The following is a 115,343-nucleotide window of genomic DNA, read 5'->3' as shown; positions in this document are numbered from 1 at the left end:
ATTATACTTTTTATGAAAACCTCACTTTTTGCCAATACCGCTGAGGGAGCTTCCTTATGCGGCGTATGCCCGATACCCGGAATAATAAATTTTTCTGCTGTTCCGCTTATCTGAGTGACTGTTTTTTCCACCTGGTCCAAAGTTCCGTATTCGTCGGCTTCCCCCTGAATGAAAAGCAAGGGTGAGGTTATATTTTTCAGAAGATATTCAATGTTCCAGCTTTTGAATTTTTCGCTTAACCAGATTTCCGTCCATGCCTTTACCATCATTTCCACCTTATTTCCGTGGTATTTTTGCAGGCGTTCCGGAAGGTTGGTAGTCTGATAAGCTTTTAAGGCTTCTGCAACACCTTTTACTGTAACTTCTTCCACAAATATATGCCCGGCCTCACAGATCAGTGCTTTAACTTTTTCGGGATATTTTGAGGCGGTTATCAATGCGATTGTTCCTCCGTCACTATGTCCGAATAGAATGGCATCGTTTATATTTAATCCGGTAAGCAGATCATTCAGAAGATCTGCTTCCCGTTCCATATAATCATTATCGCGTTCATGAGTAGACATTGGAAATGATTTTCCATATCCTAAGCGGTCATATATCAGAATATTGCAGCCTGCAGCCTGTGAAAGTTTTTCAGGAAAATCTCTCCAAAGCTGCACCGAACCTAACGAATCGTGCAAAAATACCAGGGTATGACTATTTTCAAATGAATTACTGTATTCTATATAAAGTTGCTGACCATTTACCTCAACTAATTTTCCTTCTATCATGATAATGGTATATTATAAAACAGGATTTTCTGCCTGCTGAAATTCTTTCAATAGATTTTTGAAGACTGTCTCAACCGGAAGAACATCATGAATCAATGCTGAAACCTGTCCGATTTCTAGTTCGCCCTCTTCCATATCGCCTTCAAACATACCCCGCTTGGCTCTTGCACGTCCCAGTGAAGCGACCAAAGCTTCTGTATTTCTTCCCAGGTTATAAATATCTTCCAGCTCATTAAAAAACTTATTTTTCACCATTCTCACCGGTGCCAGCTCTTTCAGGGTAAGATGAGTATCGCCTTCATTAAGTTCCGTGATTTTCTTTTTCCAATTGTCATGAGCACTGGCTTCCACTGTTGCGGCAAAACGGGAACCGATCTGGACACCGTCCGCACCCAGAATCATGGCTGCCTTCATCTGAGATCCTAAAGCAATGCCTCCGGCAGCAATTAGAGGTTTCGATATATGATTTTTAACGTTCGGTATCAGGCAGAACGTAGTGGTCTCATCTCTTCCGTTATGTCCGCCTGCTTCGAAGCCTTCTGCAACTACTGCATCTACGCCTGCATCTTCACATTTGATGGCAAATTTGGTGGAAGAAACCACGTGAGCGACTTTCACTCCTTCTTTTTGAAGAGCCCCGGTATATGTTTTAGGATTTCCTGCTGATGTAAAAACAATCTTTACACCTTCCTCCAGAATAATCTGCATCACCTCATCCAGATTAGGGTAAAGCATGGGTACGTTTACACCAAAGGGCTTATCCGTAGCCTGTTTACACTTCTGAATATTTTCCCTTAAAACATCCGGATACATACTTCCTGCTCCGATAAGTCCCAGACCACCGCAATTGGAAACCGCCGAAGCCAGTTTCCAGCCCGAATGCCAGATCATCCCTGCCTGGATAACAGGATACTGTATCTCAAAAAGTTGTGTAATTTTATTTTGCTGTGACTGCATTTCGCTAAGCTTTTTTGCTGAATTAAAATCTATAAAATTGCCCATAGGGTAAAAATAATAAAAAACACTTTATATAAGGCCATGAAAGAATTTTTTCCACAAAAAAACCTTCAGGAAAATCTGAAGGTTTAAATTTATTTTTTAATGGCGTCCTTTTTCCAGTTTCCTTTGAACTGGCAGGAATCATAACGGCCGTCTATTGAGATAAATGTTGTTGAAAGTCTCGAATTAACAAACTTTTCAATCATTTCATTTTTCTTTTTATTCAGTGCCATCTGCTTTATTCTGTCATAATCGGATTCCAGCTTAATCTGGTGGGCAGGGATCACATCTTCAATTTTAATGATCTTCACGACTTTTCTCTTTCTTTCGTCTTCATCATCAAATGCGGTCGTGATGTCTCCTTTATTTAAACCTGCCAGCTCATAGCTGATGGTTCCCGGAACACTTTCTCTTTCGATTTTACTTGAACCGTCAGCACCGGGAATCAAACCTGCGTTGAACTTCGTTCTTTTATCATCAGAGAATCTGAATGTAGCGTCTTTAAATGTCATTTTTCCGTCAACGATTAAAGTTCTGATACTGTCCAGTTTTGTCTTGGCTGTTTTCACCTCATCATCAGTAGGGGTTGCCATTAGAAGAATATGTCTTGCATCATAGATCTTTCCCGACTTTCTGGTCAATTGGATGATATGGTATCCGAATTCCGTTTCGATAGGGTCGGAAATTTCACCTTCCTGAAGATTTAATGCCGCAGCTTCAAATGGTTTTACCATCTGTCCTTTTGAAATATTCTTCATCAGACCTCCGGTGGAAGCAGAACCCGGATCTTCGGAATAGATTCTCGCCTGGCTTTCAAACGTCTCTCCTCCTGCAATGTCCTGTTTTATCTTCTTCAGTCTGTTTATAAGATCCTGTTTATGAGCTTCTGTAAGCTTCGGATACATCATGATCTGAGCTAATGATACTTCATCCTTGATCTCCGGTAGCTGCATTTTATAAGTCGTATAAAAATCGGTTACCTCATTGGGGGTAACGTCAGCTTTTTCTGTAACCCTCTGATATTTTGCCTGTCCGTAATAGGTATCGGTATCGATCTTTTCGATCGCGTTTTTCATCTCATACCCTGTTCTGAACTTATAAGCCGCCAACATCGATTTTTCATCGGGGAACTGAGAAAGCAACTGTTGATATTTACCATTTGCCTGCTCTTTGATGGCAGCAGACCGGTTTTCAATCAAAGTATCTTTTTTTGCTTCGTATACCAGAAGTTTATTGTTAAGAAGATTTTCCAGGAAGTCACATTTATCAATATTAGAAGCGCCCTGCTGTTTTGCATAATTCATCTGCTCATTTACATCAGACTCCAAAACAATCTCATCACCGATTACAGCAGCAATACCATCCACTAGTTCTCCCGGTTTAACCTGAGCTTTCATGCTGTTTGAAGTCAACAGCATCACAAAAACTGCAAAAAGAAAAGTGATCTTTAGTTTATTTATCATTTTACTATTTTAAACAAGTTGCAAATTTAGAATTCTTAATGAATCACACTAAATTTTTTATTATAAATATTTCTTAAAAAGAAGTATTTACTGTACTTCTACATCGAAAGTCGTTAATTCTTTGAATTGTCTCAATCTGCTGAACATATCGGCTTCGCTAACCTCCTGGATTCTTTCTGTTCCGAATTTTTCTACGGTGAAAGAGGCCATGGCTGAACCTACGATTAAGGCTGACTTCATGGTTTCGAAATCTATTTTTTCTTTTTTGGCTAAGTAAGCGGCAAAACCACCTGCAAACGTATCTCCTGCTCCGGTCGGATCAAAAACTTCTTCCAGCGGAAGGGCCGGAATCGCAAATACTTTACCATCATGGAAAAGTAAGGCTCCGTGTTCTCCTTTCTTAATGATCACATATTCCGGTCCCATGGTATGGATCTTTTTAGCCGCTTTTACCAGAGAGTATTCTCCTGAAAGCTGTCTTGCTTCTTCATCATTAATGGTGATCACGTCTGTTTTAGCAATCATATCCATCAGAATATCCCATGCAGAATCCATCCAGAAATTCATGGTATCAAGAATAACCAGTTTTGGACGCTCGTTCATTTTTTCCAGAACTGACAGCTGTACGCCGGGGTGAAGATTTCCTAATAATAAAATCTCGGCATCCTGCATAGAATCCGGAATTTTAGGATCGAAGTTCTCTAAAACATTTACTTCTGTTGCTAAAGTATCCCGTGTATTTAAGTCGTTGTGGTATTTTCCTGACCAGAAAAATGTTTTTCCGTCTTTTACGATTTCTATTCCTTCGATATTTACATCTCTGTCTGTAAACATATCCAGGTGTTCCTGTGGAAAATCTCCTCCTACTACAGAAACGATTCCGGATTTTACCCCTAAAATAGATGAAGTGATCCCGATATACGTAGCTGCACCTCCTAAAATTTTATCTGTTTTTCCAAATGGCGTCTCAATGGCGTCAAATGCAACGCTTCCTACAACTAAAAGTTTCATATTTTTTTCAAAGTATATTTTAAACGTAAATTAATTTTTCCATTCAAAAGTATCCAGCAGATGTTTCATATCTTTCCTGATATAATCTACTGCAGGAGCTAAAGAATCAGGCTTAGGCCTTGTATTGAAGTATAAATAGGCAGTCACGAAATGTTTCGAACTGTCTGTTATGTAAAATTGAAGATTGGAAGCGCTCTGTCCTTTGAGTTCGTAAAAATTTCCGTAAACCTTTTTTTCCGGGTATTCGAAAGATTTCGTATCGATAGAGCTGGCTTTTATCGTGTGCTCATACACCATTTTTTCAGCCTCCTGGATATGTGACGCAAAATCATTCTGTATCGGATAATAGGTTACAAAGATTTTGGCCTTCATCTGAGGATAATTCAGATAGTACCAACACGGTTTTTTGGCGTCTGTAATTTTCGCAAAATCAGAATATTCGAATGTATAATGACAGTTATTTTCAAATTTCTGATATTTTGGTGCCGGGTACTCTAAGCGAAGCTCACCATAAGGCTTCGGAACAGGATCTTTCCCACAGGACACCAAAAGTAAAACTACAAAAATAAAAATGGCGTTTTTAAACATTTTGCAAAAGTACAAATTAGATTTTAGATTTAAGAAGACAAATTTCAGGATTTCAATGGGTTTTATATCTGATTTTGCTGAAATTAAATTTTGTTTTAAAATTTTTGATAATATTTGTCTTTTGATTTAGATGGATACTAAGCTTTCTTTAAATACTGTGCGTTTTTAAGTTTACACAGACATTTTATTTAGATATGACACTGATATTTTTCACTCGTGCCATTCGTAACGAATTAGATTGGAGTTATGGATTTCCAGTCGCTATTCTGTAAACTTCCGTAGCTCACTTCTTATTCCTAAAGAATCCTGTAGGCATGATCATAACTCTGAATATAGTTTTCCAAAGGTTTGGGAAAAGACATTTCATGCGAACCTTCGACACTTGTTATTAGGTAATCATGGTCTGCAACAAATGCCTTCCATACTTCTTCTGAATCTACCTCAACGTTAAAAATTTCGATGCTTAAGTTTTTGTGCGTGAGTTTATGATGTACTTTTTTTACACTTTTAATAAAGGGAAGCAGTTCGTCAGGGATTGCCGGTGGAAATTCGAAAAGCTTTTTCCAGATAAAGTCATCTTTTCTTTGCTGAACTAGAAACTGCCCGTTTCTATGAACAAAATAATATTGTAAATGCAGGTCTGATGCCTTCACTTTTTTTGTCTTAACGGGGAATTCCGATACCTTATTTAATGAAAATGCAAGACAGTCTTCATTCACAGGACATTCACTGCATAGAGGATTCTTAGGCTTGCATACTTCTGAGCCCAAATCCATCATCGCCTGATTAAAATCCCCTACATTTTCAGGAAGAATCAAATGGGCCAACTCTGAAAAATAACTGAATGCCCCGGAACCGGAAATATCAAAATCATCTGCAAAAATACGGCTCAGTACTCTGTAAAAATTTCCGTCCACAGCAGGCATTTTTCCGCCAAAGCAAATGCTTGAAACTGCGGCAGCTGTATATTTTCCAACCCCTTTCAGCTGTAAAATATCGTCATACTGGTCCGGAAAACTTCCATTGTAATCATTTATGATCTGCAGGGAAGCTTTATGAATATTGATCGCGCGGGAATAATATCCCAGTCCTTTCCAATAGAGTAAAACTTCATTTTCCTCAGCTTCTGCCAAGGTTTTTACATCAGGAAATCTCCTGATGAAATTGTTATAATGCCCCAGCCCCTGGCTGATTCTCGTTTGCTGAAATATGATTTCACAAATCCAGATCTTATAGGGGTCCTTCGTCTGTCTGAAGGGTAAATCCCTGGCATTCTGTTTATACCAGACAAGAAGTTTGTTGCCTATAGGTCTGAAGTTCCGGCTTTCTGTATTTTCCAAAAAATTTAGCTTTATTATTGAGAAACATTATTTCTCCTGAGTGCTTTTGAATATTAACCTATCCGTTTTTTAAATTTAACGGATCTGTTTTAATATGATACAAAGATAATTTAATCTTCTTCTTTCACTGTATAAACGGAAGCACCTTTAAGCCACTGATATTTTAATTTTTTTTCTTCAGCAATAAATCGGTATCCCTGTAGTTTTTTAAGATATACATAGATAGGCTCTTTTTTTAATTTCAGCCTTTGTGCAGACACCATCTGGAAAGGAAAACCAAGTACTGAATCCCGTGTTGATTTCAATATTTCACCAGAATTGATTTTATAGATAAAGAAGGATCTTCCACGGCCTGTGGAGCTATCCACAAGTTTTATACCGGCTGTTGAAACCACCAGATCACTTGCATCGAAACATTCCTGCGCACTCATTATATAGGCCTTCCCTTCCCTCCGTTCTTGTGCAAAAAGATCAATTTCATGAGGGATCTGCATCTCTTTCTTTTCACAGCTGAAAATCATAAGCAGTAATGGCAAAAAGTACGGTAACCTGCCTTTCATAATTATAGTTTTAATGATTTGATAGAAAAAAACCGATGTAATAAGATTGCATCGGTTTTTTTATTTTTATCGGATTAATTAATCCTGAATATATTCAGCATCCCATTCGTTTCCATCGTCCCCTTTATGTCCGTCCAGTTTTATAACGAAACTTTTTGTCGGGAAGTAAGGCGTTAACCGGATATCCAGCCATACTCTGTCTTTGTTTACTTTATCCTGTTCAAATCGGACGATTTTAAATTTTTCAATCAATTTATCAGGTCCTTTAATATTATCCAGGAAAGTGACCACCTGTCTTCTCAGGTCATCTTCATTTTTAGAATTCCAGTTTTCGAAAGCTCTTCGGTTCAGGAAATCCAGTAAGACCTTGGTTACATAATCAAATACACGAACTACGGAATACGTCTGAAGACCTATATTATCCCCGGTGAATAGTGTTTTCGCAGAGAATGCCATGATTTTACCATATTCATTCACCATCGGAACCAGTCCCATTTTTTCGAGCTGGGAAATTTCACTTTTCTTCAGTTCAAATTTTACGGCGTCCACTTCATTGATATTACCATGCTTTTTACCTGCTGCTACCTGTGACATCAGTGTTTTATGGATTTTACCGGCTAGTGAGGTCGATGGCGGAAGTTCAACATTTTCCTCCTCTCCTACTTCTTCTGCTTTTCCACGTCCTACAAGCCAGTTACACGTCATAATCACATTACTTCGGTGCAATTCACCTCCTGTAAGGTTCGCGGAATGGAAAAGATCAACGACATCATCGGGCTTATCCAGATTCGCAAAATCCGTGACCATCATTACTTTATTCTCGTTACAGATTTTCGCCCATTTTTCAATGACCTTATTAGATCCTAAGTATCCGGGAATGGCAAGAATCGAATAATTATCTCTGAGGTCTAAACGGTCATAATAATTTTTAAATTCTTCGGCAATAGCGTCAATGAAAAGCGGATTGTCAAGATCGGAGACCTGATCCAGACTGGCATTGACAATACTGACATTGTCAACCTTGTCAAGTTCCGTATTTTTGTAAAACTGAGCAACGGTTCTGTAGTTTGTTTCTAACTGTCGAACAGCGTCCAGGGTATTTTTAAGATTTGTTTTTAAATTCTGATCTGCAGCCTGAGCTTTTGTTTTGCACGTATCGGCCATTTTATCAGCAGACTCATTACTTTCAAGAAGGTTTACCCAAAGGTTTATTTTCTGCAGAAGTTCTTTTCTTTCTTCTGCTTTATTTCCGTCATTCAGAAAAATTTCTTTTCTGGCTTTTCTTGTGGGGTTCATGTTTGCGATCCCGTCTACAACGGATTCTACAAAACCAAAACCACCTATTTTATTGAGTTCGGCAAGCGGATTACCCTTCGGTTGACCTGTATGTTGCTGTTGACCTTGTTGCTGACCCTCTGCTGCCTGTAGTTTACTATCCATGATTAATGTAAAGTCTTTAAATTATTTTTCAAGTTCTTGTGCCACTTCTTTTAATACTTCTACGAATGCAGCTCTGGTCTGATCGTTTTCCAGCATATTACGCAGAATTTTATTTGTTTTCAGCTGTCGGACAATTTTGTTATACTGCTCCTGTTCCATGCTGAGGTTCTGTAAATAATCTGATTTCTGGGTAAGATTTTTCGGGGTGAAGTCCGCAAGATTCTGAAAACGGAACTCCTCTTCCACTACATTGCCGTCCTCCGTCTCGTGCTGCACGCTTACAGAAGGCTGGAAATGTTTGAAGACGTCGTCCACAGTCTTTAGTCCCGTTACAATTTCAGGAACATAAGATTCATCTGTCGTAAGCTGGCTTACAATCAGAGATTTATTCTCCTGAATTTCCTGAATAGCTTCATTAGCGTCTACTTTCACTTCGTTTCCGCCAACGCCATAATTAAACATTGCCATATTATTGTTATTTTGAGATTCTTTGTTTTGGTGTGAGTTGGTTTTATGATCATCAAATAACTGACCAATCCAATGTCTAAATTTAAAAAAAAACTGTAACATACAAAATTTTGTTAAGATTTTTCTTGAAATATTTAATACATGAACAATTCACGAATTAAATAATTAATTTATCATGTTACTAAACTAGGAAAAATAATAAAAAAACACATCATTTCTGATGTGTTTTTCTTTCTAACAATTTTGGTTTGTCTTACCAAATTTTTATTCTGTCCTGAGGTGCCTTATACATTTTGTCCCCCGGTTTGATATCGAACGCTTTTATAAACGCATCCTGATTCACCAACGGGCCGTAGGCTCTGAAAACACCTGGAGAGTGCGGATCCGTTTTTACCTGATTGATCATGTACTGATCGGTCGCTTTAGTTCTCCACACGGTCGCCCAGCTCATAAAGAATCTCTGATCCTGGGTAAACCCACTGATGAGTCCGGGATTTCCGTTATCCTTAAGATACATTTGCAGCGCATCATAGGCTACAGCAACTCCACCGAGATCACCAATATTTTCACCACTTGTAAACTTACCGTTTACAAAGCTTCCTTTTACCGGTTCATAGGCGCTGTACTGACTGGCCAGCTGCGCTACTTTCGCATCGAAATTTTTACGGTCTTCATCCGTCCACCAGTTATTTAAATTTCCGTCCCCGTCAAATCTGGATCCGCTGTCGTCAAATCCATGAGAGATTTCGTGACCGATCACGGCACCGATGCCACCGAAATTCACTGCGGCATCTGCCTTTGGATTATAGAAAGGGGGCTGGAGAATGGCTGCCGGAAAAACAATTTCATTATTTGAACCGCTGTAGTAGGCATTTACCGTCTGTGGAGTCATGCCCCACTCTGTTTTATCGACCGGTTTTCCTACTTTATCCAGACTCTTTTGGTACTGCCACGCGGCCACATTCTGAAGATTGGAATACAGTGTTGCCCCTTGCTTCGGAGACTCCACTTTTAATGGAGTATAATCCTTCCATTTGTCGGGATAAGCGATTTTCACGGTGAATTTTGATAATTTTTCCTGAGCTTTTACTTTTGTAACTGGAGACATCCAATCCATATCATTAATGTGGGTCTTGAATGATTTTAAAATATACTGGATATAAGTCTCCATCTGCGCTTTTGCTTCAGGAGTAAAATATTTCTCAACATATAATTTTCCGAATGCTTCTCCCAAAACGCCGTTGACAAGAGACAGACCTCTTTTATTCATCGGACGCTGCTCTTTCTGTCCCTGAAGATATTTTGCATAGAAGTCAAATCTTATCTGCTCCAAATTTTCATCTAAATTGCTGGCATTACCGTTAATTAAATGATATTTGAGATAATCTTTCAGCAAAGGGAGATTTTTCTGGGTTAGGAACTGATCCATATTCTGATAATACTTCAATTCCCCGACGATTACTTTATCTGTTTTTACGCCGGCATCTGTCAGATATTTTGCAAGATTTACATTTTTCACCAGGGCAGGCAGCTCAGCCACTGTCTTAGGATTGTATCTTAGATTCGCATCCCTGTTTTGCTCAAGGGTCAGTAAATAATTAGCCAGCTGCTTTTCAAAATCCACTACGTTTTTAGCAGCTGCATCTGATTTTTTATATCCTAAAACCCCGAATAATTTTCCTACATAGGTTTGGTATTCTGCAAGAGTTTTGGTATTGGCTTCATTTACTTTCTGGTAATAATCTCTTCCTAATCCGAGATCCGGACCGCCAAGATAGACGGCATTCATCGTAGAATTTTTCATATCGGCACCCACTCTCCATCCATAAAAAGAGTTGTCACCCAACCTGGTCGCTTCCAAAAGATATTTCTGAAGATCATTAAGATTTTTAATGGCGTCAATTTTAGCCAGATCTCCTTTTATAGGTGCTAAGCCTTCGGCATTTCTCTTTGACGTATCCATAAAAGAGGCATACAGGTTCTGAATTTTTTGTCCTTCAGAGCCTTCCGCATAAGATTCGGACAAAATTTTGTTCAGGATATCTAAAGAGGCGTCATCTACATTTTCTCTTAATGCATTGAAGGAGCCCCAATTCGCTTTATCAGCAGGAATCTGAGTAGTTTTCACCCAGTTTCCATTAACGTAGCTAAAAAAGTCATCCTGTGGGCGAACGCTTTTATCCATATAAGATAAAGTGATTCCCTCCTCTTTTACTTCTTCCTTTTTCACTGGTTCTGCAACGGCTACTGAGGTTTCAGCATTGGTACTGCCGGTTGTTTTTGTCGCACCACACGAGTTTAAGAATACCAGCCCGGAAAAGGCAAGTATTCCGATATTCAGCTTTTTCATTAGTGATAATTTTTGATTTTACACAAACTTACCAAATATACGAATTCTGATGAATTATTTTAAGAGTAAGTAATAAGTTGTTAATGATGAATTATAAGTTAGTAATTATGATTGAAAAAAAGCACATAAAAGTGTAGATGGAGATAAATTCTTAACGTATTGCTGATCATATCTTATGCATAACTTTTGAACAAAAAAACCGCTCATTTCTGAACGGTTTCTGTTATTATCGGGTATTGATTACCAGATTTTAATTCTGTCCTGAGGAGCTTTGTATAATTTGTCACCCGGTTTCACATCAAACGCTTTGTAGAAAGCATCAACATTGGATAACGGCCCAAAACTTCTGAAATATCCCGGAGAATGCGGATCTGTTTTCACCTGGTTTACCATATATTTTTCACTTGATAATGTTCTCCATACGGTTGCCCAGCTTAAGAAGAATCTCTGATCCTGAGTGTAACCACTGATGGAACCAGGGTTGCCTTTATCTTTCAGATACATCTGAAGTGCGTCATAAGCGATGTTCACCCCGCCTAAGTCAGCAATATTTTCCCCGTTCGTGAACGTTCCGTTAACGTTGGTTCCTTTTACAGGCTCATATTTGTCGTATTGAGAAGCAAGCGCTTTGGTCGCTTTTTCGAAGTTGGCTTTATCTTCAGGAGTCCACCAGTCTACTAAATTCCCATCTGCATCGAACTGTGCACCTGAATCATCAAATCCGTGGCTCATTTCGTGACCGATTACAGCACCGATTCCTCCGAAATTAACGGCAGCATCTGCTTTAGGATTAAAGAAAGGAGGCTGAAGGATAGCAGCCGGGAATACGATTTCGTTGTTTACCGGGTTGTAGTAAGCATTAACCGTCTGTGGAGTCATTCCCCACTCCGATTTATCCACCGGCTTTCCGATTTTGGCTAAATCCTTATTATACTGCCACTCTCCGATATTCTGAAGGTTGGAATACAAATTTCCGCCTTTAGCTTCGGATACGATGTTTAATTTGGAATAATCTTTCCATTTGTCCGGATAAGCTACTTTCACTGTAAATTTGTTCAGTTTCGTCAAAGCTTTTTCCTTTGTCGTCGCTGACATCCATGTTAAACCATTGATGTGAACAGCAAAACTTTTCTTTAAATAGTCAATAAGTTCAACCATCTGCGCTTTAGCTTCTGCCGGAAAATATTTTTCAACATACAGCTTTCCGAAAGCCTCACCCAAAGAACCGTTGATCAGCTCATATCCTCTTTTGTTTAACGCTCTCTGCTCCTGCTGACCTCTTAAATATTTACCGTAGAAAGCAAATTTCATGTCTCCTAACTTCTGGCTCAGGTAAGAAGCGCTTCCGTGGATCATGTGGAATTTAAGGTAATCCTTAATGACAGGAAGATTCTCTGTACTGATAAATTTATCTAAGTTTTTATAGTATCCAAGTTCTCCGATAATTACTTTATCGGTGTTTACCCCCACCGCTTTAAGATAAGCAGGAAGGTTTACGTTTTTCACCAAAGCGGAAAGTTGAGCCATGGTTTCAGGATTGTACTGCAGGGTGTTATCACGACTCTGCTCGTTTGTAAGGTAAGTCTGGGCAATACTTTTTTCGTAATCTACGATACCTTTTGCAGCAGCCTCAGCATTTTTGTATCCTAATTCTTTCAGCATAGAAGCTACATACTTCTGATATTCAGCAATAGCTTCGGTATTTTTTTCGTTTACTTTCTGGTAATAATCTCTTCCTAAACCGAGAGAAGCATTGCCTAAGTAAACAGCATTCATTTTAGAATCTTTCAAATCTGCGTCCACTCCCCACGCGTAGAAAGTGTTTTCGCCCTCTTTCGTCACAGAAGTAAGATAATTCTGAAGATCCGTAAGATTTTTAATCGCATCGATCTTGCTGATATTTTCCTGAATAGGCTTTATGCCGTCTGCATTTCTCTTATCCATATTCATGTACGTAGCGTACAGATCCTGGATCTTTTTACCTTCGGTTCCTGCTTCGAATTTATCTTTCAGAAGGGAATTCAGGATCGTCATTGAATTATTATCTGTATCATCAGCCAGTTTGTTGAAACTTCCCCAGGTTGGTTTATCAGAAGGAATTTTGGCTGTCTTCATCCACGTACCGTTCACGTAGTTGTAAAAATCATCTTGCGGACGAACAGATTTGTCCATATATTTCAGTTCTAAACCTTTATCTGAAGCACCGGTTTTATCAGCAATAGCCAACGCTGCTTTATTTGATTTAGACTGAGCATTCACCAGATTCAGTGAACAAACTCCTGCTAATAAAAACAAGGAAAGAGTTAATTTTTTCATTATGATAACAATTTATACAATAGGTATATTATTTTTTTATTTTGTTACGGGTTATTTTTAATTTTTTCAAATGGATTTCAGCAGAAAAACAACCGTATTTATTTCAGTAAATTATTTACCGATTAAAATCCCAACCAGATCCTGAATGATTTTCTGAGAGACGAAATACATAAAATCCTGTCTTTCCAGATGAGGCATATATAATTTTGAAGTAACTTCTTTGTCGTGAACTCTTATGGTGTAGAAAACAGTTCCGATCTCGTTTCCGTCCTCGCCTTTTCCGGGCCCCGCCACTCCTGTGGTAGATAACGAGATATCTGTTCCGAAGAGATCCTGGCATCCTTTTGCCATTTCCGTTGCCACCTGCTCGCTGACTACGGTAAATTCGTCTACAGTTTCTTTTTTTACTTTTAAAATCTTAATTTTCTTTTCCGTAGCATAAGGAACGACACCTCCTAAAAAATATTTTGAACTTCCGGAATTTGAGGTGATCATTCTCGCGAGTTCCCCGCCTGTACAGCTTTCTGCGGTAGAAACAGTCATTTTTCTTTCGTTCAGGATCTCGCCGAGAATTTTATCTATTTTATCTTCAGAAGTTGCAAAAATATGATCACCAATGATGGGAAACAGCTTCTGGATTTCTGTTTCCAACAGTTTCTGCAAAATGCTTTCGTCCTCTCCACTTGCCGTTAACCGCAGCTTGACACGCGTTCCCACCGGAAGATAAGACAGGGCCAGGTTTCCGGGTAAGGCCAGTTCCCAGCTTTCAATCGTATCTGCCAGAATACTTTCAGGAATTCCTACTACAGAAACAATTCTTGTTGAAATATAACTGAGGTTAAATTTTTCTTTTAAATAGGGAATAATCTGATCTTTTATCAGCGGTTTCACTTCATACGGCACCCCCGGGAGACTAAACAGGAGTTTCCCGTCCTGCTCCATCATCATACAGGGTGCGGTCCCGAAATGATTTTGAAATACCGTAGACTTCGTAGGCACAAAAGCCTGCTCACGGTTCCTTTCCAGGATTTCCAATCTTCCCCGTTTTTCCATATAAGCTTTCAGATGATTAAAAGTAGCCTCATCCAGTGCAATTTCATCATGAAAAAATTCAGCGATGGCTTTTTTTGTTTTATCATCTCTGGTAGGCCCCAAACCGCCCGTTGTAATGATCAGGTCACCTGTTGCAAGGGCAGATTCCAGCGTATTTTTTATGGTTTCAATTTCATCTGAAATGGTTAAAATCTGAGAAACTTTTATTCCGATATTCTTGAGTTCAGTGGCAATAAAATTAGAATTGGTATCCACCGTGTTTCCGGAAAGGATCTCATCACCAATTGTAATTAAAACGGCATTTTCCATAATTTTTTCGAAAATTTCTCCTGCAAATGACGGCAATTTCCTGCTGACGGACAATATAAATTGATTTTTTTTATTTTTGAAGTAAATTGTTTAAAACTATGACGAAATATGATGATGCCTCATGGCACTACAGTGGAGATTTTCCCGGCGAACTTCCGATAAAAAATGGTGCAACTCATACCGGAATGTTTCTCAACTGGTGTATTGCCAACGGGTTTATTTCTGATGAGATGAAAGAGGATGCTGAAGAAGGAATTGAAAAACTAAAAAGAAGAGACATTACCGGGGCAGAATTTGTAATGGACTTCTGCGATGGAAAATTTTCTGAATATGATCTGAATGACCTGGGAAACAGCTTTGCCCAAGATTATTATGCTGATGACACTGAATTCGGAAATAAATTCAGTTCTTTTGCGGACGATTACATCAATCTTTTTGACGCCAAAGCAGAAGAAAAGGACTTTGAATACGAGACATTTTACCATATTGAAGATACTTGGGAAAACTACGATCTCATGAAACAGATGATTGATCACCGCTTTCAGGAATGGAAGGAATATAAAGCGCAGATGCTGAATTAAGGATGGGCCTTTAATCTTTATAATAAAGAAACCTTATAGGTTTTTAAAACCTATAAGGTTTGAATATCCAACATTGACTGTCAATACTATGATTACGCGTAATGAACTATTGATTGTGTTTTACCCAGATCAGTTCATCTGTATTGTATCCTATATTTTTTGCTTTTTCCAGGAATCTCTGTTTGATGCTTTCCGGAATTTCAGGGTTTCTGGATAAGATCCAGATATATTTCAGGCTATTTCCTACGACCAGGGCATATTGATAATTCTCATCAATATCAATCACATTATATCCTGCCCAGATGGGTTTAAAAAATGAAACCTTTAACCGGGCTTCGGTTTTTTCATTGACAAATTTAGCCTCGCCAACGGACTCTTTCCATTCTTTTTTTACATAATTATATCCCCTGTTCTGTACTTTAATTGTTCCGTCAGGATTTAATGAATACGTAGCGGTGACATTATCCATATCTCTTTCAAATTTATAATCGAAACGGGCAATTTCGTACCATTGGCCCAGATATTTATCTGCATTAAAGTTACTGACGGCTACTGCTCCTTTAGGAATACCTACCGAACAGGAATTTAAAATCATTAATCCTAAAACACCCAAGGTGACAGGAATGGCAATTTTTTTAAAAGTATTCATAATAATAGATGTTTGTGGTAATCATGAAAGCTTCAAAAATAATGCCTGAAATGGCAGTGGCCATCAGACAGCCGTTTTAAGTTTTTTAAGAAAAAATCTTTAAAAAATGGTCTTTAAAACTTCCGGAAATTTCGATTTCCGTGCTGTCGGAAAGAGTGGCTGTTCCGCTTTTATGATATGATTTCACAAAATTGGTATTGATAATATGGGAACGGTGAACTCTTACAAAGGGATTTTCCAGCAGGTCATCAAAATGTTTTAAAAACCTGCAGACCATTTTCTTAGAGCCATCGGTAAGATAAACCTGTGTAAAGTTCCCGTCAGCCTGCAGCCTTAGAATATCTTCTGTCTTTACCACATCGAAACCCTGCAAAGTCGGCAATATCAGTTGTTGTTTTTCAGGTTTTAATTTTAAATTTTCCAGAAGAATTTTATTGCGGTTCAGTTCTTCTTTACTTTCAATGCTTTCAGCCACTTTATTTACTGCCAAGATCAGCTCCTGGATATCAATAGGCTTCAGAATATAATAACTTGCAGACTTATTCAGTGCCTGTAGAGAGTATTGTGAAAATGCCGTGATAAAAATTGTTTCATAAGAAAATTCTTTTGTCGCTTCCAATACATCAAAAGCATTTCCAAACGGCATTTCAACATCCAGAAATACCAGCTGCGGCTGCTTTTCGGTAATTAATGGGACGGCTTCCTTTATATTTTCCGCTTCCCCTATAATTTCAATCTGCGGACAGTATTTGGTAAGATAGTTCCTCAGAACATCCCGGGCAATGAATTCATCATCTACAATTACGGATCGTATCTTCATATTTTTTCTGGTTAAGCTTATTATCGATTACATCTTTTCAGTCTTCGTCACTTCCTGCCTGACGGTGAAGGTAACTTTAGTTTTAATTAAAGAGGATAAACCTATTTTTCTGATGTCAAACTGATTCTGATCGTCACTTCCACTCCTTTATTGTTTTCTTTGTCATTGATCGTGCACATAATATCATTTTTATACAAATCATTCAGCAGCTGAATACGTTCCAGTGTATTTTTCATACCGCGGCCTTCCCTGCTTTTCTGATGAGTGGTTTTCTGTTTCTTACTTTCTTTAATTCCTATACCGTTGTCTTCAATGGTAATCTTCAGATGCTGACGGTCTTTTTCAAAGATTAATTTTAAAAAGCCTTTGGTTGTTCTGTACCGGAGTCCGTGCCAGATCGCATTTTCCAGAAACGGCTGTATCAACATTCCGGGAACTTTTAAACTCTGTATATTCAGGTCTTCATCAAATATAATTTCGTAATCGAATTTATCTGCAAACCGTGTTTTTTCAAGGGCCAGATAATTCTGAAGCAGATCCAGTTCCTGCTGAAACGGTATAAAATCCTCGGTAGAGTTCTCCATTACGCCACGCATTAATTTTGAAAATCTCGTTAAATACAGATTCGCCTCGAGCTCATTATTCGTAGCAATAAAATGATTAACACTGTTTAAGCTGTTAAAAATAAAATGAGGATTCATCTCCCGGCGTAGAGACTGTAAAGCGATCTTTTTATTTTTGACCTGAACTTTTTTTAATGTCCTGAAAATAAAGATGACCAAAACCGATAAGACGGCCAAAACTCCGATTAAACTGTAGTTGAAAACATTCTTTTTCCGGAGAAGCTCGTCTTTCAGCGACCTTTCTTTTTCCAGTTGTGAAATTCTCTCTTCGGTATCTTCCAGAATCTTCTGGTCTACCAGGCTTTTATCTTTTGACACCAATTCCGGCAGTTTTCCGAGAAAATCACGGTACAGTCTCACTGAAGCGTCTGTATTCTGTGAAAGAGCGTAAAGGCTGTCAAGTCTTTTAACACTTTTCTGCGCTTCCAGGGTGTGTCCTTTCTGTAAAGCAATTCCGTATGCATTCTTCAGTAAACCGATGGCTTCTTCAGGATCATTTTTTTTAATGTAAATATCTGCCAGTTCCTGAATCTGATTGACATTTTCCCGGGAATCTTCCTGCACAAAATTCTCTTTCAGTACCTTCTCTTTAGTTTCTATGGCTTTGTCAAACTTTTTGTTCTTGACATAAAAATCCGTCAATTTCTGACTAATCTCCAAAGCCTGCTGTGGCGCTTCTGCTTTGGAAATCTTATAGGCATTTTTTAAGTTTTCTTCTGCTTTCGGAATATTTTTTTCCTGAATGTTAACCTCTGCCATCTGGCTGTAACCTGCTGCAAGATCAGCTTTATTGTTCTCTTTCTTACTGATTTCGATATTACTCTGAATTGCCTCCGTTTTTACCTCTTTAGAAGCTGAAGAGAGTCTTGCTGCGTCGTTGGAATTAATGGTTTTGCCTTTTTCGGAGTAATTGATTTCTGCTGCCCGGCTGTAATTGCTGATCGCAGGTGCTATTTTATTTTGATTTTCCTGAGACCGGGCCAGTTTCCGGCTAACTTTTTCGATATTGGATTTATCATTCAGTTTTTCGTAGATGTTCTTAGCACGGGTATAATATTCTTCACTTTTAGAAAAGTTTCCGTCATTAAAAAATGTTTCCCCGATCCGGAAATAGGAATCGGCCTGAGCAGACTCATTTTTGCTGTCAACGGCTGTTTTCAGTTTTTTAGACTGTATCTGAACATCATACACCACGTCATTTCTGGTCTGAGAATATAAATTATCCACAAAAAGGAAGAACAGAACGATCACAAAAAGCTGGAGCATTTTCATAAAACAAAGATATGCATATATCCAGACTGCCCAAGAACTATTCACCAAGTGAAAAGCTGTTTTCACCAAGTTCAGATATTTTCCGGCTGCTTTCCGGGCTATGTTTGCGGCTGTAATTAAATTAATCATTATGAAAAACATGGTATGCTTAGCTTCGGCTTTATTATTTCAGTGCTCTTATTCACAAATATCGGGGAATATGAATTACAGAAATCAGGTTCAGTATTCTGACAGCAATATTAATATAGGAACTCCCGCCGTAAATCCAGTCATCAATGAAAATATAATCAGTGTAAAAGCATTGGCCAATATAAAAGCCGAGCAGTATGTGGCTATTTTCAGTATAACGCAGGTAGGAGGAAGTGCTGAAGAAGTTAATGATTTAATTGATCAGCGCATTAATACTTCACTGGCCGGAATAAAAACAATGAAAGGTGTCGAAGCGTATATTGATATGATCTCTTTTGTTCCCGTTTATCAGTATAATGTGGAGAAGAAAATATTCAGTAAAAAAACATATAATGAAGTTCCGGCTGGATTTGAACTGAAGAAAAACATACACATCCGGTTTACGGATCCTTCCCAGATGAATGAATTTATTTCTGTTTTATCCAAAAATGAAATTTATGATCTTGTACGGGTAGATTATTTTTCAACAACGATTGAAGCGGTCAGAAAAGAGCTGATGAACAAAGCAAAAGCTGCTCTTCAGGAAAAAGTAAAAAATTTTGAATCCCTGCTTGGCGAAAGCTTTACTACAGCAACGAAAAATATCAGTGACGGGTACCGGGTTTCACTTCCCACAGAGATGTACAAATCTTATGAAGCCTACAACAGTTCATCCATGGCACTGAGCAAATTTTCAAATATAAGCCAGGCTAATAAATCTACCACTTCTTATTACCAGCCGATTTTAGATAAAGAATTTGATTTTGTCATTAATCCTGTGATTCATGAACCTGTTATCCAGGTGATGTATGAAGTAAAACTCACGATCAGCAGAGAAAAAGAGAAGGAAAAAGACAAAAATTCAAAAACAAACCCTTTGGAAAATAAAGAAATCAACCATTATATCCTGGTCACTCCGACCGGAGAAGTGAAGAATTTAAACCTCCTCGCAAAACCTTAATATTTATTGAAATTTCGTTAACAGTCAACGCATTATAATTAGCTACATTTGTGAATACACGACTATTACTATGAAAAAAAACTCACACTTTCTTGTTTTATCATTTCTGTTTCTTCAAAGCTGTTCATTTCTTGAGCAAAACAGATTTATTGAAACCAAAGTTATTTCCAACTCCCTGAATGAGCAGATTATTTACAGATATTACCAGACGGGCCTGAACGACTATAAAGTAGATTTTTATTCTGTCAGTCAGTCGGATTCCGTAAAACTGTTTGAACATTTTGTAAATGATGCTCTTTTCAGTGCCAGTACCTATCGGATCTCCGAGCATGATAATGAAATCACCATCAGAACAAAATTATTCGCAAAAGAGAAAAAACTCATCACCCGGAACGGAAAATCGATCATTATGACTAACCGGTAATAAAAAAAGTTCTCAGGGACTATTTTTTATTAAGTTTAAAGATTCACCAAGTCAAACTTCCCTTTCACCAAGTCTCCGAAATTTCATCTGTGATTCTGAGTAATTTTACTTCAGAAGTTTAAAATTTAAAACAAAATAGTATGAAATTGAAACATTTTTTATTGATGGGATTATTAACCTTTGGGAGTCTTATCAATGCACAGGAAATGAAAAAAAACGCAATCGAAGTAACAGGTGTTGCCGAAATGGAAGTAGAACCGGATGAAATCATCTTTTCAATCGCAATAAAAGCAGATAATAAGAATGAGCTCGCGGATCATGAAAAAAAATTATTTGAGACATTAAAAAATGACGGTGTTAAAAATGAAGACATCAAATTTAAATCCATGTACCAGAACCTGTATTCAAAGACGGTGAAGTTTACGAAAAATTTTCAGTTTAAAGCCAGTGCAAAAACCAATATCAGTAAACTTTTTGAAGATTTAAATCAAAAGTGGGTTACTCAACTGAATATTTCAGAGGTTAAAAATACCAGAATCGCAGATTTCAGAAAAACAGTCAAGGTCAATGCTTTAAAAGCAGCCAAAGAGAAAGCAGACTATCTTCTGGAGAGCATCGGTAAAAAAACCGGAAATCCGATCGAGATCGTGGAGATCGAAGATTATATGAGCGACACGGTTGTTCCCATGGCTTATAAATCAGTAAAAATGAGCAATGTTCAGCTTGAATCTGCGGATACGGGAGTAGATTATTCTTTCGAAAACATCGAAAATATTAAGCTGAAGTACAGCATTAAAACCAAATATGAAATCCTTTAAAGAAAGGCGTTAATGTATATGATAGTCAGGATTCAAATAATGGTAACGACAGGTGATCTTAAATGAACACTTATCGAAAATCTTCAGCAGTAAAAACAGCTTATGTAGTGAACCGGTGATCAGTTGATCACCGGTTTTAGTTTGGGCGGCGGCTTTGCCGCCGCCCAAACTAAAACCTATCGTCCGAACTTAAAATACGGACTCAGTTTATGTTTCTTATTTTTCATAAAAGCGGACGCCATTTCCATTCCGGTAACGGAAAATGTAATTCCATTTCCTCCGAAGCCTAAAACGAAATACGAATTTTTAAAATGTTCGTGTTCTCCAATATAGGGGAGCCCGTCTTTAGTTTCTCCGAACGTTCCGGCCCAGACAAAATCGGTATAGAATTTAAAATCAGGTTTTATCTTTTTTAATGTCCTCAGAATTTCCTTTTCTTTTTTACGAAGTGAGGCATCCCGTTTTTCCGGGTTTATAAAATCCTCATCTCTTCCGCCTATCAGAAGCCTGTTATCATCTGTAGTTCTCATGTACATATAGGGTGCATCCGTATTCCAGACCAGTGTATTTTCAATATTCTTAAAAATAGCGGTATCTATTTCCGAAACCGTGGCAAATGTACTTTTAAGATTTACAAAGTCTTCCTTGATAAGCGTGGTACTTTCATAGCCGACACAATAAATAATTTTTTTCGCTTTAATATTGAAGCCGTGTTCTGTAAGGGCAAAATTATATCCTTTGAGGTACTTTACGGATTTTATTTCTGTTTTATCAAAAATTTTCAGCCCTTTGTTCCTGTTAAATCTCAACAATTCATGGGCAAACTTAAAGGCATCGATACTGGCGCCCTGTTTAGATAAAATGCCGCCATAGGTATTCTGCAGGGTAAATCTTTCTTCAATATCTCCAGGTTCAAGCCAGCTCACCTCAAATCCTGTTTTTTTTCTTATTTCATATTCTTTAATCAGCCAGGAGACGTCTTTTTTTCTGGAAGCAAAATACAGTGACTGCTTTCTCCTAAATCCTGCTCGGGATTTTATTTCTTTGGTAAGCATTTCAAGATCATCAATAGATTTTGAGCAGGCTTTGTAACTTTCGCACGCGCCTTTTTCACCTATTAATTCTGTAAGTTTATATAATGGAACATCAATTTCATACTGCAGCATAGAAGTAGTAGTGGAAGTGCTTCCGTTGCAGATCTCACGTTTATCGATAATTATTGTATGATAACCGTCTTTCATCATCTGATGGGCTATAAGGCTGCCGGTGATTCCTCCTCCGATAATAAGAACATCGCATTCTTCATCAGATTTCAGAGAGGGGTATGAAGAAACAAGACCGTTTTTGAGTAGCCAAAAAGGTTCGTTCGATCTAAGATTCATAGGAATATTATTTACTACGGATTATCAATAATCACGCCTTTCGCCTATAGAATTTAATCTTGGTTTAATTTTTGTTATCTCACTATCACCAAAACCACATAAATATACTATTATGATAAATATTATTCCAGAAGCTCCTGAAAATGTTGCTGCGTTCAACGCAACAGGAGAAGTAACCAGAGAAGATTTTGAAAATCTTGTAGTCCCTCGTGTAAATCAGAAGGTAGATGAATACGGCGAGCTTAATTATCTTCTGTACCTAGACACAGACCTTGATCAGTTTACCATGGGAGCATGGCTGCAGGATGCACTTTTGGGATTGAAAAATCTTACGAAATGGAACCGTGCTGCTATTGTTACAGACAAACAGGGTGTACAGAATTTCACTGATATTTTCAGTGTTGTGATGCCCGGAGAATTTAAATCTTTCCCTAAAGAAAACTTATACAATGCCCTTTACTGGTGTAAAAACGGCAATGAGGTAGAGGCTTAGACCTTAGATCTGTTACAAAAAAAGAGAAGCCTGATGCTTCTCTTTTTATTGATCACAAGTGATACATTCCGATTCGGTAATTTGATCCGGAGATTTTGATCCGTATTTATATTTATAGCGTAAAGCGATTACCAAACCTATAAAGGTCATTACAACTCCTACTAATGAAGGGTAATTATAAGAATATCCCTGTTCCAAAGGGATTCCTCCCAAAAATGCACCCATCGCATTGGCAATATTGAACGCTGCCTGCATAAACGCCGCTGCCATCATTTCACTTTTGGGGGCTGCTTTCATCATCATGATGTTAATAGGGGCTGCTACAGACATGGATAATGCTCCACAGATGAAAGTTAAGGCCAAAGATATATTCTGATATTCTGCCAATAAAAATACACCCGCCAGGGAAACCATCATCAGAAAAAGCAATAAGGCACATGTTTTTTCCGGACTTAAACGGTCTGACAAATATCCGCCTGCCAGATTTCCTACCACCATCCCGGCTCCGGCAAGAATCATGACGTACGCCATATGACTTTCTTTAATTCCTGAAATTACCGTCATCAAAGGCGTAATATAACTGAACCAGGTAAAAAGCCCTCCGAATCCGATGGCTGTAATCATTAATACCAGCCATGCCTGCTTTTTCTTAAGAAACTTCAGCTCCTCCTTAAAATGGGTATTCTGATTGGCTTCCATAACCGGAAGCCAAAGTTTTAAAGACAGCAATGCTAATAATCCAATTATACCAACAATGGCAAAATACCATCTCCAGTGAAAGGTATGCCCGATATAAGTCACCAAAGGAACCATCGCAAGATTCGCAATGGTAAGCCCTGTGAACATGAGTGAAATATAAAAAGCCTCTTTCCCCTTCCCTGCCATTCTTGCAGCAACTACCGTTCCGACACCGAAAAACGCACCATGGGGCAAACCTGAAAGAAATCTGATCACCAGCATGGACGTGTAATCCGGGGCAATCGCCGACAAGGCATTGAATATCGTAAAAATGACCATCAGCGCAATGAGAACTTTTTTAGGGGCAAATTTCACGGAATATCCGATTAAAAGAGGTGCTCCGATCACTACTCCCAATGCATACGCAGAAATCAGGTGGCCCGCTTCAGGAATGGAAATCTGCAAAGATTTTGCAATATCCGGCAATAGTCCCATCACGGTAAATTCTGTCGTTCCGATTCCCAATCCGCCTATTGCCAGCGGTATTATTCTTTTATCAATCCCCATTTTATTTCTTTTTGTAATGGTGCTGTAATGTTCAGCACTTTTTTGAAGATGCAAAAGTCGGCAGAAATAAGCAGTTATACTTTAACAGAAATGATATAAATTTGCTCTGTATTAACCTTTTCGATTAATTTTACCATTCTAATTCATCAAAATAAAGCGTAATGAAAATTCAGAAGGAAATCATAGAGTTCGAAGAAGGGAAATCATTCAGACTTTTTTCACCTTCCATGAAAAACTGCTTTTTCTGGCATCATCATCCGGAAATCGAGCTTGTCTACGTGGAAGCATCCAACGGGATCCGACATGTGGGAAAAAATATTTCTGATTTTACGGAAAGTGATTTATTGCTCATCGGTTCCAATGTTCCCCATTTAAATTTCGATTACCGTATTCAGACAGAATGCAGGCAGCTGGTGCTGCAGATGCGTGAAAATTTCCTTCAGGAGCTTATTTTCCCTGTTCCCGAATTTGATGATATCAAAAAATTGCTGGAACGCTCTTATCTGGGGTTGTCATTTTTCGGTGAGACCAAAAAAAATATTGTTGAAAAACTTCACATTCTGAAAAATAAAAACTCCTTTGATTCTTTTATTGGTTTAATTGAAATTTTACAGATTCTTGCCCATTCGGATGAGGTAAAAGAACTGAATGTAGAAGATACGAGAATCAAATGGTTTTTAAATGACAAAATCAGGATGGGAACGATCTACGATTATATTCATGAAAATTATGATAAAAGCCCGGATGTAAATACCATTGCTGAAAACGTCAGTCTGAGCACGCCCGCTTTCTGCCGGTATTTCAAGAAACAGACGAATATAACTTTTACGGATTTTGTCAATAATTACAGAATCAATCAGGCAAAACTGTTACTGCTCCAAAACTCCTGCGTAACAGAAGTCTGTTTCCAGGTGGGTTTTGAAAGTCTTTCTTATTTTAATAAACTCTTTAAAAGGTATATCGGTGAGACGCCTTCTGCGTTTAAGAAAAGACACCTGAGTAGGGTTGAATCTTAGGGAAAATGTATAATGTATAATGTATAATGTATAATGTATAATGTTTTTAAATAAAAAATCGCTTCAGGGTTTGAAGCGATTTATATTTTTTAATGAATATGTTTTTCAGCGTGGTAAGAACTTCTTACTAAAGGTGAACTTTCGACATGTCTGAAACCTAAGCTTCTGGCAAAATCCCCGAACTCGTCAAACTCTTCCGGTGTGATGAATTTTTTCACCGGTAAGTGTTTCTTAGTCGGCTGTAAATACTGACCTAATGTAATGACATCCACATCGGCGTTTCTGATATCTTCAATCGTCTGGAACACTTCATGTTTTTCTTCTCCCAGACCCAGCATTACCCCAGTTTTTGTTCTTCTCTGTCCCGCTTCTTTAAGATACCTGAGAACCTCAAGGCTTCTTTCGTATTTCGCCTGGATCCGCACTTCTCTGGTCAGACGTTTTACCGTTTCCATATTGTGCGAGATAACTTCTGGAGCTACTTCTACCAGTCGGTCCAGGTGTTTCGTCAATCCCTGAAAATCAGGAATCAGTGTTTCCATTGTTGTTCCGGGAGAGATTCTTCTGACGGCATTCACCGTTTCTCCCCAAAGGATGGATCCCATATCTTTCAGGTCGTCACGGTCTACAGAGGTAAGAACGGCATGTTTAATTTTCATTAATTTGATTGAACGCGCTACTTTTTCAGGCTCATCCCAGTTCACATCAAGAGGTTTTCCGGTTTTCACTCCGCAGAATCCGCAGCTTCGTGTACAGATATTTCCTAAGATCATGAAAGTTGCTGTTCCTTCACCCCAGCACTCACCCATATTCGGGCAGCTTCCACTCTGACAAATTGTATTTAATTTATATTTATCAACCAAAGTTCTCAATTCTCTGTAATTTTTTCCGGTAGGAAGTTTTACGCGAATCCATTTTGGCTTTTGAACGGTAGTATCCTGAACTAAATTTTCCATTTATTTCTCAAATTGAGGTTCAAAGTTAAGGAATTTTTAATCGAAACAATCAAAGAGCGGTATTGATGAAACATATAATTTTGTAATTTTACCTACAATATTTACTATGAGAACTGCATTTTGTTTTTTAGCTACTGTTTTCAGCATATTCTGTTTTGCTCAAAAAGAATTTCAGCCCGCAGGTTCTGAAGTTATTGAAACTGTAGACGGTGATCTTGACGGAGACCATATTCCGGAGAAAGTTATTATTTATAATACGAAAGACACCACCGCTTACGGCAATATCCGTGAAATACAGATTCTGAAAAACAGCAATGGAAAATGGGCAATTTTAGAGAAGTCCAGAAATGCTGTCCTGAGCAGTAATGCCGGCGGAATGATGGGTGATCCTTATCAAAGTACTGAAATAAAAAAGGGAATTCTGGAGATCACGCAGGCCGGAGGCAGCAGCTGGAAATGGGGATATACCGACAAATACAGATTTCAGAACGGACATTTTGAATTGATCGGCTATTCGTCAAGCTCCGGAAAACCCGAAGAATATTGGACGGATGTTGATTTTAATCTCTCAACAGGCCGGTTAATATTGGCTAAGGAAGTTGAAAATACTAAAGAATACGGAAAGTCTAAAAACGAAACTTTTATTAAAAAAGGCTTAAAAATTAATCTTCAGAATAGAAATCAGGACCAACGGAGAGAAATTTCTCTTCCTCAGACGAAGGAAAAAGTGTATTTGTAGTTTTTAATCTTCTGCAGGTTTCTTAAAAGCTGATTAATGATCTTCAAAATCATTATTTTTTAATAATTCAGCTAATACTTTTTTCGCACGCATCACGCGTACCTTCGTATTGGCAACGGAGATTCCCAGTTCTTCTGCAATTTCCCTGATGCTTTTTTCTTCAAAAAACCGCAATTTGATGATATCCTGGTAGTTGGCGTCCAGGGATTCTATTGTTTTGATGATTTTCTTCTGTTCTTCGGCAGAAATCATTAATTCTTCAGGTGATTTTGCAAACTGATTTTTCACGACGTCCAGATTCTCTGTAGGATCCTGATTTTCCCTGCTCTTTCTCCTCCAAAAATCGATAATCGTATTCTGGGCAATCGTTAAAACCCATGTTTTAAACTGAAAATGGGGATCATACATATCCAGCTTTGACAGAACTTTCGAAAAAACATTCACGGTGATTTCATCGGCATCATTTTCATCTTTTACTTTTTTCATGACAAAGGAAAAAACATCTACCCAAAAAACATTGATGAGTCTGGTCTGAGCTTTCTGGTCTTTTTCTTTCGCCTTCTGAATAAGGGTGAATAATTGTTCGTCGTTCATTATGAACAAATATAACTGATTCCGGGCAAAAAGACAATATACAAAAGGTCTTATCCGATATAAAGTCCTTTTAAGGATCTGATGTTCACCAAAGTATTTTCATTTTCAAAATTAACCTATATTATGTATTGACAGTGATAAAGCGGCTAATACCCTAGCCCCGATTGCAGAGAAAATCCTTTTTGAAAAAAAGATTGCAACGGAAAGCGGGAAAAAGCTCCTGAAATATTAACCTCCCGTCTCTTTGCCTTTTCACTCTTTATAATCCTGAATTTATTATCTTTGCAGCTTAAATTCTAAAGCAAAAAAATAATGAACTCTTTTATTGAAGAACTGAAATGGCGCGGGCTTTATGCCGACATGATGCCCGGAACGGACGAACAGCTGAATAAGGAAATGACAACAGCCTATATCGGTTTTGATCCTACCGCAGATTCTTTACATATCGGGAGTCTTATTCAGATAAAAATTCTGGCTCACTTCCAGCAGCATGGTCATAAGCCCATTGCACTGGTAGGCGGCGCTACAGGAATGATCGGCGACCCTTCAGGGAAATCTGCAGAGAGAAATCTTCTGGACGAAGCTACGCTTCTGCATTATGTAGACTGTCTGAAAAACCAGCTTTCAAGATTTTTAAATTTTGAAGGAAATGAAACCAATAAGGCCGAGTTGGTTAACAATTACGACTGGATGAAAAATATTTCTTTCCTTGATTTTGCAAAAAACATTGGAAAAAATATTACGGTAAATTATATGATGGCTAAAGATTCTGTGAAAAAGAGGTTCTCCGGAGAATCCGGTGCTGACGGAATGAGCTTTACTGAATTTACCTACCAGCTGATTCAGGGATACGATTTTTTACATCTGTACCAGAATAATAACGTTAAACTTCAGATGGGTGGTTCCGATCAATGGGGTAATATCACGACCGGTACCGAACTGATCCGCAGAAAAGCGCAGGGTGAAGCATTTGCACTCACCGTTCCTCTGATCACCAAAGCTGACGGCTCGAAATTCGGAAAGTCTGAAAGCGGAGAAAATTACTGGCTGGATAAAAAGAAAACGTCCCCTTATAAGTTTTACCAGTTCTGGCTAAATGCTACGGATGTGGATGCTGAAAGATTTATCAGATTCTATACGTTTCTCGGAAAAGAAGAAATTGAAGCTTTAATCGAAGAGCATAAAACAGCTCCACACGAAAGAAAACTTCAGAAAAAACTGGCTGAAGAAGTTACCGTTTGGGTTCATGGAACAGAGGAATATAATAAAGCTCTAAAAGCTTCTGAAATTCTGTTCGGCCGTTCCACTGCCGAGGATCTGGTAAGTCTTGATGAAGAAATTTTCCTTGAAATTTTTGACGGTGTTCCTCAGAAAGAAGTTGCTAAAGCTGATGTTTTAGGAATTCATATTATTGATCTTCTTTCAGAGAAATCAGGATTTCTAAAATCTAAAAGCGAGGCAACAAGAGAACTGAAAGGAAATTCGATCTCCGTAAACAAGGAAAAGGTAAATGAAGTGTATACTGCTAACGAAACCGACCTGATTGACGGAAAATTCCTTCTGTTACAGAAAGGAAAGAAAAGCTATTTTATTGTAAAAGTCATTTAGATCAAATAATAATTTACGGGACTTTTCTATGAAGAGGTTCCCGTAAATCCACCTAAAATAAATCGCGGCAGGATCTTCCTGCCGCGATTTTAATACAACTATTTCGAAAGGTATTAGTTTTTTAGAATGTATAAGAAGTTGACGCTGACAGATACTGTCCGCTGGAAGTTCCTTCTTTCTTTAACTCTCCGTCTACCCAGATCTGAACCTTCAGTGTGGATGAAGCACCGGACCCTATCGCGTTTACGGCTACATTAGCTGTATAAGCTCCTTTTTCGGCAGTGACCTCAGGGCTTGACCATGTTGTTCCGCTCAGACTGCTTGCAGTAGTAGGATTTCCGTCGATTCCGTACACTGCTACATCAATATTACTTCCTGAAGAAGCTATTGCCTTAAAAACTACTTTGTGGGTTTCTCCGGATCCATTAACGGGGTTGTCATCGTCATCGTCGCTGCATGATGATACGAACCCGAAAATCAATGCTGCTGCCAGCATTAAAAATGTTCCTTTAAATACTTGCTTCAACTTCATTTTTTTCATAATTTTTTGCTTAAATTGGACTACTGTTGGTTAAAAATTCTATGATTTGATCGATTTGGTATATGCAAAATTACCAGAGTACCGCTCCGGTTTCAATCCTTAAAAAACAGTATTTTTTTATACCTGAATTCAGGTATTTTTTTATACTGGAAATTTTAATTAAATTGACTGTTTTATAATAAAACTACTCATATACTCTGACCTGATGATCATGAAGAAATTAGCCTTTGTAATTTTTATTTTACTTTCACTTGTCTTACCATCTCAGCAGATTTTTCCGCTTAATGAAAAGCCCTATCTCGACAGCTTACAAAAAATAGTAAAAAACAGTACTGATCGTGATTCCAAAGCCAATGCATTCTTCATTTTATCCAACTATTACAGAAATACAGACAGTATTTTAAGTAAGAGATATCTGGAAAACGGTAAAACATTAAGGTCTGCAAATTCTTTTGTTTCTGCTAAATATCATTATTACGAAGGCCAATATTATCTTGAGAAAGACAAAACTAAAGCTGCAGCTGCCTATCAGCAGGCGATCCAAGCTTTAAGTACATTTAAAACAGAAGAATCGTATTTTTTCCAATCGCTGGCGTGGTATAACTACGGAGTGTCCCAAAAGAACAAAGAAGGATATCCTTTTTTGGTTAAAACTATTCTTGAAAAAAGCATTCCTTTAGTAGAAAAATATGAAACCAACAGAAATTTAGGATTTTTATATTCACAGCTTGCCCTTATTCTGACCTATAATGCAGAATTTGAAAAAGCAGGAAATTATAATAAAAAAGCACTGAAAATTCTTGAAAAAAATTATCCTGCTTCAGCAGAATTGTTTTACGCTTATCTGCATACAGCCAGTAACTATTGTTATCAGGCTAAAGGTGATGATGCAGAAAAATTTCTGAATAAGGCAGAAAAACTGATCCTTCCATACCCGGATTCTTCATCCAATGCTTTTTTTTATTACGGGAAGACCCTTTTATTCATCACCAGACAGAAAAACGAAGAAGCTCTGCCAATTATTGACAAAGGATTGTTTTATACTAAAAAATTTAATCAAAACCTATTAGCTCAGATGTTTTACTTTAACAAGTTCGACATTTTAAAAAAATTAAAGAGGTATCCGGAAGCAAAAGCTGTTCTGGAAGATATCCTGACGGAAAAATCTCTGGTTCTTGATCTCAATAACAGGAAAACAATATATAAACAGCTTTCCGTACTCAATGAAGAAATGGGAAATTCCAGGGAAGCACTGACGTGGGAAAAAAAGTATTCCAGCCTTAATGACAGTCTGAGTACCGAAACTACAAAACTTGAAATCAATAAACTTGAAGCCAAATATAATGCGGCAGAAAAAGAAAGGAAAATAGCGAATCTGGATACTGACAAAGCCCAGAAACAGCTTGAAATAAACCAAAAAAACCAATATCTGTGGCTGCTTGGTTTTGCCTCCTTCTTTTTAATGATTTTAATAATTTTTATTTATTTCTATACCAAAAAACTGGCAAAGCAAAGGAAGATAAACCTTCAGCAAAAATTAAAAGAGATTCAGCAGAAAGAAGAATTGAATATCACCAAAGCAATTCTTGAAAGTGAGGAACGGGAAAGAGAACGGATTGCCAAAGATCTGCACGACGGTCTCGGAGGAATGCTGGCCGGTGTTAAAATCAATTTTTCAACATGGTCTTCCACTCATTTTGGTTCAACGGATCTGGAGTTTAATAAAATCCTGGGGCAGCTTGATCATTCGGTAAATGAGTTAAGACATGTCGCTAGAAACCTGATGCCTGAATCACTTCTCAATTTCGGACTGGAAACCGCACTGCAAGACCTCTGTGAATTTTACATCAGGAAAGATCTCAGCATAGATTTTCAAGCGATCAGTCTTCGTAAAGACCTTGCTCTTACCATTCAGTTGAATATTTACAGAATTGTCCAGGAACTTTTAGCTAATGCTGTAAAACACTCCCAGGCTTCAGGCATTTTATTACAATGTTCCCAATCTGATGAAAATTTCTTTATCACCATTGAAGACAATGGAAGAGGCTTCGGAAAAGACATTGAAAAAAAAACCAAGAGTATGGGGCTCAGAAATCTTAAAAACCGTGTCAATTATCTAAAAGGAAAAATGGAGATCAGCTCCGATCATGAAGGAACAACCATAAATATTGAACTTAATACCCATGCAGTCTGACAAAATAAATATTGTTATTGTAGATGATCATCCTATCGTTATCGAAGGATTGAAAACCATGCTTAAGAACCAGTCATTTTTCAATGTTCTGGAAAGTTTTACATTAGGCTCAGAGATTGTGAACTTTGTGAAATCTAATGAAGTTGATATTATCCTATTAGATATCACGCTTCCCGATGCCAACGGTATTGAACTTTGTAAAGAGATCAAAAAAATATCTCCCGATACATCCGTAATTATGTTCAGCAATCGCTCTGAAAGGAGTGTCATTACGCAATCTGTTCAAAATGGTGCAAGCGGATATCTTCTTAAAAACACATCCATCGAAGAACTGATAGAATGCGTACGTGGAGTTCTTTCGGGTAATATTGTATTTTGTAATGAAACAAAACACATCATCAGTAAGCCCTCTCAAAATGAACTGGCAATTCCCAGATTAACGAAGCGGGAAAAGCAAATCCTGCAGCTGGTTGCTCAGGGAAAAACAAGCAGCGTAATTGCTGATGAATTATTCCTGAGTCCTTTAACCGTAGATACCCATAGAAAAAATCTGCTCCAGAAATTTCAGGCAAAAAATTCCTCAGAACTTATCACTATTGCACTGCAGCACCGTATGATTGAAGAATAAAAAAAACCGTCAGATCGACGGTTTTATATGATTAAGTAATGTTATTTTACAATTCTAAGAAACTGTGAGCAATAGATGAACTCTGAATCCCTGAAAGATTCTTAATCGTATCCGTTTCTGCCACTTCACCATCAACCCAAATGTTAAGGATAAGCTTTGCGTTGGCATCAGGAAGGAGTGCATTTGCTGAAAGATTCAATTGAGACTGGCTGGAATTTACAAACATCTCACCACTATTCCAGGAAATTCCCGGCTGATCAAAAATCTGATTTTGACTGGTTCCCACCTGTGTTACAATAGTTTTAAATTCTACCCCGGTAGTTCCTTTCACTTCAAACTTTACGATATGATCCTGAAATTCATCCTCATCGTCATCATCTTTACAAGAATGAGCTACTGAAACTACTGAAAATAAGACGATGAATAAAAAAGAAAGTTTAGATAAACTTTTTGATTTGTAAAATTGCTTCATTTCTCCAAATAGATTTTTTAATGTTTCAAATATAGCTTTTTTATCAATATAAAAATAACTTTTATGAAAATTTTCCAATAAAGATTTCCAAATAATATCAAATCTACAAAAATATTAGCTCTGCAAAATCGACGACCTTCTGAAGTCGCTAAGGTAAATTAATCTTTTTTTTTGACCGCATATCATCTGTTATTTAAGTTTAAAGCACTATGTGAGATTCACCAAATGATTTATTATTTATCTTTGCCTTATGAATTTAGATTACATCGTAAGAGAACCTGAGAATATTACTTCCCAAACCACTATTCTGTTTATGCTTCACGGCTACGGAAGCAATGAACAAGACCTTTTCAGCTTTAGAGAAACGCTTCCGGCAGACTGGATCATCGTGAGCTTCAGAGCTCCGAAAGAAACTCAGTTCGAGGGTTTTTCATGGTATGATATTGATTTCAATGACCCCGAAAATTTCATGAATATCAGCCAGGCTAATGAATCTGTGGATGCGGTTCTGGAAAATATACTGAAAATAGTAAATCATTATGGTCTGACCGAAGCAAAGACTCACCTGTGCGGCTTTAGCCAGGGGGGAATTCTGTGCTATGCGCTGGCTTTAAAACATCCTGAAATGTTTAATTATATAGCCTGCCTAAGCGCCTATCCTGAAGAGAAAATTCTACAGGATATTGTAAAAGATAAGAAAAAACTGGAAAGACTCCGTTTTTTTGTATCTCATGGTACTGATGATGCAGTAATTCCAATGGAATGGGGAAGAAAAGCAGCTGATCTTCTTTATGATCTGAGCTGCTATTTCACCTTTAGAGAATACATGAGCGGACATGGCGTCAACCAGAAAAATTATATGGACCTTATGGATTTCTTTTCAAAGTAAATTCCGATAAAATAGCATTTCTTTCAAATCATTATCAATTATATAGACATTCTCCGCTCAGAGAATGTTTTTTTATTTTATATATCAATAAATTAACTAAATTCAGTAAATGAAATCATTACATTTTATATTATTTTTTTTTCTGAGCATTTTCACCAGTGCGCAAAATTCATTTGAAATAAAAGATGTAAAGAAAACTGTTATTCCTTTTAAGTTAATTAATAATTTAATCTTTATTCCGGTTAATATCAATGGAGTTAACCTTACGTTTTTATTAGATACGGGCGTGGCAGAAACTTTACTTTTCAGTTTAGACAATCAGGAAGTAAAACTAAGTGATGTGGAAAAGATAAAATTTTCCGGACTGGGAGGAGATTTAAGTATTGACGGATTTAAATCTGAAAATAACGTAGGAAAGATCGGAGAGCATATGATCAATAATTCTATGACTGTTTTCCTTATCCTGGACCAGGAATTCAATATTTCTTCTCATGTAGGCATTCCTGTGAATGGAGTGATTGGCTTTCATCTGTTCAAAAATCATCCAGTTTCTATCGACTATTCTTCTGAAAAGATTACCATTTATAATGACCGGGAACTGTTGAAGCGAAGAACGAAAAAATTTCGTGAGCTTCCTGTGAGTATAGAAAAGGGGAAGCCTTACCTCTATGGTGACGTCGAAATGACCAATGAAAAAAAGAGTTCAAAATTACTAATAGACCTTGGAAACAGTGATGCGATATGGTTATTTCCCGTATTAATTAAAGATTTTGTTTATAATCGTCCGAATATCGAAGACTTCCTGGGAAGAGGGTTCAACGGCGACATCTATGGCAAAAGGAGCAGAATTCACCATTTTTATATTGGAGATTTTAGATTCGAAAAACCTCTGACTGCTATGCCCGATGAATTTTCTATTCAGCATGTCCATATGGTAGAAGGGAGAAAAGGTTCTGTCGGAGGCGAGATTATGCGCCGTTTTACCGTAATATTTGATTATTACGGGGGAATGCTATACCTTAGACCTAATCGGAATTTTGATGACCCTTTTCATTTCAATATGAGTGGTCTGGATTTTAAGCAGGACGGAATGCAATGGCAGGAAGATCTGGTTAAGATAGAGACCGTAAAAGCAGACAAGGCCACCAGTGAATTTTCTACTGCTGCTGAGAGGTTTCAGTATAAGTTTGTGCTCAAACCGGTATTTTCAATTTCCGGAGTCCGTAAAGATTCTCCAGCTGACAAAGCAGGCTTAAAGAAAGATGATCAGATTATTTTTATTAATGGCACCAAAACTGCAGATATGAGTTTAGCAAAAATTATGGAAATAATGAAATCTTACGAAGGAAGGAGTATTACCATGATCATACAGAGAAAAACACAGCAGCTGACGGTAAAATTTCAGCTGGAAGATCCAATACCTTATCAGGAATAATATGAATACAGAAGAAACAACGGTCGATAAAATAAGATCAAGACCCCGATTTAAAATGTTTACGGAAGTGAGCAAAGAAGAATATGCCGAGCACCTGAAAAATTATCTTAATGAACACCAGGAGGAATTCTCCGGAAATATTAATCATGAAGTGGCTACCATATGTGTAAAAACAGAATATGATCATTACTGGAAGCCCCAATTATCTTTAAGAATAGAAACGGAAGATGAAAAAACTGCTGTCAGAGGTATCTTTGGACCTACTTCAGCAGTCTGGACATTCTTTATGTTTCTCTATTTCTCTTTTTCTATTTTATGGATGACTTTCTTTTCAATGTATTATGTAGAAAAACAAATTAAAAGCACTGAATTTCCATGGGCACTGAATGCTTCTTTCGCAATGCTTTTTTGTATTGTACTGACCTACGCAGCGGCAAGGTTCGGACAGCATAAAGGAAAGGATGAAATGCTTAAACTGCGGAAATTTGCAGAAGAATCTACTTTACATTTTGAAAAGAATGATGATTGATCAGGGGACTACGGTCTTTGCAGTCTGTGGCATCTGTTCTATCTGGGCTTTGGCAGCCTTAATCGAATCCACTACTTTTTCTCTGTTGTCCTGCTCCTTCAGTATTTTCTCAATATTGGGTTCGATCATTTTTGTCATTTCCTCTACTGAGATATTGTTTGAGTTGGGATCATCCAGTAATTTTCGCCAGGGTTTTCTCCCTCCCCATTTATAATCTCCAAATACCATTACTGCAGTACCTCTCGCCTTCGTGGTGGCACCTCCCGGATTCAGAACCCAGGTATCAGCATAGGAATAAAGCCATTTTGCATCATTTTTCAATAATCTTAAACAAGAATGTGAGGCAGGGTATCCCGGAAGATCATACTGATGCCATCCGATTCCGTCTAAATTGAAGATATTAAAATTGTACGGAAGTTTCCATTCGCTGCTTACTGTGGAAATAGCCAATTGCTTTTTCCAGTTGGCAAATGTTAAGCCTGTTTTTGTCTTTGCAGTCTTCTTACCCATACTGGTTGGGCCCCATTTAACCAGGCTGCCATTAGAATATACTCCATATGCCTGAATAGGATATGAAAAAATCACAAACTTTTTTACTCCGCTTAATACATCCAGCTGCATTGGAAACGGTGAATATTCCATGAGGGTGGTATCTATTTTAGCCGGGACTACCAACGTATCGGCATTCCTTTTATTTTTTGAATCAAGTCTGTTCAGCGCCAAAATAGCATAACGCTCTTTTTCCGTATATTTTTTATTAAATATAGAAAACAGGGAGTCTTTAAGTTTTTTGTCTTTAGGAAAGATGAAGGCATTGTAAAAACCATCCTCCTGCATCGCCGGTGGCATGGATTCTTTTTGTACTACCGAATCTTTTTTGATAGAGTCCTGCTCCACTACTGCAGTTTCATTCGTCGGGGTGGTATCTTTTAACGTATCACTTATTTTTTCAATTTCTTTTTTACAGGAAACTAAAAGTATGGAGAATAGTAAGGTCGATAGAAATGCTTTCTTCACAGATATGTTTTTCATAAAATTGAACGGTTCAGCTATTTTTGCTACTCAATACAAATATCAGACCTAAAACCGGATAATAAAAATCATTGCTTAAAATACCGTAAAAAAACGGACGCCGGTTCAATCATGATAATATTATTATAAAAACTACACTAAAGTGTAGTGGCTGCAAAATATAACCTCCGTACTTTTAACATATAAATAACCCATGTAAATATAGGTAATCACCATACCTGACCATGAATAACTTTTAACATAGATCAGATCCTTAAATACCATCTAAATGATGGTATTTTTATTTTACGGCAATCATATGATAAAGGAAAAATTAACTGGAATTTCTGCGTGAAAATTGTTTGCGTTATTCCTTTTATAATCATTCAATATCTGAATTTATTAATGTTTAAAAACGAGCTTCAACAAATAAATCAGCTTACTTTAAATGCATAATAGGTTACCCCTAAATAAAATTGGATTTACGTTTGCCATGTGATATTTGTATCCGTATCATATTGCATTCTTTCATGTAGCCGTCAGAGATATTTTGATCTTATAAAATTTCGTTTTAAATTAGTTCCCAGTTTATATCAAAATAATATATTTGAATGTTCCTATCTTATGAAATTACCTACTGAATTAGGAGATGAATACATCAACAATGTTCTTTCCAATACTCTTCTGATAGATCTGCCGGATGAAGAGTGGGAACTGATTAAAGATTTTGAAAATTATGCAATTTCGAATTATGGCCGCGTAAAAAGCCTGGAGCGAGCTGTTATAAATTCCTATGGAAGAGAAACTCTCCTTCCCGAAAGAATTATGAAACTGCAGACTAACCGGTATTATAACAACTATTTGAAGTCTCACTTCTATGCTGTGAAATGCGGTCTTTTTTCCGAAGGAAAATCATATGGCAAATCAGTAGCGCGCCTTGTGTATTATCATTTTGTTGAAAAATTTGATATGGATGATCTTTCTTTTCTCATCTCTTTTAAAGATGACAACCGTTTTAATGTGCATTTCAGCAATCTGGAAAAGCTAACCGTGGGCAAACTTCATTCTAAGACACTGAATACCGGCAGAGGTAAGAAAGGGAATTATAAGCAGGCGGTCAGTCAATATACCGACGATGGAAAATTTGTAGCTTCTTATAAAAATATTTATGAAGCAAGTGAAGCTTTGGGTATTTATCCCCCGCATATTCTATCGGTACTCAACAAAAAAAAGATTACTTCAGGAAAGTTTTTATGGTTTGAGAAAGGATATAAACCAACCGAAAAAGATTTTATACCGAAACGAAAAAATAAGCCCGAAAAAATACTCAATACAAAACTTTGGGAAACGCTGGAGATGCCGGAAATTGATGAAAATAATCCACCGGCCTGCATGAATTTATCACTACAGGATCTTCCCGGTGAAACGTGGAAACCATTACCTGATCTCGAAGAAAATTATCTTATTTCCAATAAAGGAAGAATAAAGAGACTGAATGCCTGGACGCAGAATACAAGCAAGACTTTCTGGCAAGAGCAAATTATCTCGCTCTCTGCATACAAGTCTGATAATAAAAAATATTTTCTTCGTACCAGGTTAAGTTGTAATGGGAAAGTCTATAATATAGCAATTACCCGAATGCTTTACTATTGTTTTATTAAAGAATTCGATATTAAAAACAGAAATCTGCTGGTCACAAACGAAAGTGATCCTCACTGGGATATAGATATTGCGAAACTGACCTTAGAATCTTCTACTAAAATGCTTGGTGAAAGAAATAAAAAGCTTGCTACTCAGGTAAGGACTGTTTTTAATTCTAAAGAAATATTCAATCATTCTCTCTGGGAAAAATTAGGTAAACCCAAGATTGATAAAAAGAACCCACCTGCTATTTTCGACTTATCTTTAGAGGATCTACCAGATGAAGAGTGGAAACCACTACCTGGTGTAGAAGGTAAATATGCTATTTCAAACAAAGGGAGAGTAAAGAGGCTGAGCGGATGGGGATCCGGTATTCTCTTTTTTGGAGAAGATCAGATTGTTTCTCTCCTTGCAACACATGATAAATATCCCAAACTGTATTTCAATCAACGGATAAAAAGGGTTGTAAATAGAAGAATGCTTTTACGGTTGCTTTACTTTTGTTTTGTGAAAGAATTTGATTTGAATGATACAACCCTGCGTGTAATTAGTGAAAATGAGCACCTGTGGGAAATAGACTTTTCCAAGTTATCATTACGACCAATGGCAGAATCTTTTCGTAAAAAATAATTAAATGCAGATATTAATTTCTTGGTAATCGGTATGTGATAATTGTTCTAGGTTATAAACGGCGTTTTTTTAGCATGTACAAAACCGCCAAAGAAAGACTTAAGATATGTTACAGAATGATATCAGAATATTCCTAAATCTATTGCCATGACAAAAGTTAGCGCATTGGTTCAGAGAGGTTGAAACATCAGGTTTAAATTATTGTCAGTGTTAAGGAAAACAATAATGAATCATTACAGCGACATCTTAAACTTTTTCGAAAGAAGAAGTACCAACGCTTCGGCAGAATCTTTTAATGCTAAAATTAAAAACTTCAGATTACAGCTTCGGGGAGTAAAAGACAAAGCGTTTTTCCTCTTCAGACTCGCTCAACTTTTTGCATAGCCCCCAACTTTTGTTCATGATCCGTTACATCTTTATAAGAAGAGACAAAAGAGGAAGGATCATACAATAGCTCTTCTTTTCCCTTAAATCCTAATCTATAATAAATTTTCGATGTTTTTTCACCCGCATTCCTTTTTAGATAAAAATATTTATCATTACTTGTAATTCTTAAATCAGATACAGAATATCCTTGTTTTTTATCCAACGTTAATCTTGTCTTTAAATAGTTATCCCAATTTGGAATTTTTCCTAAAACAGCGTTAGTGTAATCTGTCTGTGATTTCATCCAATTCATCGTTAATGCATCATTTACTTCCAGGTTCCTGTAACTATCAACGATTTTAGTACCAAAATATTCATCAATAACTGGTTTAGATGGACCAAGATTAGATTTCTGAGCATGCAGAAAAAGTGTTAAAAAAAAGTAATGATAAATATTTTATCTCTCATAAAGTTTTGTTATTTTATTGTGTAGGGGTTTTTATACCGTGATCAGGTTTACTTGCGTCCTCTGGACAAAGGCAAGCATCCCCTCCTCCATTATCATTTCCTCCACGAATATTAGCCATACTATTAATCTTTGTAAGCTGTACTTTTTTCAAAGATAATTTTTTTTCATTTTGTTTTTTCATTTTGAATTAAATTTAAAAATTAGATTTACTACAAATAAAACACAATTTTTAAAAATCTCACCTACGGTTGATTTATAAATTCTTGAATTTATAAATCATTTTTTTTGCTTTCAACAATATGTTTAACAGATAATTCTACTTCTAAATTACAGAAATGGCATAGAGCCTTAATGGCTATATAGAATATAAATTATATTTTTACTATACTAAAAAACACCAATGAGAAGTATATTTATTTTTCTGTTTATTTTATCCTATGCCCGTTTACTATCTTTGCAAAGTAGTCCGCTCGATTCCTTAAGTAAATATTCATATTTAGATTTAGAAGCTAAGTTTTATGGTTTTGATCAGATTGATAAAATAAAAGAAGCTCAATTAATTGCTCAATACTATCTTCAAAAAGCAAAAACAGAAAAAAATATTGACAAAATTGAGGAAGGTTATGTTTTGATGTATTTTAACGAAACTTTACCAAAAGCTTTAAAATATCTGGATAGCTTACAATCGATAACAAGACTCTCAAAGAAAAATACTTATCCAGCACGTGTTTACTTACTTAAGGGTAATTTATTTTTTAGATTTGATCATGGAAAAGAAGCTTTAGACAATTATATATTAGGATTAAAATATGCAAAAGAAAAGGGGAATAAACGACAAATAGCCTTTGCAGACATAAGTATTGCATATTTGAATAATTATATTGGTAAACACAGTGAAGCAGCAAAGAAGTTAAGACATTATTTATTTAATGCTCCATATCTTAGTGAAAGTGAATTGAGTGACATTCATCTAAATCTTACGAGTACATACTTAGATCTTGAAAAAATGGACTCTGCCCAAGTATTTATAAATGAAGGCTTGGTGACCTCCAAAAGTAAGGATAATATATATCGTTATAATGAATATTTGTCTTTATTAGGGTTATATCAGCTAAAACAAAAGAAATATCAAGAAGCTATCATTAACTTAAGTAAATGCAAAGAATATTTAATTAAGGCACAAGCAAATGCTTTAAGTATAAGTTATGCTACATTATATTTAGGAAAATCCTATGCTGGTCTGGGACAAAAAGAAAAAGCAGTGGAAAGTTTTATAGCTATAGATTCTATTTTCCAAAAGACAAATAATACTTTTCCTGAGCTTCGGGAAACATATTCATACCTTATACAATATTTTAAAGAAAAGAATGATAAAGAAAAGCAACTTTATTATATTGATAGTTTTTTAAAAGTACATGAAAAACTAGATTCTCAGTTTAGATATATAGCAAAAGAACTTCCTAAACAATACGATGTTCCTAATCTTATTAAGGAAAAAGAAAATATTATTTCTAATTTAAAAAATAGAAAGAAAGTTTATTACCTGTTGATTGGAGTCTTGATACTTCTTCTTTTATTTGTGATTTATCTATTTTATCGATCAAAAAAGTCAGAAAAGAAATATCGAAAAATAGCCCAGGAATTACTTCAATCAGTTTATGAGAAACCTAAAATTGAGAGAAGTAAAGATAGTGTTCTGAACAACTCTTCCTCTTCTATACAACCTAATGATATTGAGGATAAAGTAATTAGAGTTACTTCTGAAGATATTGCTCAGGAAATATTAGAAGAATTAAATGCTTTTGAAACAAATGAACTTTTCCTTCAAAAAGACATAACCCTGAATAGTTTAGCAAAACAAATAAGAACTAATTCGCGATATTTATCCGAAGTTATAAATATTTACAAAGGAAAAAATTTTGCGACTTATTTGAATGATTTACGTATAGATTATGCAATAAGAAGATTGGCAAATGATAAAAGGTTTCGTTCCTATAAAATACCTTTTATTGCAGAGGGATTAGGGTATAACAATGAACAGGCTTTTGCCATGGCATTCAAAAAAAGAACAGGAACTCCTGTTAGTATTTATTTAAAAGAAATTGAAAAAATGAAAGATTTAGTTTAGCAATTTTATTTTAATTTAAACCATTCATTATTTTGTTTATTAGATTCAAGAATTTAGATCTAAATTCTTGAATCTATAAAATAAATTCTTTCTTTCTAAAAAAATCTCATCTATGTTTGTTTCGAAAAGCAAACAATTTATTTTTCTGTTTTTGTAGTGGCCAATACAAGAGAAGGAAATAATTGATGCTATTCATTAGTTTTTAATCATTAAATATTAATCTTATGAAAGCAAAAATTTCAACAATTCTTTTTTCAGGTGCTGCTGTTTTAGCAACAGGTGCAGCATTCACTTTATCGGTTAAAGATTCATCTCTTGAGAGTCTTCGTGCTAATGCATTAATGGCTGCGGGAACAAAATGTATTGCAGCAAGTAACAGCGATTGCTTATCACCATCTACAGGAAATATCTATACAGGATATAAAGCTGGAACGATTGGAGGAAAAGCATTTGAGGAATCTATTGATAATTCAGTGGAGTAATCTAGTCCTATAAAATTACAATAGGGAAATTCTTGATAAGGAGATAGTGGCTATCTCCTTATTTTTAAAATATTAATGATGATTCTTAGTACAACCCAAACTATCTTAATCACAAATATAATTATTATGAATAAAAAGAATTTTAAAATTTTATTATCATGTATTGTGTTAATTACTATCACAGTCTTTTCTATATCAGTAGATAATTCCTCTTTGGAAAGTCTACGGGCAAGTGCAAAAATTGCTCCGGCATATTGCAACTGTCCTTCAAGTAATTCCGATTGTTTATCTTTAGAAACTGGTGCTCTTTATCCAAATCTTAAGAGGTGCAAAAATTATAATGGGATTCAGTAAATATATGTTTATTTTCACTAATACCTTTACCATTTGTTTATGCTAAAATTCTCGAATCTTGTTCCTGTTTTCTTTACTTTCTTATTCATATCATGCAGTAATGAAGATCCAAAATTAATTGAATACAAAATCAATGATGCAAAATCATCTATTTCTATATTTCAAACTTCGAAAAGTAATACTAATAAAATAGTTCTACATCCAATAAATATCCACGGGATTTTTACTGATATTATAGCTGAAGATAGTTTATTAATATGTGGTAATTTAAGGGATCCTAAACTTATTAATTTATATTCATTGAAAACAGGAAAATTATTGAATGAAATAATTATACGTGGTACAGGTTCGAATGAAGGATTATCGGTAGCAAAATTATCCATAGAAAGTAATTCTTTTTCTTCCATATGGGCTTATGATATAACTTTAAGCAAATTTTTTAAAATTAGTAAAGATCATTCGGTAAATTCTAAAAATTATATTCCTGAGAAGGAGTTTATTCTCGGTAAAGAATTAAAAAATATAATTTCACCCAATATTATTAATGATAGCTTGATATTGGCAACAACATTTTCATTCGATGATAACCGATATCTATATGCTAATACTGAGAAAATTATCAAAAAAGTGGGAACGCTTCCAGATGTTACTAATGGTGATATGCTCCTTGACCGTCCAAATACTAAATTTCCCAATAAAGCATTTATATTTAAAGCAATAAGTATTAAGCACCCAACTGAAAATAAAGTTGCTGTTTTTTATAATAGAGCTGACAGAGCCGAATTTTATGCAAATGATAAATTAATAAAAATATTACATAGCCAAGAAAATTTCGGTCCAATTATGACGGTTACAAAGCTTGAAAAGGGATTTTCCATTGAGGAAAATGAAAAAACCAAATATGCTTATTTATCCATTGCCTCTAATAAAAAATATATTTATGGTTTGTATTCTGGAAATTATGAAGGGAGAACAACATCAAATAGAATTTTGATATTCAATTGGGATGGTAAATTTATTAAAGAAGTGATTTTAGATAGGGAGGTAAGCAAAATAAATATTGATAGTAAAAACAGTATACTTTATTGCTATGATGACAAGGAGGCAAACATTTTTTCAGCAACATTAAATTTCTAAAAATGAAAACATTAATACCTTTCCTACTCGGTTTAATACCTCTATTTACTTCCTGTAAAAATGAGTGTGATAGTACAAGATCAGAAATTAGAGGAATAATGAAAACATGGTACAAGAAGAGAGTTGAATTCCCCTCAAATATGGAAATTTTAACCAATAGCTTAACTTCTGATCATCAAAATATAGAAAAAGCTCTAACAACAAAAAAGAACTATACGATAGTTCATTTTTTTACAGCCGATTGTGACAAATGTGTAAATGAACTTAAAATGATACAATCGGGACTAAAGAATATGCCAGAAAATAATGATCTTGATTATATTTTTATTGCAAGTGCACCGACTAAAACTTATGTTTTAGATGCCATAAAAAAAACTAACTTTCCTTACCCCATTTATTATGAGCAACAATACTTTTCTTTTAAAACGATAAATAAATTTGTTTTGCTAGATGATATTTATAACACAATGCTCCTTGATAAAAGCCAAAATTTAATTTTATTTGGAGCATTTTATGATAATGATAAAGCAAAAAGATTGTATTCTAAAGCTATTGAATGTGGATTATGAAGAAAAAGGTAATATTTTTTATTCTCTTTCTCTTAGTATTAATAGTACTCAGATTATTTTTTGTAGAAGTATATACTATTAATCAGAGTTCAATGAAAAATACATATGAAAATGGAGATAGAGTTCTGATTTTAAAAAATTTATACACATTAAAGCAGAATGATATTGTAATTTTTAGATGGAACAAAGAAAACCTCATAAAACGTTGTATTGGCCTGCCGGGAGACTCGATTAAAATAATAAATGGTAAAATATACTTAAATAATAAATTTGTTTCTCCTCCGTCAAGTGTCATCTTAAAATATAGTTCAGGTATCGATATATTTACTAAGGCTGACATTTATTATAATTTTGGTAGAAACTGGACTCCCTATAATATGGGAGCATACAAAATACCCCAAAAGGGTATGAAAATTAAATTAACCCCAGAAATAGTCTCTTTATACCAAAATTTAATCAATTCTGAAATAAATAATAATTTAAATTTAACCAACAACAAAAACTGGAAGAATAATAAATATTATACATTTCAAAATGACCATTACTTTCTTATAGGAGACAATAGAGCAGGTTCCATAGACTCTCGAACTTTTGGGCCTATCAATATTTTAGATTTAAAAGGAAAAGTAATCATTAGTTTATGAAAATTATTTAAAAATGAAAAAAATATTTACACTTATCTTTATTATTATCTATGGCTCTGCAATCTCTCAAACACATAGATTTATCTATGAATTGGCAATTCAAAAGAATGGGGAAGTTAACAAAACCAACATGGTACTCGATATTGACAAAAATCATGTCAAATTCTATGACTATGAGTTTCTTCAGATTGACTCTCTCCGGAAAAAAAATGGAGAGGATATACAAACTAATTCTGAAGTAGATCAATTGATATTAAGACGAACCAATAGTTCAGAGAATAAATCTTTTCATACACACACATATGACTACTTTGTTATAACATCAAAAGATAAGATAGATTGGAAATTGCAAAAGGAAACAAAAAAGGTCGACAATTTTACACTTCAAAAAGCAAGTACAAACTTTGGCGGAAGGAAATGGACAGCTTGGTTTAGTTCTGAAATTCCATTTCAGGAAGGGCCTTATAAATTTACAGGCTTATCTGGGTTAATCTTTGAAATATGTGATTCTGAAAATATATTTCATTATTCTTTAATAAAAAGCCTTAATCTTCCTGAAACATTTGACACAAATAGTTTTTTAGAAACCCATTATGGAAAAAAACCAATATCTGTATCACTAAAGCAATATCAAAAAATCAAATTAGATTATTATACTAACATTGTTGAGGTTCTTCAGAGTTTTGCTAAAAAAGGAGGCACAATAGATTCAGAACAAAGTCTAAGTACCCCTGAAGAAATTAGTAGAAAAAGAAAAAGTTTACAAGACAACATAAAAAAATACTATTTACCAATTGAGAAAGATAATGCAATCCCTTATCCTTAGATAGTATTTTAATTGTATGAGATGTGGAAAGACCGTACTGATTTATTCAATACGGTCTTTTATTCCAGAATAACTACATATTGGTAGTCTCACAAATAAAGTTTTATGGAAAATTTACCATTTGAGATAAGATGTCTTAATTATCATTTTCTAATAACTAAATAAAATCTCCTTTCTTTATAAATTTCTGCTTTAACAATATCATATCCTCACTTACTTTTCTATCAAGTATTTTTGCATAATGCTGAGTGGTTCTCATGTTTTTGTGTCCCCAGCATTTTACTTACACTCTCAATAGGAACTCCATTTGACAAAGTAATTGTTGTTGCAAAAGTGTGACGTGCTATATGATAGGTTAATTCTTTATTAATACCGCACAGATCGGCAATTTCTTTCAGATAAGCGTTCATTTTTTGATTACTGAGAATAGGAATCAATCTTCCTCTATTTACACAAGACGGATGATTCTTATATTTTTCGAAAATGTATTCAGCTTGAGTGAGCAATGGAATGTTAGAGGTTGTTTTCGTTTTTTGTCGTTTGGTAAAAATCCAACGAGCTCCATCTAATCCAACATTAATGTTATTGATAGTTAACTGTCTTGTATCAATATATGCAAACCCTGTAAAGCAGCTAAATAAAAAAATATCTCTTACTAATGATAAACGCTCATTTTTGAAATCTTTGACAAAAAGCTTCTCTAACTACTGATCATTGAGAAATATTCTTGTTACTTCATCAAATTTTGAATCATAATTTATAAATGGGTCCTTTTCCACCCAACCATGAGCCAAACAAATTCTTATGATCTTTCCAAAATTCTTAATATACTTTACAGCCGTATTATTACTACAGGATTTTTCAGTTCGTAGAAAAAATTCAAAATCATTGAGAAAAGCATAGTTAATTTTTCTAATATCAATATCAGAAATATTATACTTCCATTCTAAAAATTCTTTGGTATGGCTTAAGCAAGTTTTATAACGAGTTAACGTTCCTTTGGCATACTCCTTCCCCACTAACTTCTCCATTCTATCATTATGGTTTTGAAATATAGTGACCAACATTCGATTCTTTTGATCTTTTCCCAATAGTTTGTTCTTAAGGAGCTCGCTGCTTAATAACTCTCCATCCCTTATCATTTTGTGATAGGTATCATAAACTTTCTGTTCAAACGTTTTAAGATAGAAATTAAGAGATTTACATTCTTCTGAAGATCCTTTCACACTTTGAGCTTGAGAGTTCCATTTCGAAGGTAATATGGTTCGTTTTGTACTTACCTCAGAAATTTTGCCGTCAATCGTAATTCTCATATAGATAGGCACTTCTCCCTTAGTGTTGGCTTTAGCTTTTTTAAGATAAAAAAGTAGATTGAATGTCTTATTCATTTTATGCTGCTTTTAAAAATTTTAAACTTAAACTCTTTAAAAACGTTCCACAAGATGTTCAATTTCTGAATAAGCCCATGAACAAGCTTTTTTCTTACTTTTTAGTGACCTCTTTTCTACCTTTTCAACAGGTCACTGAATAGGTCACTTTCAGATTGTGTTTTTTTAGCTCCTTTTGGAACCAGCACAAAACAAAAAAAGCTTTAAAACATCTGTTTTAAAGCTTTTTGTACTATTTTGATTTAATAGTTGCGATCCGGACGGGACTCGAACCCGTCTCGTCTGTGGACGAGATGACAGTCCGGCATTCTATCCCTTTATGAGCCTTTCTATAGACGCTCTGTTTAATTTCTTTAAACGTTTCTCTTCCCGTAAAGCTGCAGACTTCAATTCAAATTTCTGAACATAGACAATCTTCCAGTCATCAGTCCCGGAAGTATATTTTCCACTGGAATTTAAATGATACCCCAGGCGTTTTTCAACATCTTCTGAAAAACCCTTGTAATAAACATTTCTGGACGGAGAGTATAGAATATAAACGCAAAACATATCAACAAAAAATCCTACAATAACTGTAGGATTTATAATGCGATCCGGACGGGACTCGAACCCGCGACCTCCGCCGTGACAGGGCGGCATTCTAACCAGCTGAACTACCGGATCAATTTTTTTGAAGTAAATTGATAAAACTTATGCGATCCGGACGGGACTCGAACCCGCGACCTCCGCCGTGACAGGGCGGCATTCTAACCAGCTGAACTACCGGATCAATTTTTTTAAAGTAAATTGATAAAACTTATGCGATCCGGACGGGACTCGAACCCGCGACCTCCGCCGTGACAGGGCGGCATTCTAACCAGCTGAACTACCGGATCTAATTTTTTTGAAGTAAATTGAAAAACTTATGCGATCCGGACGGGACTCGAACCCGCGACCTCCGCCGTGACAGGGCGGCATTCTAACCAGCTGAACTACCGGATCAATTTTGTTTTATTTAAAGAACGTTGTTTCTTTTTTGTGATTGCAAAAGTACGACTTTTTTCTTCACATGCAAATTATTTATTAAAAAAAAGCCTTCCAAAACCGGAAGGCCTTCATTATCACATTTATTATTTTTATAAGTGTGCGCTTAATTTCTCTGCGATCACTTCTTTTGGAGCTACTCCAACAATCTTATCAACAACCTCACCGCCCTTAAAAATTAGAACCGTAGGAATGTTTCTGATACCATATTGCATAGAAATTTCCTGATTGTTGTCTACATCTACTTTTCCAACTACCGCTTTTCCTTCAAAGTCAGTAGCAACTTCTTCAATGATAGGTCCCAATGTTCTGCAAGGTCCGCACCATACTGCCCAAAAGTCTACCAATACCGGTTTGTCTGATTTTAAAACCTCCTGAAATGAGCTATCTGTAATTTCTAAAGCCATTTTGTTTCTTTTATTTAAATTAATATTATATTCTTATTTTCCTCCTTAATAGAATACCCAAAATTACGCCATTTAAGTAATATGGTTATCTATGTTCAACATTTGTATTTTCTATGATAAAATCACGGGAGATTTCTTTTAGAGCGCTTACCAATTGGTCAATGTCTTCTTTAGTGGTCATATGACTGAAAGAAATACGAAGCGGCGTACAGTGGTCCATCTCTTCTTCGGACAGAACCATCATCATGACCATAGAAGGTTTCGAAGCTCCTGATGAGCATGCGCTCCCCTGAGAGATGGCAATTCCTTTCATATCCAGCTGAAGTCCAATTAACGGATTTTTATAGGGTAATAGGGCACTTAATACCGTGTAGAGACTGTTTTCGTTTTCAGCACTTCTGCCGTTGAATTTAATTCCTGGAATTTCAGCATACAGTCTCTCAACAGTATAATTTTTAATTTCCTGCATGTGATGAGTGTACGCTTCCATGTTTTGTAAAGAAAGTTCCAGGGCTTTTCCCAATCCCACAATTCCTGCCACATTTTCAGTTCCTGCTCTCAGGCTTCTTTCCTGAGGTCCCCCTGTGATGATTCCTCTTAACCCACTTGATTTTCTGATAAAGGCAAAACCCACTCCTTTCGGACCGTGAAACTTATGAGCACTGCATGAGGCGAAATCAACCTGAATATCTGACAGATCAAGATTCATGTGGGCCATTGTCTGAACGGTATCAGAATGGAAAAGTGCATTATTGGCCTTGCATAGTTCTGCAATCTTTTTAATATCGACAATGTTACCAATCTCATTATTGGCATGCATTAAACTTACCAATGTCTTCTTATCGGAAGATTTTAATAATTCCTCCAGTTTATTTAAATCAATATCCCCTTTCTCTGTAGGACGGATATAATTAACTTCCACCCCTTTTCTGTTCTTCATATCAAGAATACTCTCAGAAACACATTTATGTTCTAACGGGGAACTGATGATCGTCTCTACTCCAAGATGTTCGACACTGGATTTGATAATCATATTATTGGACTCCGTACCGCATGATGTAAAAATAATCTCAGCAGGAGTTACGTGTAGATAATCAGCAACCTGCCTTCTTACATTTTCAATAAGAATCTTAGCTTCCTGACCGAAGCTGTGTGTGGAAGAAGGATTTCCGAAATTTATTTTCATGATACTTACCATGGCATCGATAACTTCTTCTGAAATAGGCGTAGTTGCAGCGTTATCTAAATATATTTTATTCATTTTATTTTGAATATTTTAATTCTACGGAACTGAATTGGTAATCTGAAGGAACTGTAAAAATAATATATGGATTAGAAATCACCTGAATTTCCATTCCACCGTGTTCTACATATGGAACCTCAACATACAGAATATCATTTTTCACGGAAACAGATTTAATCTCTGAAATTCTATGATCTCCTGATCTGAACATTCCCAAATTATATAAAACCACTTTTTTATCATTAGGAAAATTATATCGGGAATTATCCGTTCCGGTTCCCATATCAACCATTATTGAATTTCCTCGGATTGCTTTTTGAAAATCCTGATTATTTGTAATAATCCTGAAACCAACACTTTCCGCACCACCCTGTGATTCGGAAACAATAATTTTCGCGTTATTCTGCATCTCTGATGATTTTTGAGCCCGAGTACTCGTACAGCTGATAATTGTTGCCGAGCACAAAATAAGCAGTCTTTTCATTTTTACATTTTTTACACTCAAAATTAGTGAAAAAATTGATAATGACCTTCATTTGCCCATTTCAACATTGGCCTGTCTCCGGAAGTATCTCCGAAAGCAATGATTTTGTCGTATTTACTATTGATAATTTCTGATTTAATCCGCTCCAGCTTCTCCTGTCCGTTACAGTTTTTACCGATAAAGTTTCCGGTAAAAACCCCATTTTTAAATTCCGCACGCGTGGCTACCAACTGCATTTCAAAGGCTTCAGCAAAAGGTCTCGCCCAGATATCAAGAGAAGCAGTTACCAATAGACTTTGCGTATTATCTCTATCAATATTATTAATAAAATCCAGGGCATTTTCGCGTACTATCCCGGGATAGTAATGTTCGAAAAACTGCTGGGATCTTTTTTCGATTTTTTCCCGGGTCTGTCCTTTAAGAATAGATCCGATAAAACTTTTTTTTACCTTTTCTGTTTCTGCAAGTTTCAATTTCAATAAAATAAAAAGCGGGATATGTTTCAAAAACTGCAGTCGGAATTTGGTGGGATTGTAAAATTTAAGATACATGAACATGGTATCTTTGTAAGTTAAGGTTCCGTCAAAATCAAAACAATACAGTTTTTTCATTGGATTTTTTTTAATTTTAATTATTCTTTAACGCAAACGTATCGTGAATATTTGATTACTAACAGAAAGTTAACAAATCCTTCGTGTACATCTACTATCATATTAAGACGATTACAGTTTCAGCTTCTTGAATATAAATTCAGGAATATTTCTGATAATCATCATAATGACCGCCCAGATTGGCAATACATAAGCCACGTTCTTCTGCTTTTTATAGGCTTTATATATACAGGTGGCGGCCTGTTTAGGCGTAGCTGTCAATTTAGGATTTAAAGGCAGGCCTTCTGTCATTTTGGTTGCCATAAATCCCGGTTTTATCGTAAGTACGTGAACTTTCTTATCAAACAGATAATTCCTTAACCCACTCAGGTAAGCGGTAAAAGCAGCTTTTGCACTTCCGTAAATAAAATTGCTCTGCCTTCCTCTGTCTCCTGCCACGGATGACAATCCGATAATGGTCCCCGATCTTCTGCTTTCAAATTTCTGAGCAAAATAGTTCATGACAGGGACTAACTTTGAGTAATTGATATGTATGATTTTTTCTGTATTTTTATTGTCATACAGTCCTTCTTCTGTGCCTTCGCCCAAATATCCCGTAGCGCAAAACAATACATTTGAATTGATATTATCAAATGTAGTATAATCAATTTCTCTGGTAAGATCAAGCTCAATGATTTCAGATTGCTGAACAAACTTCACATCAATATGTCTTGCAAACCTTTCGGCAGTTTCTTTATTAGAGGTAAAAAGATAGATTTTCTCAAACTTTTCTCCTTCCTGCAGTGCCTTTTCCACAAAAGCCTGTGCTACTTCCGATGTACTTCCTAAAACGATCATTTATGTTTAGTTATTATTTATAATTCTTTTGTGCTGTAGGGACACAAATTTTGGGTTCTGGATATTCTTAAGATAATTGGTTAATGAAGATCTGCTCATGCTGTCTTTGGTAAGGTAAATTCTTCCTCCAAATTCCTGAACAATTTCGTCAAGCTTATCGACCAGTTTTTTGAGCTTTGAATTCACTTTAAAATCAAGGGCCAGCGTATAGCCCTCAACCGGAAAGGAATTATAAGCCTGCGGATTATTTTTCCCGAAAAGCTTCAGTACGGCCAGGAAGGATCCGTTCCCACTATGCGCAATCGTTTCCAGGATTTTCTTCATTCCTTCTTTTCCAGTTTCTTTGGGAATCACCATCTGATACTGGATAAACCCTGATTTTCCGTAGATTCTGTTCCATTCGTGAACGGCATCCAGGGGATAAAAAAAGGTCTCGTAATCAATAAAATTTTTAACTTCTTTTTTGGCCTGTTTTTTATAATACAAAAGGTTAAAGATCTTGACCGTTAATGAATTCAGGACAAAATTCGGGAAGTAAAAGGGTACGGTAGGCTCAAATTTCCCTTTTAGCCTCAACGGATTTTTTTTAAGGTGATCAGGTAATTCATGCTGGAAAGCATGTTCTCCACGCATCAGAATACTTCTGCCGATATCTTTCCCTTTCTGGAGACAATCGATCCATGCAACGGTATAGGTCCAGCTTTCACTTTCATCGAATAATCTGAAAATTTCATCAAGATTTTCCGCTTTAATGCTTTCCTGACGGATATAGGCGGATTCAATATTTTTTAATTTAAATTTTGCAGTAAGAATAATTCCCGTCAATCCCATTCCGCCGATCGTAGCCCAGAATTTATCTGAATTTTCTTCTCTGGAACAGGTCATAATATCCCCGCTCTCATTCATTAATTTAAATTCAATGACGTATTCTGAAAAACAGCCTTCTGCATGATGATTCTTTCCATGGACATCAGAAGCAATAGCACCTCCTACAGAAACAAATTTTGTCCCCGGTGTTACGTATAAGAAATATCCCTGAGGAACTGAAATTTCCAGAACTTCAGAAAGCAGGACTCCTGATTCACATTCTATGATCCCGTTCAGACGGTCGAAACTGATAAATTTATTTAATTTTTTTGTTGAGAATATATGTTCTCCCAATGAAGCATCGCCATAACATCTTCCGTTTCCTCTTGCGATCACTTCATTATGGTTTAGGACAAATTCTTTTATTTTTCTGAAGCTGTCCTCAGACTTCATTTCTTTTTCCACTACAGGAAAGTTGCCCCAATTGGTGACTTTTTGTATAAAATTAGGCTTCATTTTTTAAAATAAATTTGGATTAAAAATGCAGCAACCCATAATATTAAGGTGATCTGAATATATCGGTCCCGATAGACTATTTTTGTCGGCGACTCCGTTCTGTTATAAACCAGGGTCTGCTGCAGATACCTTAAGAAGGCAAATACCACAAAAATTACGGTATAAAAAACTCTTTCGTGAAATCTTGCCTGAACTTCCGGAGATAATGTAAACATCAGATAGCATACAATGGCCAATGTAACGGAAATGGAAAGAGCAATATCGGCAAACTGAACATTATATCCGTCGAGTGCTTTTCTTGTTTTACCTGATACCTGAGCATTAATCAGCTCTCCCCTTCTTTTGCCTATTGCCAGCACCAGAGCCAGCACGAAAGTTAAGAGAATCGCCCACTGAGAAATACTGATGCCTGTAATATAACCTCCTGACAATACCCTCAAAACAAAACCTATGGCAATAATTGAAATATCAATAATAGGTACATGCTTCAGTCTGAATGTATACGCAAGGTTCATCACAAAATAAAATGCAATGATGGTTGCAAATTTCCACAAACTCTGATGAAAGTATGCCTGTGCCACGAAGACCAGAGCTATATCCAGAATGACCAGTCCTATAAGGATTCCGATCGCTTTAGATTTTGAGATTGCCCCGCTGGCCAGGGGTCTTCTTCTTTTTTCGGGATGTTTCCGGTCTGCTTCAATATCGTTATAATCGTTAAGAATATAAACGACACTTGCTGTCAGTGAAAAAATGATAAAGGCAAAAATGCTTTTTGAAAGCAGATCAATATTGGTGGTATTGCCGGAAAAAAACAGAGGAACAAAGACAAAAAGGTTCTTTACCCATTGCTCTACGCGGAGCAGCTTAAAATATTTCTTCATTTATGTGGTTTCAAATGCAAAAGTAAGAATTAAAAAAATATCTTTCATAAAAATACAAAAATAACCGCAATAGCGGTTATTTACGAAAATATTTATATGTTAATTAATTACTGCCCCTGTTTGGCATCATTAATCATTTTTTCATTTGCTGTAATAGCGAATTCCACTCTTCTGTTCTTAGCTCTACCGTCTTCGGTATCATTAGATGCTACCGGCATGCTTTCACCTTCACCTTTAGCAAATAACCTGCTGGAAGCAATTCCTTTACCAGCCAGATAAGATTTTACGGCATTTGCTCTTCTTTCAGAAAGCTTCATATTATAATCATCTGCACCTTTACTGTCTGTATGACCATAGATATTGATATTGGTATCAGGATTATTAGCAAGAACGCCTGCAAGTTTATCTAAATTAGTGATTGAGGCTGCTCTTAAGTTGGATGAGTCAAAATCAAAATTAACAATACTTTCATTAAGGGTGATTTTAATACCGTCACCTACTCTCTCTACCTCTGCTCCAGGAAGTGTTTCTTTGATCTCTTTAGCCTGCTTATCCATCTTGTTACCGATAACATTACCTGCAACACCACCGATAACGCCTCCTAAAACAGCACCAAGAGCGCCATTTCCTCCTTTACCCACATTGTTACCCAATATACCTCCCAGAACTGCTCCTGAAGCAGCTCCTACAGCGGTACCTCTCTGCTGGTGATTAGAATTCTTTACAGCTTCACAACTTGTCAGCAATAAAGCTGATGACAAGAAAATACCTCCTATATATGTTTTGCTAAATTTCATTTTTTTATTATTTAAGTTAATTATTTCATTCCTGTTCTTTCGAAATTGTAAACAACTCTTACATTTCCTCCGTCAAAAGGAACATCCTGCTCCAGTGAAAACTGGTCGGTAGCCTGATTGGTTACACTCAATGTATATCCTGCAATATTCTGCTTCGCCTTGGTACCGTCAGCAATTTTTTTGAATGTAAAAGTGCTTCCATCTTTTATTTCAAATTTGATAGGCTGGGTAAATCCGCTGCCGCAGTTTCCGCCTCCGTTTACAGTATACGCACCGCTCCAGTTGTTAGGTATCAGCCTCCAGTGGCTTCCTACAAAACACTGAGCATCGATTCCGTCATCAAAGGGTTTAATTTTATAGCCTTTTTCGTAATTAACGCTCACAATCTGCCAGTCGCCTTTTAATTTAAGAAATTCTGATCTCTGATTCTGTGCGGTCTGAGCATTTTTTACTCCGGAACAAGACACTGCAAAAAGTGATGTCCCCAACAACCCTGCAAGTAGTAACTTTTTCATTTTTGTATCGTTTATTATTTTGTTATAATAAAGTTACAAAAAACCGTGCCAAATTGATAAATAAAAACAAAAAAAGTCCGAAAAATCCGGACTCTTTATATTATACTCTTAAAAACAGATATTTAAACTATTTTTTAACAGTCTTTTTTACGGATTTCGCAGCCTTTTTCACATTGGTACTTTTACCTTTATAAAAGTTGATAAAGGCATATTCTGCTGCTTTTTTAAGGTCAATTACACCACCGGCCTGGGAAAAATCGGTAAACCCGTTGGCTGTACTTGCGTTACTGGATTTTACTAATGATTCTATGACCTGAGCAGGGGTAAGTCCCGGCATATAAGCCAGCAATACAGCCGCAGCTCCGGCTACTACAGGAGAAGCCATAGAGGTTCCCTGAAGGTATCTATACTCATTATGAGGAACCGTAGAGTAAATTTCCTGTCCGGGAGCGAAAACATTAACCATTTTCTTGTTGAAGTTTGAGAAACCAGCTCTTAATGCTCCATTATCGTTGGTACTTGCTCCAACGACCAAAACATTATTCACAAAAGGAGTTTCATCTGTAGCGTTTTTGAAGTTGGTCGGATAAGCGGTATGTTCTGCCACATCTTCATTTTCATTTCCTGCTGCTTTTACCAGAAGCACTCCTTTATCCTGGGCGTATTTAAACGCGTCCCATACTACATTCTTACCAGGCGAAACCGGCTTACCGAAGCTCATGTTTAAAACTTTAGCACCGTTATCGACTGCATATCTGATGGCATTGGCTACATCCTTATCTCTCTCATCCCCATTAGGAACTGTTCGTACAGACATAATTTTTGCAACCCTTGAAGCAACACCATACTGCACTTCTTTTCCCTGAGGTGAGCCTGCAATGATCCCCGCCACATGGGTCCCGTGCATAGCATCCGGGCCTTCGTAATGATTGTTTCCGTAATTTTTTTCAGAATAATCGTCATAGTTATCTCCTACAATCTCTTTTCGGGGGTCAAAGTTCAGATCATACTGCTTAGCCTTCGGCCCATATTCATCTAATGCCTCTTTTACGAGATCCTTTGCTGCTTTTTCAAATTCAACAGAAGATTTACCTTTGAATTCCGGAGCTTGGGAGAAATCCTTCAGTACCTGGAGAGCAATAGCATCTCTCTGATCCGTAGGAGTTTTAATTGCCGCAATCGTTTCAGCAGTAACGGGTTTACCTCCTAAAAGTTTAACCATATTGGGAACGAGCTCACCGATCATGGAATAGGTCTGAAAACCCTGTCTGCCTTCTGTACTGTTTTTAGCAAAAAGCTCTTTTGCCTTCATATACATGGCAAAATCTTCAGGCATCTTCGCCTGATTGGCTTTGTTTTTTGTAGAATCATTTCCTTCAAAAACGGGTTTGTATTTCGCAACTACTCTGGTTACTTCCATATTATCTACATCAATATCGCCATTTTTGCCACCAATAAAGTTCCATCCGTGAACATCATCAATGTACCCATTTCCATCATCATCTTTACCATTTCCGGGAACTTCGTTTGGGTTTGACCAGATATTCTTCACCAATCCCGGATGATCCACCTGAACGCCGCTGTCTAAAACTCCAACCACGACAGTAGTAGGTTTAAGACCTTTGGATTCTAAATATTTATATGCATTTTCCGTATTGACACCATATACTTTTGACGTTGAGAAATCTTTATGATACCAAGTCATCAAATCTTTACTTTCATTCTGATTTCCATTTTTTGCCTGTGCATCCTGAGCAGAAGTAAAACTGAAACCAGCTAAAAAAACAGCAGCTAATAATACCTTTTTCATGTTAGTATAATTGTTTAATATTTTTAATATAGGTCAGAGATTCAGGACCTTTGTTACAAATAAGATCTAAGACTGACAAATCTTTCAAAAAACCCAACTTGTCTGAAAAAGTCTGATAATACTCTTCCATAGCAAATTCGGAAGGCGACTTTGCAGAAAATTTTTCTCTGTAATTGATCGCTTCCGGATTTTTGATATATTCTTCATTCAAAGAGTATGCCTTTTCTGTTTTTAAGATCTGCTGAAGAACTTCAAGACCTTTAATATTAAAATCTAAAAGATATTTTTCTTTGGTATTGAATATTTTCCTGAATTTATCCTCATAATATTCGAAATACGGCGAGCTCTGGTAGGCTGTTTTTATGGATTTCCAATGGAGGTTCATCCAATCTTCCCGGTAAGAGATTTCAATATCTCTGAGCTCTCTTTTTCCGTTATGATGGATAGGAATTATCAATGATAACTGACCATTGGCACCATAAATATTGGATCTATTTCTGTAAGTCTGTTTTGGAAAATTTTCAAACTGTTCAAATACAATTTCGTTTTCAGGATCTAAAAACACCGAAAACCAGGAAACCGGAGGTAAATAAAATACCGGTAATAATACATTCTTCATATTCATAATACAAAAATGAAGTACTCTTGCAAATACTTCATTTTATTTTAGTTTAATTTTACTTATAATTCGTCTTCAGTATTCTTCTTTTTGAATAGTTTCATAAAGTACTCCCATCCGAAAAACAGGATCAGAATCATGGCTGCAATCCACCAGTATGAAGTTTTGTTGGCCTCTCCTGTGTTGGTCGCCTTAAACATTCTGTCCCATCGAACTTTGAACGGTGCCTGATAAGAAGAGCTAGCATCCTTGAACGCGCCCTGTAAACTCATCCATGTAAACATTGGTTTCCCAACGATATTTTCTTCCGGAACGAAACCAAAGAATCTGGCATCTAACGAAGCATCTCTGTTGTCTCCCACCATCATAAAATAATCCTGCTTGATGGTATACTGATTGGCTTCTTTTCCGTTAAGGAAGATTTTCCCGTTTTTATTTTCAAGGCTATTATGCTCGTATTGTGAGATAATCCATTGGTACATCGGCAGACTTTCCTGTGTAAGTGCTACGACATCTCCTTTTTTAGGAATTCGAACCGGGCCGTACCAGTCTGCATTCCATGGTTTGTTAATCGGGAAAATTGACTGAGTGGTATCGATGCTTTTGGTGTATCCCGTTTTATCAGCATTAAGGTGATAAGAAATAGCTGCGACCCCTTTTTCCTGCACATCCTCCTTCATATCGATTACCTGAGGAAGCTGCTTAATTTCAGCAGCCGTTTTATCTGTCAGCCCCAGAAAGAAATAAACAAAGCCTTTATCCGTCTGCTGTTCCTGTACCGGAAGGAAACCATAGATGTTATACAATCCCGGAATATCCAACTGACTGCCTGTTGTTACCGCATATCTGTGCTGAACTTCCTGATCTCCCAAGACTTTTTCAGGCTGGCCGTTCACAAAGAGTCTTCCTGCTCTCATCTCGAAAGTATCACCAGCCGCCGCCACACATCTTTTAACATAAGGGTCTTTTCTGTCGATCGCAGTATGTACAGAATCCTGAGGATAGTTGAAAACAACTACATCATTTCTCTGCGGTTTATTAAACTGAAGAATTCTTGAATAGGGTAATGCTACTCCGTCTACATAAGATTTCGGATCATCTTTAGGATTTCCGGGTTCACCAGTATCCATAATAGTTCCCTGTAAGAAAGGAATCGCTAAAGGACGCATTGGCATTCTGTATCCATAACTCCATTTATTAACGAACAGGAAGTCTCCGACCAATAAAGTTCTTTCCATAGATCCTGTCGGAATTCCGAAAGGCTGAGTGACAAAAACGTGAATGATCGTCGCAAAAACTACTGCGAAGGTAATAGAACCGATAAATGAATCTTTCTTCTTCTCGTTTTTTTCCTCATCGGTCAAGAACAATTCATTTTCATCTTCTAACTCTACGTTTTTGGAATAATTAACCGTCGCCATATAGATAAACGGAAGAATTGCCGTCAGAAGCTGATGCTGAAAAAGATTTTTCCCAAACTTTTTCATTAAATAGATATGAAAAACAGTCATCATAATCGGGCCGACAATCGGTAAATACGATAAAATGGCCCACCATTTAGGATGATTCGTTTCTTTAAGAATAATAAAATAGTTGTAAAAAGGTATAAATGCAAATAAAGGATTATACCCCATTTTTTTGAACAGCTTCCAAGTGGAAATCCCCATCAACACGGATAAGATGAGAACATATACTGTATAAGTTAAAAAATAATTCATAAATTTTTTGTGCCTAATCTATAATATGAGTCATTGGTTATAAGCAATAAATATTTAATTTTCTGTCTTATAAATCCAATTAGTTTGCAATGTAGGAAAATTGTTACAAAATTAAAGACCTAAAACATCTTTCATGGTGAAATTTCCTTTTTTATCTTTGATCCATTCGGCAGCGACTACAGCTCCCAGTGCAAAGCCGTTTCTGTTGAAGGCCGTATGCTTGATTTCAATTTCATCCACTTCACTTCTGTAAAAAACACTGTGTGTTCCGGGAACCTCATCTTCGCGGATGGCAAAGATCCCCAGTTGATTTCCCTGGGTTTCCTCTAATTTCCAGGCGTCATATTTCGGATTATTCTTAAAGATCCCTTCTGCAATGGAAATAGCAGTTCCACTCGGTGCATCAAGTTTATGAATATGGTGAATTTCCTCCAGCTGACATGAGTATTCCTCTACATTTTTCATCAGATCAGCCAACCTTTCGTTAAGGGCAAAGAATAAATTTACACCCAGGCTGAAGTTGGAACCATACAAAAATGCAGTTCCGTTTTCGAGAGCTATTCTTTCTACTTCTTCTTTTTTATCAAGCCATCCGGTTGTTCCACAAATCACGGGAATTTTATTTTCCAGGCAGGATTTGATATTACTGTAGGCGACTTCCGGTAAAGAAAATTCGATAACAACATCGGGATTATTAAGATTTTCAGCAGTTGGAGTTTCTTTTAATCGGGCTACTACCTCATGACCTCTTTTGGTAGCAATTTCATCAATAATTCTGCCCATTTTACCGTATCCAACTAATGCTATTTTCATATTTTTATATATTTGCCGGCTTTTTTAACAGCCTAAATTTTTATTTAAATTCTGATTTTATTTTTTAGCGCAAAGGTCGCAAAGTTTTTTTTGACTACTAAACGTTTTAAGTTCGCAAAGGCATGTCACTTAACAAAGTCCGCAATGATTTGCAAAAACAGAATTTATTGTTAATTATTTAGAATCTATAACTTAAACTCAACCCGGTTTTTGGCGGATTGATCCCATAGTGATCCTGGATGACCGCAGGACTGAAGGACAGGTCCGGATCATGCCGGCTCTCATAGAGATGGGCATCAACAACAGCATCTACGATATTTAAAATGTAAATTAGCCCCGTGATGGCAATGGCATAATCCCTTTGCCGTTTTGCTCTGTCCTGCGCATTTCCCAATGCTGTTTTATCCAGGAAAGGGTGATTATCAACAAACTCATTGGGCGTACCGTTAAGTTTTGCGATATAATATTCTCTGTATTTTTTGTACTGATTATCATTCCAGATGGCGATACCCACTCCTGCGCCTACAGCACCCCAGACAATTGGAACTTTCCAGTATTTTTTATTATAATACTGTCCCAGACCCGGTAATACTGCTGAATAAAGCCCTGCTCTTGTGGGATTTAGTTTTAATGTTTTGTTTGTGGGTCCGTTTGCCTTTTCAAGATCCGTAATCACTTTAGATTCGGATTTCACAGGCTTTGCAGCAGGGATACTGTCTTTCGGATGGTACTCCACCCGGATGGTATCATTGGGATTTACCTGCGCATATGCAAAAGCAAACAGACTCAGGAAAAATGTGAAAAGTATTTTTTTCATTTATTTAATATGAGATAAAATATATTCCAGTTCGTCTTCATTTTTGAAGTCAAGAACAATTTTACCTTTTTTACCATTGGGAGAAGCTTTGATCTCCACTTTTACTTCTAAAATATCTGCAATCGTTTTCTGCGCTCTCTTATAACTGTTAGAAAGTTCTGCTTTTACTTTTTTTGCAGCCGGTGATTTTGGATTCTTTAATGCAGTAGCTGCTTGTTCAGCCTGACGAACATTTAGTTTTTCCTGAATAATCAAATCAAATAAAGCCTGCTGATGCTCTTCAGTTTCAAGGCTTATAATGGCCCTTCCGTGTCCTGCAGAAATCTCTCCGCTTCTGATCGCATTCTGAATATCCGGATTGAGCCTCAGCAATCTGATAGAATTGGTGATGGTACTCCTGTCTTTTCCAACACGCTGGCTCAGATTTTCCTGCGTAAGCCCGATCTCGTCCATCAGCCTTTGGTAGGTTAATGCAATCTCGATCGCATCAAGATCTTCTCTCTGGATATTTTCTACAAGAGCCATCTCAAGAAGTTCCTGATCATTAACCAGGCGGATATAAGCAGGAATGGATGTTAATCCGGCAAGTTTGGTCGCTCTGAAACGCCTTTCCCCGGATATAATTTCAAATTTCTCTCCCTCTTTTCTCAAGGTAATGGGTTGGATTACCCCAAGATTTTTAATTGATTGAGCGAGTTCGTTTAATGATTTTTCATCAAAGTAGGTTCTTGGCTGAGTCGGGTTAGGATAGATATCTTCAAGGGCTACTTCTACGATATTCCCTACAAATTTATCTGCTCCTTCATCGGTCGCTGAATTAACTGTTGCTTTGGATTCTGCACTTAGAATTGCGCCTAAACCACGTCCCATCACTCTTTTTTTATCCTTCATAGTCTACTCTACGCTGTTTGTTTATGGCTATTAATTTTTTATCAATTTCTCGTTTCTCAGGAGAACTTCTTCTGCCAGCTGAATGTACTGGATCGCTCCTTTACTTTCTGCATCGTAATTCAGAATACTTTCCCCGAAACTTGGAGCTTCGCTTAATCTTACATTTCTGCTGATGATGGTTTCGAAAACCATTTCAGGAAAATGGGAGTTTACTTCCTCCACGACCTGATTAGACAATCGCAATCTGCTGTCATACATGGTGAGAAGCAACCCTTCGATATCTAAATCCTTATTATGAATTTTCTGAACATTCTTAATGGTATTCAGTAATTTGCCAAGTCCTTCCAGGGCAAAATATTCACATTGGATGGGAATAATTACAGAATCTGCCGCAGTAAGGGCATTTACGGTAATCAAACCTAAACTCGGAGCACAGTCGATGATAATGTAATCATAGTTATCTCTTACACTTACCAATGCTTTTTTAAGCATGTACTCCCGGTCTTCTTTATCTACCAATTCAATCTCCGCAGCTACTAAATCGATATGAGAAGGCACAATATCCAGATTTGGAGTTGCGGTCTGCTTGATGCAGTTGATGGTATCAACGCTGTGTTCTAATAGATTATAGGTGGAATACTGAACATAGTCCACTCCCAGACCGGACGTCGCATTCGCCTGCGGATCGGCATCAATGATTAATATTTTTTTCTCCAATACTCCCAATGCAGCTGCAAGATTTACAGCTGTGGTAGTTTTACCTACTCCACCTTTTTGGTTAGCGATACCTATGATTTTTGCCATTATTAGAACTTTAAGTGTCAAAAATACACTTTTTTCTTTGCTCTCAACGGATGGGGAAAACCAAAATTGAGTTAAAATACTGTTAATAAACCTCTTAACAATAAAAAAAATTATCCACAAAAAAAAATCTTTGTGGATAACTATTTAAAAATTTGTTTGGAGATTAATTTTCAAACTTCATGGAGATCGGAAATCTGAAGTAACTTCTTACTGCCTGTCCCTTTTTATTTTTACCGGGCTTCCAGCTCCCTTTAATCTGTTTGATGACCCTTGCTGCTTCACTGTTGAAAGCCACATCTTTACCATCCGCTTTGATTCCGGAGATGGTCCCGTTGGTTTCAACAATAAAAGTAACGGTTGTTTTTACAATACCATTGCTGTCTTCAAATCCTGAGGTATCAAATTTGTTCATTACTTTATCCCTGAAAGCATTGATTCCGCCTTCATAACTCGCTTCAACACTCAGCTCATCACCTTCTACAATTTTGGAAGGATCTTCTTTCTGAACAACCAAAGTTGACGGGATAGTTGGAACTGTTCCTGTTCCGATCGTTGGTGCTGTGGATATAGGAACATTTGGAGTTGCAATTTCTCCATCAGCATTATTTTTAACTCCTGCAACTGCTCCTTCTATTTTTTCGTAAACGACCTCCTGAGTCACTTCCTTTTTAGGTTCCGGTACTCTCGCGTCAGTAGTCCTTACCTGAGAGGCAGCGGTGGCCTGATGTGGAATCACAGCAGGTGGCGGAGGTACCTCTGTATCAACAATAATTACAGGCGGTGGCAATTCAAAGCCACCTTCTGTTACTACTTCTGAGGTTCTAAATGAATTGATAATAAGAGGAGTAACAGAAATAGCTGCCAGAAGACTTACGCCCACAAAAAGGGCTTTGGTAAGTATTTTATCTGATTCATTTCTTAGTACATAAGCACCGTATTCTTTGTTGCGGTGCTCGAAAAGAACTTCATTAAATCGAAACTCTTTATTTTCCATTAGGTGTTTCATCACTATTAAATATTTAAACTGTTATATAAGGGTAATTATTATTTTTATAGCTCTTATCGACAAGCATTGTTTCAACAGCAAAATTTTTGCCAAATTCTTACCAAAATATCAGTATTTTAAAAATAATTATAACAATATATAAAATTAACTATGTAAAGGATAGTAAGTATGTTTCTGTATGTCCACATTCAATTTCATTTTTCTCAACATCTTCTGTTAACTGCCAAATTAAAAAAACAGTAAGAACAACAGTCAAAATCTCAAGATTAATACCTAATAACCTGTTAATGCGACAGAGAAAATTAAAATTTGAATAATGATAAAATTGATCGGAATAAAAAATAAAAGTTTAAGACTTATACTGATGCCAGCATTAATACAATAAGTACAATCGATCTCGTCAAAAGAAATTGCAATAGATAGCCGGAAAAGTTCTTAAAATAGTTAATGGTTGTTGTTACCAACTGATCCATAGAGATTGTTTTGCAGGATGGCTTAAAAACAAGCTTATTATTACTTCTAAGAATGGCATAAAAAAAGACTGCCAAAAACTGGCAGTCTCTTTCATGTGTTTAAAATATTCCTTAGAATAATTCTTTTCTGATAATATTCTGGCTTCTTTCAGGCCCAACAGAAACTAAGTAAACATTGATTCCTAAGTACTTTTCAATAAACTCGATGTATTTCTGAGCAGTATCAGGAAGTTCGTCGTAGCTTCTTACCTTCGTTAAATCTTCAGTCCAACCCGGCAGATCCTGATAGATTGGCTCGTAGTTGTATAATTTTTCTGTTGAAGATGTAAAATAATCAATTATTTTACCGTCTTCTGTTTTGTAATGGGTAACGATTTTTAATGTTTCAATTCCTGTAAGAACGTCTAATTTCGTAATAACCAGGTTATTGATCCCATTGATCATACAAGCGTGCTTCAAGGAAACAAGGTCTAACCACCCTGTTCTTCTTGGTCTTCCTGTAGTCGCTCCAAACTCACCACCGATCTGTCTGATGCTTTCTCCTAATTCGTTATCTAATTCTGAAGGGAAAGGTCCGTTTCCAACTCTTGTACAGTATGCTTTTGCTACACCGATCAGGTTTTGAAGTGACGTTGGCGGAACTCCTGCTCCTGTACACACCCCTCCTGTAGATGGAGAAGATGAAGTTACGTATGGATAGGTTCCGAAGTCGATATCCAGCATCAATGCCTGAGCGCCTTCGAATAAAACGTTTTTACCATCTCTGATGGCTTCGTTCAGTTCCAGTTCCGTATCCACGATTCTGTCCTGAAGCTGCTTTCCGATTTCTAAATATTCGTTGTAAATTTCTTCAACGTCTAAAGTCGGTTTTCCATAATATTTTTCAAAAAGAGAATTCTTAATTTTTAAGTTCTTCTCGATTTTATCTCTTAAAATTTCAGGATTCAGAAGATCGATCATTCTGATTCCGACTCTTGCAATTTTGTCTTCATAGCAAGGTCCGATTCCTTTTTTCGTGGTTCCGATCTGTGTTCCTCCGTGCTCTTCCTCACGGTACGTATCCAAAAGAATGTGGTAAGGCATGATGACATGCGCTCTTCTGCTGATGAAAATGTGATCAGTTCTCATGTTTTTGCTTTCGATCTGATTCACCTCCTTAATGAAAGATTTAGGATTGACCACTACTCCGTTGGCAATGATACATTTCCCTTTGCACTGAAGAACTCCCGATGGAAGAAGGTGCAAAACGAATTTCTCATCCCCTACATAAACCGTGTGACCCGCGTTGTCCCCTCCCTGGAAGCGTACAACGTAATCCGATTTTGCCGATAAAACATCCGTTATTTTTCCTTTACCTTCATCTCCATACTGAAGACCTACAACTACGTAAGTTGACATATTTTACTTTTATTTTAGATTCATGCAAAATTACTTTTAAAAAATTGGGTGGGCAAATTTGAGGGGGATTTTATTTTTGGGTGGGTGGAAATCATGTGGTTAAAAATAATTGCATTACATTTTCTTCTTGACTATATTTGACTTCTTTACTATTAAAAGTATGAATCAATCTGTAAAGCATCATTTCTTGCCTATATTTTATCTTAAAGGATTTGCAAGTGAAAATGAAAAATTTAAAATTTTCAATGTAAAAACAAAGAAGTTCAAGCAAAATGGAAAACTTTTTTCTCCTTCTTTTCATTTTTATATTTTAAAAGATAATACAATTACAACTGATTTCGGAGAAGATGATTTTATGGAGAAATTTTATGAAAAAATTGATAATAACTTTGCAAAAATTCTTCATACAATTAATAACAGTAATTATGAACATAGATTTGGAGTCAATGAAGATGACATGCCATATATTAATAATTTCGTTAGTCAAATGTATTGGAGATCGCCATTTAACAAAAATATACTTCAAGATGACATTAAAAAATATAAGTTAAAACAATTAGGTTTGAAAATAATTGATGAATTTGGTAATCATAATGAAGAACTAAGCGAAAAATTTAAGAATGAACCTGAATTTTATAAAGCATATAAACTTTATAACTCTTTATTAGATTCTATTCGTGGATTCAATTGCAGAACACAATATCACATTCTTGCTCGACCAAAAGAACTCCCTTCAATTTGTTCAGACTTTCCAATTATTTTTAAAGAGAATAATCTTATTAAAGTATATGAAGACGATTACATCTTCCCTTTATCTCAACATAGAATTTTTGTAAAACGAAATTTAACTCAAAGATTCAATCACCAATTACATTATCTTATAGATCTAATTTCACTAAAACAATCCGTCAACTATTTAGCAACGAGTGACGAAAGTTATATAGACTTTTTAATAAAACTTGACAATGAAAATAATTGTACACTAGAAGAGTATAAAAAAAATCTATTTAACGAACTTATATAAAGTACTAATTCAATTGTGAGCAAATACCAAGAATTGGTATCTTTGAATTAAAATTAAAATAATGGCAAAAAACACATCCATATTATTAGGGGATTATTTCGATAATTTTATTAGTCAACAGATTAAATCAGGAAAATTCTCTTCTGCGAGTGAAGTCGTGAGAGCTGCATTACGCATGTTTGAGTATGAAGAATCTAAAAAATCAGAATTAATCAGCGAATTAAAAAAAGGCGAAAAATCCGGGTTTGTTGAGAATTTTGACCGCAAGGAATTCCTTAAAAATCTTCATCAAAAGCATTCTGCTGAGTAATGAAATACAGAATCAGCAAAGAAGCGTCGAATGATTTAGAAAAAATTTGGCTGTATACATTTGAGGTCTGGTCGAAAGAACAGGCAGATCATTATTTTGATTTATTAATGGATGAAATTGAATATTTATCTGAAAATCCAAAATCTGGAAAAGATTACAATGAAATCAGAAAAGGATATTTACGTTCGAGAGTAAAATCACATTTTATTTTTTATAGAATCAATCTTAAATATAAAGAAATTGAAATCATCAGAATTCTTCATCAAAAAATGGATATATCATCTAGATTGGATGAATAAATAATAAGCCTTTAAGGTTTCAAAAACTTTGAAGGTTTCCTGTAAATAGATATCATCTATATTAGATGAATAAAACGCAAACCTAACAGATTTTAAAAACCTGTTAGGTTTAGATTCACAAAGCAATATTTAATTCAAAATAATTTCACCACTCACCCCAACTTCCTCCAAAAACACCACATCATGCGAAATCACCATTAAAGTTCCACGATAATCCTTAAGAGAATTCGTCAGAATTTCTACATTTTGAAGGTCTAAATTATTGGTGGGTTCATCGAGAATAATCAGATCGGGTGCTTTACTGCTAATGGAAAGTCCGCACAGAAGAAGTCGAAGGCGTTCTCCTCCACTCAGAACATCACAGTTTTTGTCCCAGGTTTCTTTTCCGAATAAAAATCTCGACAATAAGGTTTTCACCTCCGTTTCCTGCAATACAGTATCGTTAAACTGTTGGGCAAAATCATAAACGGTGGTCTTTTTATGGACTAAAGAATATTCCTGATCAATATAAATCGTCTGAAAATCTGCTCTCGAAACTGTTCCGACAGATGCCTGTAAATCTCCCAACAATAATTTAACTAAAGTCGTTTTTCCTGAACCGTTCGACCCTTTAATGGAAATTCGGTCACCACTTCGGATTTCAAGATTAAGATTTTCATTCCAAAGATTTTCATTATCATACTTAAAATTAATTTCTTTTGCAGAAATCAAAATTTTCCCCGAATGCAGATCAGAATCATTAAAATTCACCTTTATCTGATCCGAACTTCTTACAGATAAACGTAAATCCCGCAGATCACCGGAAATATCATTGATTTTCTCAGCATGGACAGACTTTAATTTCGAAGAATTTTTCTCGGCATTATTTCGTAGCGTGTTCATCATAATTCTCGCCACACCCGATTTATCCTGCTTTCCTTTTCCCCGTGCATCAAGTTTTTGCTTTCGTTCCAGCGTTTCGCGTTCCTTTTCTTTCGCTTTTTTTAGCGCCCGTTCTTTGGAATGAATGTCATTTTGCAGGGCTTCATTTTCAATTTCTTTTTGTCCGGTATAAAAATCGTAGTTTCCGGCGTACGTTGAAATTCCCTGATTGCTGAGTTCAAAAATCGTATCGGCCAAATTCAGCAAAGTTCGATCGTGACTGACAATTACAACGGTTGAACTTGTTTTTTCAATAAAATCATACAACAGGTTCCGCGCTTCCAGATCGAGATGATTCGTAGGCTCATCCAGTAAAATAATTTCAGGCTGACTGATCTGAATTCCTGCCAGGAAAACTTTGGTCTTTTGTCCTCCACTCAAGTTTTCCAGTTTTTGGTCGAGATTTAAATTTTCAAGTTTCCAATAATGTAAAGCCTGCAGGCAACGTTCTTCAATGTCCCAATCGTCATTCAGTATTTCAAAATTTATTTCATCCACTTCCCCACTGGTTATTTTGTGAAGGGCATCAAGTTTTTTATCGATGTTCAGACATTCAGCCACCGTGCGATTATTAAAATTCCCGAACATCTGAGGAACATAAAAAAGATTGCCCTGACTATTGACACTCCCTTCCAAAGGCTCAATTTCACTGGCAATAATTTTCAGCAAGGTAGATTTTCCCATGCCGTTACTTCCGACCAGAGCAGATTTCGTATGAGGTTGTACCGTTAAATTTATAGAATTAAAGAGCAGGTTCCCCGCAGGAAACCTAAAGGATATGTGATGTAGAAAAAGCATAATTTCTTTCTTTTAGTAAAGTTAAAACTGCAATAACATTTTCTGTTATCGTCTATTAAATCCGAAAGAAATTATATCCTACATTCTTCTATTGAGGTTTGATTGTGTTGCAAAGATAATCATTTTAAATATTTCAGAAAGTGTTACCATTGGGTCAGATCAAGAATTCCATTAAAAACAGTCAAGAAACAGTTATAACATATAATCAGGCAAATGATTGACATCAGCCATCATTCTGAAAGGAATTCAACGAATTATCGGTTTTCAATTAAGGTTTTAAAGCTAAATGTTTTACTAAACTAAAACACCTCAAAAAAACTTTCATCAAAAATCCGTAACTTTGCGGCCTACTAAAAATTTTATGGAAAGTATTAAAGTTCACGACAAAACTTTCGTTCCTTATCTGGAGGACGCCGAAATTCAGGAGATTGTAAAGGCTACAGCTTTAAAAATTTATGAAGATTATAAAGATGAAGTTCCTGTATTCATTGGTGTTCTGAACGGAGTGATCATGTTTTTCTCAGATCTTTTGAAGCATTATCCGGGAGAATGTGAAATTGCATTTATCCAGATGAGCTCTTATGCCGGAACAGAATCTACGGGAATCGTTTATCAGAAAATGGAATTAACGAAAGATGTAAAGGACCGTCATATCATCCTGGTAGAGGATATCGTGGATACCGGAAATACCGTTGAAAGTCTGTTTAAATATTTCAATGAGACACAACGTCCGAAATCTGTAAAAATTGCTTCCTTCCTACTGAAACCTGAAGTGTATAAGAAAGATTTTAATCTCGATTATATCGGCAAGGAAATTCCCAACAAATTTGTTTTAGGTTACGGATTGGATTATGATGAATTAGGGAGAAACCTACCGAATCTGTACCAGTTGGAAGAAGGACAGATCAACCATTAACGCTGTTGGCTATTAGCTGATAGCTTTTAGCCTAAAAAAGTAAATAAGAAATAAATTTAATAATAACTTAAAAATGCTAAAGGCTAAAAGCAGATAAGCTAACGGTAAAAGCCAAAAGCCAACTGCCAATTGCCAAAGCCCTTCAACATTATGATAAACATTGTTCTGTTCGGCCCTCCAGGAAGTGGAAAAGGAACTCAAGCACAAAACTTAATCGAGAAATTTAATTTAAAGCAGATTTCAACCGGTGATCTTTTCAGGTTCAACATGAAAAATGACACTGAACTTGGAAAGCTGGCAAAATCATTCATCGATAAGGGAGAACTGGTTCCGGATCAGGTAACAACAGATATGCTGGTTGACGAAATAAGAAAACCAACGGATGCTGCAGGATTTATTTTCGACGGATATCCGAGGACTGCGGTTCAGACAGAAGCCTTGGAAAAAATAGTAAAAGAGGAACTGAATGATGAGATCGACGTTTGCCTTTCATTGGTTGTGGAAGATACGATCCTGGTTGAAAGACTTTTGAAAAGAGGAGAAATCAGCGGGAGATCTGATGACAGCAATGTAGAGATCATCGAAAATAGAATTAAAGAATACTACACGAAGACAGCGGAAGTAGCCGAGCTTTACAAACAACAAGGAAAATATGTAGAGATTAACGGTGTGGGAGATATCAACGAAATCTCTGAAAAACTTTTCGCTGAAGTAGAAAAAGTAAAATAGTTAAAAGTTATGAGTGATGGGTTATTAGTTTTAAAATTCATAGCTCATAATTCATAACTCATAACTCATAATTATAAGAAATGTCAAATTTTGTAGATTACGTAAAGATTCACTGTAAGAGCGGACATGGAGGTGCAGGTTCTGCCCATCTTCGCCGTGAAAAATATATTCCTAAGGGAGGTCCTGATGGAGGAGACGGGGGCCGTGGCGGTCACGTTATTATGAAGGGAAATGCTCAGGAGTGGACGTTACTCCCTCTCCGCTATACCCGTCACGTGAAAGCGGAACGTGGTGAAAACGGAGGAAAAAACCAGTTAACCGGAGCATACGGAGCTGATGTTTATATTGAAGTTCCGATCGGGACTATTGCTAAGAATGAAGAGGGTGAGATCATCGGAGAGATCATGGAAGATGGTCAGGAGATCATCCTGATGGAAGGCGGAATGGGAGGAAAGGGAAATGAACATTTCAAATCTTCTACTAACCAGACGCCGAGATTTGCACAGCCGGGAATGGACGGACAGGAAGGTTACGTAGTTTTTGAGCTTAAGATTTTAGCCGATGTAGGTCTTGTCGGTTTCCCGAATGCCGGGAAATCTACTCTTTTAGCATCAGTTTCTGCGGCAAAACCTAAAATTGCCAATTACGCTTTTACCACATTAACACCTAACCTTGGAATCGTAGATTACAGAAATTATAAATCTTTTGTAATGGCTGACATCCCGGGAATCATCGAAGGTGCCGCAGAGGGCAAGGGATTAGGCCACCGATTTTTAAGACATATCGAAAGAAATTCAATCTTATTATTTCTTATTCCAGCAGATTCTGAAGATCACTTCCAGGAATTTAAAATTCTTGAAAATGAACTGAAGGAATACAATCCTGAACTATTGGATAAAGATTTTATTATTTCCGTCTCAAAATCCGATTTACTGGACGACGAACTGAAAAACGAAATCGCAGCAGAATTTCCTGAAAACAAACAGCCTTTGTTTTTCTCGGGAGTTACCGGTGAAGGTCTGGTGGAATTAAAGGATGCCATCTGGAAACAGCTTCACGGATAAAATTAGAATAATTTACTAAATATATTAAAGTACACTTTGGTGTACTTTTTTTGGATCATTACTGAAAAATATTTTCTGCAAAACCGGGTTTTTAAATGAAGATGTAGGATATGAATTCAGGTAGCATCATTTTGGAACAATTGTTGAAAGATTCCAGCCAAAGATAAAACTATGAAATATATACTGGGTCTTTGTGCCTTTATATTTTTATTTTCATGCAATTCGCAGAAAGTACAGTCAAAATATTCTACGATAGAATATGAAGCAACTCCATGTTTTGGATTCTGTCCCGTTTTTAAAATGACCATCAATGCAGACAGAACTGCCATGTTTGAAGCCGAGCATTTTAATTTTACAAAAACACCTTCAAAAGATGAGTTTTCAAAGCCCCGTGAAGGAACTTTTAAAGGAACCATAACACAGGAGGATTACAATAAACTGATAACCCTGTTAGATGGCTTGGATGTGAAAAACCTTAAGGATAACTATGGTGAGAGAAATATTTCCGATATGCCGACCTCTTATCTGAGAATCAATATGACTGACGGAACTTCAAAAAATGTAGAAGACTACGGAAAGCGCGGGACCGAAAAACTGAAAGAAGTTTATAAATTTTTCGAAGAATTAAGACATAATCAGCAATGGACAAAAGTGAATTGATCACTTAAAAATATTTAAACTACCTTTGCAAATTGAATTCCTTCAAAATGAAGGAATTTTTGTTTAAATTAAAAACAGTCATTTGAATTTTACAGACTTACAATTAATAGATCCTATTGCAAAAGCAATTGAAGAACAAGGATATACCAACCCAACCCCTATTCAGGAGAGATCAATTCCTGAAATTTTAAACGGTCGTGACTTTTTGGGTTGCGCGCAGACAGGAACCGGAAAAACAGCGGCTTTCTCCATCCCCATTTTACAGAATCTTGCTAAAAATAAAACGCCCAATAAAAATATTAAAGCCTTAATATTAACTCCCACAAGAGAGTTGGCGATTCAGATTGAAGAAAATATCAATAATTACGGGAAATATTTACCATTAAAACAATTGGTTATTTTCGGAGGCGTCAAACAGGGAAATCAGGAAGCAGCCTTAAGAAAAGGTGTTGATATTCTGGTTGCCACTCCGGGAAGACTGCTTGATTTTATTGCTCAGGGAATTATCAGCTTAAAAAATATTGAAATATTTGTACTTGATGAAGCCGACAGAATGCTGGATATGGGTTTTGTGCATGATGTGAAGAGAGTCATCAAGCTTTTGCCACAGAGAAGACAGACTTTATTTTTCTCCGCAACCATGCCTTCAGAGATTCAGAAACTGGCTGATTCTATCTTAAATAATCCTGTAAAAGTAGAAGTAACTCCGGTTTCTTCCACAGCAGACACCATCAAGCAATCTGTTTATTTCGTTGAAAAAGAGAATAAATTAAACCTTCTGGCTCACATTCTTAAAAATGATATTTCAGATTCTGTTCTGGTGTTTTCAAGAACGAAACACGGTGCTGATAAAATCGCCAGAAAACTTCAGGGCGATCAGATCACCACAGAAGCTATTCACGGAAATAAATCCCAGAATGCAAGACAAAATGCACTGAACAATTTTAAATCCGGAAAAACGAGAGTTCTGGTCGCCACAGACATCGCTGCAAGAGGAATTGATATCGACGAATTGAAATACGTCATCAATTTTGAACTTTCTGATGTTTCCGAAACGTATGTTCACAGAATCGGAAGAACAGGACGAGCGGGTGCCGAAGGAAGCTCCATTTCTTTTGTAGACGGACTTGATTTACTGAATCTGAAGAATACGGAAAAGCTGATCGGTAAAAAAATTCCGGTAGTCAAAAACCATCCGTTTCATACAGATAATTTAGTTGCTCAGAAAAGAGATTCTAATAATAAACCGACTGCTCCAGGTAGCGGAAGGCCAAGAACATCAAGCCCTGCGGGATCCGCCAATTCGAAAGATAAAAAGAAGCCTTCTGCAACAGCTGCTGTAGGATATAAAAAGCCGAAAAACAAGAGCTTTTTCAGAAAAAAGTAAATAGATCTGTCGCTAAAATATTTTTCGATTTGTTTAAAAACCCTTTTCTGCATGAGAATTTTAACCCTTGAAGATTTAAAAGATATTTATATTAAACTTCATCAGAGGGGTCTGCCCTTTCTTTTATCTAAACTGAGTTTTAATTCTTATAAAAGAACGCAAAGTGCTTTTAACGAGAGAGAGATACAGACGTCTAACTTCTGGATCATTCCTGAGGTCAGAAAAAGATGGAATAAGCTGATCACCGGTGATGAAAATACAACCTATGAAGAGTATCTGACAGCATCTTTCTTCAAGGATAAAAGCCATATAAAAATTCTGGCCTTGGGAACCGGGGTCTGCAGTCACGAAATAAGACTTGCAGAACTTAATCCCGAAATTGAGATCCACTGTTATGATTTTTCTGACGAATTATTGAAAAAAGCGAAAAATATTTCGGATCAGAAAAATCTTAATAACATCTTTTATTTTGCTGAAAATGTTTTGACTTATTCATTTGCTCCTGAAGCCTACGATATTGTCTTTTTCCACGCCTCACTGCATCATTTTGATCATATTCCGCAATTCCTGAATGATGTGGTTATTAAGAGCCTGAAACCGGAAGGATATATCATCATTAATGAATTTGTAGGAAACAGCAGACTGCAGTATTCTGCCATTCAGCTGCAGTATATTAATAAAGCTTTAGAGAAAATTCCGAAAAAATTCAGACGGATCTTCAAGACTGGGATCTATAAAAATAAATATTATGGTTCCGGTGTTATCAGAATGATTGTTGCAGACCCTTCGGAATGTGTAGATTCTAAGCGTATTATCCCTGCAATCCATCAGAAATTTGATATCATTGATGAAAAATCTTACGGAAATAATATCCTTCAAAGCGTCTTTAAAGATATTGCACATCACTTCGTAGAGGTAGATGCTGAAAAAAAACTCATCCTCGAAAACATTTTTGCTTTGGAGGATGAATTTTTATGCCATCACCCGAGTGATTTTGTTTTTGGTATCTACAGGCTTAAACAGTAAGGGATCTAAGGCTGCACATTAAACATTCTTCTGGCATTTTCAGTCGTAATCTTATCGATTTCCGGGAAATCTCTTCCGTAGATATTCACGAGTTTCCCGGCGACCAGATCCAGATAAGAGCTTTCATTTCTTTTCCCCCTGTGCGGAACGGGTGCGAGATAGGGTGAATCGGTTTCCAGAACGATTTTATCCAGTGGAATTTCATGTAAAAACTGATCGATTTTGCCATTTTTGAAGGTCACTACTCCACCGATTCCCAGAATAAAATTAAGGTCGACCGCATGTCTGGCCTGTTCCAGATTTCCGGAGAAGCAATGGAAGATACCTCTTAGCTTAGGATGTTTTTTTCTTTCCAGTACTTCAAAAGTTTCATCAAAGCTTTCTCTGGTATGAATAACGATTGGAAGATCCTTTTCAAGAGCCCAGTCGATTTGCTGTTCAAATGCTTTTACCTGAATGTCCAGAGTGGTTTTATCCCAGTACAGGTCGATTCCGATTTCTCCAATGGCCGGAAACGTTCTCTGATCAAGATAATTTTTAACAATTTTCAGCTCATTTTCCCAGGATTCCGGTTTTACATAGCAAGGATGCAAACCCATCATTGAGAAGATTCGGTTGGGATATTCTGCTTCCAGCTGCAGCATTTTTTTATGAGATTCAGAATCTATGGCCGGAAGGTAAAATTCGGTAATTCCTTTATCCAATGCTCTCTGAATGGCTTCTTTTCTGTCTTCATCAAATTCTTCCGAATAGAGATGGGTATGGGTATCAATCATTTTTTTTATCAGTATTTTAACAGATCTTCATAAGGATTTTTCAGATCCAGCAGCAATCCAAAAGCCGGTTCCGTTTTGATTCCTTTTGTCTTTAGTTCTATTATTTTTTGTTTAAAATATTCTCCTTTTTCCTGTAATATTTTATATTCAGCAATCATATGGCGATAGGCGTTCTGCTGATCTGCAGGTTTATTCTGTCCAAAAATTTCAACCGGAAATTCTTCCAGCATGAAATTGATAACCATACATTTTTCTCCGCTTATCACGGGATAATCAATGTTATATTCTGCATTACCGGGAATTATTTCGCTAAGCTTTAATCGATCTAAAAAAATTTCTTTGAATCTCAGATCAACCTGACAGATGATATCCAGATCACTTCCTTCAATATCGATTTCGATAGGGACTGTTCCTACCAGAAGCGGTGAATAATCACTCAGTTTTTCAAATATTCTGTATTGAGTAAGAACTTCATAAGCTCTTCTTTGCCTGTTATTTCCTGTTTTCAGATAATCAATAGTCGTAAAATCAATCATCTGAAAATATTTTATGTCTGACCTTTTGCTGCTGGATCTCAATTCTCTGATTTAATTTATCTCTGAACTCTATATATTTGGGATCCTTGTCGTCACTTGCTCTGTGTTCCAGAGCTTTGAGTATCTTAAAATTTTCTTTGATAAAACTTTTGGTAGCTTCAGAAAAATAGGCCTCCCCGAATTTATCGAAAATATAAGCCACTGCCTGACTGTTAGGATGAATCATATCTTCTTTATAGAAACGGTAATCCCGGAGATCATCCATCAGAATTTCGTAAACCGGAAGATAATGACAGTATTCCAGTTCATCAATCATATCATGAATCGCCGTTATTAATTTTGATTTGCTTAACTGGTTCTCTACCATTCCGTCTTTGGTATGGCGCACCGGTGAAACCGTAAATAAGATCTGAACATCATCTACACAGATATCTTTCAGATTCATAATGGTATCGTAAATGGAGTCGGTAAGTTCCTGATAGGTCAACAGTCTTTTTTCAAAAAATTTTTGGGGAATTCTGTGGCAGTTGGCTACCAGTTTTTGTTTGGGAACAAATTCATAGATAAAGGATGTGCCGTACGTAATGATCACCCAGTTGGCTGTCTGAAGAAAGGAATTTCCTTTCTCTATTTCCCCGTTGATTTTCTGTAAGGTCCGGTGAACGTACCGGCTGTCGAAACCCGTATGATGATCTAATGAAATAAATTCATCATTAAAGGTGATCAGTTCTTCTTCGGTATAAAATTCTGCATCATGAAGCCTTTTGACCGAATTGCTGATTGAAAAGGGGTTGAAAATGGTTCCAAAAGGATTATTGACGGTCTGTAACTGCCCCTGAGAGAAGAGATCTGACATTTCCGAAGCAAAGCAGGATCCTATTGAAAATATTTTATCTTCAACTTCAATTTTCTTTCCCGACGCTTTTATATCAACTTCTGTCCTGAATTTCATTCACTCGATTTGAAAATGTGAGAATGTGTCAATCTGAAAATTAAATCCCTGTTTTTTCATCTTCAGATTTTCCACTGACCTATTACCGGATTATGATTCTCTTCTCAACAAATAATTGGCCAGTTCTGCAAACGGCTTTTTCTTCTCTTCAGGAATATCTATTTTCTGAAGATAGCTTTGGCCGATCTCGTTGTGTTTTTCAATAAGGCGCAATGCTTTTTCATCCACTTTTGTTCTTCTGAAAATCTTTTCAACGTTATATACCTTGTCAATATTATCCGTTTTTTTGGAATACCAGTAGTCCAGCTCTTTTCTTTCTTCTTCAGTGGCATACTCTCTCGCCAGCAGATACAGTACGGTTTTCTTGTTTTCGTAAATATCGCCGGCATGTTTTTTTCCGAACTGTGCCTGGTCTCCGAATACATCCAGGTAATCATCCATGATCTGGAATGCGATTCCGATATGTTTTCCGAAGTTGAAAATAGCCTTGGCATCTTTGAAATTTGCCTTGGCAATTAAAGCCCCGATTTCAAAAGAAGAGGCACTTAAAACTCCCGTTTTATAGGTAATCATTCTGATGTAATCATCATAGGTTACATTTTCCTGAGTTTCAAAATTAATATCGTACTGCTGGCCTTCGCATAAAAGTAGACCGGTATGGGTAAAAATTCTGATACAGGCTTTAAAAATCTCAGGCTCAAGATCTTCAAAGAATTTATAAGCTTTCAGCATTAAGCCGTCTCCCGAAAGAATTCCTACGTTGATTCCATGCAAAGTATGGATGGTCGGCTTATTCCTTCTTAAAGGTGCTTCATCCATAATGTCGTCATGGATAAGAGTGAAATTATGGAAAAATTCTATTGCCAGGGCCGGTTTGATTGCCTCTTTAAGATCTCCCCCAAACAAATCACAAGCCATCAAAACCATAATCGGACGGAGACGCTTTCCGCCGTGGGAAATGATATAGTTCATCGGATCATATAATTCCGTGGGTTTATCTTTAAAAGTATATTTAGCAATGGCGTCAGCAACAATCTGCTGGTATCGGTCTAAAAATTCCATAAAATCTTATAATTTGAACAAAAATACAATTTTTAAAGGCTTTATAAAACAAAAAACTTTGCCCAAAACGGACAAAGTTTATATTTTGAACTCATCTCGACTTTTTCATCATCTTTTTACAGGCAATAACAATAAAAGCTAAATAATTAAATCCTATCCAGCTGGTAATGGTGGTATCAAACCTGTTGAGCACCGATCTGAAACTATCCAGCCAGGCATTTGTTCTTTCTATGGCGTATCGCTCTTTGTATAGTTGATGATCAAAATAATGGTCATTATCTGTATTAGAGTTTCTTTTATTATGAGCAATATTGGCTATTATCCCCAATTCTGACGCTCTTAAACGTAGATTCTCCGCATCAAATCCGGCATCAAAATTCACAAAAAGACCATCCAATGAGATACCCGACTCCTGTAAAAAATTGGTCATTTCTGTAAAATGTTTTTCAATATTAAACAAATCGTTATGATTTCCACACACAGGGATCGACATGGCCAGTGGCAAGCCATTTCGATCCGACAAATAAAGGGCATTAGTTGTTTTACGCTTTTTCCTACCCTGATATCCAACGGCTTCACCTCCCCTTAACGCCGGAGTGTGGCTGCCGTCTACATCTGCGCTGGACAAATCGATCATTGATTTATTGTTTTGTAAAATACCACTCCAGCAGGCTCTCCATATTCCGGCTTTACACCATTGACGGTAGTAGCCGAAAACTGTCTTATAATGTAGAACTTCTTTACTGAACAATTGTAAAACAGGTAAAAGATACCATTGAATGCCTGTTTTAAGTTTATATAAAATACAGTTAATAATCTCACAAATAGGTGCTTTTGATTTGAAACCTCTTTTTCCAATTGGAATATAAGGTGCAATTTCTAATTCTATTGTATCTTTGCTTAGTACTTGGTACAAGGGATAGGATTTTTTTTGTTTAGCGGCACTAATTTCCTAATCCCTTTTTTTATAGCAAACAACTAATCTATTTTTTTTCAATAAGTCAAGATCACTTCTTTAAATGAATTTGTAAATTCTATTGAGTCAGGAATGTTACAATAAGATAGGTAATTCCGGCTACGATCGCAGAGATAGGAATCGTTAATACCCAGGCCCATAGAAGACTTACGGTAATCCCCCATCTTACGGCTGAAATTCTTTTTGTTAAACCTACACCAATGATGGATCCTGTAATGGTATGGGTTGTAGAAACAGGAATACCGAAGTGGTCTGTAATAAACAGTGTAATTGCTCCTGCCGTTTCAGCACTTACCCCTTCCAGAGAGGTCACTTTTGTAATCTTGGTACCCATTGTTTTAATAATTTTCCAACCCCCGCTCATGGTTCCCAAACCAATGGCCAGGAATGATACCAGGGGAACCCACAGATAATGTTCCGCAAAGTAGTCGAAACGACCCGCAGAAGGAATATTCAGATACACCGGATCCTGGAGCATATTGACATGATAATAAATCAATGCTGCGCCGATGATCCCCATCACTTTCTGTGCATCATTCAGACCGTGTCCCAAACTGAAAAGCGCCGAAGACGCCAGCTGCAATCTTTTAAAAGACTGGTCAGCTTTATGAGGATTCGATCTTTTATAAAGATGAACAATAATTAACGTAATAATAATAGAGATGATCATCCCGATGATCGGTGCCATGAAAATGAACAGGAAAATAGGGATTACTTTATCAAACTTGACAACACTCTGCGTCGTTACCTGATAGGCGGCCTCCTTAAACGTTGCCCACAGTCCTAAATCAGGCTGTGCAGCCACTACATCATGATAATCCATCATGAAAGCATGCATCAGCGCTGCTCCCAGGAATCCACCGATTAATGTGTGGGATGAGGAAGAAGGTATTCCGAACCACCACGTTAAAAGATTCCAAAGAATTGCTGCAACCAATCCTGAAAATATAACTTCAAGGGTGATAAAGTTCTCGTTAACTGTTTTGGCAATTGTATTACCGATTTTAAATTCTCCGATAATGTATGCAGCGATAAAGAAAGCGGCAAAATTCCAGAGCGCTGCCCAAAGTACAGCCTGAAACGGAGTTAAAACTTTTGTAGAAACAATAGTTGCAATTGAGTTGGCTGCATCATGGAAACCGTTGATATAATCGAAGATTAAAGCCAGCGCAATAATAACTATAAGTAAAATAGGAAATTCCATTTTTGTTAATTATTATTAAGCGTATTTAATCATGATGTTCTCAATCGTATTGGCAACATCCTCTGCTTTGTCAGTTACTACTTCAAGATAATTAAGTACCGATGAAACTTTAATAATATTGATGGCATCGTTGGTCTCAAATAACTCTACCATTGAGTTTGAAAGCAGATCATCTGCAATGTTTTCAATAGAATTTACTTTGATACAGGCTTCTTTCACCTGGTCCATGTTTTTAAACCCTTTAAGATTTTTCATGGCATTCTGAATCTCAAGACAAGCTTTATGGATCAGTAATGAGAAATCCGAATAGGCTTTCATCTCCGGAGACTTATATAAGAAAATATATTTTGTAGAAGCGTAGATGTAGTCTGCGATATCATCTAATCCTGTTGCTAACGTGTGAATATCTTCTCTGTCGAACGGCGTAATAAAGTTTTTTCCAAGTTCTACGAAGATCTCGTGTGTTAATTCATCATTTTTGTGTTCATAATCGCTCATCTTTTTCAACATAGAATCGTCGTTAAGATCGAAATCTTTGATCCCGTGATTGAATTCCTCAGACATGGCTACAAGGTTTTCTGTTACTTTTTCGAACAGTACGAAGAAGATTTTATCTTTTGGTTGAAAAGCGTGGAAAATATTACCAATTCCCATTTTATAGTATTTATAATTCGAGTGCAAATTTCCTAAAAAAGCATCTTACCTGAAACTATATAACATTAAGTTTTGTTAACATACGCTTAACTCCTGATTACCAAATAAAAAAACCGACTTTACAGCCGGTTTTATGATCATTTATGATGGGATTAGTTCGCTTCTTCAGCTCGCATATCTTTACCTCTGAATTTCATCGTTGAGATGTTGCTTAAAAGGTCTCCTTTGAATGATTTTTCAATTTCGAAGAAAGAGAATTTCTCTAAAATTTCAATATCACCGATTTCAGCTCTTTTTTTGCTTTTGGTATTGGATGTTGCTTTATTGATAATGTCTAATACATCCAGTTTCTTCAACTGATCTTTTTTACCAAGATTAAAGAAGAATCTTACCATGTTTTCATCTTTTTTTCTCGGTTTTCCACCACGCTCTCTTCCTCTGTCATTTCTTTCTCCTCTCTCTCCTCTGTCGCGGTCTCTTCCTCTGTCACGGTCTCTTCTGTCTCCTCTTCTTGATGAGTAGTCATCATCCCTGCTGCTGAGTTTCTGCTCAATAAGATCGTGTCTGTCTTTATAATAAAGGGCAAGATCTTTCAACTGGAACTGAAGTAATTTGTGAACCAATTCTTCTTTAGTAAACGCTGACAGATCAGGAATTAAAGAATCGTCAAATTCAAAGAAATCTTCGTGTACTTCAAAAAGACTTTCGAAAACACCGCCTACCTGAGCTTTAATCACTTCTTCTCCTGTCGGGATTTTAGCTTCATTAATCTCAATTTTGGTAACCGATTTGATTTGCTTTAATTTTCTGCTTTCTTCAGGCTTAATTAAAGAAATCGAAATACCGTCTTTTCCGGCTCTACCGGTTCTTCCGCTTCTGTGAACGAATACTTCCGGATCATCAGGTAAAGAATAATGGATAACGTGAGTCAGTGAATTTACATCCAGTCCTCTGGCTGCAACGTCTGTCGCTACCAAGATATCGATGTTCTTTAATCTGAATTTTTTCATTACCGTGTCTCTCTGAGCCTGAGAAAGATCACCATGAAGCGCGTCAGCAGCATAGCCATTCTGCATCAGGAAATCAGCAACTTCCTGAGTTTCCATTCTGGTTCTGCAGAAGATAATCGAGTACTGATTCGGGTTTGAATCAATTAATCTTTTAAGGGCTTCTTTTTTCTGGCGGTAACCTGCTACATAGTATTCGTGCTTAATGTTCTTCTTAACTTCGTTAATAGAACCAACAGAAATTCTGTGAGGTTGTGTAAGATAATTTTTAGAGATTCTCTCTACTTCCTTACTCATAGTCGCTGAGAACAGGAAAGTCTGTTTTGTCTCAGGTGTTTCGCTTAGAATTGTTTCCAATTCGTCTTTGAAACCCATTGAAAGCATTTCATCGGCTTCGTCTAATACGAGCCAGTGAATTGCCGAAAAGTCAAGTGCTTTTCTGTTGATAAGATCTATTACTCTTCCCGGAGTTCCCACAATAATCTGTGGTTTATCCTTCAAAGATCTCATTTGGTCCATAATACTACTTCCACCATAAACTGCAGTCGTTTTGATGTCTTTCATATATTTAGAATAATTTTTTATGTCTTTTGTAATCTGAAGACATAATTCTCGTGTCGGGCAAAGCACCAAAAATTGGATTTTGCGACTCGTATCGTCAATCATATCCAAAATCGGAAGCGAAAATGCTGCTGTTTTGCCTGTCCCCGTCTGCGCAAGTGCGATCAAGTCGCGAATATCTGAAAGAATAAAAGGGATAGTCTGTTTTTGGATTTCTGTCGGGCTTTCGTAACCCAGTTCGCCAATTGCCTTAAGAATATCAGGACTTAAATTGGTTTCCGTAAATAAATTCATTAAATATTTTAAAATTTTTGCAAAGATACAACTAATATTTGAATTTTCTTTTATACAATATTACGAAATTAATAATTTTATTTTATAAAACCATAAGCATTTTTAAATTTCAACAGAAATACGACAATTTTTTTATTTTTAATTTAATAATATTCCAAACACAATTCAGGTTATCAAAAAAATCATTTTTAAACATTAAAATTAAGAATACTCAAATCATTCCCGTTGGGAGTCTGAATAGTTTTGATTATTTTTGAGTAAAATAAAATGTATGCCGGCTATCTTATCTCCAAAAACTTTCGAATTTTTAAAAAAACTTCACAGAAATAATAATCGTGAATGGTTCACTGAAAATAAGAATCTCTATACCGAATCGCAACAGAATGTTATTGCTTTTCTGGAAGAACTGATCGGAGAAATGACAGCATTTGATGAGGCGCTTGCCAAAATCGATGCTAAAAAATCACTATTCAGGATTTACAGGGATACCCGGTTTTCAAAGGATAAAATTCCCTACAAAACTAATTTCGGAGCTTCTTTGGGAATGGGAAAAGGAAGTCAGAAAGGAGGTTATTATCTTCACCTGGAGCCTGGAAAATCCTTTATAGCAGGCGGAATTTATATGCCCGAACCTCAGGTCTTAAAGGAATTAAGAAGAGAAATATCGTTGTATGGAGAAGATTTTATGAAAATTTTAAACCATCATGATTTTAAGAAGCACTTCCCTGAGCTTGATCAGGACGGCAAGCTGAAAAAAGTTCCTCAGGGCTTTGAAAAAGAAGATCCGATGGCAGAATACCTGAAACTTAAAAATTTTATTGTGACTTATCCGTTAAAAGATGAAGAAATACTGAATCAAAATGCGGTTAAAAATCTATCCGCCATTTTCAGGCTGATGAAACCGCTGAATGACTTCCTGAACACTCCTCTACAATAAGCTCCACAATTCTGCAGCACGATGCTGCCCGATTTGAAATCTTTTAGAATTCAGCCGGATACAGAAGCAGGTGATAATTAACACCTGTAAATCAACCTATTACAATTGTATTTATTTAACATTAGTTTAACATTTTTGCTTATCTTTGCTGGTCGTCAAAAAATCTAAGGATGTCTCTATACCAAAGAATTGCAGAAAAACTACAGTACATCAGTCCCGGTTTTTATAAAAAAAGATATTTCAAAAATCTGAATCATCTTACTAAAGAAAACTTTTCAAAACGTAATGTAGAGCCGGAGCTGGTCTGGATCAAAGATTATCTGCCCAAAAAAGCGGTTATCCTTGATATTGGCGCCAATGTGGGATCCTTTCTTTACCAGCTGGAAAATACATTGGATCATGAGCATATTTATGCCTTTGAGCCCAATAAAAAACTGTACCGCAGACTGAAAAGACTTTTTCCGGGAATGAGGATTTTTCCGCTGGCTCTTTCTGATGAGAATACAACGGCTGAATTTAAAGTTCCCGTCATCAACGGAAAAGCCATCGCTTCAAGGGGAACCCTGAAAACCGCTTACAAAGAAAAAGGGGAAGAGAAAAGCTATACTGAAAAAGTAAAAGTGATAAAACTGGATGACTGGGCCGCTATTGAACATTTTACCAGACTGGATTTCATTAAAATCGATGTCGAAGGCAACGAAATGAAAACGCTGTATGGTGCCAAAGAAATCATTACACAGTTTTTTCCTACTTTAATGGTAGAAATAGAACAGAGACACCATGACACGCCCATCTGGAAAGGGATCTCCGAAGTTCAATCCTGGGGATATAATGTCCATTATCTGAACAGGACTACCTTTACCCTGGAAAAACTGACTGAAAGCATTCTTTCAGGAAATACCAGTGATGAAAAAAATAAAACCGACTACATCAATAATATCATCTTTATTCCCAAAAATTCTTAAAATTAAAATATGAGTGTAGTAGCGAGACAGGGCTTCAAATATTCCATTATCGGGTACATCGGTTTCTTGTTGGGTACCGTATCGGCCATATTTATTTTCCCTAATGATTTTGAATTTTACGGTAAACTACGCTATATTCTACCCAGTGCGGAATTTTTGGTTCCGTTTGTGGTGATGGGTATTTCTTATTCCAATGTAAAGTTCTTCCATGCGGTAGATCAAGACGGCAAAAAGCAAAATATGCTCTCGCTATCGCTTCTTGCGGTCTTTATTAATTTTTTAATTTTTACGGTGGTCTTCTTCATACTGCCTTATGTCTATCCCAAGTTTAAATATTCGGAAGCATGGAAAGCTAAAGAAATCATCTTACCGTTGGTGGTTATCCTTTCTTTCTGTGCGGTTTTCAACAAATACATTTCGAATTACAAAAGAATCGTGGTTTCGAATATTTTCGATAATCTGATCCCGAAAATAGCCAATTTAGGAGCTTTCTGCCTGGTTATTTATTTTTCACTCTCCCAAAGTGTTGCCTTCGCATTTTTCTTCGGGATGTTTGCCTTAATGCTTTTCGGCTATATCTATTATACCAATACATTAGAAAAAATAAAACTGGATTTCAGCACCGATTATTTCAAGAAAGACGGCTTCTGGAAAGAATTTTTCAACTACAGCTTCTTTGGATTTCTAGGAACGTTTGGAAATTACCTGGCGATTAACAGCCTGATGATCGGTGAATTCATGGGAATGGAAGAAAATGGGATTTATGCCGTTCTGTACGCTTTAATTTCGCTGATCTCAATTCCTCAGTTGGGCTTATTCAATGTCTCCGCTCCTATTATCAGTAAAAATCTCGCGGACGGCGATATGGAGGGACTGGATAAATTCCACAAGAAGACGTCTCTTACTTTATATTTTTTAGGCGCTGTGTTGTTTTCATGTATTATGGTAGGATTTCCTTACCTGACGCAGTTTATGCCTAAGAACGGAACGATGCTGAGAGAATATGAACCGGTCGTATGGATCTGGGGATCTGCAGTCTTACTGGACCTGGCGACAGGATTCAACGGCAATATTATTTCGCTGTCCAGGTATTATAAATTTAATATCCTGGTGATGCTTTTACTGGCGGGACTTACCATCGGACTGAATCTTTATTTCATTAAAAATACCGACCTGAAACTTATTGGAATTGCCTTATCTACCGCGATTTCTTTAACGACTTATAATGTAGTGAAGGTTGTTTTCAATTACATCATGTTTAAAGTGTCACCACTCACCATTGAAATGATATTTGTTTCTATTATCTGTACGCTTGCTATTACTGTAGCGATCGTTTTGCCTAATTTTAACAACAATTTTATCAACCTTTTTTACAAGCCGGCGGTGGTTTTGATTCTAATCTTTATCGGAAATTATTTCACTAAAATTTTCCCGGTTGAGGATTATCTAAATATAAATTTCCTAAGAAGTATGTTTAAATTCAAGTAGAAATAAGGTTTAATAGAACCTTTTCCAGTTCTGCCTGCACTATTGCTTTACTGAATTGATTCCGGAAATCGAAGCGTATGTTTTTCAGCTCCTCAAACTGGGCCATTACATTTTCTTTTTCAGGAATAATGAACTCTGATTCTGAAGGATAATCTGCCGGAAAAACCGCCAGTTTGCCATACTTGATGGCGTCACCGATATTACCCGTCATTTTCGTGCGCCCATAGACTTCTTTCTGACTGAAAAATTGAGTATTCCGCTGAATAGGACACCACAGAATATCCGCTTTCGTCATCCATCTTTCAAAATCATCCTGAGAGACTCTTTCTGTAAAATAGGTGATGTTAACATATTCAAGAGTTCTCTCCAGGTCATTTATTTCCGTCAGCGCTTTCTTTTCTGTGATTTTCCCTAAAAATATAAATTCAATTAATTTATTTTTGAAAACCTTTCCGGTTCTAAACTCATTTTCCAGTTCTTTTATTTTTGAGAATACCTTTTTATAATCCCTTCTTTTCTGAGAAACTCCGCCGGGAATAACAACGGTAAAAACCGGATGTTCTTCTTCTTCAAAATTTTTGGTGTAAAAAATTGGCAGCAACTGATACCTTTCGGATAAAAGAGACTGATCCAGCACTAAAAGTTGGGCTTTCTGATAGACTTCCGGTGCGTAAAGCAAGCCTTCTTTCAGGCATAATTTAAGTCTGTAAATAATATCTTCCCTGAACATATTTTTCAGAAGCCCGAATTTGGAAATTTTTATAAAATTCAGATTATGAGCAATAACAGCCGTATTATACTGCTGAACAATCTGCTGAAAAGTACTGAAAAAACGATGTACCGTGCCGATAATCACGAGATCATATTTTTTTTCCTTTAATTGACCTGTAATTATCGAACAATCGGAAATGTAAACAGATGCATCCTTTCCCACCTGCTTCTTTATTTTTTCTGAGAAATAATAATCTACTGAAAACAGCTGCGAACCTTCCATAATTTCCATAAATGAAAGGGCTACTTCTGCATGGTTATCTATTTCTATGTACGCTATTTTCTTCAAGTGACGGAATTTTGACTAAGTTATCAGATCTGCGAGAAAGTTTCGTTCCACAGCTTCATAATGTATTTTATGTAATACAAGGTTATATTTTAAGCCATTTTTTTTTGAGCTGCTGCCAACGTTTGTTGTTGACAATTTTCTGCTCCGCTTTCGACAGTTTCAGTTCGGGCTTGTCTGATCGGCAGCTTTCATAAAACCTGACAATCTGAACAAAAAACTCAGGAGATTTGCTTTTCATGGCCTCTTTTGAAGCGGCAATATAGGTCAGGAACCTGTTTAATCCTAAAAAATAGAAATATCTTCCGTAATAGTCAGCGGGTTTTAGGGTATAATCGGATCCTTTTACTTTGATCAGTTTCACGTGCAGTTGCGGCAGAACCACTTCTTTCCATCCTAAATCATCCAGTAATATAGAATCGATATTATCCCAGCCTAAGGTTTCACGAAGTCCGCCCATGGCCAGAAAACATTCTTTGCGATAGGCCTTCAACGGTCCTCTGACATGGTGTTTATTGGAATTCCCTTCATACACCCAATCTCCGTTTTTTTCTACGTACAGCAATCCTCCGACCAACCCGTACACCGGATTCTCACGGAATGCTTTTTCTATTGTTTCAAGATAATTTTCAGGCAGAATAATATCTGCATCAAATTTACAGATGATCTCAAAATCGTTGATATCCTGAGTTTTCAAACCGCTGTTAAAGGCACTGACTACTTTTGAACCCGGCTGATGCGATGATTTTTCAAGATTGAGCGTCTCGAAACGCGGATCCTGCTCCGTAAAACCTTTGATGATCTCCGGAGTTCTGTCCACAGAGCCATCGTTTACCACCACGACTTTAAAATCTTTAAAACTTTGATTTTTCAAAGATTCCAGCGGGTAGGCAAGATGATGTTCTTCGTTGTGAGCAGGGATGATAATTAAAAACCGCACCTTATTTTTTTATTTTCAAATTTACTTCAAACAAAAATTCAGGCTCATTTAAATTTTTAAATTTCTTTGTTTTAAAATTGCCTTTCATAAAGACTGCACAGATTGAATTGGCTACATGATACAGTTGGTCATGATATCCTTCGGGCAGACCGTCCAGAATTCCCTGAAACACTTCATACCGGATTTTCTCCGGGTTGAAAGCATAGTCATGCCATACGACAACGGTATCGTCATGCACCAAGTGCTGAAAGACTTTCTCCGTGTCGTTTTTCACCATTTCATAGGAATGATCTCCGTCGATAAAGATCAGGTCATATTTTTTATTTAAGCCGGCAAAATCATAGGTCCTTGAATTGCCTTCCAGATGAAGAATCTCAGGATTTTTTTTAGAAACAATTCCATGAAGATCTGCATATTTCCTGTCGATTCCTAATTGAAGAATTTCGTGGTGTGAAAGATTAAGTGTGGTACAGTCATGAATTATTTTTGCTACGTTCCACACGCTTTCTCCTCTCCACGTCCCGATTTCAAAATAGGATTTTTTGTCTTTTGCCAGAGTCTTCAGCAAAGCAAGATCGGTGGGAAGAGAAGCTCCGTCCAGAAAACAGATCTCAATATTTTCCTCAAAATCCGCCCTCAGATCAGAAAAGCTGATCTGAGGAAGGGTTTCCAAATGAGGATATTTTTTGAGAAATTCTTTTTTTCTTACTTCCCGGTCATTAAGCACCAGGTTTAGCAGACTTGGCTCCTGCGCTATATTCTGTAATGCCCGGACTGTTTTTTTTATTTTACTCACGAAATATTATTTGCTATGAGGTTTCAACATGTTTTTAGGATCCAGAATCTCATCGAGTTTTTCCTGGGAGAGAATTTCTTTTTCCAATACGAGATTATAGACACTTTTTCCTGTTTCCAGAGCTTCTTTCGCGATCTCCGTAGAATATTTATAGCCAATATAAGGATTCAGTGCCGTTACAATTCCGATGCTGTGCTTCACCATGTTCAGGCATACCTCTTTATTAGCCGTAATGCCTGTTACGCATTTTTCACGAAGGGTATCCAAAGCGTTGCAAAGGAAATTGATATTTTCCATAATGGCGTGAGAAAGCACGGGCTCCATTACATTTAGCTGTAATTGTCCGGCTTCAGCGGCAAAGGTTACCGTTAAATCATTTCCGATTACTTTGAAGCATACCTGGTTTACCACTTCCGGAATCACAGGATTTACTTTTCCGGGCATAATGGATGATCCCGGCTGCATCGGAGGAAGGTTGATTTCAAAAAGACCGGCTCTGGGTCCTGAAGAAAGCAATCTCAAGTCATTGCATATTTTCGACAACTTTAAAGCCAGACGCTTCATTGCTGAAGAGTAGATCACATAAGAACCGGTATCCGGTGTCGCCTCAACCAGATCCGGTGCGGAAATAACCGGAAAACCAGTTAACTGAGCCAGGTTTTTCGCGCACAATGAAGCATATCCTACCGGAGCATTTAAGCCTGTTCCGATGGCGGTAGCTCCCATGTTTACTTCTACAAAAAGGTCGGCATTGCTGTTTAATTTAGAGATATCTTCTTCGAGTGTTGCTGCAAAGGCTTCAAATTCCTGTCCCAACGTCATCGGCACAGCATCCTGAAGCTGGGTTCTTCCCATTTTGATCACATCATGAAAGTCCTGTCCTTTGGAACGGAAGGCTTCCACAATTTTTTTAAGCCTTTCAACCAAACCGATGTTCATATGCAATAATCCCATCTTGATGGCAGTAGGATAAGCATCATTGGTGGATTGAGAAAGATTGATATGATCGTTTGGAGAGCAGAACTGGTACTCACCTTTCTTTTTTCCTAATTTTTCAAGTACCCTGTTGGCAATCACTTCATTGGCATTCATATTCACTGAGGTCCCTGCCCCGCCCTGAATCATATCTATCGGAAACTGGTCGTGAAGTTGGCCTTGGATAAGCTCATCACAGGTCTCTGCAATGTTGAAATATAAATCTTCGTCCAGCAATCCCAGCTCGTAATTCGTTTTGGCCGCAGCTTTTTTTACAAAAGCCAGTCCTTTGATGAAATCAGGATAGGAAGACAGCAGCTGTCCTGAAATTTTAAAATTATTGATGGCTCTTTGAGTCTGTACTCCATAATAAGCATTTACCGGAACTTCCAGTTCACCGAGTAAATCACTTTCTTTTCTGAAATTTTCCATTACAGATTTTTTTAACGTGTTTTATTTTTGAACAGTAAAAACGCATCCTTTACGAATGCGTTTTCAAAATTACTTATTTTACGGGATATTTCTGATTTAAAGACTGCAATATTGCCCATGTTTCGATATCCATGATTCCGTCGTAGTTCTGAGGGCGGAAATGATACTGGAAGGCCTCAATGGTTTTTTTGGTCATATCATCCCATTGTCCGCTCAGATCCAGGGCGTACCCGAATTTCTGCAATGCGGTCTGCACGCTGTATACAAATGAAGGTTCATTATATTTCGCCGTAAAATCAACCTGCCCGAGACTTATGAAATTCTGTTTTGAAGCTTCATCATACCACATCCCGATCTGGTATTCATCATACAGTTTTTTCCAAGGAAATGTAGGTCCGGGATCCTGCTTTCTGGTAGGGGCAATATCTGAATGTGCCAAAACATTGGTCGGGGGAATATTATATCTGGTAACGATATCTTTTGCTAATGCTGCCACCTTTTTTACCTGATCATCACTAAAAACTGCAAATATCCTTTTTCCGGCAGCATCAACCGTATAGCCGGTATTGACAATTTCGATTCCGATCGAGGTATCGTTAAGGTTTTTATCATTTCTCCAGGCACTTACCCCGGCGTGATAAGAACGTTTGTTTTCATCTACCAGCTGATAGATTTCATTATCTCCGGTATTATTAACCAGATAATGTGCACTCACCGACTGCTGGGTAAGCACGGTAATGGATTTGTCATCCGGAAGTGCCGTATAATGCAGAATGAGATATCGCTGTCTGAAATTCTGCGCAATGGCAGGAAAATAGGTTTTTACCACTTTATATCCTGCAGGTTTTGCAGAGACGATGGACCCGTAACTGGCCGTATTATCATTTTTTGTAATATCTGCAATATTGGTGGTATAAAATTCCACGCCGCGATCATTGGTAATCTGCGCTTTCGGCTTCTCCGGAGTTTGGGGCTTTACAGCAGTTTTCGGCTGTGTCACTGGGTTTTTGGGCTTATATGAACTTTTCGTCACATTTTTCTGTGAAGTACACGAAAAAACAAATGTACTTAATCCGATGATATATAATGTCTTACGCATTAGTTTAATTTTTTAATCATTTATTAGCTCAAAAATACACAAATTTTTCTTGAAAAATATTTGGTATATAAAGAAATCTGTTCTATATTTGCACTCGCAATAACGGAACAACGATCATTAAAAAACGAGATAAACAGGAGGGTTGCCAGAGTGGTTAATGGAGCAGTTTGCTAAACTGTCGACGCGAAAGTGTCGCAAGGGTTCGAATCCCTTACCCTCCGCTTTTATATATCTTTTCGGGGCGTAGCGTAGTCCGGTCATCGCGCCTGGTTTGGGACCAGGAGGTCGCAGGTTCGAATCCTGCCGCCCCGACATTTAACGCGCTTATTTTAACTGACTAAGCGAGAATCAACCCAATGGGTGCGTAGCTCAGCTGGATAGAGCATCTGCCTTCTAAGCAGACGGTCAAAGGTTCGAATCCTTTCGCGCTCACATAAACCTTGCAACTCTGTTGTGAGGTTTTTTGTTTTTGCTAAGGCTCTGACTAGGGTTAGGAATTTTGGTAAATAGTAGTAAAAAGAATCTAAAATTATCTTAATAAAATTTAAACTCTCCTACCCTTTCAACGAGACATCAAGTAAAATTTACTTTTATGAAATCTCTAAAATTCCAAAACTGGTTTTCTGCTACAAGTCACAAAAAAATTGATCTCAAAAAAGAGGGGTATCACCAAAACCTAAACAACAGGAAGGTGGATATGCAAATAAAAATTCCAGTATTAATTAGTTTTAAAATCTACTTTATAATTTAGCTCTATTGGATTATTTTTACTTCTAATATTTTTTCTGATAGACTTTATCATGTCTCTGTGATTTGCTTCGGAAAGAGTCCCGGAAGCATCTTCATTTAAAACATCTCCTTTTTTAAGCGTAGATAAAGGACTGTTATAAAAATCCGTCTGTATTTTTTGGAAATCCTCCCAAGAAATCAACTTTTTATATTTTGCCGGATATAATTCTTTCCATTCGAAATCTTTGATTTGCACCAATTCAAAATCATAATCTCCTTTATCATCTGTTATCTTTATTATTAATCCAGGTAGACCATTAAAAATATACGGCCCGTCAGAAATTGGAACTTCGGAGGTAAACCATGCATTCCAGATCCTCCCGCCATAAGATCCTTCCGCCTTTTGACAAAAATATTTTCCAATTGTTTGTTTTTCTGGTAATATTTTCCAATCAAGCTTTTCATTCATTTTTATGGCAAAGGTTGAATATGCTATAGGAATGAAAACATACTTTAAAACAGTATTTTCTTTAGTATCCTTTTTTACATAGAGTTGCTTATTATTAAATTCTGTATCAAACCCATCAGGGTATCCTCTTTTAGCCGCTAATGAATCTGATTTTCGAAACATTACAGAACGAAATAATGATACGTGTTTATCTGTATCCAGGTAATACGTAATGGTGTCAAGTCTTATGCTGTCAGTATGGGGCTTATATTTTAACTCATATATAAAGCTTGATTTTTGCCCTAAAAGATTGCATGATAAGATAACAAATAAAAGCAAATAGTTTTTTATATTTCTAATCATCTTTGAATGAAGTGATCTTGACTTATTAAAAAAAAATAGATTAGTTGTTTGCTATAAAAAAAGGGATTAGGAAATTAGTGCCGCTAAACAAAAAAAAATCCTATCCCTTGTACCAAGTACTAAGCAAAGATACAATAGAATTAGAAATTGCACCTTATATTCCAATTGGAAAAAGAGGTTTCAAATCAAAAGCACCTATTTGTGAGATTATTAACTGTATTTTATATAAACTTAAAACAGGCATTCAATGGTATCTTTTACCTGTTTTACAATTGTTCAGTAAAGAAGTTCTACATTATAAGACAGTTTTCGGCTACTACCGTCAATGGTGTAAAGCCGGAATATGGAGAGCCTGCTGGAGTGGTATTTTACAAAACAATAAATCAATGATCGATTTGTCCAGCGCAGATGTAGACGGCAGCCACACTCCGGCGTTAAGGGGAGGTGAAGCCGTTGGATATCAGGGTAGGAAAAAGCGTAAAACAACTAATGCCCTTTATTTGTCGGATCGAAATGGCTTGCCACTGGCCATGTCGATCCCTGTGTGTGGAAATCATAACGATTTGTTTAATATTGAAAAACATTTTACAGAAATGACCAATTTTTTACAGGAGTCGGGTATCTCATTGGATGGTCTTTTTGTGAATTTTGATGCCGGATTTGATGCGGAGAATCTACGTTTAAGAGCGTCAGAATTGGGGATAATAGCCAATATTGCTCATAATAAAAGAAACTCTAATACAGATAATGACCATTATTTTGATCATCAACTATACAAAGAGCGATACGCCATAGAAAGAACAAATGCCTGGCTGGATAGTTTCAGATCGGTGCTCAACAGGTTTGATACCACCATTACCAGCTGGATAGGATTTAATTATTTAGCTTTTATTGTTATTGCCTGTAAAAAGATGATGAAAAAGTCGAGATGAGTTCAATATATATATTATGATAAATTTAATTAATTTATTCACTTCCCAATTTTTCAGACCAATTAAAATTATCAACTACCGCATAATTGGAATAATTACAAAATAATAGGAAAGATAGACAATAAATTGCATATCCCATCTCTTTCATCAATTAACGTTATCAATGTAATTATCTTCAATTTAAAACAATCAAAATCCCTGAAATCCTCATCAACAAACAAAATATGAATAAAATTTCATTCTTACCAATTAAATAATTCCCCATAACTTTATGGTTATTAGCGATGTAAAATCGGCAGAAAATTATCCTGAAATATTAATTAAAATTATTCCGTATTTTATTTTTATAATTCAAAAAAAGCTTATATATTTGCAACCACAAAAAACAAGGTAATTCTTGTTAAAAGATGACCTCCATCGGGGCGTAGCGTAGTCCGGTCATCGCGCCTGGTTTGGGACCAGGAGGTCGCAGGTTCGAATCCTGCCGCCCCGACAATAAAAGCCTTTAGGGTGCGTAGCTCAGCTGGATAGAGCATCTGCCTTCTAAGCAGACGGTCAAAGGTTCGAATCCTTTCGCGCTCACTTTAATTAAAAGCCTCTGTTTCAGGGGCTTTTTTTGTTTTCAATTAATTTTTGTCCGTTAAAAGAAGATCAAAATACTATATTTATTCAGACATTTTTCAGACATTTCAGGAATGAATCGGAAAAATTTCAAAAAATGATTCCTCGAATTATTTTACATTCAGATCGCGGACCGATAAAGATATGGAAAGACCATCTTAAGTGATTGTAAGACGGTCCATCATTTATCCTACATCAGAACCAGGGAATCTCAATGCATAAAATATTCGTCCATTAAACTTTTTCTCTTTTTGGTCTCAAGATCGATATATTCAAATTTTTTATATTGGCAGAAAGATCCCATATCCTGATCTCCATTAATAAAAATACCTCCCACAAGAATCACGTATTTACATGGATAACTGGTCTCCCGTACCAGTACTTCAATGCGCTCGTCTATCGCTTCATACATGATCTCCGTCGCCTCGTAAATCTTATTTTCTGCATTCAGAATTCTCTCCTGTTGATGAAGGAAGATCTGTTCGATCGTATTCATCTGAAAATCGAGGGAGGTGATATTTCCTTCAATAATTTTTCCTGCCATCAATTTCCCGAGTGCTCCTTTTGCTGCGCCGCAACAGGCAGAATTACTGCTCTGCCCTATTCTGCTGATCTCCCCGATCTCCCCCTCTTTCGTAATGCCGATATGTGGAGCATAAAAGATGATGACCGCCCCTTCTTCAGGAACATGATGGGCAAAAGCTCCCATTCCTGTAAGTCCGGCAAACGGAAAACCGTTCAGTCCTCCCAAATGAAAAGGACCCAGCATTTCGTGAGCTCTCGGCGGATATTGTATGGCATTAACATCATCACAACACATGCTGTCTGCATGCATCAGCTGATTCGGCTTTAATCCCAGGTGCTTTTCAATCGTATCCAGGAGCCGGTTGACGGTATCAACGGACGTTAAAGCTTTAGGATACCATTTTCTTACTGATTCTATACTCATCATTTTTGTTTTTTTATTATATAATTATCGTATTGACAGGCAGAATATCTTTCTTTTTTATATTCTTCTGATCATCCATTTTTTTTATTTGTTTAAGCGTAGCTTAATGATTATCTGCCGTTATCATTATTCAATAATTCGTTAAGCGGTCTATTTGAAAACACCCGTTCCTTTCTGTTTTGGGGTATAACAGACTTTATTTGACAATCAGGTGTAATAATTTTCCATGTATTAACCTTAATCAACAGCTTTTGCGGTATGCTGACCGACATTCATCGTGAGGAATCAGTATTGGACGAAAATTTGCTGATCAGAATTCCCACCAATACAACGGTGTAAAACTGACCCGCAGTTCCGATAAAGGCCGTGATGAGTTTTGTAACATGCGTATTGGGAGTAATATCTCCGAATCCGATACTCGTAAAGGTGATCGAGCAGAAATAAACCAGATCCGTAAAAATACCCGCCGAGGAGCTTACATCAATACCTTTAAAAGCGCCAAAATTATTATATTCAAAGGCCTGTAACAGGAATACTGAAATTTCAATCAATAAAAAATAGCCACAGGCAGAAGCTGAAATAATATCACTGTTGATATATCCGGGCTTCAGTAAAAACCGCAACAGTTCCAGAAACATAAATGCAAAAAATACAATATAATTGATATTCAGAAACATGAAGTACCAGTGTATATCCCTAAAAAAAGGAATACCGACAGGCAACAGCAATACCAGCACAAAATGTAAATTCCTGAATCTATGCCTCCAACTGTATTTACCTTTAAATATAAAAATGCTTCCCAATCCTAATATTAACATATTGAGCGGCCATACCACCCGCGTATAGAAATCCAGGTCACGGATAAAAATACCCGTATAGAGATGCTGAAGTAAGGCAAAAAGCAATAATTCATACTTCTTACTCTCAAAAAATGATGCTATTTTACTCATTGGTGTGATACATATAAACGCTGAATCCGCTACAAACTTTGTCGCTGGCCGTATCCTGCTTTTAAAATTACTGGATCCTGATTAGACTTCATAAGCAGAAGTGTCTATGGTTACACATAAACCGCTGGTGATACCTGCTTCATCTTATTCCTGTTTCTGCACTGATCAATTCATATTCGGTTTCGAACGGAAAATGAAGCTGACTTTACATGACCGAAAATTTCGATTATCAATCGAGATTGTTAAGAAAGCAATTCTTCACTCCATCAAAACAGCTTAGAAACCCATTGATACTTTATGGTTTGGATAATTAAGCTGTAAGAAAGACAGCTACATGGTAACTGTCTTTCTCAGGCTGTTACCGTGTGGTATAACCACCATTGGCAAAAATAGTCTGTCCGGTTATCCACCATCCGTCGGTGACCAGGAACTCGACCAACGGGGCAATATCTTTGATGTCCGTAAGTCCTCCCAATGCTGATGCTGATTGGTGATAAGCAACAGCGTCAGAAGTCTCCTGGCCGTAAAAAAATGGTGTATCCATAGGGCCGGGTGCTACCGCTGTAACAGAAATTCCTCTGGAGCCGAATTCTTTGGAAGCTGCTCTTGTAAAATGCTCGACAGGTGCTTTTGCTCCGGCATAAGTGGAATATAAACCGGTATAAGCCGCCAGTAATGAAGTGACAATCGTACATACCCTGCCATTGTCGCTCAGTTTTTTTCCGGCTTCCTGCAAAAAGAAATACGCTGATTTAGAATTGATTCCGAACATCTTGTCATATTCCTCTTCCGTAGTTTCAGTAAATGACTTTTTCAGCACCATACCGACGGTGTTAACAGCAATATCAATGTGTCCGAATTTTGCAAGTGCTTCATCAAAGAATCGCGATACGTTTTCTACTTTTGTAAGATCTGCCTGAAACAGGAATGCTTCCGCTCCCAGTGCCAGAATTTCTGATAGGGTATTCTCGCTTTCAACCCGTGAGCTTTCGCTGTTGTAATGAATGGCTAATTTTGCGCCCTGAGCTGCAAAACGCTTGCTGAGAAGGCCTCCAAGGTTTTTACCGCCGCCAGCAATGAGGACGACCTTTCCTTTTAGATCATTTTTTGACATCATTTGTTTTTTATTGGGGTCAAATCTACAAAAACTGATGAAACATTCCATTAGTTTTTTTAAATGAAAATTATAGACCTACTAAATTCTATGACATCAGCAATTTTACTTAAAATGACCGCATTCAATTACTCAAACAGCCTGTTTTACAATCTGTTTCAAGGTATCTTGTGCAGTAAAAGCTTTTAAATATTTTTCTGTCGTTAAAAAAAATTGTATTCAGAATGGGATTATTTATGAAAACATTTCTATGATTCATGGCCCAACAAATATTGCTTTCGTAAATTTGTTTAAAATAAAAAATTCTATCAATATGAACATAAACGGAAAGAATGCCATCGTCACCGGTGGTGGACGGGGACTTGGTAAAGCGGTGGCTCTGGCACTGGCCAATGAAGGAGTAAATATTGGGATCACGGGAAGAAATGAAGAAAATCTTAAAATGACCGTAGAAGAAATTCGAAACACCGGTGTTAATGCGGCGTACGCGGTTTTCACGGTTGATAATGAGATCCAGGTAAAAGCTGGGATTGACCAGTTGGCAGAACAGCTGGGCGGTATTGACATTTTAATTAATAATGCAGGAATCGGTGATTTCGGAAGCATTGAAGAAATGCCTTCTGAAACCTGGGAACAGGTGATTAAAACCAATCTTTTCGGAGTATATTATGCGGCGAAAGCAGTACATCCTTTTATGAAAGCAAAAGGAGAAGGCGATATTGTAAATGTGGCTTCAACAGCCGGTCTGAAAGGCGGGCCAAACATGTCGGCCTATGCCGCTTCCAAGGCAGCTGTCGTTTCTCTGTCTCAATCTATGATGGCAGAATGGAGAAAACAGAATATCCGTGTGATTACATTAACACCAAGTACGATTGCTTCTGATATGTCTATTCAGGGAGGTTTGACCGATGGGAATCCTGATAAGGTTCTTCAGCCTGAAGATTTTGCAGAATGGGTAAGGGATATCCTGAAGATGAACCGAAGAGCACTGATCGCGAACGGTTCAATCTTTTCTACGAATCCATAGTATTTTAGTGTTCAAAAAACTTATGATAGCGGGCCCCGGTCCGCTATTTCTGTATCCTTTCAGTGATGTACAGATTTAGTATCAAAAAGCAAAACGAAACGATGAACGACCGAAGTCATTAAATTATTAACGGCGATGTTGAATAATACAATAAGACGGGAGATCCTTTTTTATACAAAAATGCATAATTCCCAAACCCTAAAAACAAAGGAACAATATTCCGGTAAATCAAAAAACAAGTTTTATTTTTGCAACAAATTATTCACATGCAAAATTATTTAGAATTCGATTTCAAAATTTCTCCTCTTCAGCCGTGGGGTGATATATTAATGGCAGAACTTATTGAAATAGGTTTCGATAGCTTTACGGAAGAGCTGGAGGGCATTTTAGGATATATTCAGAAAGATTTGTTTAATGAAGAAGCATTACAATCACTTCCGCTTTTCCGGAATCAGGAAGTGAAAATAGAATATACGTTTAAGGAAATGCCTAATATCAACTGGAATGAGGAATGGGAAAAAAATTTCGAACCGATCAATATTGATGACAAAGTATTAATCCGCGCAGAATTTCATGATTCTGTGCCGGGAATGCATGAGATCGTCATTCAGCCTAAAATGTCTTTTGGAACGGGACATCACCCGACGACACACCTGATGATTCAGCAGATGATGGATATTGATTTTAACGGGAAGAAAGTTCTGGATATGGGATGCGGAACTTCCGTACTGGCGATTTATGCAAAACAGCAGGGAGCCGGCAATACAAAAGCCATCGATATTGATGAATGGTCGGTAGAAAACTCAAAGGAAAATGCTGAAAGAAACAGCGTTGAACTGGATATAGAGCAGGGAACCGCCGAGAATTTAGGAAAAGAAAAATACGATATTATTCTGGCCAACATCAACAGAAATATTCTGATGTCCGATATTCCTACCTATGTTTCTGTTTTGAATGAAGGGGGTAAATTGTTGCTTTCAGGTTTATGTTTCTTTGATGTAGACGATATCCTGGAAGTCTGCAAAGAAAACAGACTTGAACTCAAAAAGAAACTTCAGCGGGAAGAATGGGTAAGCTTATTACTTGAAAGATAAAAACACTGCAAAATATTAATATGAAATCTTTGGTAACGGCTTTGCTTTTATTTGTCATTCAGGTTTTCTCCGCACAGGAAGAAGATATGGTGTATGGCAACGGAATTTTTAATTTCGAAGAAAATAAGCCCCAGAAAATTTTTACACAACACACCAGGGTACGGCTTTCACCAAAAGTTGACGCTCCGATCCTGGACTCGCTGCCGACCAATCAGCAGGTTCTGATTATTAAACAGGATACCGCGATTTTAAAACTTGGCGAAAGAGGGGCAAACTGGTACAGCGTATCATACCGGAAAGATGATAAAACTTCCGAGGGTTATATTTGGGGTGGAAATCTCTGTGTCGGGTACAGAAATAAAAATGGCTATGACTTCCTGTTTGGTCTTACAAAGACGATCAATAAAAAAGACAAGCAGTATCCGGAAAGCATCATCCGGCAAAATATGGCAGCCATTAAAGTCATTGAAGGAAATACACTCGTTGATGAGGTTGCTTTTGAGACAGGATCCGGCGAAAGCTTAAGTTACGCAACGTTCGCCATTGAAAGCAATCATCAACTACAGAATGTCGAATTCACTTTAAAGGCCGGGGTTTCAGGGGAAGCCTGCGGAATTCCGGGTTATGACCAGTATGTCCTATTCAAGGACAGGAAGTTAATTGCCCTGCCACAGCTGATGGATGTCGGCGATGCTGATGTATACTATCATTCTGAAGAATTTATTTTCCCTAATGATAAAGGCGGGATTCCGAATGCCTTTATTTTAAAAATGGAGGAAATGGAAAGAGACGATCATGATCGGGAAAAGAAGAAAAAAGGTTCAAAAACCTATCTATGGAACGGAAATACCTATCAATTGAAGTAGGTTTTTAAAAATAGTCGTAGAAGAGGCGGCCTCAAAAGTGAGGCCGCCTCTTTTATGATTACTGATGTACATACCACTGCATCAAAACAAAACCGACCTCACATGAGGCCGGTTTCTATTGAAAGTATAGTAAAAAATGAAAAACTAAGGAATAAGGACAGGTTCCTGAACGTCAAATTCTTCTGACGCTGAAAACTGATGGCCATACATATCTGTGGCTCTCACCTCAACTTTGTGTTTTCCCAGAGAGAGTTTTTTGGAGAAATCTCCGGTCCAGATATGTTTTGACATTTCCGGATTTGAAGGTCTTCTTCCCGGAAATAGATTTTGTGTAGAATCCCATTTAAATACAGACATGGCAAAGGCCGGATCTACTGTTTCGTCATACTGCATTTCTTCCCACTTTGCCCCGTCTATTCTGTATTCCACCTTATCTTTCTTACTACCCATGAAAAAGTTAGCCATAATTTTGGCAGACGTTTTTCCGGGATGCGGAACAGCTTTCGGAACATATAAGCTGATCTGGTAATCTTCCGGTTTGCCGGCAGTTTTATATTTAATTTTATATTGATTATCCCTAAAACTGATGAACGAATACCCTTTCGCGGTACCGTCTCTCATGGTAGAAGTAGGCAATCCCGCTTCATCAGATGTTCCGGACCACCAGTCACCACAGGTCGTTCCGACATTATATTCATGCAGGTCTTTTGACCCGTTCCAACCTGCCGTTTTTCCGTAGAAAAGCTGTTGCTGAATGTGCGTATGTGCTGATAACATCAGGGCATTCTGAAAAGGAGCCAGGTAATCAAATAATTTCTGACGGTCTGAGTTTCTGAAATTATCTTCATTGGTATGCTCCAGCGGAATGTGGAAAGACACAACAATCAGTTTGTTTTTATCCACCCATTTCAGATCATTCTCGACAAATTTTAGCTGATCTTCACGGAAGCCGCCCCAATATCCTTTGCCATCTCTGGGATCCGGATAAAGGATATCATCCAATACAATGAAATGAACGTTTCCATAATTAAAGGAGTAGTTGGCAGGCCCGAAATTGGATTCGAAAGTTTCGTCTGAAAGCATATCTTCTTTTGCATCATAATTCATGTCGTGGTTACCCATGACATTATACCAGGGCAGTCCGATCTCCTTCATCACATCAGCATAAGGCTTCTGCAGGCTTAAATTGTCCCCGACCAGATCTCCCAGGCTGATTCCCAAAACCGCATTTTTTTTGGTATTTTTCACCTCACTGACAATGGCTCTTTTAAAATAATCCAATTGTTTTTCGGTGTAAGGCTGGGGATCTCCGAACACCAGAATATCAAAATTCCTGGCTTCGTTCTGTTTGTTTAAAGCAAAATTAATCTCTTTCGGAAGTGCTCCGGTAGGTGCCGTTCCTTTATATTTAAAATCAGCCGGTGAGCCCTTTGGTTTGTACTGATAATAATACTGCGGAAGGTTATTCTGGTTTACCGGCGTCATGTAGCCTGAAGGTTTAATGACAAAAACCGTCTGTCCTTCCTGAACCGGCAGGCTGTACCTTCCGTTCTTGTCGGTAAGGATCACCTGTACTCCATTGGAAACAGCCACTCCTTCGATTCCTTTTTCCCTGCTCTCTTTTTTCTGATTTTTGTTGATATCCTCAAACACATATCCTGAAACGGAAGCCTGAGAAAATGCCATTGCTGAAACCAGCAGACACGGTACTACAAATTTTATATTCATTTTATTTCTATTTTAATTTATTATTGATTCCACCAGGTCTTGATGTTGATATCATCTCCTCCCATCTGCTGAACTGCTGCCTGGTAATTCGTTGTATTTAAAACTTTAGGATTAGGGGGATACATGAGTCTCTGGGGCATATTTCCGTTGTTCAACAGCCCTCCGTTATTAGGAAGCACGGGAAAACCTGTCCTTCTTTTTTCAAACCACTGCTGCTGATCCACAAAGAACAGGGCTACATACTTCTGCAGCATAATTCTTTCCAAGGTTCCGTTGTAGGCAACATTGGCATTAGTAAAATAATTCGCAGGCATTACAGCACCCCATTGCTCTATGGTAGCTTTTACACCATTTTCATAAAAAGCCTGCGCACTTCCCGGGATAATTCCTTTAAGAGCCAGCTCGGACAATGTAAACTGCAGCTCAGCATAAGGGTAAATTAAAATGTTCAGAGGGGCTTTTGCCAGATTCTGATTCATATTGGAAGGCTGATAATCAAAAGTGGTCCCGTAAGCATAGCCTGAAGGAACGCCTTTATAACCAATGTTGGCATTACCGGGAATACTTTTTGCCTGACCGAAAAACAGGGCCATTCTCGGATCATTATTGGCTTTCAGGGTTTCAACAAAAAATGCTGAAGCCGCTCTTCCGGTTGTGAAATCCTGTGGTCTTGCGATCGGTGGGAGAAGCGGTGCCACGCCGGTTACGTTTAGTTTTGCCGTATCGTTATTATTCTGAAAAACAGGATATAGAGTTGGATTATTGATAATCTCCTGAATTCTTTCATGAACATTGACTTCCCCGTTTTTCTTTAAAATTCTTGTCAGAAGTCTTAACGACAGAGAATTACAGAATTTTTTCCAATTGGTAATTCCATTAACATCACTTTCTGCTTTATAAAACAGATCCGGCCCGGTAAGAAGTTTTGTTGTGACGAAGAGTGAGTTGGCTGTTTTCAGATCATCAAGCAGCTGAAGATAAATATTCTTCTGCCTGTCAAATTTCGGCTGGGAAATTCCTTCATCCAATCTTGACGCTTCATTAAATGGTACATCACCGTACGTATCGGTAAGATTCGAATACATCAAAGCATTTAAAACTAACGCAATAGCCTGATAATTCGCATCATTATCCCGTATCGCAGCTCTCTTCATGTCCTGGATCTGCATGATCCATTTATAGCTGTTATTCCAGAAACCGGCACCTGTGTTTTCGGTTAGATAATACCGGCTCAATGAATTTCCTTCATTTGGAAAATCCAGGGAAACCTGCATAATATCGAATGTGAAATCATTGGCTCTCATATAATTGATGGCAGAAATATTATACTGAGCCGGTACTAATAATTTTGAAGCCACAGGTTCACTGATTCTGCTTTCGTCAACATTCACCTCATCCAGGCTTCTGTCGCAAGAAACTGAAACTAATCCAATTCCTGCGATTAATACGATATTTAAAAGTAATTTTTTCATGATTTTACATTTTAGAATTTTACATTAAGCTGAATACCTACCGTTCGTGCTGTCGGCAGCTGTCCCATTTCCACTCCCGGTGTAATCTGGTTATCATTCAGGGTGGCTGCTTCGGGATCGAATAACGGGAATTTCGTCCACATCCAGAGGTTTCTTCCGAATAAAGCCAGTGTCAGGTCTGTCACTTTAAGCTGTTCGGTAACACTTCTCGGGAAAGAATATGAAATCCGGGCATCTCTTAATTTAATGAAAGAGGTATCGAATGTATTGGTCTCTACATTGGCTCTTCTGTAATAATCGGAATAATAAGCGGATGCGAGTACTCCTTTGGTATTGGGAGAAAAAGAACCGTCGGGATTCTGAACGACTCCTTCGCCGATGATCAGGCCGCCCGGGTTGTCTCTTCCGATTAAAGTATGCCCCAGTTTCCCCTGCTCCGTCATTTTATGATGAGACTGCGAATACGCCATTCCTTTATACTGGCCGTCGAATGAGAAACTCACTGTAATGTTTTTATACCTGAACTCATTCTGAAGACCTGCTCTCCATTCCGGATAGGCATTTCCTATTTTTTTCATCTGGGTAGGCTTTGCCGTAAGCCCGTCTGTCGCATTAAAGATCACCTGTCCGTCAGGAGAATACATCAGTCCGTATCCGTACATATCGCCCAGTGAGCCTCCTACGAATGCATTATAATACACTACTCCTCCCACGCTGGCCATTGTGTAAGGCTCACCGTTGAACTCTTCCGGAAGCGAAAGTATTTTATTTCTGTTCAGCGACCAGTTGGCATTGACGCTCCATGAGAAATTTTTATTTTTAACAGGGTAGGTATTCAATGTCATTTCAATACCTCTGTTTCTTACCTCTCCGGCATTAATCACGCGGGTGCTGTAACCCGTTTCCCATAAGGTCGGAATTTTCACGATCTGATCTTTGGAATTGTTCTGATAGGCGGTAATGGTGTAGTTAATCCTGTTTTTAAGAATACTGAAATCCATCCCTGCTTCTATATTCGTGATCATATTGGGTCTCAGGTTCGGATTGGGATACATCGAAGGTATTTCTATAGATCCGTTGAAATCGCTGTTGTTATAGTATTTGATCAGTTGATACGGATCGGTATCGTTTCCGACTTTCGACCAGGATGCCCTCAGTTTCCAGTAATTAAACTTATCCGTTGTCAGTTTGAAAATATCTGAAAGGATAAATGATGTTGCTACCGATGGATAGAAATACGAACGGTTGGCTTTGGGAAGGGTACTGCTCCAGTCATTTCTTGCCGTAAGGTCTAAGAAAAATTTATTTTTATAGCCTAAAGTAGCTAAAGCGTAGGTACTGTTCACCTGCTTATCATTAGGTTTTGCAAATTTCATGATCGTGGAGATCCCGTTGGGCATCGTATATACTCCCGGCTTTAAAAGCCCTTCCGCCAGATAATCATTCATGGTATATTCTGTATAACGGATATTACCCCCTACTGACGCACTGAAATCAAAATCACTGAATTTATTTCTGTAAGTGAATAAAACATCGTTATTCAGATCCATTAATCTGATGTATTGCTCCCGGTACATCCCCTGAAGGTAGTTCGCAGAGCTCCAGGGTCTTTTCTGGGTACGGAGTTCATTGGTTAACTCCATTCCTGATCTTACCATGACATCCAGATTTTTGGTGATTTTATAATTAAGGTTTACATTTCCGGTGATGAAGTTCTTATCAACACCGTTCAGCATTTCGTAGGCAATCAGATAAGGATTGTCGATAAACGAACTGAACGGGTGGATCTGATCCACCTGCTCTTTTCCGGCTTTCCAGATCGGTGCGTACCAGGCTAAATCAACATTCGGATTCTGGAAGATCATGAAGTAAGAGATCGACTGGTTGCTGTAACCCGTAGCCGGTAAATTGTCACTTTTCGTTTTATTATAATTGAATTTAATTCCTACTTTCAGTTTCTCATTGATTTTATGGTCTACTGAAAAAGCAGCATTAAATCTGTCGAAGCCTGTATTCGGCATCATCCATTCGTTTTTCAGATATGTTAAAGATGATCTGAACGAGGTACTCTCATTGGAAGCCTCCAGGGCAATATTGTTGGAGAAAGTCGTTCCGGTCTCCCAGAACCCTTTGATATTGTCTTTGTAAGGACGCCACAACTGTCTTGTTGCACTCTGCCCTTCCGTTGCAGGATCATACTGGAAATAATACTGTCCTTCGAATTTCGGTCCGAAAGCGCTGCTTGTACTTCCTGTATTTACTCCATCTGCTGAAGCCTGATAAGAATAGAAATAATTTCCGGAAGTATCTTTCTGCATGGTTCCCTGACCATACTGGTACTGATAATCCGGCCATTTCAGAACGGTATCGTAACTGGAATAGGAGTTTAAGGTAACCTGTACCTTTCCTTTTTTGGTTTTTCCGGATTTTGTGGTGATCATAATCGCCCCGCCTGCTCCTCTGGAACCGTACAGTGCTGAAGCGGTAGATCCTTTTAAAACCGTAATGGATTCAATATCATCAGGATTAATGGTGTTGATCCCATTTCCGTAATCGATGGGCAAATCTGCTTTTGATCCTGCACCGTAAGCGGAAAAACCGGTTCCGGTCGTATTATTGTTCATCGGAACGCCGTCTACCACAATAAGGGCATTGTTCTGATCGGCATTCATAGAAATGTCTCCCCTCAATTTAATAACCGAACTGCCCAGAGGCCCGGCTCCCGCAGTCTGAATTTTCAGACCTGCCACCTTACCTTCCAATGCCTGCGACCAGTTATTGTTTTGGGTTTTCAGTAATTCATCGGATTTAATAGTTTCGGCAACATACCCTAAAGACCTATCCTGCCTTTTGATACCCAAAGCAGTCACGACGACCTCATCAATGGATTTTATTGTATCTCTTTTAGCTTTTTCCTGGGCTGTCAGATTAACACTGACCAATCCCATAAGTGACAAGATCAACAGTTTCTGTGTCTCTTTACGCATATCCTTTTTTGTTTGCGCAAAATTAAAACGACATTATGACTGATGGTTTAATACTATTTTAACATTTATTAAAGAAATATTAAACGCCGTATTAATTTAATTTTAACGAATATACACACTCGTTTGATTAGTAACCGTTTAAAATAATGAACACTTTTTAATATGGACAGCATATCATATTTGTGTACCTTTATTGTCTTTCGCTGAAAAGTTTTGAATGGAGTAATAATAGTTGTTTGTCGCTCACCGGTTCTCGATACAATTTTTCTACGCTTTGCTCCGAAAAATCACTCGAACTGACGGAGTGGGTTTTGCAATTTCACTTTCGTCATTTCGAGTAGGTTTGAAAAACCGTATCGAGAAGTTGTGAGTGGAGTAATACTAGCTGTTTGTCGCTCACCGGTTCTCGATACCATTTTTCTTCGTTTTGCTGCGAAAAATCACTCGAACCGACGGAGTGAATTTATAGGGTATTATTTTACATTCGTCACTTCGGGTAGGTTTGAAAAACCGTATCGAGAAGTTTTGAGTGGAGTAATACTAGCTGTTTGTCGCTCACCGGTTCTCGATACCATTTTTCTTCGTTTTGCTGCGAAAAATCGAACTGACGGGAAGTTTCTTTGCTCAAAATAAGTCGGTATGTGATAATTGGGAACCTATTCATCTTCTCCCTGCATAAAACCGATATTGCTCCGGTTAACTCAAATAAAAACCTGCCTCCAATGAGACAGGTTAAATAATATATAAAGACCTAAATAATCATACAATTATCTGTTTTTCAGCTGATCCGGAATATTGGTGGTCACAAAACCGATTTTCTGTTTCTTCAGCTCATCAAATACTTCAGGGTCATTCACCGTCCAGGCATTGGTTATGAGACCCAGCGCATTTCCTTCTGCAATCCAGGTTGGATTTTTCTGATAAATACTGTAGTGATAGTCTAACCCGTCCAGACCTTCGTTTTTGATCTGCTCCGGCGACAATTCTCCTTTTAGGTACTGCACTTTGAATTTCGGCTCTGTTTTTTTGATTTCTTTGCAGATATTCAGACTGAAAGAAATAAACTGACTTTTAGAATCAAGCTTCATATCCTTCACCATTTTAATGGTTTTTGCGACCAGTTCATCTTCTTTTTCTTTTGTCTTTGCCGGTTTGATCTCAATAATCAATGCCAGATCAGCATCATTTTTGCCCTGCTTCAGGTAATCTTTCAGGGTAGGAAATTTTTCTCCGTTGGATAATTTCAGCTTTTCGAGTTCTTTAAAATCGGTTTCTGAAATTTCCATTTTCCCGTGATGCTCATCGTGGTTAATTACTAAGACGTCGTCTTTTGTCATTCTTACATCAAATTCCGCCCCATAAATCTTTAATTTCTGGGCATTTTCTAATGATTTAATTGAATTTTCCGTTGTCGGAGGCTGCGACTGGAAGTATCCCCTGTGCGCAACAATCTGGGTTTGTGCCTTCATTGCAACTGTACTTAAAACTGCTAACCCTAAGATAAAATTTTTCATAATATAATTAGATAATTAATATAAAAGCCGTGAAACTTTTAGATAAAGATAATATTTAATTGTTAAAAACTGTACTTCGCCCCGATCTGAATCTGATACGGATTTCCTCCCAATGGCTGTAAACCACTGTTATTGAGATTGTATTTAAATTCTTTGGCTACCGGATCAAATCCTGTAATCCTGTACAGTGACGCATTGTTATACGATTTATTAACGCCCCATTCCTTATTCAGTAAGTTGGCGACGTTGAAAATATCAACAGACAATTCAAAAGCCCCGATCTTTTCAAACTTGATTTTTTTGGCTACACGGACATCCCAGACGCCATAAAATGCGTTTTTACCGCCATTACGCTCTGCCACTCTGTTATTATTTTCGGTAATATAATCTTTCAGGGCCTGCCCTGCTTCCGGATTATCAAGTAAGGTCTGGGTAAGATTCGGGAAGATGTAGGCCAGGTCATTAGAATCAACAAAATCGCCGTTTACATTTCCTCCTGCAGTTAATGAGAAGCGCGTGCCTCCGATTCCCGAATATCTTATTCCTACCGTAAATCCTGCAATGGTAGGCGAATTTCCGTAAAGCACTACTTTATTTCTGAACTGGTTGTCTGAGTAGGACATCCTCAGGTCTCTCGGGTCACTCTGCACCAAAGTCGATAATGTTGCCGAGTTGGCTACGTTTCCGTTGTAAGAAGTATTATCCCTGATATCGGACCAGGTATAACTTGCCGTAATTTCACCGTCTTTCCAATAACGGTAACTGGTATCTACCACGAAGGAGAACTGATTTACTTTGCCATCACTCACCAGCTCAAGAACCCTACCGAAATTCGGATTGATTCTTCCTGCTTTCCAGTCCAGCGTTCCGTTGGCATTTATAGCAGTCACCGGAACAAAAACACCTCTTCCTCCTTCATTGGCAAGGGTAAAGAAAGGATCTGCTTTCATATTTCTGTCGTAATAGAAATAATTGTTTCTTCCTAATGCCATATAACCTGCAATTCCTGCCCTGAATCTCTCGTTGAAGAAATGGGTATAGGAAATATTGGCTTTGTAGACAATCGGGATTTTCGCATCTTTTCCGGTATAGTTAATGGTCGGAAGCTGATATTGGGGAAGCGTCGGCACTGTTCCGTAATCATCTCTGTAGCTGTTGAAGTCCGGCGTAAGACCGATCTGGGTAGGATTGACATCCACTGTCGCCAAGTGGTTTCCGTCAAAGACCAGGTTATTGATCACCATATAATTATTGATATCGGAAGAGAAGATTCCGGCTCCGAATTTCAGGAAATCTTTGTTGCCTTCATTCATATTCCATTCGAACTGGAATCTTGGCTGAATCACAAATGATTTGATCTGATTATCCGTCCGGATTCCCATTTCATCATATAATTTCTGATTAAACTGCGCTTTCGGATATCCTCCGTAGTCCAGTCGCAGCCCCGCCATTAAATCCAGTCCTCTGGCGATTTTTGTCTGAAACTGTCCATAGAAACCGACATTCCAGATATTGGATTTTACAGAAGGATCATCCATAAGAGGAACTTCTCGGTAAAACCTGTAGGGCGTCAGATTTTCGAAATTGAAAAAAGGGCTGGGATTGGTTGCATTTTCCCTGAAATGGAACCTTCCGTTTACCTCACTTCCATATACCGATCTGGCTTTGGTATACATGATATCTGCTCCGAAAGTATATTTTACCTTATCTGTATTATAATATAAATTATCTACCAGCTGTAATACATTATTTCTGAAACTTTCCTGCGCGAAACGGTGTCCCCCGATCTGAATATTCGTTGCTCCGACACTCGAAATCACATTTTCCACGATCGCTCTCGGCACGGGATGCCCCAGTTCGCTGTTCTGATAACTGTCCTGAAAGGTATACAGATACTGGGCTTTTAGTTCATTGGTGATATTCGGTTTTATATTCGATCTCAGGGTCAGCAACAGGCTGTTATCCATGTTTTTGTCGGTTCCATACGATTCGAAGAAATTGATGGAAGTATTGTCTCCCAGTCCGTTTTTATTCAGGTCGTAGGTAAAGTTGTTCCTTAAAGTCAGTAAATGTTTGTCGTTAATCTGCCAGTCTAAACGTAAAAAGGCTGCATCAGAATTTCTCACTTTGTCAAATGCACCGAACTGCGGGGTATTTCCGACTCCATATTTTGCTCTTGCAATATTCAGGAACTGGTTTAGCGTTTCAGTAGTGGTATTGAGTCTCAGCTCATCTTCTTTTGACTTGATATCCGCAATCAGCAATGGTCTTGAATCCAGCTGATGATCCCAGGCAACAAAAAAGTGTAATTTATTTTTGATGACCGGCCCGCCTAATGAAAATCCGAACTGCGAAGTTGAGAAATCATTGGTTCTTTTATTTCCACGGATATCGTAGGGACTCGAAAGCCAGTTGGTTCTCAAATATTCCCAGGCACTTCCGGAGAATTTGTTGGTTCCCGATTTGGTTACGGCGCTTATGGTTCCTCCCCCGCTTCTTCCCAGCGTCACGTCATACTGATTGGTGGTAATTTTAAATTCGCGCACCGCTTCAATCGAGATGGAATACGGCGCACCGCTCCGGCTTGTTGTAGATCCTGCTGAAGTAGGATTTTTCGCTGTCATCCCATCAATGGTAAAGTTGGTGGAAGAACCCAGCTGTCCCGACAGGTTTCCCCCTTTACCGCTTAAAGGTGAAAGTTCTGTAAGGTTGGTGAAATTTCTTCCGTTGACCGGCAGAATTCCGATATTTTTTGCAGTAATAGCAGTTGCGGCACCGAGGTTTCCGATTTTATTTTTCAGATTTCCGGTGACCACGACTTCTTCAATGGCTTTTTCTTTGCCGTCCCCCAAATTCATGTTTACGGTAACCTGATCTCCGAAGTTAACGTTATAGCCTTCTTTTCGTTCGTCATTCGCGATCACGGTATAGGGACCGCCCAAAGGGATTTCTTTAAAAATATATTCTCCTTTGGAGTTGGTCTCGGTTTCGGTTTTAAAACCTGTCGATTCATTGATAATCGTTACTTTAACCTTTTCCCGGGCTGCATTCCCAGCGCTTGTCACTCTTCCTGTGATCGAAGCCTGCGTCGTCTGTGCATACGCCAGGGTTCCAAAACTCAGAAATAACAATCCCAGTACAATCTTTACTTTTCTCATATCTTCAAATTAGCTGAGCGCAAAGGTATCGCTACTTCCTACCGTTCCCGTTTACGTGAATTTTAACATTTTTTAAATTAAATTATAACATTATGTTAAATAAATTTAAACACGTGATTTATCCTATGGATAATCAGTTTATTGGAATATGTTACGTGTTTTTAATATTCTCAAAATATTTAATTCCCATATTTTTTAAATGACATTAGTTTGGTTATTTTTGCTCAAAAGATAGAAATACAATGTCCGACAATATTCAACAAAAAATAGAAGACCTCCGCAAAGAGCTTCATCAGCATAATGAAAACTATTACCTTCTGGATACGCCTACCATTTCAGATTATGATTTTGATATGCTGCTGGAGGAACTCCGCGAACTGGAAGCCAAACATCCTGAATTCTTTGATGAGAACTCGCCGAGTGTACGGGTAGGCGGAGGAATAACGAAGGTTTTCCCGACGATCCGGCACGATTTCAGAATGTATTCTCTGGACAACTCTTATGATTTTGATGATCTTGAAGACTGGGAAAAAAGAATCATTAAAACCATCGATGATCCTGTGGAGTTTGTCGCTGAATTAAAATATGACGGGGCTTCTATCTCTATTTTATATGAAAACGGAAAACTGGTACAGGCCGTTACCCGTGGAGATGGATTTCAGGGTGATGAAATTACATCCAACGTACGGACAATTTCAGATATTCCACTGAAACTGAAAGGTGATTTTCCGCAACATTTCTTTATGCGCGGTGAGATCTATTTAACCAGAAAAAATTTCGACAAAATCAATAAACAACGGGAGGAAGAAGGCTTAGACCCATTTATGAATCCAAGAAATACCGCAAGCGGAAGTTTAAAAATGCAGGACAGTGCTGAGGTAAGGAAAAGAGCACTGTCATCGGTATTATATCAGTATATTTCGGAAGAGGTACCCGCAGAAACCCATTGGGAATTATTGGAAAAAGCTCACGGCTGGGGCTTTAAAATTTCCCAGCAGGCTAAATTATGCAGAACACTGAACGAGGTTAAAGAATTTATTAATTTCTGGGATGTCGAAAGGCATAACCTGCCTTTTGAGATTGACGGTATCGTACTGAAAGTAAACTCATTGAAACAGCAGAGACAATTGGGCTATACTGCGAAATCCCCGCGCTGGGCCATGGCTTATAAATTTAAAGCGGAAAAGGTGGAAACGGAGCTGCAAAGTGTTTCATATCAGGTCGGAAGAACCGGAGCCATCACTCCTGTTGCCAACCTGAAACCTATCTTACTGGCCGGAACCATAGTAAAAAGAGCCTCCCTGCACAATGAGGATATCATTAAAAAACTGGATCTTCATGAAAATGATTTCGTGTATGTGGAAAAAGGCGGTGAAATTATCCCCAAAATTGTTGGCGTCAATACCGAAAAAAGAACAGACGAAAGCAAAGAAATCGAATATATCAAAAACTGTCCTGAATGTGGTACGGAACTGATAAAAATTGTAGATCAGGCGATCCACTTCTGTCCGAATGATCTTCACTGCCCGCCACAGGTGGTGGGAAGAATGATTCATTATGTGTCCAGAAAGGCATTAAATATTGAAAATTTAGGAAGCGAAACCATCGAACAGCTGTACAGAGAACGACTGATTGAAAACCCTGCCGATTTTTATGCCCTAACGAAAGAGCAGCTTCTTCCCCTGGAAAGAATGGCTGAAAAATCGGCACAAAACATCATTTCAGGGATCGAAAAATCAAAAGAGATCCCTTTTGAAAAAGTATTATACGGAATCGGAATAAAACACGTCGGGGAAACGGTGGCTAAGAAATTGGTAAAAAACTTTTCGACCATCGATGAGCTTAAAATGGCCACCGTGGAAGAACTTTGCCAGGTGGAAGATATCGGAACAAAAATCGCTGTGAGTATCGTTGAGTTTTTCGCCAATTCCGAGAATATTCTCATGCTTGAACGATTAAAATCCTATGGGGTACAGCTTGAAAAAGGCGAAAGCACCAATGAAGTTTTATCTCATGTTTTAGAGGGAAAAACATTCCTTTTCACCGGAAAACTTTCTTTATTCACTAGGGAAGCAGCAGAAGATATGGTAGAAAAGCATGGCGGAAAAAACATCTCTGCCGTTTCTAAAAACCTTAACTTCCTGGTCGTGGGAGAAAAGGCAGGAAGCAAACTGAAAAAAGCCCAGGGTATCGGGACCATCGAAATCCTCGATGAACAGCAGTTTCTGGATCTGATAGAAAAACAATAAAATTTCTGAAAATATTTAACACATTAAGCCATTGGAATTGCATTTCAATGGCTTATTTTTGCTCATTGATAAAAAAACAATAACTCAACTAATAATACATGAAAAAAATCTACTTCGTCATCTTCCTGGTGATCTTTGCTGTGTATCAGGCGCAGATTGTGAATATTCCTGATCCTACCTTTAAGGCGAAACTTTTATCTGCCAACACCACTACCAATAACCAGATCGCTTCAAACAGCGCCGGGCAGTACATCAAAATTGACGCCAACAGCAATGGAGAAATAGAAGTGTCGGAAGCGGCCAATGTTAAATTCCTTACCATTTCAGGATCTTCTACAATGATCAATGATCTTACAGGAATTCAGAGTTTTTCCAATCTCAGCAGCCTTACCTTATTCGGTATCGGAGCGAACACTGTCAATGTAAGCGGAATGAGCGCTCTGAATTATCTGACGATTCAGGCCATGAATAATTTAACAACACTGGATATTACCAATTGTTCGATTCTTGAGAATTTAAGCATCTCCAGTGGTTCAGCGCTTACTTCTTTAAATCTGGCTTCCCCTTCACTGAAAAATATAACTTTATTCGGTGGAAACCTCAATCAGCTGGATGTTACGAATTGTCCTGCCCTGGTAGGCCTTTCTATACAGGCCACAAAGATTACCAATCTTAATTTATCAAACCTAGCAAATCTTAAGAATGTAAATCTTTTGAGCAATAGTCAGCTGCAGAATATCAATTTTCAGGGTTCTACTAAGCTTTATTCGATTTCGGTATCCAGTTGTGGTATTTCAAGTATAAATGTAGCGAACCTTCCTGAACTCTGGAAACTTGAATGTTCCAATAATCCTGGCTTAAGTGCGGTAAGTGCCACTAATTGCGCGGCTCTCCAGAGACTGGTCCTGAATTACAACAATATTCTTACGGGCTTAACTGCCAATAATCTTCCAAGCCTGGTAATTTTAGATCTGTTTAAGAATAATTTCAGTACAATAAATACTTCGTCTTTAGGTTCATTACAGCTACTGAGATGTGACGAGAACAAGCTTCAGACGTTAGATCTGAGCCAAAATACGGCCCTTACCCAACTGCAGTGCACCAAAAACCTGCTTCAGTCGCTGGACGTCAGTCATAATCCCCTACTCTGGAATTTAGACTGTGGTTACAACCCTAATTTACAAAATATTAACATAAAAAGCGGCACTCCAAATCCTCCGGGAAATATCAGCATCAACAATCTTCCTCAATTGAAGTTTATCTGTTGTGATGATGACAAAGTAAGTTATATATCAAGCATGGCCAATACCTATGGTTATAATAACCTGGTGATTAATTCTTACTGTTCTTTTGTACCGGGCGGAACTTTCTATACGATCCAGGGAAACACAAAATATGACAGCAATAACAATGGCTGTGATGTTAATGACATGAATAAAGCTTTTCAGAAGTTCAGTATTGATAACGGGACAGTG

107 protein-coding genes and 9 tRNA genes (2 of these 116 only partly in view) are annotated in these 115,343 nt (G+C 37.2%); 44 read left to right on the top strand and 72 right to left on the bottom strand.

Features of this window, described 5'->3' with window-relative positions; genetic code table 11:
- The 12 genes from ODZ84_RS20375 to ODZ84_RS20320 form a co-directional block, all read right to left on the bottom strand.
- Positions 1-770: the 5' portion of an alpha/beta fold hydrolase gene (locus tag ODZ84_RS20375; RefSeq protein ID WP_266174237.1), read on the bottom strand. Its footprint begins 16 nt before the window's first position; only the first 770 of its 786 coding nucleotides appear in the window; it begins with the start codon at positions 768-770; its stop codon lies off the left edge, out of view.
- Between the two features lie 12 nt (positions 771-782).
- Positions 783-1,727: an NAD(P)H-dependent flavin oxidoreductase gene (locus ODZ84_RS20370; RefSeq protein ID WP_266174236.1), complete on the bottom strand. Its 945-nt coding sequence runs from the start codon at positions 1,725-1,727 to the stop codon at positions 783-785.
- A gap of 134 nt (positions 1,728-1,861) precedes the next feature.
- A complete protein-coding gene (locus tag ODZ84_RS20365) occupies positions 1,862-3,232 on the bottom strand; it encodes a peptidylprolyl isomerase (RefSeq protein ID WP_266174235.1) in 1,371 nt (456 codons plus the stop codon).
- 87 nt (positions 3,233-3,319) lie between these two features.
- On the bottom strand, positions 3,320-4,243 hold the full coding sequence (locus ODZ84_RS20360; protein ID WP_266174234.1) for a PfkB family carbohydrate kinase: 924 nt from the start codon (positions 4,241-4,243) through the stop codon (positions 3,320-3,322).
- Between the two features lie 30 nt (positions 4,244-4,273).
- Positions 4,274-4,831 (bottom strand): gliding motility lipoprotein GldD, encoded by a 558-nt coding sequence (gene gldD, locus ODZ84_RS20355; protein WP_266174233.1) that lies wholly within the window; start codon positions 4,829-4,831, stop codon positions 4,274-4,276.
- A gap of 296 nt (positions 4,832-5,127) precedes the next feature.
- Positions 5,128-6,171: an A/G-specific adenine glycosylase gene (locus tag ODZ84_RS20350; protein WP_266174232.1), complete on the bottom strand. Its 1,044-nt coding sequence runs from the start codon at positions 6,169-6,171 to the stop codon at positions 5,128-5,130.
- 110 nt (positions 6,172-6,281) lie between these two features.
- Positions 6,282-6,731 (bottom strand): hypothetical protein, encoded by a 450-nt coding sequence (locus ODZ84_RS20345; protein WP_266174231.1) that lies wholly within the window; start codon positions 6,729-6,731, stop codon positions 6,282-6,284.
- Positions 6,732-6,809: 78 nt separating this feature from the next.
- The gene (locus ODZ84_RS20340) at positions 6,810-8,171 is read right to left on the bottom strand and encodes a DUF5458 family protein (RefSeq protein ID WP_266174230.1); all 1,362 of its coding nucleotides are present in this window, start codon (positions 8,169-8,171) and stop codon (positions 6,810-6,812) included.
- Positions 8,172-8,192: 21 nt separating this feature from the next.
- A complete protein-coding gene (locus ODZ84_RS20335) occupies positions 8,193-8,639 on the bottom strand; it encodes a type VI secretion system contractile sheath small subunit (protein WP_266174229.1) in 447 nt (148 codons plus the stop codon).
- Positions 8,640-8,892: 253 nt separating this feature from the next.
- Positions 8,893-10,989 (bottom strand): M13 family metallopeptidase, encoded by a 2,097-nt coding sequence (locus tag ODZ84_RS20330; RefSeq protein WP_266174228.1) that lies wholly within the window; start codon positions 10,987-10,989, stop codon positions 8,893-8,895.
- Positions 10,990-11,229: 240 nt separating this feature from the next.
- Positions 11,230-13,305 carry a M13 family metallopeptidase gene (locus ODZ84_RS20325; protein ID WP_266174227.1) on the bottom strand — a complete coding sequence of 692 codons (2,076 nt, stop codon included), beginning with the start codon at positions 13,303-13,305 and terminating at the stop codon, positions 11,230-11,232.
- 111 nt (positions 13,306-13,416) lie between these two features.
- Positions 13,417-14,667, bottom strand: coding sequence for a CinA family nicotinamide mononucleotide deamidase-related protein (locus ODZ84_RS20320; protein ID WP_266174226.1), 1,251 nt, complete (start codon positions 14,665-14,667; stop codon positions 13,417-13,419).
- Positions 14,668-14,765: 98 nt separating this feature from the next.
- Between ODZ84_RS20320 and ODZ84_RS20315 the strand changes: the two genes are divergently transcribed.
- On the top strand, positions 14,766-15,248 hold the full coding sequence (locus tag ODZ84_RS20315) for a DUF7832 domain-containing protein (protein ID WP_266174225.1): 483 nt from the start codon (positions 14,766-14,768) through the stop codon (positions 15,246-15,248).
- Positions 15,249-15,354: 106 nt separating this feature from the next.
- Here the strand turns inward: ODZ84_RS20315 and ODZ84_RS20310 are convergent, their stop codons facing one another.
- From ODZ84_RS20310 to ODZ84_RS20300, 3 genes are all read right to left on the bottom strand, one after another.
- Entirely contained in the window at positions 15,355-15,897 is a 543-nt protein-coding gene (locus ODZ84_RS20310; RefSeq protein WP_266174224.1) for a lipocalin family protein, read from the bottom strand.
- Positions 15,898-15,982: 85 nt separating this feature from the next.
- The gene (locus ODZ84_RS20305) at positions 15,983-16,717 is read right to left on the bottom strand and encodes a LytR/AlgR family response regulator transcription factor (protein ID WP_266174223.1); all 735 of its coding nucleotides are present in this window, start codon (positions 16,715-16,717) and stop codon (positions 15,983-15,985) included.
- A 101-nt stretch (positions 16,718-16,818) separates the two neighbouring features.
- On the bottom strand, positions 16,819-18,741 hold the full coding sequence (locus tag ODZ84_RS20300) for a tetratricopeptide repeat-containing sensor histidine kinase (protein WP_266174222.1): 1,923 nt from the start codon (positions 18,739-18,741) through the stop codon (positions 16,819-16,821).
- A gap of 70 nt (positions 18,742-18,811) precedes the next feature.
- On the opposite strand from ODZ84_RS20300, the gene ODZ84_RS20295 reads away from it, so the two are divergent.
- From ODZ84_RS20295 to ODZ84_RS20285, 3 genes are all read left to right on the top strand, one after another.
- Positions 18,812-19,741 carry an SIMPL domain-containing protein gene (locus tag ODZ84_RS20295; protein WP_266174221.1) on the top strand — a complete coding sequence of 310 codons (930 nt, stop codon included), beginning with the start codon at positions 18,812-18,814 and terminating at the stop codon, positions 19,739-19,741.
- Positions 19,742-19,811: 70 nt separating this feature from the next.
- Complete coding sequence (locus tag ODZ84_RS20290) at positions 19,812-20,165, top strand: hypothetical protein (RefSeq protein ID WP_266174220.1); 354 nt, start codon at positions 19,812-19,814, stop codon at positions 20,163-20,165.
- Positions 20,166-20,305: 140 nt separating this feature from the next.
- Positions 20,306-20,983, top strand: a complete 678-nt coding sequence (locus ODZ84_RS20285) for an SIMPL domain-containing protein (RefSeq protein ID WP_266174219.1) — start codon at positions 20,306-20,308, stop codon at positions 20,981-20,983.
- Positions 20,984-21,159: 176 nt separating this feature from the next.
- Here ODZ84_RS20285 and ODZ84_RS20280 read toward each other — a convergent pair whose 3' ends face one another.
- Complete coding sequence (locus ODZ84_RS20280; protein WP_266174218.1) at positions 21,160-22,365, bottom strand: NAD(P)/FAD-dependent oxidoreductase; 1,206 nt, start codon at positions 22,363-22,365, stop codon at positions 21,160-21,162.
- 112 nt (positions 22,366-22,477) lie between these two features.
- Between ODZ84_RS20280 and ODZ84_RS20275 the strand changes: the two genes are divergently transcribed.
- Positions 22,478-22,858, top strand: a complete 381-nt coding sequence (locus ODZ84_RS20275; RefSeq protein ID WP_266174217.1) for a SpoIIAA family protein — start codon at positions 22,478-22,480, stop codon at positions 22,856-22,858.
- A 45-nt stretch (positions 22,859-22,903) separates the two neighbouring features.
- Here the strand turns inward: ODZ84_RS20275 and ODZ84_RS20270 are convergent, their stop codons facing one another.
- Positions 22,904-24,103, bottom strand: coding sequence for an MFS transporter (locus tag ODZ84_RS20270; protein WP_266174216.1), 1,200 nt, complete (start codon positions 24,101-24,103; stop codon positions 22,904-22,906).
- A gap of 161 nt (positions 24,104-24,264) precedes the next feature.
- Between ODZ84_RS20270 and ODZ84_RS20265 the strand changes: the two genes are divergently transcribed.
- A complete protein-coding gene (locus ODZ84_RS20265; protein ID WP_266174215.1) occupies positions 24,265-25,119 on the top strand; it encodes an AraC family transcriptional regulator in 855 nt (284 codons plus the stop codon).
- Positions 25,120-25,208: 89 nt separating this feature from the next.
- On the opposite strand, the gene lipA is transcribed toward ODZ84_RS20265, so the two are convergent.
- Positions 25,209-26,075 (bottom strand): lipoyl synthase, encoded by an 867-nt coding sequence (gene lipA / locus ODZ84_RS20260; protein WP_266174214.1) that lies wholly within the window; start codon positions 26,073-26,075, stop codon positions 25,209-25,211.
- A gap of 106 nt (positions 26,076-26,181) precedes the next feature.
- Between lipA and ODZ84_RS20255 the strand changes: the two genes are divergently transcribed.
- Entirely contained in the window at positions 26,182-26,814 is a 633-nt protein-coding gene (locus ODZ84_RS20255; RefSeq protein WP_266174213.1) for a hypothetical protein, read from the top strand.
- Between the two features lie 33 nt (positions 26,815-26,847).
- Here ODZ84_RS20255 and ODZ84_RS20250 read toward each other — a convergent pair whose 3' ends face one another.
- Entirely contained in the window at positions 26,848-27,408 is a 561-nt protein-coding gene (locus ODZ84_RS20250) for an RNA polymerase sigma factor (protein ID WP_266174212.1), read from the bottom strand.
- 312 nt (positions 27,409-27,720) lie between these two features.
- Here ODZ84_RS20250 and tyrS point away from each other — a divergent pair, with 312 nt between their 5' ends.
- On the top strand, positions 27,721-29,016 hold the full coding sequence (gene tyrS, locus ODZ84_RS20245) for a tyrosine--tRNA ligase (protein WP_266174211.1): 1,296 nt from the start codon (positions 27,721-27,723) through the stop codon (positions 29,014-29,016).
- Positions 29,017-29,137: 121 nt separating this feature from the next.
- Here the strand turns inward: tyrS and ODZ84_RS20240 are convergent, their stop codons facing one another.
- Entirely contained in the window at positions 29,138-29,548 is a 411-nt protein-coding gene (locus ODZ84_RS20240; RefSeq protein WP_266174210.1) for a hypothetical protein, read from the bottom strand.
- A gap of 220 nt (positions 29,549-29,768) precedes the next feature.
- On the opposite strand from ODZ84_RS20240, the gene ODZ84_RS20235 reads away from it, so the two are divergent.
- Together ODZ84_RS20235 and ODZ84_RS20230 are read left to right on the top strand one after the other, a co-directional pair.
- A complete protein-coding gene (locus ODZ84_RS20235) occupies positions 29,769-31,751 on the top strand; it encodes a tetratricopeptide repeat-containing sensor histidine kinase (protein WP_266174209.1) in 1,983 nt (660 codons plus the stop codon).
- Complete coding sequence (locus tag ODZ84_RS20230) at positions 31,741-32,379, top strand: response regulator transcription factor (protein WP_266174208.1); 639 nt, start codon at positions 31,741-31,743, stop codon at positions 32,377-32,379. The genes ODZ84_RS20235 and ODZ84_RS20230 overlap by 11 nt, the downstream gene beginning before the upstream one ends.
- Before the next feature lie 46 nt (positions 32,380-32,425).
- Here the strand turns inward: ODZ84_RS20230 and ODZ84_RS20225 are convergent, their stop codons facing one another.
- A complete protein-coding gene (locus ODZ84_RS20225) occupies positions 32,426-32,851 on the bottom strand; it encodes a hypothetical protein (protein ID WP_266174207.1) in 426 nt (141 codons plus the stop codon).
- A gap of 250 nt (positions 32,852-33,101) precedes the next feature.
- Between ODZ84_RS20225 and ODZ84_RS20220 the strand changes: the two genes are divergently transcribed.
- The 3 genes from ODZ84_RS20220 to ODZ84_RS20210 all read left to right on the top strand — a co-directional run bounded on the left by ODZ84_RS20220 (position 33,102) and on the right by ODZ84_RS20210 (position 35,704).
- A complete protein-coding gene (locus ODZ84_RS20220) occupies positions 33,102-33,740 on the top strand; it encodes an alpha/beta hydrolase (protein ID WP_266174206.1) in 639 nt (212 codons plus the stop codon).
- Positions 33,741-33,849: 109 nt separating this feature from the next.
- The gene (locus ODZ84_RS20215; protein WP_266174205.1) at positions 33,850-35,175 is read left to right on the top strand and encodes a PDZ domain-containing protein; all 1,326 of its coding nucleotides are present in this window, start codon (positions 33,850-33,852) and stop codon (positions 35,173-35,175) included.
- Position 35,176: 1 nt separating this feature from the next.
- The gene (locus tag ODZ84_RS20210; RefSeq protein WP_266174204.1) at positions 35,177-35,704 is read left to right on the top strand and encodes a hypothetical protein; all 528 of its coding nucleotides are present in this window, start codon (positions 35,177-35,179) and stop codon (positions 35,702-35,704) included.
- On the opposite strand, the gene ODZ84_RS20205 is transcribed toward ODZ84_RS20210, so the two are convergent.
- Positions 35,705-36,736 carry a L,D-transpeptidase gene (locus ODZ84_RS20205; RefSeq protein WP_266174203.1) on the bottom strand — a complete coding sequence of 344 codons (1,032 nt, stop codon included), beginning with the start codon at positions 36,734-36,736 and terminating at the stop codon, positions 35,705-35,707.
- A gap of 603 nt (positions 36,737-37,339) precedes the next feature.
- On the opposite strand from ODZ84_RS20205, the gene ODZ84_RS20200 reads away from it, so the two are divergent.
- Positions 37,340-38,986, top strand: coding sequence for an NUMOD4 domain-containing protein (locus ODZ84_RS20200; protein WP_266174202.1), 1,647 nt, complete (start codon positions 37,340-37,342; stop codon positions 38,984-38,986).
- Positions 38,987-39,211: 225 nt separating this feature from the next.
- Positions 39,212-39,370 carry a transposase gene (locus ODZ84_RS23495; RefSeq protein ID WP_266174201.1) on the top strand — a complete coding sequence of 53 codons (159 nt, stop codon included), beginning with the start codon at positions 39,212-39,214 and terminating at the stop codon, positions 39,368-39,370.
- Here the strand turns inward: ODZ84_RS23495 and ODZ84_RS20190 are convergent.
- On the bottom strand, positions 39,345-39,734 hold the full coding sequence (locus ODZ84_RS20190; protein ID WP_266177417.1) for a beta-propeller domain-containing protein: 390 nt from the start codon (positions 39,732-39,734) through the stop codon (positions 39,345-39,347). The two genes, ODZ84_RS23495 and ODZ84_RS20190, sit on opposite strands and share 26 nt — an antisense overlap.
- A 100-nt stretch (positions 39,735-39,834) precedes the next feature.
- Positions 39,835-40,002: a hypothetical protein gene (locus tag ODZ84_RS20185; protein ID WP_266174200.1), complete on the bottom strand. Its 168-nt coding sequence runs from the start codon at positions 40,000-40,002 to the stop codon at positions 39,835-39,837.
- A 219-nt stretch (positions 40,003-40,221) separates the two neighbouring features.
- Between ODZ84_RS20185 and ODZ84_RS20180 the strand changes: the two genes are divergently transcribed.
- From ODZ84_RS20180 to ODZ84_RS20155, 6 genes are all read left to right on the top strand, one after another.
- Entirely contained in the window at positions 40,222-41,949 is a 1,728-nt protein-coding gene (locus tag ODZ84_RS20180; protein ID WP_266174199.1) for an AraC family transcriptional regulator, read from the top strand.
- 224 nt (positions 41,950-42,173) lie between these two features.
- Positions 42,174-42,431, top strand: coding sequence for a hypothetical protein (locus tag ODZ84_RS20175; RefSeq protein WP_024564991.1), 258 nt, complete (start codon positions 42,174-42,176; stop codon positions 42,429-42,431).
- A 393-nt stretch (positions 42,432-42,824) separates the two neighbouring features.
- The gene (locus ODZ84_RS20170) at positions 42,825-43,922 is read left to right on the top strand and encodes a BF3164 family lipoprotein (protein ID WP_266174197.1); all 1,098 of its coding nucleotides are present in this window, start codon (positions 42,825-42,827) and stop codon (positions 43,920-43,922) included.
- Between the two features lie 2 nt (positions 43,923-43,924).
- Positions 43,925-44,491: a hypothetical protein gene (locus ODZ84_RS20165; protein WP_266174196.1), complete on the top strand. Its 567-nt coding sequence runs from the start codon at positions 43,925-43,927 to the stop codon at positions 44,489-44,491.
- Complete coding sequence (lepB, locus tag ODZ84_RS20160) at positions 44,479-45,135, top strand: signal peptidase I (RefSeq protein ID WP_323136793.1); 657 nt, start codon at positions 44,479-44,481, stop codon at positions 45,133-45,135. The genes ODZ84_RS20165 and lepB (ODZ84_RS20160) overlap by 13 nt, the downstream gene beginning before the upstream one ends.
- A gap of 13 nt (positions 45,136-45,148) precedes the next feature.
- The gene (locus ODZ84_RS20155) at positions 45,149-45,961 is read left to right on the top strand and encodes a GLPGLI family protein (protein ID WP_266174194.1); all 813 of its coding nucleotides are present in this window, start codon (positions 45,149-45,151) and stop codon (positions 45,959-45,961) included.
- A gap of 224 nt (positions 45,962-46,185) precedes the next feature.
- Here the strand turns inward: ODZ84_RS20155 and ODZ84_RS23275 are convergent, their stop codons facing one another.
- From ODZ84_RS23275 to ODZ84_RS20035, 25 genes are all read right to left on the bottom strand, one after another.
- Positions 46,186-46,542, bottom strand: a complete 357-nt coding sequence (locus tag ODZ84_RS23275; protein WP_408612444.1) for a site-specific integrase — start codon at positions 46,540-46,542, stop codon at positions 46,186-46,188.
- Between the two features lie 123 nt (positions 46,543-46,665).
- Positions 46,666-47,349 (bottom strand): phage integrase SAM-like domain and Arm DNA-binding domain-containing protein, encoded by a 684-nt coding sequence (locus tag ODZ84_RS23270; protein ID WP_323136792.1) that lies wholly within the window; start codon positions 47,347-47,349, stop codon positions 46,666-46,668.
- A 309-nt stretch (positions 47,350-47,658) separates the two neighbouring features.
- Positions 47,659-47,898, bottom strand: a complete 240-nt coding sequence (locus ODZ84_RS20145) for a GIY-YIG nuclease family protein (RefSeq protein WP_266174193.1) — start codon at positions 47,896-47,898, stop codon at positions 47,659-47,661.
- Positions 47,899-47,938: 40 nt separating this feature from the next.
- Positions 47,939-48,012: transfer RNA gene (locus ODZ84_RS20140), tRNA-Asp, on the bottom strand.
- 32 nt (positions 48,013-48,044) lie between these two features.
- Positions 48,045-48,118: transfer RNA gene (locus ODZ84_RS20135), tRNA-Asp, on the bottom strand.
- A 32-nt stretch (positions 48,119-48,150) separates the two neighbouring features.
- Positions 48,151-48,224 (bottom strand) — tRNA-Asp (locus ODZ84_RS20130).
- 32 nt (positions 48,225-48,256) lie between these two features.
- Positions 48,257-48,330: transfer RNA gene (locus ODZ84_RS20125), tRNA-Asp, on the bottom strand.
- Positions 48,331-48,464: 134 nt separating this feature from the next.
- Entirely contained in the window at positions 48,465-48,779 is a 315-nt protein-coding gene (trxA, locus tag ODZ84_RS20120; protein WP_072962583.1) for a thioredoxin, read from the bottom strand.
- 85 nt (positions 48,780-48,864) lie between these two features.
- The gene (locus ODZ84_RS20115; RefSeq protein ID WP_266174191.1) at positions 48,865-50,040 is read right to left on the bottom strand and encodes a cysteine desulfurase family protein; all 1,176 of its coding nucleotides are present in this window, start codon (positions 50,038-50,040) and stop codon (positions 48,865-48,867) included.
- A gap of 1 nt (position 50,041) precedes the next feature.
- A complete protein-coding gene (locus tag ODZ84_RS20110; RefSeq protein ID WP_266174190.1) occupies positions 50,042-50,506 on the bottom strand; it encodes a hypothetical protein in 465 nt (154 codons plus the stop codon).
- Positions 50,507-50,529: 23 nt separating this feature from the next.
- Positions 50,530-51,117 (bottom strand): HAD family hydrolase, encoded by a 588-nt coding sequence (locus tag ODZ84_RS20105; RefSeq protein ID WP_266174189.1) that lies wholly within the window; start codon positions 51,115-51,117, stop codon positions 50,530-50,532.
- Between the two features lie 111 nt (positions 51,118-51,228).
- Positions 51,229-51,954 carry an SDR family NAD(P)-dependent oxidoreductase gene (locus ODZ84_RS20100; RefSeq protein WP_266174188.1) on the bottom strand — a complete coding sequence of 242 codons (726 nt, stop codon included), beginning with the start codon at positions 51,952-51,954 and terminating at the stop codon, positions 51,229-51,231.
- Between the two features lie 6 nt (positions 51,955-51,960).
- Positions 51,961-53,277, bottom strand: a complete 1,317-nt coding sequence (locus ODZ84_RS20095) for an FAD-binding oxidoreductase (RefSeq protein WP_266174187.1) — start codon at positions 53,275-53,277, stop codon at positions 51,961-51,963.
- Positions 53,274-54,161, bottom strand: a complete 888-nt coding sequence (locus ODZ84_RS20090) for a decaprenyl-phosphate phosphoribosyltransferase (RefSeq protein ID WP_266174186.1) — start codon at positions 54,159-54,161, stop codon at positions 53,274-53,276. Before ODZ84_RS20090 ends, ODZ84_RS20095 begins: the two co-directional genes overlap by 4 nt.
- A gap of 107 nt (positions 54,162-54,268) precedes the next feature.
- On the bottom strand, positions 54,269-54,958 hold the full coding sequence (locus ODZ84_RS20085; RefSeq protein ID WP_266174185.1) for an OmpA family protein: 690 nt from the start codon (positions 54,956-54,958) through the stop codon (positions 54,269-54,271).
- Between the two features lie 20 nt (positions 54,959-54,978).
- Positions 54,979-55,473: a lipocalin family protein gene (locus ODZ84_RS20080; RefSeq protein ID WP_266174184.1), complete on the bottom strand. Its 495-nt coding sequence runs from the start codon at positions 55,471-55,473 to the stop codon at positions 54,979-54,981.
- A 127-nt stretch (positions 55,474-55,600) separates the two neighbouring features.
- Positions 55,601-57,283, bottom strand: coding sequence for a S8 family serine peptidase (locus tag ODZ84_RS20075; RefSeq protein ID WP_266174183.1), 1,683 nt, complete (start codon positions 57,281-57,283; stop codon positions 55,601-55,603).
- Between the two features lies 1 nt (position 57,284).
- The gene (locus ODZ84_RS20070; RefSeq protein WP_408612352.1) at positions 57,285-57,908 is read right to left on the bottom strand and encodes a WbqC family protein; all 624 of its coding nucleotides are present in this window, start codon (positions 57,906-57,908) and stop codon (positions 57,285-57,287) included.
- Between the two features lie 56 nt (positions 57,909-57,964).
- Complete coding sequence (gene lepB, locus ODZ84_RS20065; RefSeq protein WP_266174180.1) at positions 57,965-59,620, bottom strand: signal peptidase I; 1,656 nt, start codon at positions 59,618-59,620, stop codon at positions 57,965-57,967.
- A gap of 111 nt (positions 59,621-59,731) precedes the next feature.
- A complete protein-coding gene (dapB, locus tag ODZ84_RS20060; RefSeq protein ID WP_266174179.1) occupies positions 59,732-60,433 on the bottom strand; it encodes a 4-hydroxy-tetrahydrodipicolinate reductase in 702 nt (233 codons plus the stop codon).
- A gap of 178 nt (positions 60,434-60,611) precedes the next feature.
- Entirely contained in the window at positions 60,612-61,250 is a 639-nt protein-coding gene (locus ODZ84_RS20055) for a DUF5683 domain-containing protein (RefSeq protein ID WP_266174178.1), read from the bottom strand.
- Entirely contained in the window at positions 61,251-62,141 is an 891-nt protein-coding gene (locus ODZ84_RS20050) for a ParB/RepB/Spo0J family partition protein (protein ID WP_266174177.1), read from the bottom strand.
- Between the two features lie 30 nt (positions 62,142-62,171).
- Entirely contained in the window at positions 62,172-62,945 is a 774-nt protein-coding gene (locus ODZ84_RS20045) for a ParA family protein (protein WP_266174175.1), read from the bottom strand.
- Between the two features lie 163 nt (positions 62,946-63,108).
- Positions 63,109-63,954 (bottom strand): energy transducer TonB, encoded by an 846-nt coding sequence (locus ODZ84_RS20040; protein ID WP_266174174.1) that lies wholly within the window; start codon positions 63,952-63,954, stop codon positions 63,109-63,111.
- A gap of 581 nt (positions 63,955-64,535) precedes the next feature.
- Positions 64,536-65,822, bottom strand: coding sequence for an adenylosuccinate synthase (locus ODZ84_RS20035; RefSeq protein ID WP_266174173.1), 1,287 nt, complete (start codon positions 65,820-65,822; stop codon positions 64,536-64,538).
- 160 nt (positions 65,823-65,982) lie between these two features.
- Between ODZ84_RS20035 and ODZ84_RS20030 the strand changes: the two genes are divergently transcribed.
- The 3 genes from ODZ84_RS20030 to ODZ84_RS20020 all read left to right on the top strand — a co-directional run bounded on the left by ODZ84_RS20030 (position 65,983) and on the right by ODZ84_RS20020 (position 67,455).
- Positions 65,983-66,846, top strand: a complete 864-nt coding sequence (locus ODZ84_RS20030) for a DUF4238 domain-containing protein (RefSeq protein WP_266174172.1) — start codon at positions 65,983-65,985, stop codon at positions 66,844-66,846.
- Between the two features lie 61 nt (positions 66,847-66,907).
- The gene (locus tag ODZ84_RS20025) at positions 66,908-67,156 is read left to right on the top strand and encodes a type II toxin-antitoxin system ParD family antitoxin (RefSeq protein WP_266174171.1); all 249 of its coding nucleotides are present in this window, start codon (positions 66,908-66,910) and stop codon (positions 67,154-67,156) included.
- On the top strand, positions 67,156-67,455 hold the full coding sequence (locus tag ODZ84_RS20020; RefSeq protein ID WP_266174170.1) for a type II toxin-antitoxin system RelE/ParE family toxin: 300 nt from the start codon (positions 67,156-67,158) through the stop codon (positions 67,453-67,455). The genes ODZ84_RS20025 and ODZ84_RS20020 overlap by 1 nt, the downstream gene beginning before the upstream one ends.
- 129 nt (positions 67,456-67,584) lie before the next feature.
- On the opposite strand, the gene ODZ84_RS20015 is transcribed toward ODZ84_RS20020, so the two are convergent.
- Positions 67,585-69,174 (bottom strand): ABC-F family ATP-binding cassette domain-containing protein, encoded by a 1,590-nt coding sequence (locus ODZ84_RS20015; RefSeq protein ID WP_266174169.1) that lies wholly within the window; start codon positions 69,172-69,174, stop codon positions 67,585-67,587.
- Positions 69,175-69,535: 361 nt separating this feature from the next.
- Between ODZ84_RS20015 and hpt the strand changes: the two genes are divergently transcribed.
- The 6 genes from hpt (at position 69,536) to ODZ84_RS19985 (ending at position 74,956) form a co-directional block, all read left to right on the top strand.
- Entirely contained in the window at positions 69,536-70,090 is a 555-nt protein-coding gene (gene hpt, locus ODZ84_RS20010) for a hypoxanthine phosphoribosyltransferase (RefSeq protein WP_266174168.1), read from the top strand.
- A 150-nt stretch (positions 70,091-70,240) separates the two neighbouring features.
- Positions 70,241-70,819, top strand: a complete 579-nt coding sequence (locus ODZ84_RS20005) for an adenylate kinase (protein WP_266174167.1) — start codon at positions 70,241-70,243, stop codon at positions 70,817-70,819.
- A gap of 80 nt (positions 70,820-70,899) precedes the next feature.
- Positions 70,900-71,883: a GTPase ObgE gene (gene obgE / locus ODZ84_RS20000; protein ID WP_266174165.1), complete on the top strand. Its 984-nt coding sequence runs from the start codon at positions 70,900-70,902 to the stop codon at positions 71,881-71,883.
- A gap of 171 nt (positions 71,884-72,054) precedes the next feature.
- On the top strand, positions 72,055-72,543 hold the full coding sequence (locus tag ODZ84_RS19995; protein ID WP_266174164.1) for a DUF6438 domain-containing protein: 489 nt from the start codon (positions 72,055-72,057) through the stop codon (positions 72,541-72,543).
- Positions 72,544-72,625: 82 nt separating this feature from the next.
- Positions 72,626-73,930: a DEAD/DEAH box helicase gene (locus ODZ84_RS19990; RefSeq protein ID WP_266174163.1), complete on the top strand. Its 1,305-nt coding sequence runs from the start codon at positions 72,626-72,628 to the stop codon at positions 73,928-73,930.
- A gap of 51 nt (positions 73,931-73,981) precedes the next feature.
- Entirely contained in the window at positions 73,982-74,956 is a 975-nt protein-coding gene (locus tag ODZ84_RS19985) for a methyltransferase domain-containing protein (protein ID WP_266174162.1), read from the top strand.
- A gap of 5 nt (positions 74,957-74,961) precedes the next feature.
- Here the strand turns inward: ODZ84_RS19985 and ODZ84_RS19980 are convergent, their stop codons facing one another.
- From ODZ84_RS19980 to ODZ84_RS19945, 8 genes are all read right to left on the bottom strand, one after another.
- The gene (locus tag ODZ84_RS19980; protein ID WP_266174160.1) at positions 74,962-75,732 is read right to left on the bottom strand and encodes a TatD family hydrolase; all 771 of its coding nucleotides are present in this window, start codon (positions 75,730-75,732) and stop codon (positions 74,962-74,964) included.
- Positions 75,733-75,740: 8 nt separating this feature from the next.
- On the bottom strand, positions 75,741-76,268 hold the full coding sequence (locus ODZ84_RS19975) for a DUF4269 domain-containing protein (protein WP_266174159.1): 528 nt from the start codon (positions 76,266-76,268) through the stop codon (positions 75,741-75,743).
- Positions 76,261-77,220, bottom strand: a complete 960-nt coding sequence (locus ODZ84_RS19970) for a GSCFA domain-containing protein (RefSeq protein WP_266174158.1) — start codon at positions 77,218-77,220, stop codon at positions 76,261-76,263. Before ODZ84_RS19970 ends, ODZ84_RS19975 begins: the two co-directional genes overlap by 8 nt.
- Before the next feature lie 90 nt (positions 77,221-77,310).
- Positions 77,311-78,282, bottom strand: coding sequence for a polyprenyl synthetase family protein (locus ODZ84_RS19965; protein WP_266174157.1), 972 nt, complete (start codon positions 78,280-78,282; stop codon positions 77,311-77,313).
- 91 nt (positions 78,283-78,373) lie between these two features.
- Positions 78,374-79,231: an IS5 family transposase gene (locus ODZ84_RS19960; RefSeq protein WP_266177416.1), complete on the bottom strand. Its 858-nt coding sequence runs from the start codon at positions 79,229-79,231 to the stop codon at positions 78,374-78,376.
- 85 nt (positions 79,232-79,316) lie between these two features.
- On the bottom strand, positions 79,317-80,462 hold the full coding sequence (locus tag ODZ84_RS19955) for an inorganic phosphate transporter (protein ID WP_266174156.1): 1,146 nt from the start codon (positions 80,460-80,462) through the stop codon (positions 79,317-79,319).
- Positions 80,463-80,477: 15 nt separating this feature from the next.
- On the bottom strand, positions 80,478-81,116 hold the full coding sequence (locus tag ODZ84_RS19950; RefSeq protein ID WP_259108349.1) for a DUF47 domain-containing protein: 639 nt from the start codon (positions 81,114-81,116) through the stop codon (positions 80,478-80,480).
- A gap of 152 nt (positions 81,117-81,268) precedes the next feature.
- The gene (locus ODZ84_RS19945; protein WP_266174154.1) at positions 81,269-82,978 is read right to left on the bottom strand and encodes a DEAD/DEAH box helicase; all 1,710 of its coding nucleotides are present in this window, start codon (positions 82,976-82,978) and stop codon (positions 81,269-81,271) included.
- 271 nt (positions 82,979-83,249) lie between these two features.
- On the opposite strand from ODZ84_RS19945, the gene ODZ84_RS19940 reads away from it, so the two are divergent.
- The 3 genes from ODZ84_RS19940 (at position 83,250) to ODZ84_RS19930 (ending at position 86,368) form a co-directional block, all read left to right on the top strand.
- On the top strand, positions 83,250-83,915 hold the full coding sequence (locus ODZ84_RS19940) for a DUF2461 domain-containing protein (protein WP_266174152.1): 666 nt from the start codon (positions 83,250-83,252) through the stop codon (positions 83,913-83,915).
- Positions 83,916-84,085: 170 nt separating this feature from the next.
- Positions 84,086-84,880, top strand: a complete 795-nt coding sequence (locus ODZ84_RS19935; RefSeq protein WP_266174151.1) for an FkbM family methyltransferase — start codon at positions 84,086-84,088, stop codon at positions 84,878-84,880.
- Positions 84,881-84,889: 9 nt separating this feature from the next.
- Positions 84,890-86,368 carry a lipopolysaccharide biosynthesis protein gene (locus ODZ84_RS19930; RefSeq protein ID WP_266174150.1) on the top strand — a complete coding sequence of 493 codons (1,479 nt, stop codon included), beginning with the start codon at positions 84,890-84,892 and terminating at the stop codon, positions 86,366-86,368.
- On the opposite strand, the gene ODZ84_RS19925 is transcribed toward ODZ84_RS19930, so the two are convergent.
- The 5 genes from ODZ84_RS19925 to ODZ84_RS19905 form a co-directional block, all read right to left on the bottom strand.
- Positions 86,361-87,428, bottom strand: coding sequence for a hypothetical protein (locus ODZ84_RS19925; RefSeq protein WP_266174149.1), 1,068 nt, complete (start codon positions 87,426-87,428; stop codon positions 86,361-86,363). The genes ODZ84_RS19930 and ODZ84_RS19925 overlap by 8 nt on opposite strands.
- A gap of 82 nt (positions 87,429-87,510) precedes the next feature.
- Entirely contained in the window at positions 87,511-88,365 is an 855-nt protein-coding gene (locus tag ODZ84_RS19920) for a glycosyltransferase family 2 protein (RefSeq protein WP_266174148.1), read from the bottom strand.
- Between the two features lies 1 nt (position 88,366).
- Positions 88,367-89,161 carry a class I SAM-dependent methyltransferase gene (locus tag ODZ84_RS19915; protein ID WP_266174147.1) on the bottom strand — a complete coding sequence of 265 codons (795 nt, stop codon included), beginning with the start codon at positions 89,159-89,161 and terminating at the stop codon, positions 88,367-88,369.
- Between the two features lie 6 nt (positions 89,162-89,167).
- Positions 89,168-90,568 (bottom strand): aspartate ammonia-lyase, encoded by a 1,401-nt coding sequence (gene aspA / locus ODZ84_RS19910; protein ID WP_266174146.1) that lies wholly within the window; start codon positions 90,566-90,568, stop codon positions 89,168-89,170.
- Between the two features lie 73 nt (positions 90,569-90,641).
- Positions 90,642-91,667, bottom strand: coding sequence for an N-acetylmuramoyl-L-alanine amidase (locus ODZ84_RS19905; protein ID WP_266174145.1), 1,026 nt, complete (start codon positions 91,665-91,667; stop codon positions 90,642-90,644).
- A 136-nt stretch (positions 91,668-91,803) separates the two neighbouring features.
- On the opposite strand from ODZ84_RS19905, the gene ODZ84_RS19900 reads away from it, so the two are divergent.
- The 3 genes from ODZ84_RS19900 (at position 91,804) to ODZ84_RS19890 (ending at position 92,099) form a co-directional block, all read left to right on the top strand.
- A tRNA-Ser gene (locus ODZ84_RS19900) sits at positions 91,804-91,888 on the top strand.
- Positions 91,889-91,904: 16 nt separating this feature from the next.
- A tRNA-Pro gene (locus ODZ84_RS19895) sits at positions 91,905-91,979 on the top strand.
- A gap of 46 nt (positions 91,980-92,025) precedes the next feature.
- Positions 92,026-92,099, top strand: a tRNA-Arg gene (locus ODZ84_RS19890).
- A 286-nt stretch (positions 92,100-92,385) separates the two neighbouring features.
- Here the strand turns inward: ODZ84_RS19890 and ODZ84_RS19885 are convergent.
- Positions 92,386-93,207, bottom strand: a complete 822-nt coding sequence (locus ODZ84_RS19885; RefSeq protein ID WP_266174144.1) for a GLPGLI family protein — start codon at positions 93,205-93,207, stop codon at positions 92,386-92,388.
- A gap of 77 nt (positions 93,208-93,284) precedes the next feature.
- On the opposite strand from ODZ84_RS19885, the gene ODZ84_RS19880 reads away from it, so the two are divergent.
- From ODZ84_RS19880 to ODZ84_RS19870, 3 genes are all read left to right on the top strand, one after another.
- Positions 93,285-94,139, top strand: a complete 855-nt coding sequence (locus ODZ84_RS19880) for an IS5 family transposase (protein WP_266173844.1) — start codon at positions 93,285-93,287, stop codon at positions 94,137-94,139.
- Positions 94,140-94,557: 418 nt separating this feature from the next.
- Positions 94,558-94,632 (top strand) — tRNA-Pro (locus ODZ84_RS19875).
- A gap of 15 nt (positions 94,633-94,647) precedes the next feature.
- Positions 94,648-94,721, top strand: a tRNA-Arg gene (locus ODZ84_RS19870).
- A gap of 250 nt (positions 94,722-94,971) precedes the next feature.
- On the opposite strand, the gene ODZ84_RS19865 is transcribed toward ODZ84_RS19870, so the two are convergent.
- From ODZ84_RS19865 to ODZ84_RS19855, 3 genes are all read right to left on the bottom strand, one after another.
- Entirely contained in the window at positions 94,972-95,712 is a 741-nt protein-coding gene (locus ODZ84_RS19865; protein ID WP_266174143.1) for a hypothetical protein, read from the bottom strand.
- A gap of 269 nt (positions 95,713-95,981) precedes the next feature.
- A complete protein-coding gene (locus ODZ84_RS19860; protein WP_266174142.1) occupies positions 95,982-96,659 on the bottom strand; it encodes a potassium channel family protein in 678 nt (225 codons plus the stop codon).
- A gap of 358 nt (positions 96,660-97,017) precedes the next feature.
- Positions 97,018-97,773: an SDR family oxidoreductase gene (locus tag ODZ84_RS19855; RefSeq protein ID WP_266177414.1), complete on the bottom strand. Its 756-nt coding sequence runs from the start codon at positions 97,771-97,773 to the stop codon at positions 97,018-97,020.
- A gap of 313 nt (positions 97,774-98,086) precedes the next feature.
- On the opposite strand from ODZ84_RS19855, the gene ODZ84_RS19850 reads away from it, so the two are divergent.
- The 3 genes from ODZ84_RS19850 (at position 98,087) to ODZ84_RS19840 (ending at position 100,760) form a co-directional block, all read left to right on the top strand.
- Positions 98,087-98,800 carry a 3-ketoacyl-ACP reductase gene (locus ODZ84_RS19850; RefSeq protein ID WP_266174141.1) on the top strand — a complete coding sequence of 238 codons (714 nt, stop codon included), beginning with the start codon at positions 98,087-98,089 and terminating at the stop codon, positions 98,798-98,800.
- Between the two features lie 266 nt (positions 98,801-99,066).
- Entirely contained in the window at positions 99,067-99,894 is an 828-nt protein-coding gene (gene prmA, locus ODZ84_RS19845; RefSeq protein WP_266174140.1) for a 50S ribosomal protein L11 methyltransferase, read from the top strand.
- Between the two features lie 20 nt (positions 99,895-99,914).
- The gene (locus ODZ84_RS19840; protein ID WP_266174139.1) at positions 99,915-100,760 is read left to right on the top strand and encodes an SH3 domain-containing protein; all 846 of its coding nucleotides are present in this window, start codon (positions 99,915-99,917) and stop codon (positions 100,758-100,760) included.
- Positions 100,761-100,904: 144 nt separating this feature from the next.
- Here ODZ84_RS19840 and ODZ84_RS19835 read toward each other — a convergent pair whose 3' ends face one another.
- From ODZ84_RS19835 to ODZ84_RS19815, 5 genes are all read right to left on the bottom strand, one after another.
- Positions 100,905-102,488: a calcineurin-like phosphoesterase family protein gene (locus tag ODZ84_RS19835; protein WP_266174138.1), complete on the bottom strand. Its 1,584-nt coding sequence runs from the start codon at positions 102,486-102,488 to the stop codon at positions 100,905-100,907.
- A 20-nt stretch (positions 102,489-102,508) separates the two neighbouring features.
- Complete coding sequence (locus tag ODZ84_RS19830; RefSeq protein ID WP_266174137.1) at positions 102,509-103,960, bottom strand: SusD/RagB family nutrient-binding outer membrane lipoprotein; 1,452 nt, start codon at positions 103,958-103,960, stop codon at positions 102,509-102,511.
- A gap of 11 nt (positions 103,961-103,971) precedes the next feature.
- Entirely contained in the window at positions 103,972-106,947 is a 2,976-nt protein-coding gene (locus tag ODZ84_RS19825) for a SusC/RagA family TonB-linked outer membrane protein (RefSeq protein WP_266174135.1), read from the bottom strand.
- Positions 106,948-107,714: 767 nt separating this feature from the next.
- Complete coding sequence (locus tag ODZ84_RS19820; RefSeq protein WP_266174134.1) at positions 107,715-108,461, bottom strand: glycerophosphodiester phosphodiesterase family protein; 747 nt, start codon at positions 108,459-108,461, stop codon at positions 107,715-107,717.
- A 62-nt stretch (positions 108,462-108,523) separates the two neighbouring features.
- A complete protein-coding gene (locus tag ODZ84_RS19815) occupies positions 108,524-111,619 on the bottom strand; it encodes a TonB-dependent receptor (protein WP_266174133.1) in 3,096 nt (1,031 codons plus the stop codon).
- Positions 111,620-111,861: 242 nt separating this feature from the next.
- Here ODZ84_RS19815 and ligA point away from each other — a divergent pair, with 242 nt between their 5' ends.
- Positions 111,862-113,868, top strand: coding sequence for an NAD-dependent DNA ligase LigA (ligA, locus tag ODZ84_RS19810; protein ID WP_266174132.1), 2,007 nt, complete (start codon positions 111,862-111,864; stop codon positions 113,866-113,868).
- A gap of 98 nt (positions 113,869-113,966) precedes the next feature.
- Positions 113,967-115,343 carry the 5' portion of a DUF7619 domain-containing protein gene (locus ODZ84_RS19805; protein WP_266174131.1) on the top strand. It continues 1,233 nt past the right edge of the window, so 1,377 of the gene's 2,610 nt are visible here — the first part of the coding sequence; the start codon lies at positions 113,967-113,969; its stop codon lies beyond the right edge, outside the window.

The sequence above is a fragment of the Chryseobacterium fluminis genome, from assembly GCF_026314945.1.
GTDB lineage: Bacteria > Bacteroidota > Bacteroidia > Flavobacteriales > Weeksellaceae > Chryseobacterium > Chryseobacterium fluminis.
The sequence above is the reverse complement of the archived record's forward strand: the minus strand, read 5'-3'. Positions and strand labels throughout refer to the sequence as shown.

Coding starts and splice junctions, on each gene's coding strand:
- ODZ84_RS20370 (WP_266174236.1), bottom strand. CDS start 1,727: ATGCAGTCACAGCAAAATAAAATTACACAACTTTTTGAGATACAGTAT.
- ODZ84_RS20365 (WP_266174235.1), bottom strand. CDS start 3,232: ATGATAAATAAACTAAAGATCACTTTTCTTTTTGCAGTTTTTGTGATG.
- ODZ84_RS20360 (WP_266174234.1), bottom strand. CDS start 4,243: ATGAAACTTTTAGTTGTAGGAAGCGTTGCATTTGACGCCATTGAGACG.
- gldD (WP_266174233.1), bottom strand. CDS start 4,831: ATGTTTAAAAACGCCATTTTTATTTTTGTAGTTTTACTTTTGGTGTCC.
- ODZ84_RS20345 (WP_266174231.1), bottom strand. CDS start 6,731: ATGAAAGGCAGGTTACCGTACTTTTTGCCATTACTGCTTATGATTTTC.
- ODZ84_RS20340 (WP_266174230.1), bottom strand. CDS start 8,171: ATGGATAGTAAACTACAGGCAGCAGAGGGTCAGCAACAAGGTCAACAG.
- ODZ84_RS20335 (WP_266174229.1), bottom strand. CDS start 8,639: ATGGCAATGTTTAATTATGGCGTTGGCGGAAACGAAGTGAAAGTAGAC.
- ODZ84_RS20330 (WP_266174228.1), bottom strand. CDS start 10,989: ATGAAAAAGCTGAATATCGGAATACTTGCCTTTTCCGGGCTGGTATTC.
- ODZ84_RS20325 (WP_266174227.1), bottom strand. CDS start 13,305: ATGAAAAAATTAACTCTTTCCTTGTTTTTATTAGCAGGAGTTTGTTCA.
- ODZ84_RS20320 (WP_266174226.1), bottom strand. CDS start 14,667: ATGGAAAATGCCGTTTTAATTACAATTGGTGATGAGATCCTTTCCGGA.
- ODZ84_RS20315 (WP_266174225.1), top strand. CDS start 14,766: ATGACGAAATATGATGATGCCTCATGGCACTACAGTGGAGATTTTCCC.
- ODZ84_RS20310 (WP_266174224.1), bottom strand. CDS start 15,897: ATGAATACTTTTAAAAAAATTGCCATTCCTGTCACCTTGGGTGTTTTA.
- ODZ84_RS20305 (WP_266174223.1), bottom strand. CDS start 16,717: ATGAAGATACGATCCGTAATTGTAGATGATGAATTCATTGCCCGGGAT.
- ODZ84_RS20300 (WP_266174222.1), bottom strand. CDS start 18,741: ATGATTAATTTAATTACAGCCGCAAACATAGCCCGGAAAGCAGCCGGA.
- ODZ84_RS20295 (WP_266174221.1), top strand. CDS start 18,812: ATGAATTACAGAAATCAGGTTCAGTATTCTGACAGCAATATTAATATA.
- ODZ84_RS20290 (WP_266174220.1), top strand. CDS start 19,812: ATGAAAAAAAACTCACACTTTCTTGTTTTATCATTTCTGTTTCTTCAA.
- ODZ84_RS20285 (WP_266174219.1), top strand. CDS start 20,306: ATGAAATTGAAACATTTTTTATTGATGGGATTATTAACCTTTGGGAGT.
- ODZ84_RS20280 (WP_266174218.1), bottom strand. CDS start 22,365: ATGAATCTTAGATCGAACGAACCTTTTTGGCTACTCAAAAACGGTCTT.
- ODZ84_RS20275 (WP_266174217.1), top strand. CDS start 22,478: ATGATAAATATTATTCCAGAAGCTCCTGAAAATGTTGCTGCGTTCAAC.
- ODZ84_RS20270 (WP_266174216.1), bottom strand. CDS start 24,103: ATGGGGATTGATAAAAGAATAATACCGCTGGCAATAGGCGGATTGGGA.
- ODZ84_RS20265 (WP_266174215.1), top strand. CDS start 24,265: ATGAAAATTCAGAAGGAAATCATAGAGTTCGAAGAAGGGAAATCATTC.
- lipA (WP_266174214.1), bottom strand. CDS start 26,075: ATGGAAAATTTAGTTCAGGATACTACCGTTCAAAAGCCAAAATGGATT.
- ODZ84_RS20255 (WP_266174213.1), top strand. CDS start 26,182: ATGAGAACTGCATTTTGTTTTTTAGCTACTGTTTTCAGCATATTCTGT.
- ODZ84_RS20250 (WP_266174212.1), bottom strand. CDS start 27,408: ATGAACGACGAACAATTATTCACCCTTATTCAGAAGGCGAAAGAAAAA.
- tyrS (WP_266174211.1), top strand. CDS start 27,721: ATGAACTCTTTTATTGAAGAACTGAAATGGCGCGGGCTTTATGCCGAC.
- ODZ84_RS20240 (WP_266174210.1), bottom strand. CDS start 29,548: ATGAAGTTGAAGCAAGTATTTAAAGGAACATTTTTAATGCTGGCAGCA.
- ODZ84_RS20235 (WP_266174209.1), top strand. CDS start 29,769: ATGAAGAAATTAGCCTTTGTAATTTTTATTTTACTTTCACTTGTCTTA.
- ODZ84_RS20230 (WP_266174208.1), top strand. CDS start 31,741: ATGCAGTCTGACAAAATAAATATTGTTATTGTAGATGATCATCCTATC.
- ODZ84_RS20225 (WP_266174207.1), bottom strand. CDS start 32,851: ATGAAGCAATTTTACAAATCAAAAAGTTTATCTAAACTTTCTTTTTTA.
- ODZ84_RS20220 (WP_266174206.1), top strand. CDS start 33,102: ATGAATTTAGATTACATCGTAAGAGAACCTGAGAATATTACTTCCCAA.
- ODZ84_RS20215 (WP_266174205.1), top strand. CDS start 33,850: ATGAAATCATTACATTTTATATTATTTTTTTTTCTGAGCATTTTCACC.
- ODZ84_RS20210 (WP_266174204.1), top strand. CDS start 35,177: ATGAATACAGAAGAAACAACGGTCGATAAAATAAGATCAAGACCCCGA.
- ODZ84_RS20205 (WP_266174203.1), bottom strand. CDS start 36,736: ATGAAAAACATATCTGTGAAGAAAGCATTTCTATCGACCTTACTATTC.
- ODZ84_RS20200 (WP_266174202.1), top strand. CDS start 37,340: ATGAAATTACCTACTGAATTAGGAGATGAATACATCAACAATGTTCTT.
- ODZ84_RS23495 (WP_266174201.1), top strand. CDS start 39,212: ATGAATCATTACAGCGACATCTTAAACTTTTTCGAAAGAAGAAGTACC.
- ODZ84_RS20185 (WP_266174200.1), bottom strand. CDS start 40,002: ATGAAAAAACAAAATGAAAAAAAATTATCTTTGAAAAAAGTACAGCTT.
- ODZ84_RS20180 (WP_266174199.1), top strand. CDS start 40,222: ATGAGAAGTATATTTATTTTTCTGTTTATTTTATCCTATGCCCGTTTA.
- ODZ84_RS20175 (WP_024564991.1), top strand. CDS start 42,174: ATGAAAGCAAAAATTTCAACAATTCTTTTTTCAGGTGCTGCTGTTTTA.
- ODZ84_RS20170 (WP_266174197.1), top strand. CDS start 42,825: ATGCTAAAATTCTCGAATCTTGTTCCTGTTTTCTTTACTTTCTTATTC.
- ODZ84_RS20165 (WP_266174196.1), top strand. CDS start 43,925: ATGAAAACATTAATACCTTTCCTACTCGGTTTAATACCTCTATTTACT.
- lepB (WP_323136793.1), top strand. CDS start 44,479: ATGTGGATTATGAAGAAAAAGGTAATATTTTTTATTCTCTTTCTCTTA.
- ODZ84_RS20155 (WP_266174194.1), top strand. CDS start 45,149: ATGAAAAAAATATTTACACTTATCTTTATTATTATCTATGGCTCTGCA.
- ODZ84_RS23270 (WP_323136792.1), bottom strand. CDS start 47,349: ATGAATAAGACATTCAATCTACTTTTTTATCTTAAAAAAGCTAAAGCC.
- ODZ84_RS20145 (WP_266174193.1), bottom strand. CDS start 47,898: ATGTTTTGCGTTTATATTCTATACTCTCCGTCCAGAAATGTTTATTAC.
- trxA (WP_072962583.1), bottom strand. CDS start 48,779: ATGGCTTTAGAAATTACAGATAGCTCATTTCAGGAGGTTTTAAAATCA.
- ODZ84_RS20115 (WP_266174191.1), bottom strand. CDS start 50,040: ATGAATAAAATATATTTAGATAACGCTGCAACTACGCCTATTTCAGAA.
- ODZ84_RS20110 (WP_266174190.1), bottom strand. CDS start 50,506: ATGAAAAGACTGCTTATTTTGTGCTCGGCAACAATTATCAGCTGTACG.
- ODZ84_RS20105 (WP_266174189.1), bottom strand. CDS start 51,117: ATGAAAAAACTGTATTGTTTTGATTTTGACGGAACCTTAACTTACAAA.
- ODZ84_RS20100 (WP_266174188.1), bottom strand. CDS start 51,954: ATGATCGTTTTAGGAAGTACATCGGAAGTAGCACAGGCTTTTGTGGAA.
- ODZ84_RS20095 (WP_266174187.1), bottom strand. CDS start 53,277: ATGAAGCCTAATTTTATACAAAAAGTCACCAATTGGGGCAACTTTCCT.
- ODZ84_RS20090 (WP_266174186.1), bottom strand. CDS start 54,161: ATGAAGAAATATTTTAAGCTGCTCCGCGTAGAGCAATGGGTAAAGAAC.
- ODZ84_RS20085 (WP_266174185.1), bottom strand. CDS start 54,958: ATGAAATTTAGCAAAACATATATAGGAGGTATTTTCTTGTCATCAGCT.
- ODZ84_RS20080 (WP_266174184.1), bottom strand. CDS start 55,473: ATGAAAAAGTTACTACTTGCAGGGTTGTTGGGGACATCACTTTTTGCA.
- ODZ84_RS20075 (WP_266174183.1), bottom strand. CDS start 57,283: ATGAAAAAGGTATTATTAGCTGCTGTTTTTTTAGCTGGTTTCAGTTTT.
- ODZ84_RS20070 (WP_408612352.1), bottom strand. CDS start 57,908: ATGAATATGAAGAATGTATTATTACCGGTATTTTATTTACCTCCGGTT.
- lepB (WP_266174180.1), bottom strand. CDS start 59,620: ATGAATTATTTTTTAACTTATACAGTATATGTTCTCATCTTATCCGTG.
- dapB (WP_266174179.1), bottom strand. CDS start 60,433: ATGAAAATAGCATTAGTTGGATACGGTAAAATGGGCAGAATTATTGAT.
- ODZ84_RS20055 (WP_266174178.1), bottom strand. CDS start 61,250: ATGAAAAAAATACTTTTCACATTTTTCCTGAGTCTGTTTGCTTTTGCA.
- ODZ84_RS20050 (WP_266174177.1), bottom strand. CDS start 62,141: ATGAAGGATAAAAAAAGAGTGATGGGACGTGGTTTAGGCGCAATTCTA.
- ODZ84_RS20045 (WP_266174175.1), bottom strand. CDS start 62,945: ATGGCAAAAATCATAGGTATCGCTAACCAAAAAGGTGGAGTAGGTAAA.
- ODZ84_RS20035 (WP_266174173.1), bottom strand. CDS start 65,822: ATGTCAACTTACGTAGTTGTAGGTCTTCAGTATGGAGATGAAGGTAAA.
- ODZ84_RS20030 (WP_266174172.1), top strand. CDS start 65,983: ATGAATCAATCTGTAAAGCATCATTTCTTGCCTATATTTTATCTTAAA.
- ODZ84_RS20025 (WP_266174171.1), top strand. CDS start 66,908: ATGGCAAAAAACACATCCATATTATTAGGGGATTATTTCGATAATTTT.
- ODZ84_RS20020 (WP_266174170.1), top strand. CDS start 67,156: ATGAAATACAGAATCAGCAAAGAAGCGTCGAATGATTTAGAAAAAATT.
- ODZ84_RS20015 (WP_266174169.1), bottom strand. CDS start 69,174: ATGCTTTTTCTACATCACATATCCTTTAGGTTTCCTGCGGGGAACCTG.
- hpt (WP_266174168.1), top strand. CDS start 69,536: ATGGAAAGTATTAAAGTTCACGACAAAACTTTCGTTCCTTATCTGGAG.
- ODZ84_RS20005 (WP_266174167.1), top strand. CDS start 70,241: ATGATAAACATTGTTCTGTTCGGCCCTCCAGGAAGTGGAAAAGGAACT.
- obgE (WP_266174165.1), top strand. CDS start 70,900: ATGTCAAATTTTGTAGATTACGTAAAGATTCACTGTAAGAGCGGACAT.
- ODZ84_RS19995 (WP_266174164.1), top strand. CDS start 72,055: ATGAAATATATACTGGGTCTTTGTGCCTTTATATTTTTATTTTCATGC.
- ODZ84_RS19985 (WP_266174162.1), top strand. CDS start 73,982: ATGAGAATTTTAACCCTTGAAGATTTAAAAGATATTTATATTAAACTT.
- ODZ84_RS19980 (WP_266174160.1), bottom strand. CDS start 75,732: ATGATTGATACCCATACCCATCTCTATTCGGAAGAATTTGATGAAGAC.
- ODZ84_RS19975 (WP_266174159.1), bottom strand. CDS start 76,268: ATGATTGATTTTACGACTATTGATTATCTGAAAACAGGAAATAACAGG.
- ODZ84_RS19970 (WP_266174158.1), bottom strand. CDS start 77,220: ATGAAATTCAGGACAGAAGTTGATATAAAAGCGTCGGGAAAGAAAATT.
- ODZ84_RS19965 (WP_266174157.1), bottom strand. CDS start 78,282: ATGGAATTTTTAGACCGATACCAGCAGATTGTTGCTGACGCCATTGCT.
- ODZ84_RS19955 (WP_266174156.1), bottom strand. CDS start 80,462: ATGGAATTTCCTATTTTACTTATAGTTATTATTGCGCTGGCTTTAATC.
- ODZ84_RS19950 (WP_259108349.1), bottom strand. CDS start 81,116: ATGGGAATTGGTAATATTTTCCACGCTTTTCAACCAAAAGATAAAATC.
- ODZ84_RS19945 (WP_266174154.1), bottom strand. CDS start 82,978: ATGAATTTATTTACGGAAACCAATTTAAGTCCTGATATTCTTAAGGCA.
- ODZ84_RS19940 (WP_266174152.1), top strand. CDS start 83,250: ATGCCGGCTATCTTATCTCCAAAAACTTTCGAATTTTTAAAAAAACTT.
- ODZ84_RS19935 (WP_266174151.1), top strand. CDS start 84,086: ATGTCTCTATACCAAAGAATTGCAGAAAAACTACAGTACATCAGTCCC.
- ODZ84_RS19930 (WP_266174150.1), top strand. CDS start 84,890: ATGAGTGTAGTAGCGAGACAGGGCTTCAAATATTCCATTATCGGGTAC.
- aspA (WP_266174146.1), bottom strand. CDS start 90,568: ATGGAAAATTTCAGAAAAGAAAGTGATTTACTCGGTGAACTGGAAGTT.
- ODZ84_RS19905 (WP_266174145.1), bottom strand. CDS start 91,667: ATGCGTAAGACATTATATATCATCGGATTAAGTACATTTGTTTTTTCG.
- ODZ84_RS19885 (WP_266174144.1), bottom strand. CDS start 93,207: ATGATTAGAAATATAAAAAACTATTTGCTTTTATTTGTTATCTTATCA.
- ODZ84_RS19865 (WP_266174143.1), bottom strand. CDS start 95,712: ATGATGAGTATAGAATCAGTAAGAAAATGGTATCCTAAAGCTTTAACG.
- ODZ84_RS19860 (WP_266174142.1), bottom strand. CDS start 96,659: ATGAGTAAAATAGCATCATTTTTTGAGAGTAAGAAGTATGAATTATTG.
- ODZ84_RS19855 (WP_266177414.1), bottom strand. CDS start 97,773: ATGTCAAAAAATGATCTAAAAGGAAAGGTCGTCCTCATTGCTGGCGGC.
- ODZ84_RS19850 (WP_266174141.1), top strand. CDS start 98,087: ATGAACATAAACGGAAAGAATGCCATCGTCACCGGTGGTGGACGGGGA.
- prmA (WP_266174140.1), top strand. CDS start 99,067: ATGCAAAATTATTTAGAATTCGATTTCAAAATTTCTCCTCTTCAGCCG.
- ODZ84_RS19840 (WP_266174139.1), top strand. CDS start 99,915: ATGAAATCTTTGGTAACGGCTTTGCTTTTATTTGTCATTCAGGTTTTC.
- ODZ84_RS19835 (WP_266174138.1), bottom strand. CDS start 102,488: ATGAATATAAAATTTGTAGTACCGTGTCTGCTGGTTTCAGCAATGGCA.
- ODZ84_RS19830 (WP_266174137.1), bottom strand. CDS start 103,960: ATGAAAAAATTACTTTTAAATATCGTATTAATCGCAGGAATTGGATTA.
- ODZ84_RS19825 (WP_266174135.1), bottom strand. CDS start 106,947: ATGCGTAAAGAGACACAGAAACTGTTGATCTTGTCACTTATGGGATTG.
- ODZ84_RS19820 (WP_266174134.1), bottom strand. CDS start 108,461: ATGAAAAATTTTATCTTAGGGTTAGCAGTTTTAAGTACAGTTGCAATG.
- ODZ84_RS19815 (WP_266174133.1), bottom strand. CDS start 111,619: ATGAGAAAAGTAAAGATTGTACTGGGATTGTTATTTCTGAGTTTTGGA.
- ligA (WP_266174132.1), top strand. CDS start 111,862: ATGTCCGACAATATTCAACAAAAAATAGAAGACCTCCGCAAAGAGCTT.